The organism is Paraburkholderia tagetis (genome assembly GCF_022213065.1).
Lineage (GTDB): Bacteria > Pseudomonadota > Gammaproteobacteria > Burkholderiales > Burkholderiaceae > Paraburkholderia > Paraburkholderia tagetis.
In genome coordinates, this window is sequence record NZ_JAKLJA010000016.1 from 57,384 (window position 1) to 143,218 (window position 85,835).

General features: G+C 64.9%; 78 protein-coding genes and 1 pseudogene (1 of these 79 only partly in view). 35 read left to right on the forward strand and 44 right to left on the reverse strand.

The window, feature by feature from the left end:
• The 3 genes from L5014_RS19510 to L5014_RS19520 form a co-directional block, all read left to right on the forward strand.
• A protein-coding gene (locus tag L5014_RS19510) for a carbon starvation CstA family protein (RefSeq protein ID WP_238465388.1) crosses the window boundary here: on the forward strand, positions 1–1,318 show its 3' portion. 770 nt of this gene lie to the left of the window's left edge; the window shows 1,318 of its 2,088 coding nt (coding positions 771–2,088); its start codon lies off the left edge, out of view; it ends in the stop codon at positions 1,316–1,318.
• Between the two features lie 30 nt (positions 1,319–1,348).
• A complete protein-coding gene (locus L5014_RS19515) occupies positions 1,349–1,555 on the forward strand; it encodes a YbdD/YjiX family protein (RefSeq protein WP_238465389.1) in 207 nt (68 codons plus the stop codon).
• A 309-nt stretch (positions 1,556–1,864) separates the two neighbouring features.
• Positions 1,865–3,793 carry an SMP-30/gluconolactonase/LRE family protein gene (locus tag L5014_RS19520; protein ID WP_238465390.1) on the forward strand — a complete coding sequence of 643 codons (1,929 nt, stop codon included), beginning with the start codon at positions 1,865–1,867 and terminating at the stop codon, positions 3,791–3,793.
• A gap of 3 nt (positions 3,794–3,796) precedes the next feature.
• Here L5014_RS19520 and L5014_RS19525 read toward each other — a convergent pair whose 3' ends face one another.
• The 3 genes from L5014_RS19525 to ispH all read right to left on the reverse strand — a co-directional run bounded on the left by L5014_RS19525 (position 3,797) and on the right by ispH (position 8,754).
• Positions 3,797–6,340, reverse strand: coding sequence for a tetratricopeptide repeat protein (locus L5014_RS19525; protein WP_238465391.1), 2,544 nt, complete (start codon positions 6,338–6,340; stop codon positions 3,797–3,799).
• A gap of 305 nt (positions 6,341–6,645) precedes the next feature.
• Positions 6,646–7,797 carry an adenosyl-hopene transferase HpnH gene (hpnH, locus tag L5014_RS19530; RefSeq protein ID WP_238465392.1) on the reverse strand — a complete coding sequence of 384 codons (1,152 nt, stop codon included), beginning with the start codon at positions 7,795–7,797 and terminating at the stop codon, positions 6,646–6,648.
• Between the two features lie 12 nt (positions 7,798–7,809).
• Positions 7,810–8,754: a 4-hydroxy-3-methylbut-2-enyl diphosphate reductase gene (ispH, locus tag L5014_RS19535; RefSeq protein ID WP_238465393.1), complete on the reverse strand. Its 945-nt coding sequence runs from the start codon at positions 8,752–8,754 to the stop codon at positions 7,810–7,812.
• 371 nt (positions 8,755–9,125) lie between these two features.
• Between ispH and hpnC the strand changes: the two genes are divergently transcribed.
• Positions 9,126–9,995 (forward strand): squalene synthase HpnC, encoded by an 870-nt coding sequence (gene hpnC, locus L5014_RS19540; protein ID WP_238465394.1) that lies wholly within the window; start codon positions 9,126–9,128, stop codon positions 9,993–9,995.
• Positions 9,992–11,170, forward strand: coding sequence for a glycosyltransferase (locus L5014_RS19545; RefSeq protein ID WP_238465395.1), 1,179 nt, complete (start codon positions 9,992–9,994; stop codon positions 11,168–11,170). Before hpnC ends, L5014_RS19545 begins: the two co-directional genes overlap by 4 nt.
• 183 nt (positions 11,171–11,353) lie before the next feature.
• On the opposite strand, the gene L5014_RS19550 is transcribed toward L5014_RS19545, so the two are convergent.
• Both L5014_RS19550 and hpnA read right to left on the reverse strand, forming a co-directional pair.
• Positions 11,354–12,103: a hypothetical protein gene (locus L5014_RS19550; RefSeq protein ID WP_338019307.1), complete on the reverse strand. Its 750-nt coding sequence runs from the start codon at positions 12,101–12,103 to the stop codon at positions 11,354–11,356.
• A 187-nt stretch (positions 12,104–12,290) separates the two neighbouring features.
• The gene (gene hpnA, locus L5014_RS19555; protein ID WP_238465396.1) at positions 12,291–13,313 is read right to left on the reverse strand and encodes a hopanoid-associated sugar epimerase; all 1,023 of its coding nucleotides are present in this window, start codon (positions 13,311–13,313) and stop codon (positions 12,291–12,293) included.
• 336 nt (positions 13,314–13,649) lie between these two features.
• Here hpnA and L5014_RS19560 point away from each other — a divergent pair, with 336 nt between their 5' ends.
• Positions 13,650–13,946 (forward strand): acylphosphatase, encoded by a 297-nt coding sequence (locus tag L5014_RS19560; RefSeq protein WP_238465397.1) that lies wholly within the window; start codon positions 13,650–13,652, stop codon positions 13,944–13,946.
• 101 nt (positions 13,947–14,047) lie between these two features.
• On the opposite strand, the gene egtD is transcribed toward L5014_RS19560, so the two are convergent.
• Positions 14,048–15,049: an L-histidine N(alpha)-methyltransferase gene (gene egtD, locus L5014_RS19565; protein WP_238465398.1), complete on the reverse strand. Its 1,002-nt coding sequence runs from the start codon at positions 15,047–15,049 to the stop codon at positions 14,048–14,050.
• Between the two features lie 432 nt (positions 15,050–15,481).
• On the opposite strand from egtD, the gene rarD reads away from it, so the two are divergent.
• From rarD to L5014_RS19580, 3 genes are all read left to right on the forward strand, one after another.
• A complete protein-coding gene (gene rarD / locus L5014_RS19570; RefSeq protein WP_238465460.1) occupies positions 15,482–16,375 on the forward strand; it encodes an EamA family transporter RarD in 894 nt (297 codons plus the stop codon).
• 256 nt (positions 16,376–16,631) lie between these two features.
• Positions 16,632–17,276, forward strand: coding sequence for an HAD family hydrolase (locus L5014_RS19575; RefSeq protein WP_238465399.1), 645 nt, complete (start codon positions 16,632–16,634; stop codon positions 17,274–17,276).
• A gap of 64 nt (positions 17,277–17,340) precedes the next feature.
• Positions 17,341–18,579 carry a dienelactone hydrolase family protein gene (locus L5014_RS19580; RefSeq protein ID WP_238465400.1) on the forward strand — a complete coding sequence of 413 codons (1,239 nt, stop codon included), beginning with the start codon at positions 17,341–17,343 and terminating at the stop codon, positions 18,577–18,579.
• A 45-nt stretch (positions 18,580–18,624) separates the two neighbouring features.
• Here the strand turns inward: L5014_RS19580 and L5014_RS19585 are convergent, their stop codons facing one another.
• Positions 18,625–18,885, reverse strand: a complete 261-nt coding sequence (locus L5014_RS19585; RefSeq protein ID WP_238465461.1) for a hypothetical protein — start codon at positions 18,883–18,885, stop codon at positions 18,625–18,627.
• A gap of 273 nt (positions 18,886–19,158) precedes the next feature.
• Between L5014_RS19585 and L5014_RS19590 the strand changes: the two genes are divergently transcribed.
• Together L5014_RS19590 and L5014_RS19595 are read left to right on the forward strand one after the other, a co-directional pair.
• Positions 19,159–20,295 (forward strand): peptidoglycan DD-metalloendopeptidase family protein, encoded by a 1,137-nt coding sequence (locus L5014_RS19590; protein ID WP_238465401.1) that lies wholly within the window; start codon positions 19,159–19,161, stop codon positions 20,293–20,295.
• Positions 20,296–20,317: 22 nt separating this feature from the next.
• Positions 20,318–20,950 carry a BPSL1445 family SYLF domain-containing lipoprotein gene (locus tag L5014_RS19595; protein ID WP_238465402.1) on the forward strand — a complete coding sequence of 211 codons (633 nt, stop codon included), beginning with the start codon at positions 20,318–20,320 and terminating at the stop codon, positions 20,948–20,950.
• Between the two features lie 154 nt (positions 20,951–21,104).
• Here L5014_RS19595 and L5014_RS19600 read toward each other — a convergent pair whose 3' ends face one another.
• Together L5014_RS19600 and L5014_RS19605 are read right to left on the reverse strand one after the other, a co-directional pair.
• Positions 21,105–21,908, reverse strand: a complete 804-nt coding sequence (locus L5014_RS19600; protein WP_238465403.1) for a DNA/RNA non-specific endonuclease — start codon at positions 21,906–21,908, stop codon at positions 21,105–21,107.
• A gap of 345 nt (positions 21,909–22,253) precedes the next feature.
• The gene (locus tag L5014_RS19605) at positions 22,254–22,613 is read right to left on the reverse strand and encodes a DUF3564 domain-containing protein (RefSeq protein WP_238465404.1); all 360 of its coding nucleotides are present in this window, start codon (positions 22,611–22,613) and stop codon (positions 22,254–22,256) included.
• A 398-nt stretch (positions 22,614–23,011) separates the two neighbouring features.
• On the opposite strand from L5014_RS19605, the gene L5014_RS19610 reads away from it, so the two are divergent.
• The 3 genes from L5014_RS19610 to L5014_RS19620 all read left to right on the forward strand — a co-directional run bounded on the left by L5014_RS19610 (position 23,012) and on the right by L5014_RS19620 (position 25,554).
• Complete coding sequence (locus L5014_RS19610; RefSeq protein ID WP_028218209.1) at positions 23,012–23,434, forward strand: rubrerythrin family protein; 423 nt, start codon at positions 23,012–23,014, stop codon at positions 23,432–23,434.
• A gap of 88 nt (positions 23,435–23,522) precedes the next feature.
• Complete coding sequence (locus tag L5014_RS19615; RefSeq protein WP_238465405.1) at positions 23,523–24,872, forward strand: heterodisulfide reductase-related iron-sulfur binding cluster; 1,350 nt, start codon at positions 23,523–23,525, stop codon at positions 24,870–24,872.
• A 100-nt stretch (positions 24,873–24,972) separates the two neighbouring features.
• Positions 24,973–25,554, forward strand: coding sequence for a DUF3501 family protein (locus L5014_RS19620; protein WP_238465406.1), 582 nt, complete (start codon positions 24,973–24,975; stop codon positions 25,552–25,554).
• A 61-nt stretch (positions 25,555–25,615) separates the two neighbouring features.
• On the opposite strand, the gene L5014_RS19625 is transcribed toward L5014_RS19620, so the two are convergent.
• A complete protein-coding gene (locus L5014_RS19625; RefSeq protein WP_238465407.1) occupies positions 25,616–26,077 on the reverse strand; it encodes a GNAT family N-acetyltransferase in 462 nt (153 codons plus the stop codon).
• Positions 26,078–26,840: 763 nt separating this feature from the next.
• Between L5014_RS19625 and pdxR the strand changes: the two genes are divergently transcribed.
• On the forward strand, positions 26,841–28,358 hold the full coding sequence (gene pdxR, locus L5014_RS19630; protein WP_238465408.1) for a MocR-like pyridoxine biosynthesis transcription factor PdxR: 1,518 nt from the start codon (positions 26,841–26,843) through the stop codon (positions 28,356–28,358).
• Between the two features lie 29 nt (positions 28,359–28,387).
• Here pdxR and L5014_RS19635 read toward each other — a convergent pair whose 3' ends face one another.
• The 11 genes from L5014_RS19635 to L5014_RS19685 all read right to left on the reverse strand — a co-directional run bounded on the left by L5014_RS19635 (position 28,388) and on the right by L5014_RS19685 (position 40,305).
• Positions 28,388–29,692, reverse strand: a complete 1,305-nt coding sequence (locus L5014_RS19635; protein WP_238465409.1) for an NAD(P)/FAD-dependent oxidoreductase — start codon at positions 29,690–29,692, stop codon at positions 28,388–28,390.
• A 27-nt stretch (positions 29,693–29,719) separates the two neighbouring features.
• Positions 29,720–29,857, reverse strand: a complete 138-nt coding sequence (locus L5014_RS19640; protein WP_420800101.1) for a hypothetical protein — start codon at positions 29,855–29,857, stop codon at positions 29,720–29,722.
• 61 nt (positions 29,858–29,918) lie between these two features.
• Positions 29,919–31,520 carry a DUF3138 family protein gene (locus L5014_RS19645; protein WP_238465410.1) on the reverse strand — a complete coding sequence of 534 codons (1,602 nt, stop codon included), beginning with the start codon at positions 31,518–31,520 and terminating at the stop codon, positions 29,919–29,921.
• Positions 31,521–31,660: 140 nt separating this feature from the next.
• The gene (locus L5014_RS19650) at positions 31,661–32,584 is read right to left on the reverse strand and encodes an ABC transporter permease subunit (protein WP_238465411.1); all 924 of its coding nucleotides are present in this window, start codon (positions 32,582–32,584) and stop codon (positions 31,661–31,663) included.
• Positions 32,581–33,558 (reverse strand): ABC transporter permease subunit, encoded by a 978-nt coding sequence (locus tag L5014_RS19655; protein ID WP_238465412.1) that lies wholly within the window; start codon positions 33,556–33,558, stop codon positions 32,581–32,583. Before L5014_RS19655 ends, L5014_RS19650 begins: the two co-directional genes overlap by 4 nt.
• A gap of 13 nt (positions 33,559–33,571) precedes the next feature.
• Positions 33,572–34,723 carry an ABC transporter ATP-binding protein gene (locus tag L5014_RS19660; protein ID WP_238465413.1) on the reverse strand — a complete coding sequence of 384 codons (1,152 nt, stop codon included), beginning with the start codon at positions 34,721–34,723 and terminating at the stop codon, positions 33,572–33,574.
• A gap of 227 nt (positions 34,724–34,950) precedes the next feature.
• On the reverse strand, positions 34,951–36,072 hold the full coding sequence (locus L5014_RS19665; protein WP_238465414.1) for a polyamine ABC transporter substrate-binding protein: 1,122 nt from the start codon (positions 36,070–36,072) through the stop codon (positions 34,951–34,953).
• 79 nt (positions 36,073–36,151) lie between these two features.
• On the reverse strand, positions 36,152–37,594 hold the full coding sequence (locus L5014_RS19670; RefSeq protein ID WP_238465415.1) for an aspartate aminotransferase family protein: 1,443 nt from the start codon (positions 37,592–37,594) through the stop codon (positions 36,152–36,154).
• 19 nt (positions 37,595–37,613) lie between these two features.
• Entirely contained in the window at positions 37,614–38,948 is a 1,335-nt protein-coding gene (locus L5014_RS19675) for a glutamine synthetase family protein (protein ID WP_238465416.1), read from the reverse strand.
• A 35-nt stretch (positions 38,949–38,983) separates the two neighbouring features.
• Positions 38,984–39,784, reverse strand: a complete 801-nt coding sequence (locus L5014_RS19680; RefSeq protein WP_238465417.1) for a gamma-glutamyl-gamma-aminobutyrate hydrolase family protein — start codon at positions 39,782–39,784, stop codon at positions 38,984–38,986.
• A gap of 296 nt (positions 39,785–40,080) precedes the next feature.
• Complete coding sequence (locus tag L5014_RS19685) at positions 40,081–40,305, reverse strand: hypothetical protein (RefSeq protein WP_238465462.1); 225 nt, start codon at positions 40,303–40,305, stop codon at positions 40,081–40,083.
• 487 nt (positions 40,306–40,792) lie between these two features.
• On the opposite strand from L5014_RS19685, the gene L5014_RS19690 reads away from it, so the two are divergent.
• Together L5014_RS19690 and L5014_RS19695 are read left to right on the forward strand one after the other, a co-directional pair.
• Complete coding sequence (locus L5014_RS19690) at positions 40,793–41,320, forward strand: cupin domain-containing protein (protein ID WP_274389435.1); 528 nt, start codon at positions 40,793–40,795, stop codon at positions 41,318–41,320.
• Between the two features lie 132 nt (positions 41,321–41,452).
• Positions 41,453–42,943 (forward strand): aldehyde dehydrogenase, encoded by a 1,491-nt coding sequence (locus L5014_RS19695; protein ID WP_238465419.1) that lies wholly within the window; start codon positions 41,453–41,455, stop codon positions 42,941–42,943.
• Between the two features lie 63 nt (positions 42,944–43,006).
• Here the strand turns inward: L5014_RS19695 and L5014_RS19700 are convergent, their stop codons facing one another.
• Positions 43,007–43,450 carry a MarR family winged helix-turn-helix transcriptional regulator gene (locus L5014_RS19700; RefSeq protein ID WP_238465420.1) on the reverse strand — a complete coding sequence of 148 codons (444 nt, stop codon included), beginning with the start codon at positions 43,448–43,450 and terminating at the stop codon, positions 43,007–43,009.
• A 151-nt stretch (positions 43,451–43,601) separates the two neighbouring features.
• Here L5014_RS19700 and L5014_RS19705 point away from each other — a divergent pair, with 151 nt between their 5' ends.
• The 5 genes from L5014_RS19705 (at position 43,602) to L5014_RS19725 (ending at position 48,736) form a co-directional block, all read left to right on the forward strand.
• Complete coding sequence (locus L5014_RS19705) at positions 43,602–45,149, forward strand: DHA2 family efflux MFS transporter permease subunit (protein WP_238465421.1); 1,548 nt, start codon at positions 43,602–43,604, stop codon at positions 45,147–45,149.
• 106 nt (positions 45,150–45,255) lie between these two features.
• On the forward strand, positions 45,256–45,459 hold the full coding sequence (locus L5014_RS19710; RefSeq protein WP_420800102.1) for a glycine zipper 2TM domain-containing protein: 204 nt from the start codon (positions 45,256–45,258) through the stop codon (positions 45,457–45,459).
• Between the two features lie 455 nt (positions 45,460–45,914).
• Positions 45,915–46,649 carry an acetoacetate decarboxylase gene (locus L5014_RS19715; RefSeq protein ID WP_238465422.1) on the forward strand — a complete coding sequence of 245 codons (735 nt, stop codon included), beginning with the start codon at positions 45,915–45,917 and terminating at the stop codon, positions 46,647–46,649.
• Between the two features lie 81 nt (positions 46,650–46,730).
• Complete coding sequence (locus tag L5014_RS19720) at positions 46,731–47,516, forward strand: 3-hydroxybutyrate dehydrogenase (RefSeq protein WP_274389433.1); 786 nt, start codon at positions 46,731–46,733, stop codon at positions 47,514–47,516.
• Positions 47,513–48,736, forward strand: a complete 1,224-nt coding sequence (locus tag L5014_RS19725; protein WP_238465423.1) for a DUF3734 domain-containing protein — start codon at positions 47,513–47,515, stop codon at positions 48,734–48,736. Before L5014_RS19720 ends, L5014_RS19725 begins: the two co-directional genes overlap by 4 nt.
• 199 nt (positions 48,737–48,935) lie before the next feature.
• On the opposite strand, the gene L5014_RS19730 is transcribed toward L5014_RS19725, so the two are convergent.
• Together L5014_RS19730 and L5014_RS19735 are read right to left on the reverse strand one after the other, a co-directional pair.
• Positions 48,936–49,693, reverse strand: a protein-coding gene (locus L5014_RS19730; protein WP_238465424.1) for an IS5 family transposase whose coding sequence is annotated in 2 segments (ribosomal slippage) — positions 48,936–49,378 and positions 49,378–49,693 — 759 coding nt in all. Because the reading frame shifts where the segments join, the coding sequence is not laid out codon by codon here.
• Between the two features lie 72 nt (positions 49,694–49,765).
• On the reverse strand, positions 49,766–50,464 hold the full coding sequence (locus tag L5014_RS19735; protein WP_238465425.1) for a GntR family transcriptional regulator: 699 nt from the start codon (positions 50,462–50,464) through the stop codon (positions 49,766–49,768).
• Between the two features lie 229 nt (positions 50,465–50,693).
• On the opposite strand from L5014_RS19735, the gene L5014_RS19740 reads away from it, so the two are divergent.
• The 4 genes from L5014_RS19740 to L5014_RS19755 are packed head-to-tail and all read left to right on the forward strand — an operon-like array spanning position 50,694 to position 54,987.
• Complete coding sequence (locus L5014_RS19740) at positions 50,694–51,989, forward strand: MFS transporter (RefSeq protein ID WP_238465426.1); 1,296 nt, start codon at positions 50,694–50,696, stop codon at positions 51,987–51,989.
• A gap of 38 nt (positions 51,990–52,027) precedes the next feature.
• Positions 52,028–52,756, forward strand: coding sequence for a maleate cis-trans isomerase family protein (locus tag L5014_RS19745; RefSeq protein ID WP_238465427.1), 729 nt, complete (start codon positions 52,028–52,030; stop codon positions 52,754–52,756).
• Between the two features lie 48 nt (positions 52,757–52,804).
• Positions 52,805–54,220: a dihydropyrimidinase gene (gene hydA / locus L5014_RS19750; protein ID WP_238465428.1), complete on the forward strand. Its 1,416-nt coding sequence runs from the start codon at positions 52,805–52,807 to the stop codon at positions 54,218–54,220.
• Positions 54,221–54,234: 14 nt separating this feature from the next.
• Positions 54,235–54,987, forward strand: coding sequence for an aspartate/glutamate racemase family protein (locus tag L5014_RS19755; RefSeq protein ID WP_238465429.1), 753 nt, complete (start codon positions 54,235–54,237; stop codon positions 54,985–54,987).
• Positions 54,988–55,281: 294 nt separating this feature from the next.
• Here L5014_RS19755 and L5014_RS19760 read toward each other — a convergent pair whose 3' ends face one another.
• Positions 55,282–57,960, reverse strand: coding sequence for a mechanosensitive ion channel family protein (locus L5014_RS19760; RefSeq protein ID WP_238465430.1), 2,679 nt, complete (start codon positions 57,958–57,960; stop codon positions 55,282–55,284).
• Positions 57,961–58,536: 576 nt separating this feature from the next.
• On the opposite strand from L5014_RS19760, the gene L5014_RS19765 reads away from it, so the two are divergent.
• A complete protein-coding gene (locus L5014_RS19765; RefSeq protein WP_238465431.1) occupies positions 58,537–59,838 on the forward strand; it encodes an MFS transporter in 1,302 nt (433 codons plus the stop codon).
• A 155-nt stretch (positions 59,839–59,993) separates the two neighbouring features.
• On the opposite strand, the gene L5014_RS19770 is transcribed toward L5014_RS19765, so the two are convergent.
• Together L5014_RS19770 and L5014_RS19775 are read right to left on the reverse strand one after the other, a co-directional pair.
• A complete protein-coding gene (locus tag L5014_RS19770; protein ID WP_238465432.1) occupies positions 59,994–61,034 on the reverse strand; it encodes a 2-dehydropantoate 2-reductase in 1,041 nt (346 codons plus the stop codon).
• Between the two features lie 3 nt (positions 61,035–61,037).
• Entirely contained in the window at positions 61,038–61,808 is a 771-nt protein-coding gene (locus tag L5014_RS19775; RefSeq protein WP_238465433.1) for a class II aldolase/adducin family protein, read from the reverse strand.
• 193 nt (positions 61,809–62,001) lie between these two features.
• Here L5014_RS19775 and L5014_RS19780 point away from each other — a divergent pair, with 193 nt between their 5' ends.
• Positions 62,002–62,445 (forward strand): MarR family winged helix-turn-helix transcriptional regulator, encoded by a 444-nt coding sequence (locus tag L5014_RS19780; RefSeq protein ID WP_238465434.1) that lies wholly within the window; start codon positions 62,002–62,004, stop codon positions 62,443–62,445.
• A gap of 60 nt (positions 62,446–62,505) precedes the next feature.
• On the opposite strand, the gene hpaI is transcribed toward L5014_RS19780, so the two are convergent.
• The 7 genes from hpaI to L5014_RS19815 form a co-directional block, all read right to left on the reverse strand.
• Positions 62,506–63,282 (reverse strand): 4-hydroxy-2-oxoheptanedioate aldolase, encoded by a 777-nt coding sequence (hpaI, locus tag L5014_RS19785; RefSeq protein WP_238465435.1) that lies wholly within the window; start codon positions 63,280–63,282, stop codon positions 62,506–62,508.
• Positions 63,283–63,350: 68 nt separating this feature from the next.
• Positions 63,351–64,154, reverse strand: coding sequence for a 2-oxo-hept-4-ene-1,7-dioate hydratase (gene hpaH / locus L5014_RS19790; protein ID WP_238465436.1), 804 nt, complete (start codon positions 64,152–64,154; stop codon positions 63,351–63,353).
• A gap of 52 nt (positions 64,155–64,206) precedes the next feature.
• Positions 64,207–64,608 (reverse strand): 5-carboxymethyl-2-hydroxymuconate Delta-isomerase, encoded by a 402-nt coding sequence (locus tag L5014_RS19795; RefSeq protein WP_238465437.1) that lies wholly within the window; start codon positions 64,606–64,608, stop codon positions 64,207–64,209.
• Positions 64,609–64,626: 18 nt separating this feature from the next.
• Entirely contained in the window at positions 64,627–65,490 is an 864-nt protein-coding gene (gene hpaD, locus L5014_RS19800) for a 3,4-dihydroxyphenylacetate 2,3-dioxygenase (protein ID WP_238465438.1), read from the reverse strand.
• Between the two features lie 17 nt (positions 65,491–65,507).
• Positions 65,508–66,965, reverse strand: coding sequence for a 5-carboxymethyl-2-hydroxymuconate semialdehyde dehydrogenase (hpaE, locus tag L5014_RS19805; protein ID WP_238465439.1), 1,458 nt, complete (start codon positions 66,963–66,965; stop codon positions 65,508–65,510).
• On the reverse strand, positions 66,955–67,764 hold the full coding sequence (locus tag L5014_RS19810) for a fumarylacetoacetate hydrolase family protein (protein WP_238465440.1): 810 nt from the start codon (positions 67,762–67,764) through the stop codon (positions 66,955–66,957). Before L5014_RS19810 ends, hpaE begins: the two co-directional genes overlap by 11 nt.
• Positions 67,761–68,546, reverse strand: a complete 786-nt coding sequence (locus L5014_RS19815) for a fumarylacetoacetate hydrolase family protein (RefSeq protein WP_238465441.1) — start codon at positions 68,544–68,546, stop codon at positions 67,761–67,763. Before L5014_RS19815 ends, L5014_RS19810 begins: the two co-directional genes overlap by 4 nt.
• Positions 68,547–68,744: 198 nt before the next feature.
• On the opposite strand from L5014_RS19815, the gene hpaR reads away from it, so the two are divergent.
• Entirely contained in the window at positions 68,745–69,140 is a 396-nt protein-coding gene (gene hpaR, locus L5014_RS19820; RefSeq protein ID WP_238465464.1) for a homoprotocatechuate degradation operon regulator HpaR, read from the forward strand.
• A gap of 49 nt (positions 69,141–69,189) precedes the next feature.
• Here the strand turns inward: hpaR and L5014_RS19825 are convergent, their stop codons facing one another.
• Both L5014_RS19825 and L5014_RS19830 read right to left on the reverse strand, forming a co-directional pair.
• The gene (locus tag L5014_RS19825; RefSeq protein ID WP_338019308.1) at positions 69,190–69,501 is read right to left on the reverse strand and encodes a thioredoxin family protein; all 312 of its coding nucleotides are present in this window, start codon (positions 69,499–69,501) and stop codon (positions 69,190–69,192) included.
• 116 nt (positions 69,502–69,617) lie between these two features.
• Positions 69,618–70,418, reverse strand: a complete 801-nt coding sequence (locus tag L5014_RS19830; protein WP_238465443.1) for a class I SAM-dependent methyltransferase — start codon at positions 70,416–70,418, stop codon at positions 69,618–69,620.
• Positions 70,419–71,048: 630 nt separating this feature from the next.
• Between L5014_RS19830 and L5014_RS19835 the strand changes: the two genes are divergently transcribed.
• Entirely contained in the window at positions 71,049–71,324 is a 276-nt protein-coding gene (locus tag L5014_RS19835) for a hypothetical protein (protein ID WP_238465444.1), read from the forward strand.
• A gap of 32 nt (positions 71,325–71,356) precedes the next feature.
• On the opposite strand, the pseudogene L5014_RS19840 reads toward L5014_RS19835, so the two are convergent.
• The 7 genes and pseudogenes from L5014_RS19840 to L5014_RS19870 all read right to left on the reverse strand — a co-directional run.
• Positions 71,357–71,858 (reverse strand): annotated as a pseudogene (locus tag L5014_RS19840) (DNA glycosylase AlkZ-like family protein); the annotation flags it as partial.
• A 17-nt stretch (positions 71,859–71,875) separates the two neighbouring features.
• Positions 71,876–73,648 carry an FAD-dependent oxidoreductase gene (locus L5014_RS19845; protein ID WP_238465445.1) on the reverse strand — a complete coding sequence of 591 codons (1,773 nt, stop codon included), beginning with the start codon at positions 73,646–73,648 and terminating at the stop codon, positions 71,876–71,878.
• A 47-nt stretch (positions 73,649–73,695) separates the two neighbouring features.
• Positions 73,696–74,685: a DedA family protein/thiosulfate sulfurtransferase GlpE gene (locus L5014_RS19850; RefSeq protein ID WP_238465446.1), complete on the reverse strand. Its 990-nt coding sequence runs from the start codon at positions 74,683–74,685 to the stop codon at positions 73,696–73,698.
• Positions 74,686–75,034: 349 nt separating this feature from the next.
• Positions 75,035–75,280 (reverse strand): hypothetical protein, encoded by a 246-nt coding sequence (locus tag L5014_RS19855; protein ID WP_238465447.1) that lies wholly within the window; start codon positions 75,278–75,280, stop codon positions 75,035–75,037.
• Positions 75,281–75,857: 577 nt separating this feature from the next.
• Complete coding sequence (locus tag L5014_RS19860; protein ID WP_238465448.1) at positions 75,858–77,546, reverse strand: methyl-accepting chemotaxis protein; 1,689 nt, start codon at positions 77,544–77,546, stop codon at positions 75,858–75,860.
• A 383-nt stretch (positions 77,547–77,929) separates the two neighbouring features.
• Positions 77,930–78,700 carry a precorrin-6A synthase (deacetylating) gene (cobF, locus tag L5014_RS19865; protein WP_238465449.1) on the reverse strand — a complete coding sequence of 257 codons (771 nt, stop codon included), beginning with the start codon at positions 78,698–78,700 and terminating at the stop codon, positions 77,930–77,932.
• On the reverse strand, positions 78,697–79,641 hold the full coding sequence (locus L5014_RS19870) for a LysR family transcriptional regulator (protein ID WP_238465450.1): 945 nt from the start codon (positions 79,639–79,641) through the stop codon (positions 78,697–78,699). The genes cobF and L5014_RS19870 overlap by 4 nt, the downstream gene beginning before the upstream one ends.
• Before the next feature lie 397 nt (positions 79,642–80,038).
• Here L5014_RS19870 and L5014_RS19875 point away from each other — a divergent pair, with 397 nt between their 5' ends.
• The 5 genes from L5014_RS19875 (at position 80,039) to L5014_RS19895 (ending at position 84,644) form a co-directional block, all read left to right on the forward strand.
• Positions 80,039–80,524 carry an Hcp family type VI secretion system effector gene (locus tag L5014_RS19875; protein WP_238465451.1) on the forward strand — a complete coding sequence of 162 codons (486 nt, stop codon included), beginning with the start codon at positions 80,039–80,041 and terminating at the stop codon, positions 80,522–80,524.
• Positions 80,525–80,536: 12 nt separating this feature from the next.
• On the forward strand, positions 80,537–81,055 hold the full coding sequence (locus tag L5014_RS19880; protein ID WP_238465452.1) for a DUF2778 domain-containing protein: 519 nt from the start codon (positions 80,537–80,539) through the stop codon (positions 81,053–81,055).
• A complete protein-coding gene (locus L5014_RS19885) occupies positions 81,036–81,293 on the forward strand; it encodes a hypothetical protein (RefSeq protein WP_238465453.1) in 258 nt (85 codons plus the stop codon). Before L5014_RS19880 ends, L5014_RS19885 begins: the two co-directional genes overlap by 20 nt.
• A 310-nt stretch (positions 81,294–81,603) precedes the next feature.
• Positions 81,604–83,907 carry a 5-methyltetrahydropteroyltriglutamate--homocysteine S-methyltransferase gene (gene metE, locus L5014_RS19890; RefSeq protein WP_238465454.1) on the forward strand — a complete coding sequence of 768 codons (2,304 nt, stop codon included), beginning with the start codon at positions 81,604–81,606 and terminating at the stop codon, positions 83,905–83,907.
• A gap of 149 nt (positions 83,908–84,056) precedes the next feature.
• Positions 84,057–84,644: a LysE family translocator gene (locus tag L5014_RS19895; RefSeq protein WP_238465455.1), complete on the forward strand. Its 588-nt coding sequence runs from the start codon at positions 84,057–84,059 to the stop codon at positions 84,642–84,644.
• Between the two features lie 61 nt (positions 84,645–84,705).
• Here the strand turns inward: L5014_RS19895 and L5014_RS19900 are convergent, their stop codons facing one another.
• Complete coding sequence (locus L5014_RS19900) at positions 84,706–85,548, reverse strand: helix-turn-helix transcriptional regulator (protein ID WP_238465456.1); 843 nt, start codon at positions 85,546–85,548, stop codon at positions 84,706–84,708.
• Positions 85,549–85,835 lie beyond the last annotated feature (287 nt).

Below are 85,835 nucleotides of genomic sequence, written 5' to 3' on the forward strand. Positions count from 1 at the left end.
GTGGATCCTGATCGGCTACGGCTTCGTGGCTTCGGTGCTGCCGATCTGGCTGCTGCTCGCGCCGCGCGATTACCTCTCGACGTTCCTGAAGATCGGCACGATTCTCGCGCTCGCGATCGGCATTCTGATTGTCGCGCCGGAACTGAAAATGCCGGCCTTCACGAAGTTCATCGACGGCACGGGCCCGGTCTGGTCGGGCAACCTGTTCCCGTTCCTCTTCATCACGATCGCGTGCGGCTCGGTCTCGGGCTTCCATGCGCTGATCTCGTCGGGCACGACGCCCAAGATGCTCGATAACGAAACCCATGCGCGCTTCATCGGCTATGGCGCGATGCTGATGGAGTCGTTCGTCGCGATCATGGCGCTGGTGGCCGCCTCGGTGATCGAGCCGGGCGTGTACTTCGCGATGAACGCGCCGCTCGCCGTGCTCGGCACGACGCCGGACGCCGTCGCGCATACCGTGGGCCAGTGGGGCTTCATGCTCACGCCGGAGATGCTCACGCATACCGCGCAGGCCGTGGGCGAGACCACCATCGTCGCGCGCGCGGGCGGCGCGCCCACGCTGGCCGTGGGCATGGCGCAGATCCTGCACCAGGTAGTCGGCGGCGAAGCGATGATGGCGTTCTGGTATCACTTCGCAATTCTGTTCGAAGCACTCTTCATCCTGACCGCCGTGGACGCGGGCACGCGCGCGGGCCGCTTCATGCTGCAAGACTTGCTCGGCACGTTCCACCCGTCGCTCAAGCGCACGGATTCGCTGCCCGCGAACCTGGTCGCGACCGCTTTGTGCGTGGCCGCGTGGGGCTACTTCCTCTATCAGGGCGTGGTCGATCCGCTCGGCGGCATCAATACGCTGTGGCCGCTCTTCGGCATCTCGAACCAGATGCTGGCCGGCATCGCGTTGATGCTCGCCACGGTGGTGCTCTTCAAGATGAAGCGCGAGAAGTTCGCATGGGTAACGGCGCTGCCCACGCTCTGGCTGCTGATCTGCACGCTCACGGCCGGCTGGCAGAAGATTTTCGACAGCAACCCGAAGGTGAGTTTCCTGGCGCATGCACAGAAACTTTCGGCAGCGCTCGCCGACGGCAAGGTCCTCGCACCCGCGAAGTCGGCCGAGCAGATGCAGCGCATGATCTTCAACGACTACGTGGATGCGGCGCTCTCGGGCCTCTTCATCTTCGTGGTGGCGAGCATCGTGGTGTACGGGCTGATTGCGATTGCGCGCGCGCGCCGCAGCGACCGGCCGACCACGCAGGAAACGCCTTACGAAGCGATGCCTGCGGGCGGCGCGGGCGTCGTCGCGAATCGCGTGCATTGACCCGACGTTATTTGCCGGACGGAGCACATCATGTTCTCGGAACTTCGCGACAACGTGCAGACGGCGGGCCGCTATCTGGGCCAGGCCATGCGTCTGATGGTGGGGCTGCCGGACTACGAAGGTTACGTCGCGCACATGCGCGCGACGCATCCCGACCGGCCGGTCATGACCTACGAGGAGTTTTTCCGCGAGCGGCAGAACGCGCGCTATGGATCGGGCGCGGGGAAATGCTGCTGAGAACCGGCTGAGCGAACAGGTTCCGAATACGTTCGCCAGGCAGGCGATGTTCGTTAAAAGGTTCTTAAAAGGTTCTAAAGAAGCGCGATGGCGAAGGCCGTCGCGCTTTTTTTATCATTCGTTGCGCTCAATTCCCGCCGCACCTCGCCGTTAACTCCAACGAGATTCCATACCAATTCGACGCGTCATGCCGTGCCCGGCATCGCGCCCTGATTCGAATCGTCGGGAAGCGGATTGCAAGTTTGCCGGGGGCGGCAACACCTCACCTTGAACGTCTGCACAGCGCGACGTCGCACAAAGAAACCTCTCATGATCCTGCACCGACTGGGCACCGCATGGCTTGCGCTCATCCTCACCGCAACGGTTGCGCCCGTTTGCGAAGCTCAATACACCACCGACTGGGTGGCCAACACCTACGGCACCAACGCGACGCGCGTGGGCAACGTGGCCCGCTCGATGTGGGTCGCCCCCGAAGGCGTGGTCTACACCTCGTCGATGTGGGACGAGAACGAGGGCGGCGTCGCCCTCTATCAGAACGGCCAGAGCCTCGGCTCGATCGGCGGCCACGCCGATTTCCAGGGCGGCGCGATCACGGGCAACGCCACCTCGCTGTTCGTCGCGATGCAGTACAACGCCAGCTACGGCAGCGGCTACGTCGGGCGCTACGACCGCGCGAGCGGCGCGCGCGATCTGCTCATCAGCGTGAGCGCCGACACCACCGAGAAACGTGCCGATGTCGTCACCGGGCTCGCGACCTCGGGCTCGCTGCTCTACGCCAGCGACTTCCCCGGCAACCGCGTGCGCGTGTACACGACGGCCGGCGTCTGGCAGAGCGACATCAGCGTGGCGGGGCCGGGCGCGCTCGCCGTGGATGCAGGCGGCAACCTCTGGGTCGCGCAAAAGAGCGCGGGCGCGGTGCTCGAGTTCAGCCCCGGCGGCCAGCTTCTGAATACCCTTCAGCTAGCGTCCAGCGCGCGGCCTGCTTCGTTGTATTTCGATTCGCAGAACGCACAGTTGATGATCGGCGACTCCGGCCCCGACATGAACATCAAGATCTACAACGTGACGGGCGCGCCTGCTCTCGCCGGCACGTTCGGCGTTCAGGGCGGCTATCTCGACACCACCACCGGCATCAAGGGACAAGTCGGCGCGAAGCGCTTCACGCGCGTAGCCGGCATCGGCAAGGACTCGGCGGGCACGCTATATGTGCTGAACAATCCTTGGGGTGGCTCGTGGGATCTCGGCCGTAACGGCGGCACCGACCTTCATGCTTACGACGGCGCGGGCAACCTGCGCTGGATGCTCCAGTCGCTCAACTTCGAAGGCAACGCAGCGCCGGATCCGGCCACCGACGGCGCGCAGTTCTACGGCGGCACGAACATCTATTCAGGCACGGCCGGAGGCACCTTCGTGGCCAACACGATCGATCCGATCAGTTATCCGAACGATCCGCGCATCAACCTCGCTGACCTCGCGCGCGGCGAGCATTTCGCGCAGCTCGCGAGCGTGGGCGGGCAGCGCATTCTCGTGGCCGCCGGCCAGAACCCCGATACGTTCTACTTCTTCCACTTCAACGCGGCGAGCGGCTATACCGCCATTCCCGACGACACCCTGCCGGGCGCGGCATTCAATACGACGGCGCCGGTCCGCAATGGCTTCTGCCTCGACAGCAAGGGCGACCTCTGGGCGGGGCTCGACAAGACCAACGTCATTTCCCACTATCCGCTGACGGGCTTCGATGCGAGCGGCCGGCCGCTCTGGGGCGCCGCGCTCACCACGCCGATCCCGGCGACGCTCGGGCGCCTCACGCGCATCATCTACCTGCCCGAAAGCGACACGATGATACTCGCGGGCATGACCGGCAGCACCGACTGGACCGCAGTGGGGTCGCGCATCGAGGTCTATCACGGCTGGCTCGCCGGCAACACGGGCGCACCGAATCCGGTGATCACCCTCACGAGCGCGAATCCCAAGTCGATTACGGCCGCCGGCAATGAACTGTTCGTGGGCTATGTGCACACCGTGCCGAATATCGATGCCTTCAACCTCACCACGGGCGCGCTCGACACCACGCTCATCAATAGCAGCGCGAGTACGGTCTACGTGGGCAATGACGTGGACTCGATGTATGGCCTGCGCGCGTATCGCCGCTCGACCGGCGAATATGTGGTGACCAAGGACAACTACAACGGCACGAGCATCGTGGTGTACCGGTGGACGCCACCGGCAGCGAAGTAACGACTAGCCGTCACTCAGATCGTCGCAATACGCCCGCCACATCCGCCGATACGCGCTTTCGATATTCGCGGCAAAGCGCGGCGCATCCATGAGCGGCGAAGCCTCCATGCGCGCGCGCAGCCCCGCGCGCAACGCGGCCAGGCGCGGCAGATCGTGCGCGAGTTCGACGGCGATGCGCACGAAGTCTTCGTCGGTGTGCGCGACGAGTTCCGGCATGCCGAGATTCGCCGCGATGCTCCAGCCGCCACGGCTTGCCGCCGAACGGCCCGTGCGCGTGACGACGGGCACGCCCATCCACGACGCGTCGAGGCTCGTGGTGTGGCCGTTGTACGGAAACGAGTCGAGCGCCACGTCGATGCGATGGTAGGTCTCCAGATACAGGCTGCGCGCCTGCTGGCCGACGAACATCACGCGCTCCGGGTCGATGCCTTGCGCTCGCGCGCGCGCCTTGAGCGTCTCGCGCGGCACGCCCGGCGGCGCGAGCAGCAGCAGGCGCGCATGCGGCACGGCGGCCAGCACGCCGCTCCACAGGCGCAGCGCGTGGTCGCTGATCTTGGCCGGATTGTTCAGGCATCCGAAGGTAAATGGTGCGCCGCCCGCCGCCGGCAGTGCGTTGACCGCGAGGCCGGCGACCTGTGCGTCGTAGCACCAGAATGCATCCGGCAGGCGCAGCGAGCGCTCGCTATAGAGCGCGTCGCGGCCGGGTTCGTCGGCGGGATCGAGCCACGGGTCGGTGAGCCGGTAGTCCATCGCCGTGCTGCCGGTCGTGCCCGGATACGCGAGCCACGCGACCTGCACCGGCGCGGGCCGCCGCGCGAACAGCAGGCGTCGCCCGGCGGCCATGTGCATCGTGAGGTCGACGAGGATGTCGATGCGGTCGTCGCGGATCTGCTGCGCGAGCGCGGCGTCATCGAGCGTGTGCACGTCGCGCCAGACATCGACGAGGGTCTTGAGGTGCTGCGTCATGGCATCGGGCTTGGCGACGCTCGCATAGCAGACGATCTCGAACGCCGCGCGGTCGTGGCGCGAGAGCAGCGGCACCGTGAAAAGCGCCTGGCAATGCGAACGAAAATCGGGCGAGACATAGCCGATGCGCAAGCGCCGCCCGTGCGCGAGATCGCTTTCAGGTGACGGCTGCGCCAAGTGCGGCTGTGCCCGCGCCGCTTCGAGCACGGGCGGCTCGTAGCGTGCCGCGAAACGCCGGCATTCGTCGAGCAGCGCCTGCGGGTCGTCGGTCTGGAAGGCGAGCGCGAAGATCAGGTCGCAATGCGCGACGACGTGGTCGTTGTTGCTGCCGCTGCCGCTGCCACTATCGCCGGGGTCTTGCGCGTTCGCGAGTGCAATCGCCTCCTGGTACGAGGCCACCGATTCGTCGAGCCGCCCCATGTCGAGCAGCACATTGCCGAGCGCTGCGTGCCCGGCCGGGTCGGCGGCATCCAGCGCGATCGCGCGGCGCAGCGCCGCTTCGGCCTCGTGCAACCGCTCGCCTTTCAGAACGAGACCGAGGTGGTGCCACGCGAGCCGGTGGTCGGGCTGCAGCGCAACGGCGCGGCGCAGTGCTTCGATGGCCTCGTCGGGATGCGCAACGCCGATCAGCGTGCCGAGGTTGTAGTGCGCGTCCGCGAGACCGGGGGCGAGCGCGACGGCCTTGCGCGCCGCGGCTTCGGCTTCCTCGGGATGGGTTTTCGCGAGCGTGTGCGAGAGATTGACCCAGGCGACGGCGAAGTCCGGCTTGATCGCCACCGCTCGCCGCAAGGCCTGCGCCGCTTCGTCGGGGCGGCGCTCGCAGAGCAGGTTGCCGAGGTTGAAGTGCGCGGCGGCCAGCTCGGGGTTCAGCGCGATCGCGCGGCGCAGCGCGGTTTCGGCTTCGTCGGGGCGCTGCCCGGAAAGCAGTCGCCCGAGACGGTTCCACGCGGGTGCGAAGCTCGGGTCGAGTTCGAGCGCGCGGCGTAGCGCGGTCTCGGCGGTCTCGGTGGCTTCAGTGGCGTCAGTGGTTTCAGGCCGTGTGGACGCGAGCAGCGTGCCGAGGTTGAAATGCGCGTGCATGAAATCGGGGCGCAGCGCGATCGCGCGTTCGAACGCCGCGCGCGCCTCGGCGGGCCGCGTCGTGCGCAGCAGGTTGCCGAGGTTGTTGTGCGCTTCCGCGAGTGCCGGATCGAGGCAGATGGCCGCGCGCAGATGCGCGTCGGCCTGCGCGGCGTCGTCGGGGCCAAAGGTGTTGGCCAGATAGAAGTGCGCGTCGGCCAGCGTGGGATCGAGCGCGAGTGCGCGTCGCAGCGCGGCGCGCGTGTCGTCGATGCGGCCTTGCGTGCGCAACGCGCTGGCGAGATCGACAAGGCGCTGCGCGTCCTGGTGCGGCGCGAGCGCCTCGTGCAACAGTGCTTCGGCCTCGGCCGCACGGCCTTGCTGGTGGGCGATCAGGGTGCGCAGGTGCAGCGCCGGCGCGTGGCCGGGCGAATGCGCGAGCAAGGTATGGCAGTGCTGCTCGGCAACGGCCAGCTGCCCGGCGCGCCAGGCAGCGAGTGCGTCGTCGTAGATCTGGGACATGGTGGCGATCGGCGCGGCCAGGCTGGCGGCGCGCTCGGGCGCATCGCGGGGCCGGGCGCGGCATCCGTGAATGGAAAACCCGCCATTGTGGCGGCGCCACCATCCCGAAAACGCGCGCCGCAGCGCTGTCGCGATCTGTCGCAACAAAATCTGCCGCAACAAAAAACAGAAAGGGCGCAACGGTGTGAACCGTTGCGCCCTTTCGAGCACCGCAAGAAGGTCGCTGAACCTTTCAGCCGCGGCCTTCAGATACCGCCGACGGATCGCCGCCCGACGGAGACGCCGCCCGACGGCTCGCCGTCCGTTCAGCTTGCCGCGACGGTCGCGGGCTTCTTCGTCTTGGCCGCGGTCTTGATCTCTTCGAGCTTGATCTCGACGTGACGCGAGAACACGTACTCGGCCGGACGCTGGCGGTCGAGCGGAATGTCCTTGGCAAACGCGCCTTCGGTCTTCGGGCCGCTCATCGCGACCTTCATGGCCTTGAGCGGATGCGCGACCGTGTCCAGCACGGCGGTGGCCTCGAAGCCGCAGTGAACCATGCAGTTCGCGCACTTCTCGTACTTGCCCGTGCCGTACTTGTCCCAGTCGGTGGTTTCCATCAGTTCCTTGAAGGTCTTCACGTAGCCTTCGCCGACCAGATAGCAGGGCTTTTGCCAGCCGAACACCGTGCGCGCCGGGTTGCCCCACGGCGTGCATTCGTAGGTCTGGTTGCCGGCCAGGAAGTCGAGGAACAGGCTCGACTGGCTGAACGACCACTTCTTGCCGTTGTTGCCGCGCTTGAAGATCTCGCGGAACAGGTTCTTGGTTTTCTCGCGGTTCAGGAAGTGCTGCTGGTCCGGCGCGCGCTCATACGCATAGCCTGGCGAGACCGTGATGCCGTCGACGCCGATGTCGCCAACCGTGTCGAAGAACTTCGCCACGCGCTCGGGCACGGCGTCGTTGAACAGCGTGCAGTTGATGTTCACGCGGAAACCGCGGCGCTTGGCTTCCTTGATGGCCGCGACGGCCTTGTCGTAGGTGCCTTCCTGCGAAACCATGTGGTCGTGCGTTTCGCGGTCGCCGTCGAGGTGCACCGACCAGACGAAGTACGGGCTCGGCTCGTAGTCGTCCATCTTCTTTTCCATGAGCAGCGCGTTCGTGCACAGGTACACGAACTTCTTGCGCGCCATGATGCCCTTGACGATCTGCGGCATTTCCTTGTGCAGGAGCGGCTCGCCGCCGGCGATCGAGACGACCGGTGCGCCGCACTCGTCCACGGCTTCCAGGCACTCTTCCAGCGACAGGCGCTGGTTCAGGATGGGATCCGGATAGTCGATCTTGCCGCAGCCGTTGCAGGCCAGGTTGCAGCGGAACAGCGGCTCGAGCATGAGCGCGAGCGGATAGCGCTTGGTGCCGCTGAAATGCTGGCGAAAGATGTACGAGCCAACGCGGACTTTTTGTAGCAGCGGAATAGACAAAGCGTGTCCTCCTTAAACTTCGCGCGCGACGAGCGGTTGCAATAGCTTCGACGGCAGCTTGAATTCGACTTTTTCTTCACGACCCGCCATCGTCGACACCTCGACAGGCCCCAACGCGCGCAGCGCGTCAATTACGTTTTCCACCATTTCCTCGGGCGCCGACGCACCGGCCGTGATGCCGACCGTTTGCACATTGGCGAACCACTCGGACTTCACTTCCGAGCCGTCCGCGACGAGGTAGCTCGGCACACCCGTTTCGCTGCCGATCTCGCGCAGGCGATTCGAGTTCGAGCTGTTCGTCGCGCCCACGACGAGCAGCACTTCCACCTGCGTGGACAGCTCGCGCACCGCGGCCTGACGGTTTTGCGTGGCATAGCAGATGTCACGCGTGTCCGGGCCGACCATGTCGGAGAAGCGCTTGTGCAGCGCGTCGATGATGCCGCGCGTGTCGTCCACCGACAGCGTGGTTTGCGTCACGTACGCGAGCGGCGCGTCGAGCGGCAAGTCGAGCTTCGCGACATCGGCTTCGCTTTGCACCAGCAGCACGGCGCCCGGAATCTGGCCAATCGTGCCTTCCACCTCCGGGTGGCCCGCGTGGCCGATCAGGATCAGCGTGCGACCCGCCGCGACATACTGGCGGCCCTGCACGTGAACCTTGGTGACGAGCGGGCAAGTAGCGTCCAGCACGTCGAGGCTGCGTTCTTCCGCAGCGCGCTCGACGGTCTTGGCGACGCCGTGTGCGCTGAAAATGGCGACCGCGCCCTCGGGCACTTCGTCGAGCTCTTCCACGAAACGCGCGCCCTTGTTGCGCAGGTTCTCGACCACGTGGCGATTGTGGACGATTTCATGGCGCACGTAGACCGGCGCGCCGTGCTTCTGCAATGCGCGGTCGACAATCTCGATAGCGCGGACAACCCCCGCACAAAAGCCGCGGGGTTGGGCAAGGATGACTCGCATAGGGTGGCGAACTCCGACTGTCGCGGATTCGGAAAGGCCCATGAAAGGCCTGATCGCCGCGACCATCATATTAATAAAGTGCTGATATCTGCATGCATCCGCCAGAGGGGGGCGGAAAAAACCAGACGCGCATTTTAACCCCTTCGCCGCCGCTTTGCTGGCTGGCGAACGGGAAGGTGCGGCGCGCACGCGACGCCAATCGGCATGGCCCCTTTTTTCGAGGCGCTTTTTCGGCGTCGCCATTGCCGCAAGACAGCCTGTGGCGGCCTCGGGAGTATTGCGCAGTGCAACACAATGCGGGAACCCTTAAACTATCGTCCCCGCATCAGGCCGCCTTGCGTCTTGCGGTCCGACCCCAATCTGGACGCCTCATGGAACCCGATCAACACGACGATTTTCCGGTAGCGCGCATATTGCTGCCGAAGGCGCTGAGAGTGCCTGTCGGCGTGATCTACCATGTTGCGCGCACCCTGGACGATATTGCCGACGAAGGCGACTGGAGCGCCGAGGAGCGCCATCTGCGCCTCGCCGACTTTCGCGCCGGGCTCGACGCCGTGGCCGGCGGACGCCTCGCGCCCGTGCACCCCGCGCTCTTCGCGAAGCTCGCGAAAGTGATGTATCAGTGCCGGCTGCCGCTGCAGCCGTTCTACGACCTGGTTTCGGCGTTCGAACAGGATATCGGCACCACGCGCTATACCGACCGCTACGAACTGCTCGATTTTTGCCGCCGCTCGGCAAACCCGATCGGGCACTTGATGCTGCACCTGATCGACGCGGCCACGCCCGAGAATCTCGCCGATTCCGACGCCATCTGCACGGCCTTGCAACTCATCACCTTCTTGCAGGACGTGCCGGCCGACTGGCGGCGGGGCCGTATCTATATTCCGCAGGCCGACCGCGAGCGCGCGCAGGTGAGCGATGCGCAGATCGCCGCGGGCCGCGTGGACGACGCCTGGCGCGCGCTGATGGCGCACGAGGTGGCGCAGGCGCGCGCGCTGATGTTGAGCGGCGCGCCGCTCGCGCTGCGCGTGCCGGGCCGCTTCGGGCTCGAGCTGTGCAGTGTCGTGCACGGCGGGCTGCGCATGCTGGAGATCATCGAGCGCGGCGGCTACGACGTATTTCGCGCGCGGCCCCGGCTCGCCGCAGCCGACTGGGCTGTGGTGCTAATGCGCACGGGCGCCATGTGGCTGTCGCGCCGCGTGGGCGCGGGCGTGCCTTCGATCGAGAGTAACAACGCATGATGACCACGATTCTCTTTGCCGTGTCCTGTCTTTCGCTGCTGATCTGGCTCGTCCTGCTGCTCGGACGCGGCGGCTTCTGGCGCGCGCGTCCCGCCGCGCCGCTGCCCGTGGTCGAGCCCGCGGCGGGCTGGCCGGCGGCCTGCGCCGTAGTGCCGGCGCGCAACGAGGCGGACGCGATCGGCGAGGCCGTCGCGTCGCTGCTCCAGCAGGACTACAGCGGCGAGTTCCACGTCATCGTGATCGACGACCACAGCACCGACGGCACCGCCGAAGCCGCGCGCGCCGCCGCGCTCGCGCTCCAATGCCCGGAAAAGCTCACGGTGGTGAGCGCCAAGCCGCTGCCCGCGGGCTGGTCGGGCAAAGTGTGGGCGCAGTCGCAGGGCATCGAGGCCGTGCGCACGCTGGGCCTGAACGCCGACTATCTGCTCCTGACCGACGCCGACATTGGCCATCCGCCCGACGCCCTTGCGCAACTCGTGGTGCGCGCGCAGGCGGAAAAGCGCGACCTCGTCTCGCTGATGGTGCGCCTGCGCTGCGACTCGTTCTGGGAGAAGGCGCTGATCCCGGCGTTCGTGTTCTTCTTCGCGAAGCTCTACCCGTTCTCGTGGGTCAACAACCCGCGCAACAAGACGGCGGCGGCGGCGGGCGGCTGCATGCTGGTGCGCCGCAAGGCGCTGGAGGAAGCGGGCGGCATCGAGTCGATCCGCGCCGAGCTCATCGACGATTGCAGCCTGGCCGCGCGCATCAAGCATCGCGGCGACGGGCAGCATCCGATCCGCCTCGACGTGGCCGCGAAGAGCGTCTCGCTGCGCCCGTACGACTCGTGGAAAGACATCTGGAACATGATCGCGCGCACGGCGTTCACGCAGCTCCATTACTCGGCGTGGCAGCTCGCGGGCACGATCCTCGGCATGACGGTGATCTATCTCGCACCGCCCGTGGTCGCGCTCGCGCTCGGCCCGCTCGGCTGGCCCGCGTGGCTGGCCTGGGCGCTGATGTGCTGCGCCTATGCGCCGATGCTCGCGTACTACCGCCGCTCGCCGCTGTGGGCGCCGTTCCTGCCGATCGTCGCGCTGTTCTATGTGGGCGCCACCTTCGCTTCGGCGTGGCGCTTCTGGCGCGGCAAGGGCGGGCAGTGGAAGTCGCGCGTGCAGGCGCCCGCGCAAGGGCGCTGAGACACCGGGGGCAACTGAGACACCGGGGGCAACTGAGACACTGAGGCACTGAGGGCGGCCATGCCGCCGGCCGGCGCGCCGAGGTACACCGCACAGATACAACCGCGCAGATACAAAAAAGCCGTCGCGATCGCTCGCGGCGGCTTTTGCTTTTATGGACGACCGATGCCTTTGCCGCGCCGCTTAGCGCTGCGTCAGCATCATGTACATCTGCACGACCATGTCGGGCGAGAAGGTGAACGGCACCCAGCCGTGACCCGTGTGCCGCATGACCAGCAGGCGGTCGCCGTTCGATTGCTTCTGCACGGCGATCATCGGATTTTTCGTCGATGCGAAACGCCAGCCGGACGGAATCGTGGGCGGCGGCTCGGGCTGCATGGAGGCGCGCGCGTTCGCGAGCTCTTCGATCAGCTGGCCCACCTGCAGCGGATGCAGCGTCACCGTCTGGCCGCCGATCGACATCGTGATTTCGTTCGGCGATGGCCGGCCGACTTCCAGCGTGACGTTGCGGGCTTCGGCTTCCTGCTCGGGCTGTCCGGCTTGAGTGGCTTGCGCGGCTTGCGTGGCATCAGCCGGCTCGGTCCCGGCCGCGATGGTGGCCGGAGCATTGGCAGCGACATTGGCCGTGACATCGGGCACGCCGGCCTGGGGCGCATCAGCCTTGGGCGCTGCGGCTTCGGCCACTGCGGCCTGCGGCTCGTGCATGGCCGCCACGGCGGGCGTATCCGGCTCGGCTTCGGCCTGTCGTGCAGGCGCTTGCGTGGCCGCTTCGGCTGGCATTTGCGTGGCCGCTTCCGGCACGGCGGCAGCGGCCGCGCGGGTTTGTTCGGCTGCCGCTACAACGGTTGCACAAGATGCAAGTGCCGCGCTGACGGCCTGAATAAGCTGATCGACGCCCACGTCGAGCGCGCCAATCTGGTCTTGAAGATTCATGCGAGGCTTCTCTGGTAAGACCCGCGATTCTACCTACAGCGCAGGCGGGTGTCCCGCGCGACGTTGTAAGGAGGTCGCAACAAAAGTTGTAACAATTTGCTCTTGCCCCGAGCAGCGCACGCCGCGAGCCGCGGAAAACCGCCTCGCACGACGTTTGCGCGACGTTTGCGCGACGCTTGCGCAACGTCTATTTCGCGCCGAGATACCCCGCCTCGCGGAACCATGCGAGCGCGTCCTTGAGGCCTTCGCGATAGGGCCGCGCGCGGTAGCCGAGTTCGCGCTCCGCCTTCGCGGACGTGAAGTACATCTTGTTCTTCGACATCTTGAGCGCGTCTACGGTCACGAACGGCTCGCGCTTCGTGAAGCGCGCCACGGCTTCCGCGCCCATGGCGAGCGGATAGAGCGGCCAGCGCGGCAGCGCGATCGTGGGCGGCTTGCGGCCCACCATGCCGGCGATGTCGCCGAGCATCTGCTGCAACGGCAAGTTCTCGCCGCCGAGGATATAGCGCTCGCCGATGCGCCCGCGCTCGAGCGCGAGGAAGTGGCCGTTCGCGACATCATCGACGTGCACGAGATTCAGGCCCGTATCGACGAACGCGGGAATCTTGCCCGTGGCCGCCTCCACGATGATGCGGCCCGTGGGCGTGGGTTTCACGTCGCGCGGGCCGATGGGCGTGGACGGATTGACGATCACGGCGGGCAGGCCGTCGCGCTCGATCATGTGCTCCACGGCGCGCTCGGAGAGCACCTTGCTGCGCTTGTACACGCCGATGGCCTGGTCGGCTGTGAGCGGCGAGGTTTCGTCGGCGGAGTTGCCCGAGCTCGTGACCTTGAGCGTGGCCACGCTGCTCGTGTAGACGACGCGCTCAACGCCCGCGTCGAGCGCGGCGCGCATGGTGGCCTCGGCGCCTTCGAGATTGGCGCGCTCGATCTCGTGCGGATCGGGCGCCCAGAGGCGATAGTCGGCGGCCACGTGAAACAGGTAGCGCACGCCGGCAAGCGCGCGGCGCATCGAGGCGGCGTCGCGCATGTCGCCGGTGACGATTTCGGCGTCTAGTGCCTCGAGGTTCTTGCGCGGGCTCGTCGCGCGCACCAGCACGCGCACGGCGTAGCCCTTTTCCTGCGCGATGCGGGCGACGGCCGAGCCGACGAAGCCGGACGCGCCGGTGATCAGCACGAGGTCCTTGTTGGCGCGGGAGGTGTCGGTCATTCGAAATTCGCTTTTTTCAGTTCGGATGTCGGTTTAATGCGTCGCGGTACAGGCGCGACAGGAGCGCGCTATGGACGCGGTGTGGCATGGCGCGCTATCTGCGTGGCACGGATTGTACGTGGCGCGCGGCGATGGAGTCACGGCGGCAGGCCGGGGCGCGGGCGGAGCACAAGCGCGAGGCGCACGGTTTGCGTGCCGTGCGTGCGCAGGCGCGAGGCGACGACGCCCGCGTGCCGTGGCGTCTACAATGCCGGGCGTAACGGAACCACTGCGGGAAACACTGCGGGAACCACTGCGGGAACCACTGCGGAAAACACTGCAAAGGGAGATTGAACGATGAGCGAACCGGATCTGGATGCACGCCTCGAAACGTACTACGTGCACGTGCGCGGAACGGTGCAGGGCGTGGGCTTTCGCCACGCGACGGTGCGCCAGGCGCACGCGCTGCGTATTCGCGGCTATGTCGCGAATCGGGAGGACGGCTCCGTGGAAGCCGTGATCCAGGGCACGGCGAATCAGGTGGATCGCATGCTCTCGTGGCTGCGCCACGGCCCGCCCGCAGCGCGCGTGAGCTCGGTGGAGAGCGAGGAGCGCTACACCGAGAAGCGCTACGAGCGTTTCGAGCAGCACTGAGTCCGCGCACGGAAACGAAAGGCGGGGCGCCCCGAAAAGCGCTCCGCCTTTTTGCTTGCGTGCTTGTTTGATGTTTGTTTGCGGCTTGCTTGCCTGCTCCCTCACGCCGCGGCCAGCAAACTTTCCGCGAATCCCCACTCTTTCTCGACCCACTGCCGCGCGCATTCGAAGCCCGCATCGGCCGCGATCGCGGGGATTTCGTCGGCGTGGTACTTGTGGCTGCTTTCGGTCCAGATGGTCTCGCCCGCCTCGAGTTCGACCGCGAGCCGCGCCGCGCCGACGCGCGCCGAGACATGACGCCTCGCGCGCAGATGCATCTCGACGCTGCGCGCATCGGGATTGAAGCGCGCGACGTGCTCGAAGTCGTGCAGGTCGAAGTCGCCGTCGAGCTCGCGGTTGATGCGCGCGAGCAGGTTCAGGTTGAACGCCGCAGTCGCGCCGACGGCGTCGTCGTAGGCGGCGATCAGCGTGGGCACGGGCTTTACGAGGTCGGTGCCGAGCAGGAGCGTGTCGCCGGGGCGCAGCATCGCGCGGATGTCGCGCAGAAAGCGCGTGGCCGCGAGGCGCGCGAAATTGCCGATCGTGCTGCCGAGAAAGAGCACGCACAGGCGCTCGCCGTCCTTGCGCTGGCGGCTCACCTCGGCAAGCCCGGCCAGATAGTCGCGCTCGTAGCCGACGATGGAGATGCGCTCGATGTCGGCCAGCTCGCGCCGGCACAGTTGCAAGGCGCTGCGCGAGATTTCGATCGGGCAATACGAGGTGGGCGAGGTGGGGCGCTTGCGCGAGAGCGCTTCGAGAATGCGGCGCGTCTTGCGGCCACTGCCGCTGCCGAGTTCGGCGACGATGACGTCGGCAGGCAGCGCCTCGACGATTTCGGTGGCGTAGCGCGTGAGCAGGCGCTCTTCGGAGCGCGTGACACCGTATTCGGGCAGCACCGTGATGACTTCGAACAGCGCCGAGCCGACTTCGTCGTATAGGTACTTCGAAGGCAATTCTTTCTGCGGCGCGTGGGTAAGACCCGCACGGACCGCGGCGGCAAAATCGGCGGGGAAGCCTGACAGGGCGTTCTGCTGCGGGTTGGGACGGGACGCGGATGGGGTCATGCGCACTCACTCCTGTTGTGCGTTGGACGGCTGGCGGCCGGTGCGCCGAATGCCTGGTTCAAAAGCCTGGTTCGCGCGCGCGGCCGCAGGGCGGCTCGGCTCCGTAGCAAGATTTACGTTCTAGTCCATTGCCGCAGGCATTTCACGGACTAAATTGCGGATCTCGCTGCTCGGGCAGACGTCGCATTGCGCGTGCCCGGCCCACCGTCGGGGCGCACGGCGCATTACACTTCGCCTGACAGCGTGGCTTCGCAAGCCGCCTTTTATTCAATAGCCGATTCAAATGACAACGCTTTTTCCAGCGCCCCTCGGGCTTTTCATGGCGGCCGTCACGCGGTTCGCCGTGCCTTTTGCCTGGTTTGCCCCTGCGGCCTTTAGCGCCTCCATTCGCGCCCCGTTTTTTCGCCGCCCGCGTAGCGCCTTGCCATGCCGGTGAATACTTACGAGCCCAGGCGCGGCATTACGCTTTCCGTGAGCGCGTCCGCGCTGTTCGCGCTGATGTCCGCCTATACCCTGCTGCTCGCGCCGCTCGATGGGCTCGACATCTTCGCCTGGCGTGTGATCTGGACCGCGCCCGGCGCGCTCGCACTGGTGGTCCTGCGCTCGCGCGCGCCGCAACTCGGGCAACTGGTGGCGCGCGCGTTCAGGGAACCACGCATCGCGCTCATGCTCGCGGTAAGCGCCGCGCTGCTCGGCATGCAGTTATGGGTGTTCCTCTGGGCGCCGTTGCACGGACGCCTGCTCGAAGTGTCGCTCGGCTATTTCATGCTGCCGCTCGTCATGGTGCTGGTGGGGCGCTACTACTACCACGAGCGGCTCGAAGCGCTGCAATGGATCGCCGTGGCGTGCGCGGCCGTGGGCGTCGCGCACGAACTCTGGGTGACGCACGCGTTCTCGTGGCCGACGCTGCTCGTCGCGCTCGGCTATCCGCCGTACTTCGTGCTGCGCCGCAAGATCCACGCGGATTCGCTCGTGACCTTCTCGATCGAAATGATTTTGCTGCTGCCCGTGGCCGCCATCGAGGTCCGCACGGGCGGCTCGCTCGCGCTGCTCGGCTCGCATAAGCTGCTGGCGTGGATGCTGCTGCCAGGGCTCGGCGTGCTGAGCACCGTGGCGCTCGCGTGCTATCTGAAGGCGAGCCGCCTGCTGCCGATGGCGCTGTTCGGCATCCTCGGCTATGTCGAGCCGGTGCTGCTCGTGATCGTCTCCGTGGTGCTGCTGCGTGAGCCGTTCGGGCTGCGCGAACTGGGCACGTATGTGCCGATCTGGATTGCCGTCGCGTTGACGGCGGTTCACGGCGCGCGGCTGGTGAGGCTCGCGCGCTAGTACCGCCAGGGCTTGGTCCTGTACGGCGCCGCCGCGCTTCGCTTCTATTGTGTGTTGTGTGCCGAAGGCGCGATGCGCGTGGGGGCCGCGCGCGGGGCAAGCGCCGCGCCATTGCGGCAGCGCGCCGTTTGCGTCGACAATGACGCCGGCTTGCAACGAGCTTGCGCTGCTGGCCTGGCCGGAGCTGGACGGCGCGTTTGCCTCGCTACCCATAACCCCTCGCCCCTGACCGTGGCGTTTTTCGATCCCGCTTCAAATGAACGACCGCGTCGTAGCCGCCTTCGATTTCGACGGCACCATCACCACGTCCGATAGTTTTCGCGCCTTCATGCTCGATGCCGCCGGCGGTGCCCGCTTTTCGCTCGCCGTGCTGCGCTGCCTGCCGTGGCTCGCCGGCATCGCGCCCGGCTGGGCCGAGCGGGGCCGCACCAAGGCGCGCTTCCTGTACGCGGCGCTCGGCCCGGTGCGCCGCGCGGCGCTCGAAGCCGCCGCGCAGCGCTTCGTCGACACGCGCCTGCCCGGCTTGCTGCGTCCCGAAATGCTCGCGCGCATTCGCGAGCACCAGGCGCTCGGGCACGAGGTGGTGCTCGTGAGCGCGTCGCCATCGGTGTATCTGCGCATGTGGGCGCCGAGCGTGGGCATCGGCACGGTGCTCTCGAGCGAGCTGGAGTGGCGCGATGGGGTCTACACTGGGCGGCTCGCGGGCCGCAATTGCTGGGGCCCGGAAAAGGTCGCGCGGCTGCGCGCATGGTGGGGCCAGCACGCGCCCGCGACGCTCTACGCCTACGGCGACAGCCGCGGCGACCGCGAAATGGCCGAGCTTGCGAATCACGCATGGATACGCGGCGAATCCGCGTTGCCGCCGCTCGCGGCCACGGGCGGCTTCGGCGTGGCGGCATAAGCCTTCACCGGGTGCGCGCAGCGCGCACCCTCGGCCCATCACAAGGAGAGGAGGAGACAAGCCCATGAACGAACAATGGACCCAGGTGAAGTCGCGCGACGGCGGCGAATTCCGCGCCTACACGGCGCTGCCGCCGGAAGGCAGCGGCCCGGGCCTCGTGCTGCTGCAGGAGATCTTCGGCGTGAACGCGTCCATGCGCGCGACGGCCGACCGTTACGCCGAAGAAGGCTACGTGGTGATGGTGCCCGACCTCTTCTGGCGGCTGGAGCCCGGCGTCGATCTGGGCTACGAGGGCGCCGACATGGCGAAGGCGCTCGACCTGTACGACCGCTTCGACGCCGACCTCGCGATGGACGACGTCGCGCAGACGCTGGCCGCGCTGCGCGCGCATCCCTCGCAGCGCGGCAAGGTGGGAGCGCTCGGCTACTGCCTGGGCGGGCGGCTTGCGTATCTGGCGGCGGCGCGCACCGACGTCGATTGCGCGATCGGCTATTACGCCGTGGCGCTCGAAAACCACCTGGACGAAGCGGGCACGATCCGCTGCCCGCTCATGCTGCACTTCGCGGCGGAAGACGGCTGGTGCGACGCGGCCTCGTGCACGCGCATCGAAACCGCGCTGGCGGACAAACCGGGCGTCGAGCTCTACACGTATGCGGGCTGCGATCACGCGTTCGCCGCGCCCGCGCGGCCCCAATACGACAAGCCCGCCGCGATGATGGCGTACTCGCGCTCGCTCGCGATGCTGCGGCGCGTGCTCGGCCCCATCTACGACTTCAACGCGCTGTGGGAAGAGCACTGCTACCACGAGTTCGTCACGCGCAACCCCAGCGACGTCATGCCGACGATGGTCGCGCAGCCCTACGTCAACCATATCCCGACGATGACGGGCGGCGTGGGCCACGACGAGCTCAAGCGCTTCTACACGCACCACTTCGTGCATTCGAATCCCGCCGATACGCGCCTGATTCCGATCTCGCGCACGATCGGCTCGGACCGCGTGGTGGACGAGTTCATCTTCTGCTGCACGCACGATCGCGAGATCGACTGGCTGCTGCCGGGGCTGGCGCCCACCGGCAAGTACTTCGAGGTGCCGATGCTCGCCGTAATCTGCTTTCGCGGCAGCAAGCTCTATAACGAGCACATTTATTGGGACCAGGCTTCGGTGCTCGCGCAGATCGGCGCCATCGATCCGACCGGGCTGCCCATTGCGGGGGCCGCGAGCGCGAAGAAGCTGCTCGACGAAACGCTGCCGTCCAACACCCTCATGCCCGCGTGGAAGACGAGCGAAGGCAAGCCGTTTTGAAGCATTGCCGGCGCGCGCCGCGCACTGCGGCGGCGCGCGCGGCGATCAGTTGAACGGGTTGTCGACGACGCCGGGCTTCGCGTCCGGCTCGTCCTTGACCTGCGCGGGCAGGTGCGGGTCGGCCTGAAGTTTCGCGACCACGCTGTCGAGCGCGGCCTTCAGCGCGAGCGCGGCGGCCAGGCCGCGCTTGTCGCGTGTGAATTCGAGCGAGCCGGAAAGCGTCACGCGCGTGGCGCCGTTCGTGAGCGTGAGTGCGTCGCCCTGTACGTTCAGGACGTCATCGTCGTTTGCGTATGCGTCGAACACCTTCAGTTCCTCCTTGAGCATGATGCAGCGTGATGTGCCGCGAGCGGCACGAGTGGCGCGAGGCCGCGCGGCGCGGGCTCGCATTATAAAAAGCCGGGACGCGGCTCGCTACGTCATCGAATGTCTTTTACGGGCGCCGCGCCGCGCGTCGTTCATATTGACGTGAGTCAGAACTGGCTCGCGAATCCGCTGCGCTTCGCGGCAAACCCATGATCATGACGCACCTGCGCCGCGCGGCGCAGGCATCCCTGCAGGTCGAACAAGGAGCGCGTCATGGGAATTCTAGACAAGGGTGCCGAAATCGTCGGCGCCGTGGCTGCGGTCGAGGCACGGAACGAGGTCGATCGGCACGGCACGCACGGCACGCACGGCACGCACGATCGGCCAGTGAGTCTGACGATGCGAACTCTGCGCTTACCGCTCGCCGCGCACGCGTGCGCGATGGCGATTGCCGCCGCATCGGTCGCGATGCTGGGCGCCTGCACGGTCACGCCGTGGCATTCGACAGCATCCCAGGGTGACGACGCTTCGGCTGCCGCCAGTGAAGCCGCCGCGCCTTCGTCCACCCCGACCGAAACGCCGATCGAAACGCCTGCGCCGGCCATCGTTGCCGAAGTGCCGCCGTCCAGCGCCGCCGCCGATTTCTATTGCGTCAAGGCTGGCGACACGCTCAGCCGCATCGCCGCCGCCCACAAGCAACGCGCCGCCGATATCGCCGCCTGGAACAAGCTTCCCGCCTCGGGCATGGTGAAAGTGGGGCAACTGTTGCGCGTCGCGCCGCCCACGAAGGCTTCGGCAACGGCACCTGCAACGGCGACACCCGCCGCGACTCCTGCAACGCTCCCCGCGAAAAGCCTGGCGGCGCCCGCCTCACCACCGGCGCCGGCCACCGCGTCTTCTTCGGCGGCACTCGCGTCAACAGCCCCCTCCGCGCCGACGACGCCTTCACGGCCGGTCGCTTCCGCGCCCGGGTCTTCGACATCTTCGGCCTCTTCGGCCTCCAGTGCGCCCGCGCAGCCCGCTGCCGCTGCGCACGCCAACGCGCGCCTCGCCTGGCCGGTGAGCGGGAGCGTCGTCACGCCGTTCGCGCCGGGCAAATTGCGCGGCATCGTCATCGCGTGCGCGGCGGGCGCGCCCGTGAAGGCTGCTGCTGCGGGGCGCGTGATGTATGCCGGCAGCGGCATGAAGGGTTACGGCAAGCTCGTCATCGTCAAGCACAACGCGCACCTGATCACTGCCTATGGCCGCAACGGCAGGCTGCTCGTGAAGCAGGGCGATACCGTGAAGCTGGGCCAGCAGATCGCGACCAGCGGCGCGGATGCGGCGGGCGTCGGCGCGCTGCTCTTCGAAGTGCGCGAGAACGGCAGACCGGTGGATCCCGTCGCGCAATTGCCGCGCAAGCAGCCGTAGTTGAATGGGAATGCGAAGCAAAATGAACAGAAGGCAATTTCTTGCAACCGGCGGTAGCGCCGTATCGCTGGCGGCGCTGGCGGGGCTCACGGTGTTGAGCGCCTGCACGGTGACGGGCCCCGGCAGCAGCGCCAACGCCGCTAACGCCGCCGAAGCTACCGAAGCCGCCGAAAAGAACGCCCGCTTGCGCAGCGAGATCGACGCCAATGTCGATGCCGCGCTGGCGCGTCTCTATGGCACGGTGAAGGGCTCGCGCGAACTGATCGGCAAGTCCGCCGCCGTGCTGGTGTTTCCCGAGGTGGTGGGCGCGGCCGTTGGCATAGGTGGCGAGTACGGGCGCGGCGCGTTGCGCACCGGTGGCCGCACGGTGGGTTACTTCAGCACGACGGCAGGCTCGCTCGGCTTCCAGATTGGCGCGCAGTCGCGGGCCGTTTTCTATGCGTTCATGACCCGGGGCGCATTCGAGCGCTTCAAGCGTAGCAGCGGCTGGAAGGCGGGCGCGGATGCCACCGTCGCGCTCGTGAAGATGGGTGTGAACGGGCAGGTCGATACGACCACGGCCGTCAATCCGGTCGAGGCCTTCGTGCTCACCAACGCGGGCCTGATGGCCGGCGCGTCGCTCGAAGGCTCGAAGGTCTCGCGGCTCGATCTGTAGCGGTGGGCGGCGTTGCGCGAGCCGCCCGCCGTTGCACGGCTACGCGGCTACACGGCTACACGGACCACATGGGCCACATGGGCCACATGGGCCACATGGGCCACATGGGCGTGGCGCGCGAGAGCGCCGCGTCACGCCCTACTCTTGTCGATCCCTACCAGCCCCATTTGCGCACGGCGAATGCGCCGCCGTTGAACAACACCTTCGTTTGCGCGGCCACATTCGCGGGAATGCCCGGGAACGCAATGCCGCTTTGCGCTTCGAGATCGCGCACCGAACGCACTTCGTAGTGGTCGACGCTCGTATTGCTGGCGACGATGGCGAACGCGAGCTGCTGCGAAGGCACGTACACCACCTTGAAGATTTGCGTGGGCACCAGCACGCGCGACGCGCCGATCGTCTGCAATTGCGCCCCCGTGAAGAGCGGTCCGGTCACGACATAGGCGTCGCCGTATTTCGTCGCGAGCTTGCGCACCGCCGTTTCAATATGCGACCACAGCCGCTGATTGTTCTCGCGGTTCTGCGGCACGATGTTCGCGAGCGAGAATGATTCGGCCATCGCCTGCGGGTTCCAGCGGTTGCCCGCGGGACTCATGTGGCCGCGATCGAAGCCGCTGCGCTTGTAGTCGGCGAGCGTCGCGCCTTCGCCTTCGGGCAGACGATCGTCTTCGAAGAAGCGGTTCGTGCGCGTCATGTCCTTCGCGGCTTCGAGGTGGTCACGCGTGATGTGCTCCGCCGACCAGAGCGGCCCGTGCGTGACGCCCGAGTGCAGCACCACGTAATCGGAATAGCAAAGCATGTGCGTCTTCGGCGCCATGCGCTGGTTGGTGAGCGTGGGGAACTGGCCGTCGGGAACGAACTGGGCACAGGTGGAAGCTGTGGAAGTGGCGGACGCGGCGGGTGCGGCGAATGCATGGCCGGCAAGGGCCATGGCGAGGCAGGCAAACAGCTTCTTCATCGAAATCGGCAAATCGGCGGGTCGGGAATGGTTAGGCGCGCGCGAGCAGCACGTGTCGTGTGCATCGTTGCGTTCCTGAAAGGACGTGTAAGGGCGTGAAAGTATAGCGGGCGCGAGCGTGCCTGACTCATGCGCGTAACTTATATGAGCAACTCACGAGCGCTCAGACGCACAACTCATGCACGCAACTCGGACGCGCAACTCGGACGCGCAACTCGGACGCGCAACTCGGACGCGGCCAAAAACAATGCGGCGCCGCCCGAAAGGCGGCGCCGCAAGACGAGAGAGGCGGAGGGGTGAAACTCGCTGGCCTGGCGCGATGCCTTTAACCAGCCTTAACCAGCTTTATCCAGCGAACAGCGCGTTTTCGGCGCGGACCGTCTGGCGGTCCACGGCCTGCAGACGCCATTGGCCTTCCATGTGCGCGTGCGAGGTTTCGCGCTCCCACGTGGCATCGCCGTGCGCCGAGCTGATTTCCTGGCGGCGGTTCACGTGCAGGCCGCGCAGGGTACAGAGGGGAGAATCGTCGAGCGGCGCGCAGAGCGCCGTTACACCATTTGCATCACGCATCTCGCCCCAGGCGGGGAGGTCGATGCCTTCGTGCGACTCGCGCGACCAGCGTTGCTGGTCGGTGTCGAGCCAGAGCACGGCATAGTCATGATTCACGGTCGGGTCCGAACCGTTGATTAGAATGGTCAATCGCATATGAGCTCCGAGATGGCTTCGAAAGGGCGCGCTGGGCGGGCGCGCGAATCTGGCCGAAGTCTTAGTGTAGGTCGGATGGATCGGTGTTCAAGGCGTTTATTCAGATACTGGGACGAACCGGCCGCAAGGGCCCGCCGCATAAGGCTTTCGGCTCATGCGGCACGACGTCGCCGGAGTGATGAATCGGCCGGCTGAACGGTCGGTCAAAGTTCGGTCAAAGTTCGGCCAAAGGTCGATCGGTCGGGCGGCTATCGGCGGGATTGAAAATCACAATTGGGAACGCAAACGACATTTCCTAGATTGATAGAGCGGCGTAGTCCGCGCTCATGTCCTGCTGCACCGCACGAAGATGCGCAGCGCCGCGTCCCCCCAAATCCGGAAGATCGAAGGAGGCATAGATGGCACAGCTCAAAGGCTCGAAGACGGAACAAAACCTCAAGGACGCCTTCGCGGGCGAATCGCAGGCGAATCGCCGCTACCTCTATTTCGCGGCCAAGGCCGATGTGGAAGGCCAGAACGATGTTGCCGCGCTGTTCCGCTCGACCGCCGAAGGCGAAACCGGCCACGCGCACGGCCACCTCGAGTATCTGGAAGCCGTTGGCGACCCGGCCACGGGCCTGCCGTTCGGCAGTTCGCGTCTGAATCTGCAATCGGCGATTGCGGGCGAAACGCACGAATACACCGATATGTACCCAGGCATGGCCAAAGTCGCGCGCGACGAAGGCTTCGACGAAATCGCCAACTGGTTCGAGACGCTCGCCAAGGCCGAGCGCAGCCACGCGAACCGTTATACGAAGGCGCTGGAAGTCCTCGCCGACTAGGTAGCAGGGTCACAGGCGCATCGTTCGCGCGTGCCGACGCGCGAACGCACCCTAATAACCAGAAGAAACAACTAGAACCGGAGACGTCATGCCCCACAAGGAAGGCAGTCTCGAAGCGCCGACTCGCCACCCGCTCGACTGGCGGTCCGAAGCGTTCTACGACCAGGCAAAGCTCGACACCGAGCTTGCGCGTGTGTTCGATATCTGCGCGGGCTGCCGCCGATGCGTCTCGCTTTGCGGCGCGTTTCCCGCGCTCTTCGATCTCGTCGACGAAACCGATACCGGCGAAGCCCACGACGTCGACAAGGCCCAGTTTTCGAAAGTGGTCGACCAGTGCTATCTGTGCGACCTCTGCTACATGACGAAGTGTCCCTATGTGCCGCCGCATCCGTGGAACGTGGATTTTCCGCATCTGATGCTGCGCGCGAAGGCTATTCATTACCGCAACGGCGAAGTGCAACTGCGCGACCGCGTGCTCTCGAACACCGACGCGCTCGGCCATCTCGCGGGCATTCCCGTGGTCACGCAAACCGTCAACGCGGTGAATGGCACGAAGGCGATGCGCGCCGTGATGGAAGACGCGCTCGGCGTGGACCGCCGCGCGTGGCTGCCCTCGTTCGCGGCGCGCAAGTTCCGCAGCGCAGCACGCAAGGCCACGGCGAACGAAGTGCGCGACGGCGAGCGCACGCCGGGCAAGGTCGCGATCTACGCCACCTGCTACGTGAACTTCAACGAGCCGGGCATCGGCCACGATCTGCTGGCGGTGCTCGACCACAACGCCATTCCCTACGTGCTGGTAAAGACCGAGGCGTGCTGCGGCATGCCGCTGCTCGAACAGGGCAACCTCGAAGGCGTGGCGAAGAAGCAGGCCGAGAACATGCCGGTGCTCGCGCAGTACGCGCGCGAAGGCTATGCGCTGTTGGGCGCGGTGCCGAGCTGCGTGCTGATGTACAAGCACGAGCTGCCGCTGATGTTCCCCGACGACGCCGACACGCGCGCCGTGAGCGAGGCGTTCTGGGACCCGTTCGAGTACTTCGTGGCGCGCAATCGCGACGGCCTGCTCAAGACCGATTTCCGCACGCCGCTTGGCAATGTCTCGTATCACGTGCCTTGCCACGCTCGCGTGCAGAACATCGGCCGCAAGACGTCCGACCTGCTTTCGCTCGTGCCGGAAACCAAGGTCAACGTGGTCGAGCGCTGCTCTGGACACGCGGGCACGTTCGGCGTGAAAAAGGAATTTCACGCGATGGCCATGAAGATCGGCACGCCCGTATTCAAGCAGATGGCGCAGGGCGAACCCGATTTCATCTCCTCGGATTGCCAGCTCGCGGGTCATCACATCGAGCAGGGCATCGACGAGAACAAGCTTGGTGGCGCGCAGGGTGGACCGCCGCTTGCGCATCCGCTTACGTTGCTGCGCCGCGCTTACGGAATTTGATGAGGATAACCATGTAAATGGGTCCGGCGCGGCTTCTGCGCGGGTTTTGCGCGGGTTTTGCGTTGTGGACCCTGAAATATTCACGCATGAGGCCAATTTGATGACGATCGCAAGAAATTCGCTGCTCTCGCTGGAAGCCTATGCGAAGCAGCGCACCGAGGTGCGCAACCGCATCATCGAGCACAAGAAGCGCCGCGCCGTGGCGCTGGGCAATCACCTTATCTTTCTCTTCGAGGACGAAGCGACGATCCGCTATCAGATCCAGGAGATGCTGCACATCGAAAAGATCTTCGAGGAAGAGGGCATCCAGGGCGAGCTCGACGCGTATCTGCCGCTCGTGCCGGACGGCAGCAACCTGAAGGCCACGATGCAGATCGAATATGAGAACGAGATCGAGCGTCGCGCGGCGCTTGCGCGGCTCATCGGCATCGAAGACCGCGTATTTCTGCAAGTGGAGGGCGAGCCGCCCGTCTACGCGATCGCCGACGAGGACCTCGAACGCGACAACGCCGAGAAAACCTCGGCGGTGCATTTCGTGCGCTTCGAACTCACGCCGCAGATGAAAAAGCGCCTGCACGAAGGCGCGGCGCTCAGCATCGGCTGCGATCATCCGAACTATCGCGTGCCCGATGCGATCATCGATGGCGAAGTGCGCAAGTCGCTCGTGAGCGATCTCGAATGAGGTTGCTTTCGAAGCCGTACTTGAAGTTGCGCTTGAGGCCGTATTTGAAGCCGCACGCGACTTACACGTTCTTGCGGTACATGACGAAGCCCGGCTTTTCCGCTACGCCGTCGTAAAGGCGCATGGCCGTGAGATTCGTCTCGTGCGTGTGCCAGTAGACGCGCGCGGAGTTCGCTGCCTTCGCGTGCGCATAGACCGCCTCGATCAGCGCGCGCCCCACGCCCTTGCCGCGTGTGTCCTCGCTCGTGAAGAGATCCTGCAAATAGCAGATCGGGCCGTCGAGCGTGGTGCTGCGGTGGTAGAGGAAGTGCACGAGGCCGACCACGCGCTCGTCTTGCAGCGCGATGAAGGCGTGCATGGGCTCGTAGCCGTCGAAGAAGCGCGTCCACGTGGTTTGCGTGAGCGTCTCGGGCAGCGCGGTCGCGCCAAAGCGGCCATAGAAACGGTTATAGCCGTCCCAGAGCGGGCGCCATGCGTCGTAGTCGGCAGGCGTGACGGGGCGCACGTGGATCGTTGGATTCAAGTTCGTTCTCCTTTGGTTTGTGTGTTTGTGGCGGTGCTGGCGCAGCCGCGCTGCTTTTGCTTTTTTGCGGTTTTCGCGTTTCCTTGTATTCGTGTCGGTCTATTAGCGTTGCCCCTGTGCGGGGCGGCACCTACTTTTCTTTGCAGCCGCAAAGAAAAGTAGGCAAAAGAAAGCGGCTCAAACCGCTAGTGTGACGCCGTCCACCTCTTGCCGTTAATCGAAGTGGTTCCGGGGCATCCGTCATCTCGCACCTTCAAACATAGTGACAAAGGGCCCGCACATCCCGCTGCTCGCTACGCGCGCAGCGGTCGGGTATGCAAGGGAAACCACCGGTACTGTACAAGCATTCGAATACGCAGGCATCCTATCTATTCGCATGCATCCCCATGGTGTGGGGTTATGCCCCACGGCGCGCGTAGCGCCGCCGGAGGAATGAGTCCTTAGTCACTCCGTTATACGGCGCGTGATGACAGACGCTCCGGAACCGCTCCGATTAAAGGCGAGTGGTGTACTGCGTCACACTAGCGGTGTGAGCGGCTTTCTTTTGCCTACTTTTCTTTGCCGCGGCAAAGAAAAGTAGGTGCCGCCCCGCACAGGGGCAACGCTAATAGACCACCACGAAAACAAGGAAACGCGAAATACCAGAGCCCACTGCAATTCACTAGCGACGTCGCCTGCAAAAACGCGGTACAGGCATCTAGAGTAAGGGATTTGTGGCACCATTGTTAGCCCCACCCAAGCCACAAACCATGGAGCCACGAAATTGGACTACGCGCTGATGATGGCCGACTACGAGCGCCGCGCGCGCACGAGCGCTTCGCGCCGGCTCACGCAACAGGACTTGCTCTACGAGAGCCTGCGCCGCGCGATTCTCGACGGCGATATCGTGTGCGGCACGCGCCTCGCTTCGAGCCGCACGCTGGCCGAAGAGCTTGGCATCGCGCGCAATTCGGTGCTCTACGCCTATGAGCGGCTGGTGGAAGAGGGCTTCGTCACGGCCACGCGGCATGGCTCCATCGTCAACGGCGTGAAACCCGCGGTGGCGCCGCCGCCCGCGCGCGTGCCGCCACATGAAGACGAGACGGCGCAGAGCCTTTCGCGCCGCGTGTGCGAGCTGCCGCCACGCCGCGCGTCGGGCGACGGCGCGACGGCATTGCGGCCAGGCACGCCTGCACTCGATGCCTTTCCGCTCGCTCAGTGGCGCACGGCCGTCGAGCGCGCCATGCGCGAGGTCGACGCGAGCGAACTGGGCTATGGCGATAGCGCAGGCCTGCCGGCGTTGCGCCAGGCCATCGCGCAATACGTGCGCGTTTCGCGCGGCGTGCGTTGCCAGCGCGATCAGGTGTTCATCACCGATGGCACGCAAACGAGCCTCGACTTGTGCGCGCGCTTTTTCGCGGACGCAGGCGAGCGCGTCTGGATCGAAAACCCCGGCTACCTTGGCGCGCGCGTGGCGATGCTGGCGGCAGGGCTCATGCTCGTGCCGGTGCCGGTGGACGCCGCGGGCATGGCCGCGCGCGAAGCGGACTGGCGCGAGGCGCCGCCGCGTCTCGTGTATCTCACGCCCTCGCATCAATATCCGCTCGGCTGCGTGCTGAGCCTGGAGCGGCGGCTTGCGCTGATCGAGCACGCGCGCGCGTGCGGCGCGTGGATCATCGAAGACGACTACGACAGCGAGCTGCGCCACGACGGCCCGCCGCTGCCGTCGATCCAGGGCCTCGCGGACGATACGCCCGTGATCTATCTGGGCACCTTCAGCAAGACGCTTTTTCCGGCGCTGCGCATTGGCTTCATGATCGTGCCGCGCCAGGTGGTGGCGCAGGTGGCGATGGCGCACCGCACGCTCATGCGCCAGGGCCGCGTGGCCGAACAGGCGGCGCTCGCGGACTTCATCGAAAGCGGCCGCTACGCGCGTCATCTGCGCCGCATGCGCAAGCTCTATGAGACGCGCCGCGATGGTCTCGTGGCCGCGATCGAAAAGCATCTGGCTGGGCTCATCACCGTGTCCGCCGATGCGGGTGGCATGCACCTGAGCGTGCGTCTGGATGTGCCGGTCAGCGATGTGGCCGTGAGCGAGGCGGCGCGCAAGCACGGTCTTGCGCTTTCGCCGCTGAGTGCGTTTTGTCTCGATGGCCCGGATGGTCGCGATGGCGGCGATGGGGAGAATGGGCACGAACGCGTGCGCTATAACGGCTTCCTGCTCGGCTACGCGGAAGCGACGCCCGAGGCTTCGGATACGCTCATGGCGACGCTGGCGGGCGTGTTGAGGGCGATGCTTTAGCACGCCAGGCATGATGCGCCTGGCGCCCCTCAAAACATCTCCATCACCCGGTGATACATCATCCCGATCTCAAGCGTGGGCCTGCGCCACGCGGGTCCGCCCGGAAAACGCGCATGACGCACGCGTGAAAACAGATCGAACGATGCGCGCTCGCCCGTAATGGCCTGAGCAACGACACGCCCCGCGATGCCCGTGAGCGCCACGCCGTGCCCGGAAAAGCCCTGCACGTAGTAATAGTTCGGATCGACCGCGCCGAAGTCCGGTGCGCGATTGCGCGTGACATCCACGAAACCGCCCCACGCATATTCCACGCTCACACCTTCGAGTTGCGCAAACACGCCGGTCATGCGCCGCTTCATCGACTCGGTGAGTTGCGCGGGCGGGGCGCCCGTCGAATCGGCGCGGCCGCCGAACAGCAAGCGGTCGTCGGCGGAAAGACGGAAGTAGTCGAGAAAGAAGTTGTTGTCGCAAATGGCGGCGCGGCCGGGAATGAGCGCGTTGGCGCGTGCGCGCCCGAGCGGTGCGGTCGCGATGATGTAAGAGGCGATGGGTGCAATGCGCGCCGCAATGGGCGCGGGCAGCACGCCGCCCGGCGCGGCGTTGCAGCACGACACCACGAAGCGGCAGCGCACCTCGCCGCGCGTGGTCTTCACGACGGGCCGCGCGCCGCGCACTACGTCGAGCACGCGCGAGTGCGCGAAGAGCCGGGCGCCTTCGTTGCGCGCGGCTTCTGCCAGGCCGAGACAATACTTGAGCGGATGCAGATGCCCCGAGACGGGGTCGTGGACGCCCGCCAGATAGCGCTGCGAATTCACGCGGGCGCGCGTGGCGTCGGTGTCGAGCCATTCGAGCTTGTCGTGGCCCCAGCGCGTGCGCGCGGCGTCCATCCACGCGCGCAGGTCGGGCACGCGCTTCGGCCTGGTTGCGACCGTCACGTAGCCCGATGTGAAATCGCAATCGATGCCGTAGCGTGCGATGCGTTCGCGCACGAGCCCCACGCCCGCGATGGAGAGCGCCCATGCCGCGCGAATGCCCGCTTCGCCAAGCTGCTTTTCGAGCACCTCGTCCTTTGCGAAGCCCACCAGCGTCTGGCCGCCGTTGCGCCCCGATGCGCCCCAGCCGGGCCGGTGCGCATCGAGCACCGCGACCGAGAGCCCGCGCGCGCGGCACTCCAGCGCCACCGAAAGGCCCGCGAAGCCGGCGCCGATCACGCACACGTCCGCGTCGATCACGCCCTCCAGCACGTGGTCGTCGACGGCGGGGCGCGTGGCGGTGGCTTCGTAATACGAGTGGCGGGCGAGCAGGTCCGCCTGGGTGTCGAGATCGAGTGTCATATGTGAACAGACCTTGGAGCAGATCCTTCATTCGATAGTGAGGCCCGCGCCGATCACGCAGGCGTCGGCGTCCAGCGTGCCTTGCAGCACGGGGTGGCGGGTCGTGTCGTTGACGGTGGCCGCGTACCACGACGGCGCATGAGGTTGATCGGCGAATTTGAGCATGGCGAAAGCGTACAAAAGCATGCGGGCGGCAGGCCGCAATTTGCCGCCCGCTGCGCACTCGTCAGAACGAGTAGATGAACTGCGCGCCCAGCAGGTCGTTGCTCTTGCTATACGAGCCGTCCTCGCGCAGGAACACCTTCTGCGTGGCCCAGTCGTGGCGGTATTCGACCTTCACGGTGATCTGCTGCGTCGCATAGAACAGCACGTCGAGCGCGATGTCCTGGCGCGTCGCGCCGTGGCATTCGAAGCCGAAGCCGCCGCTGGCACGCGAATTCGCGAGGCAGTCCGAGCCGATGCCGAAGCCGTTGTACGGGTCCATGCCGTTGCCGTTGAGCGCGATGCCGCCACCGCCGCCGCCGTTCTTGCCATTGGCGAGCACGTCGTAGCGCGCGCTCACGCCCATGCGGCCCACCACCGGCACGAAGAACTTGCGGTGCGCGAGCAGCGAGAGGCCATACCACTGCGCATTGCCGCCGTTGAATGCGGCGCGCTGCTGCTGGCCGTAGTCGAGTTCGGCGTTGTACTGGACGTCCGCGAGCGTGTAGCTCGCGTCGACTTCGCCGAAGAAGAAGTAGCCGCCCGAACTCGATGCCTGGCCGCCCGGGCCATAGACCGCCTGGCCGGTCGTCGGGTCGATCGCGCTCGACAGCGTCTGGCGGCCGACATTGAACGAGCCGCCGATATCGAGTGCGCTTGACCACGTATAGTCGGCGCGCGCCGTGAAGGTCGGGATCTTGTTGCTCGTCGTGATGGGGTCGCCCAGCGCGTTCGTGCCCGTCTGCGTGACGGAGCCGTAGGTGCGGTACTGCTCGTTGCCGACCATGAACTTGAACGCCCACTGGCTGCCGCTGGGCGTGTAGTTCCAGCCCACGCCCACGTAGCTGCCCGGGTCCGAGAAGTCGTAGAGCAGGTTGTGGGTGAGCGTGAGCATCTGGTTGGACTGCTGCACCTCGTAGCCGCCGAAGCTCTGCATGAGGCCGGCCACGAACGTGCCCGTGGAGGTCACCGGCACCGTGACGACCGCCGTGTTCAGGATGTTGCCGCCGATGCTGCCGCGCTCGTTCTGCAGCAGCGTGATGCCATTGCCGCGGTTGGGCATGAGCGTGATTTCGGCGGAAGGCGCCATCGGGCCGACGCCGAAGGTCTTCTTGATGTCGAGGTAGAGGTCGCCGAACGTACTGTTAAAGTAGTTGTACGAACTTTCGTGGTTCGCGAAAAGGAACGACGAGCTGCCGGGGGCGCGATTATAGATGTACGTCGGGTCGATATAACCGGTGACCGAAAGGCCCGCGAGCGGGCCGGTCGTGGCCGCGTCGGTGAGCGAATCCACCTTCATCTGCTGGCTCGCGATCTGCTGCTTCATCTGGTCGACTTCGTCGTTGGTCAGATGTGCCGGCGCCTTGCCGTAGTCGGGCGAGGAGATGTCCACGGCGGGTGCTGCCGCAAGCGGGGTGGCCGCCGCTCCAGTGGATGCCGTGGCGGTCTTCGCCGATGCCTTCGCGCCGGTGTTCGACGCCGCAATCTCGCTCTTGAGCGATTTCACCTCTTTTTGCAGCGCGTTCAACTGTGCCTGCAGGGCCTTGATCTGCTCGCTGGTCGAGTCCGCGAAGGCGAGCCCCGGCAATGCCCCGGCCACCAGCAAACAGATTAGCTTCTTCTTCATCGTCATTCTCCTTATGGGTCGTTATTGCGAACGCATCGGTGTGACAGCCCTCTGATTGATCTTTTTGATCCGCGGGGCGTTGCGTGCGGCGCGCGCTGCGGTTTGAGCGCCGCGCGCGCCGCTTCTGCGAACTTCTTCGCTCAGGCCGCGCGCCGGCCGAGCGGCGTGCCGACCGCGCCGCCCGGCGCGCCCTGCACGCTGCTGCCTTGCAGGGCTTCCGAGGGATCGGGTTGCACGAAGGCCATCTTCATGTCGCGCATGCGCTTTCTCTCGCGTGCGGCCATCGCCTGGTTCACGACAATCACGCCGATCGTCACCGCGCTGATGAAAAGCGTGGCGAGCGCGTTCATCTCCGGATTCAGGCCGAGGCGCACGCGCGAGAACACCACGAGCGGCAGCGTGGTCGAGCCGGGGCCGGAGAGGAATGCGGAGAGCACGAGGTCGTCGATCGAAAGCGTGAACGAGAGCAGCCAGCCCGAGAGCAGCGCCTGCGAGATCAGCGGCAGCGTGATGACGAAGAACACTTTCAAAGGCGTGGCGCCGAGATCGAGCGCGGCTTCTTCAAGCGACTTGTTCATCTCCTTCACGCGCGACTGCACGATGATCGCCACATACGAAACGCACAGCATCACGTGGCCGATCCACATCGTGATCACGCCGCGCCCCTTCGGCCAGCCGAGAAGCTGCTCCATCGCGACGAACAACAGCAGCAGCGAGATGCCCTGGATCACTTCGGGAATCACGAGCGGCGCGTTGATCATCCCGGCAAACAGCGTGAAGCCGCGAAAGCGGCCCATGCGGGCGAGCACGAAGCCCGCCCAGGTGCCGATCACGACCGAGGCGAACGCGGTCATCAGGCCGATCTTGAGCGAGAGCCAGGCGGCGGTGAGCAATTCGTCGTCCTGTAGCAGTGCGGCATACCACTTGAGCGAGAAACCCGACCAGACGGTCACGAGCTTCGACTCGTTGAACGAGTACACCACGAGGCTGATGATCGGGATATAGAGGAACAGGAACCCGAGCGAGAGGACGCTTATGGAAAGCGTGCGGTTGGGCTTGATCATTTGCTTTCCTCCAGTTCCTTGACCTGGTAGTACTGAAAGACCGCCATGGGCACGAGCAGCAGCACCACCATCGCGACGGTCACGGCGGAGGCCATCGGCCAGTCCATGTTGTTGAAGAACTCGTCCCACATCACGCGGCCGATCATGAGCGTGTCCGCGCCGCCGAGCAGTTCGGGAATCACGTACTCGCCCACGGCCGGAATGAACACCAGCAGGCTGCCCGCGATGATCCCGTTTTTCGACAGCGGCAGCGTGATCCGGGTGAACGCGACCCAGGGCTTCGCGCCCAGGTCGTAGGCGGCTTCGAGCAGCGTGAGGTCCATCTTCACGAGGTGCGCGTAGAGCGGCATCACCATGAAAGGCAGATACGAATAGACCATGCCGATATAGACGCCCGCATCGCTGTGATAGAGGCGCAGCGGCGAGTGAATCAGGCCGATGGCCATGAGCGCGTGATTGAGCAGGCCGTCGTCCTTGAGAATGCCGATCCACGCGTAGACGCGAATCAGGAACGAGGTCCAGAACGGCAGCATCACGCCCATCATCAGCAGGTTGCGCGTGGCGGGATTCGAGCGCGCGATGTAGTAGGCGATGGGATAGCCAATCAGCAAACAGAAGAAGGTCGAGACCGCCGCCATCTTCAGCGAGCTGATATAGGTGGCGACATAGAGGCTGTCTTGCAGCAGGAAGGCATAGTGGCCCAGTTGCAGCGCAAAATGGACCATGCCGTCTTTCATCTCGGCCAGGCTCGTGTACGGCGGAATGCTCATCGCCTGATCGGCGAAGCTGATCTTGAACACCAGCACGAACGGCAACGCGAAGAACAGCGTGAGCCACAGGAACGGGATGCCGATCACCGTGGCGCGGCCCGAGGGCACGAAGCGCGAAAACATACGCGAGAGCAGGCGCGCGAGCGTGCCGCGCGGTGCCTGGCCGCCCGGGGCGGCGGAAGTGGAAGGCAAAGACGTACTCATGTCGGCATCTCCGTTATTGCGTGAGCACGACGCCGCTGGCGGGCGACCACGAGACATAGACATCGTCGTTCCAGGCCGGCGCACTGTCGTTCATGAGGTGCGAGCTGGAGAGGTTCGAGACGACCACCTTGCCGCCGGGCAGGCGCACGTGATAGAGCGAGTAGCTGCCCATATAGGCGATATCCGTGACCACGCCGCGCGCCCAGTTGTGCGGCGTGCCCGGCTTCTCGTGCGTGACGCGCACGCGCTCCGGCCGCACCGAGATGCCCACCGGCATGCCGAGCGGCCCGGTCACGCCGTGGCTCACGTACATGCGCGTTTCGAGGTCTTCGCTCTCGACGTAGATGTGATCGGGTTCGTCCTCGACCACCTTGCCTTCGAACAGATTGGTCGAGCCGATAAACTCGGCCGAGAAGCGGCTATTGGGGAATTCGTAGACTTCCCCGGGCGCGCCGATCTGCACGATGCAGCCTTCGCTCATCACGGCGAGGCGGTTGGCCATCGTCATCGCCTCTTCCTGATCGTGCGTAACCATCACACAGGTGACATCGACTTTCTCGATGATGTTCACGAGTTCGAGCTGGGTCTTCTGGCGAATCTTTTTATCGAGCGCCGACATGGGCTCATCGAGCAGCAACAGCTTCGGGCGCTTGACGAGCGAGCGCGCGAGCGCGACGCGCTGCTGCTGACCGCCCGAAAGCTGATGCGGCTTGCGCTTCGCGTAGCGGCCCATTTGCACGAGGTTCAGCGCGTCGGCCACGCGCTCCCTGATCTCGTTCTTCGGCACGCCTTCCTGCTTGAGGCCGAACGCGACGTTGGACTCCACGCTCATATGCGGAAACAGCGCATACGACTGAAACATCATGTTGACGGGGCGGCGATACGGGGGAAGCGACGCGAGGTCCTCGCCGTCGACGAGAATCTTGCCCGAGGTGGCCGTCTCCAGCCCGGCGAGCATGCGTAAAAGCGTGGACTTGCCGCAGCCCGAGCTGCCGAGCAGCGCGAAAAGCTCGTTCTTGGCGATGTCGAGGCTCACGTTGTTGACGGCGACGCTGTCGCCGAACTTCTTGACGACGTTCTCGATGCGCACGAATGCGTCGCGAGAGCTGGCCGCAGCGGCGGCGCGAGCGGCTTCTGAGGCGTTGACTGGGGACGTCGGATTCATGATGTAACCTGGGTTCCTTTCCGATCGCGGCACTGGCATGTCCTTGCCCGGCTTCGCAAAATGAGGTATTCGCAAAACGCGGGCGCGAGTTGTCCCACACGGGGCGCGCAAGGCGACTCGCAGATATCAGTACTACGAACCTGGCTCGTTAAAGGCTGGCGCGTCGTTTTAAAAATTGGGTGCGGCGCGCACATCTTCCGGGGCGGACGCCCGCCCCGTTCAGTCGATCAGTGGCCGGTCTTCAGTTGCGACCACAGACGGTTTTCGAGTCGCAAGATCTCGGCCGGCATCGGCTTCATCAGCGTCATCTTCTTGAGCACGTCTTCGGCCGGATAGACCGTCGGGTCCTGCACGACCGCTGTCGTCACGTTCTGGCGCGCGGCCTTGTTCGCGGTCGGGTAGAACACCGTGTTGGTAATGGCCGCGTTGACCTTCGGGTCTTCGATGTAGTTGATCCACTTCATCGCGTTTTCGGCGTTCGGGGCGTCCTTCGGCACGACCATCACGTCGAACCACAGCAGGCCGCCTTCCTTCGCGTTCGAGAACTTGATGTGATAGCTGCGCTTTGCCTCTTCGGCGCGGCGATGCGCGATGCCCACGTCGCCCGACCAACCGAGCGCCACGCAAATGTCGTTATTCACGAGGTCGTTGATATAGCCCGACGAGTTGAACTGCGTAATGTACGGGCGGACTTTCTTCAGCACTTCATAGGCGGCCTGGTAGTCGGCCGGGTTTGTGCTGTTCGGGTCCTTGTGCATGTATTGCAGCGTGGCCGCGAACACGTCGGAGGCCTGGTCGAGGAACGACACGCCGCAGCCCTTGAGCTTCGAAAGATTGGCAGGGTCGAGGATGAGCGACCAGCTATCCACGGGCGCATTCGCTCCCAGCGCCTTTTCGACGGCCTCCTGGTTGTAGCCGATGCCGTCGGTGCCATAGGCCCAGGGCACGCCGTACTGATTGCCCGGGTCGGCGTCGGCGATCATGTGCATCAGCACGGGATCGAGGTTCGAGAGGTTGGGAATCTTCGACTTGTCGAGCTTCTGGTAGACGCCGGCCTGAATCTGCTTGGCCATGTAGTTCGAGGTCGGCACCACGATGTCGTAGCCCGAGCTGCCTGCCAGCAGCTTGGCTTGCAGCGTGTCGTCGCTATCGTAGTTGTCGTACTTCACGTGAATGCCCGATTCCTTTTCGAAATTCGGGATCGTGTCTTTCGCAATGTAGTCGGACCAGTTGTAGACATTGAGCTGATTGTCGGCGGCGCGAGCCGGCGCGCTCGACGTGGCCGTGAGACCCGCGCATACGGCAAGGGCGGCCAGCGCGACAGCGTGACGAAGATGACTGACACTCATGTGGATATCCCAGGAAGGTGAGGTTTGGCGGGCGGCGCCCGCACCCCGTCGTGCGCCGCCGGCCCTGACGTTTGCAGCGTTACGAAAGTCCCAGTTGTTGCGCGGTTGCGTCGATGGCCTTCTTCGCCTTCGACACGATTTCGTCGATCTCGCCGCGCGTGATCACGAGCGGCGGCGAGAGCAGCATGCGGTCGCCGGTGGCGCGCATGATGAGATTGCCGTTGAAGCAGAAGTCGCGGCAGATCGTGCCCACCTCGCCGCCATTCGCGAAGCGCTTGCGCGTCTTCGGATCTTCGGCAAGTTGCAGGCCCGCCACGAGCCCCGCGCCCGAGATGTCGCCGATGATCGGGTGATGGCCGAAGGTTTCGCGCAGGCGCTGCTGGAAGTACGGGCCCGTGTCCGTCTTCACGCGCTCGACAATGCGCTCGTCGCGCAGCAGCTTGAGGTTCGCGACCGCGACGGCGGCGGCCACCGGATGGCCCGAGTACGTGAGGCCGTGGTTGAACTCGCCGTTCTCGATGAGCGCCTTCGCGATGCGGTCGTGCAGGCCCACCGCGCCCATCGGCACGTAGCCGCTCGTGAGACCCTTGGCCATGGTGATGAGGTCGGGCTCGAAGCCCAGGTGCTGATGTGCGAACCATTCGCCGGTGCGCCCGAAGCCGCCGATCACTTCGTCGGCGCACAGCAGAATGTCGTACTTGCGGCAGATGCGCTGGATTTCCGGCCAGTAGGTCGAGGGCGGGAAGATCACGCCGCCCGCGCCCTGGAACGGCTCGCCAATGAATGCGGCCACGTTCTCCGCGCCCACTTCGAGAATCTTCGCTTCGAGTTGCTGCGCGCGCGCGAGGCCGAACTCCTCGGGCGTCATGTCGCCCTGTGCTTCGCCGAAGAAATACGGTTGATCGATATGCACGATGTTCTCGACCTTCGAGGGCATCTGCTCGTGCATGTAGCCCATGCCGCCGAGCGTGCCGCCCGCGATGGTCGAGCCGTGATAGGCATTCTTGCGCGAGATGACGACCTTCTTCGAAGGCTTGTTCTGCGTGAGCCAATATTGATGCACGATGCGCAGCACCGTGTCGTTGCCTTCCGAGCCGCTGTTGCAATAGAAGAAGTGATTGAAGGGCTCGGGCGACACTTCGGCGAGCAGCGCCGAAAGCTCGATCACCGGCGGGTGCGTGGTCTTGAAGAACGTGTTATAGAACGGCAATTCCTGGAGCTGCTTGTACGCGGCATCGGCCAGTTCCTTGCGGCCATAACCCACGTTCACGCACCAGAGGCCGGCCATGCCGTCGATGATCTGGTTGCCTTCCGAGTCCCACAGGTACACGCCTTTCGCTTTCACGATCACGCGGCTGCCTGCCTTGTTGAGCGCGCCCATGTCGGAGAACGGATGGAAATGGTGCGCGGCGTCGAGTGCGCGATAGTCGGCAGTGGAGCGTGCGGGCTGGACCGATTGCGCGCGCAGCGTCGTCGGCACTTCTTGCAGCGCGCTGGCGGGGGCGTCGATTCGATAGCTCATCTCTTGTTTCTCCTTTGTTTTACACGTGCAGCAGCAGGTGCTTGCGTTCCCACGAACTGATCACGCGGAAATACGCTTCGTATTCGGTTTCCTTGAGCGCGAGATACGCGCGCACGAACTTCTCGCCCAGGATGTCCTTGAGCGGCTCGCACGCGGCCATCAGCGTGATGCCTTCCTCCAGATTGCGCGGCAACTGATAGGGCAGCGAGTAGCCGTCGCTCACGAGCGGCTCCGTGGGCTTGAGATGCTGCGTCATGCCCAGATAGCCAGCGGCCAGCGTCGCGGCAATCGCGAGATATGGATTGGTGTCCACGCCCGGAATGCGGTTCTCCACACGGCGCGCAACCGGCGAGGAATACGGCACGCGGAAACCCACGGTGCGGTTGTCGTAGCCCCACGCCACATTGATGGGCGCGGCCATGAAGCGCGAGAGCCGGCGATACGAATTGATGTACGGCGCGAAGATCGGCATCAGCGCGGGCGTGTACTTCTGCAGGCCCGCGATATACGCATGGAACATGTCGGTGGGCTTGCCGTCGGCACCCGTGAAGAGGTTCTGGCCGCTTTCGGCGGACACGAGGCTCTGGTGCACGTGCATGGCCGAGCCGGGTTCGTTCTCCATTGGCTTCGCCATGAAGGTGGCGTACATGTGGTGGCGCAGCGCCGCTTCACGCACGGTGCGCTTGAAGAGGAACACGCGGTCCGCGAGATTGAGCGGATCGCCATGCAGGAAGTTGATTTCCATCTGCGCCGCGCCCACTTCGTGAATGAGCGTATCGACTTCCAGTTCCTGAATATCGCAGTACTCGTAGATATCTTCGAAGAGCGGGTCGAACTCATTCACGGCTTCGATCGAATACGCCTGGCGGCCGGTTTCCGGACGGCCCGTGCGGCCGATCGGCGGCGTGAGCGGAATGTCCGGGTCCTTGTTCATATCGACGAGATAGAACTCCAGCTCCGGCGCGATCACGGGCTTCCAGCCCTTCGCCTGGTAGAGCTCGAGCACGCGGCGCAGCACGCGGCGCGGCGAGATTTCGACCGGCGTGCCATCGAAGTGCACGCAATCGTGGATCACCTGCGCGGTGGGATCGACGGCCCACGGAATGATGCGGATGGTGGAGGGGTCCGGTACGCACACCATGTCGGGGTCGGTGACGCCCGTGAGGCTGCCGTCTTCGGGATAATCGCCGGTCACGGTCTGGATCATCACGGCTTGCGGCAGCCGCATGGCCTCGCCAAATTCGAACTTGCTGCGCGGGATGATCTTGCCGCGCGCGATGCCCGCCATATCGGGGATGATCGCTTCGATTTCGGTGATGTGGTGTTTCTTCAGGAATTCGTCGATGTCGTGCATGATCGTTCTCTCTGTTCTGTATGAGCCGGCGTCATTCAGGCGTGCGCGGGTTGGCGCCCGGCTCCGCACGGTATTCGGGCCAGCATGCGCGCGCGGCAGGCGTCGCCAAACGCGCGGAAGATCGCAGTGGATAGGGCGTTTTGCGCGTACTGCCACTCGGGGTGCCATTGCACGCCGAGCGCGAAGCTCGTCGCATTCGCCACGCTGACCGCTTCGATGAGGCCATCGGGGGCCGTTGCTTGCGCAACCAGACCGGCGCCGAGCGTTTCGATGCCTTGCCCGTGCAGCGAATTCACGCGGGCTTCGCGCGTCTTGCCTGCACCGCCGGCGATCCTTTGCAGCAGCCCGCCCTCGGTCAGCGCAACGGAATGCGCCGGGCCGTATTGCGTTTCAAGCGGATCGGCCTTGTTCTCGCGATGATCGTCGAGCCCGGCAACGGCATGCACCTGCTGATGCAGCGTGCCGCCGAATACGACGTTCATCTCCTGAAAACCACGGCAAATGGCGAGTACGGGCACGCCCGAATCGATGGCCGCGCGCATCAGCGGCAGCGTGGTGGCGTCGCGCTCGGGGTCGTGCAGCGTGCCCGCAGCGCTCGCCGCTCCGCCGTAGCGATGCGGCTCCACGTTCGAGTAGCTGCCGGTGAAGAGCAGGCCGTCCACGGCTTCGAGTATGTCGGCCGCTGCCTGCCGCGCGCCGAGCGCCGGCAGCACCAATGCGAGCCCGCCCGAGCCGTCCACGACAGCGGCGATGTACTTCTCGCCGGCCACGTGCGACGCGTGCGGTCCCATCATCGTGCGATCGGCGGTCACTCCAATCAACGGTTTGGTTCGCATGACTAATGTTTCGCTTCTTGTGCCCGCGCAACGCCAATGCAAAGGGTTTTGCGGCAACGCTGCGGGCGTGACATGACCTTGCAGCCTTGCACGAGGCAAGGCCGCAAATCTTGGGTGCAGCGCGAAAGCGTCGCTAACGCATCGCGCTGCGCGTGGAGATCATGTAGGCGGTTCGTTTTCGGCCGTTATGCGGCGCGACCGTGGAAAGACGTGCGCAGCCACGCCGCTCGCGCGCAGCAATACGGCTCGCGTGTGGTTGACGGCGATGAAAACGAACGGCGCAGGAAGGAGAGGCGCTAGGGCAGCAGCGACGCGACTTCGTCGGTATGGATGGCGATGAAAGCGCGTGCGGAGACGGCGTTACGACGCCGAACGGACCGCCGGGAAAGGACTGTGAAGACGGACAGAAACAGGCGAGAGGCAAGCCTGCCGCTAATGCCGTCGGCGATGGCGGCGTAGTCGCTGCGAAGACACCTCGCATGACTTCGATCCCATCTCACCAGAGGGCCACGGACTCTCACAATTACACTCGACTGGGTGGTTGAAAAATTGCCCGATTCATTCAGTGCGACATGAATGGTTCGCACTGCATCAATCTGAACATTGGTGTCTTTCGATGTATTGCGCATGAACGGCGTGTTGCATTGCAGTGTCACGCTGATGCTCATCGTTCGATCAACCTGTCATTCAGGATATACGAGCCAAAAAGGGCGTCAATTATTTTTTACGTTTTTTATGTCAGCACTTTCCCGAGGACATGTGGCAAACAGCGAATAATGCGAAATATGGCCTGCTATTTTTATATTTCGATTTACTTACAGGGGTTTCCACTGACGCAAAAAAGCGCAAACTGATTAGAATATTCAACACGTACACCGCGCCGTTTTTGCTGTTGTTCTATTCGTCGTTCGCTGCTACCCGCAGTTGTCTTCCGGCGCGCTCCTGACCAACCGGCTTTCGAACGTGACCGAGTCCGCCGCATCCGCTACCACTGAAGTCGCCACGCGTCTGCGCTACGTGCGCAAGCGCTATGGGTTGTCGCAACGCGAACTGGCCAAGCGCGCAGGCGTCACGAACGGCGCGATCTCGCTGATCGAGCAAAGTCGTGTCAGTCCCTCCGTGGGGTCGCTCAAGAAGTTGCTCGAATGCATTCCCATGAGTCTCGCGGAATTCTTCACGTTCGATCTGAACGAGGGCGCGAGCGTGGTGTCGCGCCGCGGCGAGATGCCGAACCTCGGCAACGCGTCCATCGAGTTCTATCTTGCGGGTGCGAACGTGAAGGACCGCAATATGGGCATCATGCGCGAGGTGTACCAGCCGCTTGCCGATACGGGCGCGGAGATGCTCGTGCATGCGGGGCACGAGGGCGGCGTCGTGGTGGCCGGTCAACTCGAACTGACCGTGGACGGCACGACCTGGCTGCTCGACCCCGGCGACAGCTACTACTTCGAAAGCCGTCTTCCGCACCGGTTTCGCAATCCCAGCGCGAGCGATGTTTGCGAGGTGGTGTCGGCCAATTCGCCGCCCACTTTCTGACTCGCGCATATCCGGTTCGATTCTTGCTGCCACCGTTGGCATGAAGCCCGGCTGAAACTCGCCGCGCTTATCCGCCACACTTCGAGCGAACGGCCGCAGGTCGAACGAATCGCAAATCATTGAGGCATCCTCATGGAAAAGAGAACTCTCGCTTACTGGCAGGACAAGGCCGCATCGCTCTCGATCGAAGGGCGCGCATTCATCGACGGCGCTTCGCGCGACGCCTATTCGGGCCGCACCTTCGACTGCGTGAGCCCCATCGACGGCCGCGTGCTCGCAAACGTAGCCGATTGCGGCGCGGCGGATGTCGATGCCGCCGTCGCCGCTGCGCGCCGCGCGTTCGAACAGGGTGTATGGGCCGGCCTCAACCCGCGCGAGCGCAAGGCGGTCCTGCTGCGCTGGGCCGCGCTCATGCGCGAGCACCTGGACGAACTCGCGCTGCTGGAAACGCTCGACGCGGGCAAGCCCATCGGCGACACCACCACGGTGGATGTGCCGGGCGCGGCTTATTGCGTCGAATGGTTCGCCGAGGCCATCGACAAGGTGGGCGGCGAAGTCGTGCCCGCCGACCATCATCTCGTGGGCCTCGTCACGCGTGAGCCCATCGGCGTGGTGGCGGCCGTGGTGCCTTGGAATTTCCCGATCCTGATGGCTTCGTGGAAGTTCGGCCCGGCGCTTGCCGCAGGCAACAGCGTCGTGCTCAAGCCTTCCGAGAAGTCGCCGCTCACGGCCATTCGCGTGGCGCAGCTCGCGCATGCGGCCGGTATTCCGGCGGGCGTGTTCAACGTGCTGCCTGGCGGCGGCGAGCCGGGCAAGCTGCTGGCGTTGCATCGCGACGTGGACTGCCTCGCCTTCACGGGCTCGACCAACGTGGGCAAGCAGATCATGCAGTACGCGGGCCAGTCCAACCTCAAGCGCGTGTGGCTCGAACTCGGCGGCAAGTCGCCCAACATCGTGCTGGCCGACTGCCCGGACCTCGACCGCGCAGCAAAAGCCGCGGCGGGCGCGATCTTCTACAACATGGGCGAGATGTGCACGGCGGGCTCGCGCCTGCTCGTGCAGCGCGAGATCAAGGATGTGTTTCTCGCGAAGCTGCTGGAAGCGGCGAAGGCCTATAAGCCTGGGAATCCTCTCGATCCCGATGTCTCGATGGGCGCGATCGTCGACAAGGTTCAGCTCGAGCGCGTGCTCGGCTATATCGAGGCGGGACGCAAGGATTCCGCGCTGCTGCTGGGCGGCGAGCGCGTGAACGCGTCGAGCGGCGGCTTCTACGTGGAGCCGACGGTATTCGATACGCGCCATGACGCACGCATCGCGCGCGAGGAAATTTTTGGACCGGTGCTTTCGGTCATTACGTTCGACACCATCGACGAAGCCGTGCGCATCGCCAACGACAGCGACTACGGTCTCGCGGCGGCGGTGTGGACGGCGAACCTCACGCATGCGCACGAGATCTCGCGCCGCTTGCGCGCGGGCACCGTGTGGGTCAACTGCTACGACGAAGGCGGCGACATGAACTTCCCGTTCGGCGGCTTCAAGGAGTCGGGCAATGGCCGCGACAAATCACTTCACGCGCTGGAGAAGTACACCGAGCTGAAGTCCACGCTCGTGCGGTTGCGCTAGGGGATGGGCGAGCCGTGCGCGGCGGCGCGCACGGCAGCGCACGAGCGCTCGATCAGCGCTCGATCAGCGCTCGATCAGCGCGCCCAGGTTGGCGCGCACGCGCTGGAGCATGAGGCCGAACTGCTCGGCTTCCTCGGGCGTGAAGCCGGACAGCGCTTCCGCCTGCACCTCGTCGCCCACGCGGCGCGCGCCGTTGAGCGCACCCTCCGCCTTCGGCGTGAGACTCACCAGCAATTCGCGGCGGTCCTCGGGGTTGGGGGTCCGCACGACCCAGCCGCCTTCCTCCATTCTCTCCAGCAGCCTGCCGGCGGAAATCGGCGCGACTTCGAGCCGCTCGGCGAGGCTCGCCTGGTTCATGTCGCCGTAATGCGCGAGGTACGCGATGATGCGGCACTGCGCGCGCGTGAGTTCGAGCGACGACTTCGCAAGTTCGTCGTAACGCTTGCCGTACAGACGGCCGACGTCGACGACCATGAAGCCGAAGCGCTGTTCGAGGTCGGTAGTCATCGCGCGATTATACGGGGGCCATGAGCCGGGCGCCCCGTGAAAGACCCGCACCGGCACCCCTGTTCCTCCCGATTGCGCGGGTCGGGCGAGTCGTATAATAAGCAGGCTTATTATTTTCCCAGGCTTTTTTCACGCTTCGCCCAAACCCACGATGACCGCAGTCCCGCACGGCACCGCCTCGCAGCGAGAGGGCGCGCCGCTCAATCGCGGCATGATCACGTTGTCGATCATGCTTGCCACGCTGATGCAGACGCTCGACAGCACGATTGCCAACGTGGCGCTCCCGCATATGCAGGGCACGCTTTCGGCGTCGCAGGACGAGATCACGTGGGTACTCACCTCGTACATCGTGGCGGCGGCCATCGCCACGCCGCTCACGGGCTGGCTGGCCGACCGCTTCGGCGTGAAGGCGCTGCTCGGCGTGGCGATTGCAGGCTTCACGGTGGCCTCGGCGTTATGCGGGCTTTCGGAAACACTGGGCGAAATCGTCGCCTCGCGCCTGTTGCAGGGCATATTCGGCGCGTCGCTCGTGCCGCTCTCGCAATCCATCCTGCTCGACATCAATCCGCGCGAGCGCCAGGGGCAAGCCATGGCGGTCTGGGGCATGGGCGTGATGGTGGGGCCCGTGCTCGGCCCCACGCTGGGCGGCTGGCTTACCGATAGCTACAACTGGCGCTGGGTGTTTTTCATCAACGTGCCGATCGGCGCGTTCGCGTTCTTCGGCGTCTCCACCTTTATGCCATCGCGCACGCCGCGCCGCGAGACGCGCTTCGACGTGTTCGGCTTCGCCACGCTGGCGCTCGCCATCGGCGCGCTTCAGGCCCTGCTCGATCGCGGCGAGCAGCTCGACTGGTTCGGCTCGCTCGAAATCCGCATCGAAGCGCTCGTGGCCTGCATTGCGTTCGCGTTTTTCATCGTGCACACGGCCACCTCGGGCCCCAACACGTTCTTTCGCTATCAACTGCTCAAGGACCGCAATTTCGCCACGGGCACGCTGTTCATCTTCGTGATCGGCGCGGTGCTCTACGCGACGCGCGCGCTCCTGCCGCCGATGCTGCAGAACCTGATGGGCTATCCGGTCGCCACCACCGGCCTCGTGACGGCGCCGAGCGGCGCGGGCACCATGCTGGCCATGCTGATCGCGGGGCGCCTGCTCAAGCACGTGGACGCGCGCGCCATGCTGCTGTTCGGCTTCGCGGTGTCCGCCTATGCGCTGTGGCAGATGATGCAATACACGCTCGTGCTCTCGGCCTCCGATATCGTCTGGCCCGGCGTGGTGCAGGGTTTCGGCCTGGGCTTCGTGTTCGTGCCGCTGTCCACGCTGACGTTCTCGACGCTCACGCCCCAACTGCGCGCGGACGGCACCGCCACGTACAGCCTGATGCGCAACATCGGCAGCAGTATCGGCATTTCCATCGTGCAGACCTTCGTGACACGCGGCACGCAGATCGCACATGCGGATCTCGCCGCGCACATCACGCCGTTCAACCCCGCGCTCCAGCCGATGCTCGCGGCCGGATCGCGGTACGATCTCGCGGTGCTCAACCAGTCGATCACGCAGCAGGCGCAGATGATTGCGTATCTGAACGACTTCAAGATGATGTTCGTCGCCACGCTGCTCGTGATTCCGCTGCTCGTGCTGATCCGGCCTTCCGCGGGCAGCGGGGCGGTCGATGCGAGCCACGCGGCGATGGACTGATCTCCAGCGCCTTTTTCGCGCACCGCCGTTGCGTTGCGATGCGACATGAAGCGATGGCACGCTGCTTGCAGCAATCAGGTCATGGTTTTAATCGGGAGAATGAACGATGACCTGGCTTCGACGCAGCCGCGCAGTGCGCGCATGCGTTCTCGTTGCCGCCACTGTCTCGATGCTGGGTGCCGGCGCATGCACGCTGGGCGGCGCCGCGGCGGGTGGCTATATCGGCAACAGAGCGACCAACGGCAGTGCCGTGGGCACCGTGGGGGGTGCCGTCGCGGGCGGTGTGATCGGGCACGAGCTCGGCAAATAAGCGCCCTGCGCGACTTCACCTTGCAAAACTTTCTTGTCTTGCACGTTATGCGTGATATTGCCCGCCGCATTCGCAAATAAGTATAGCGGCGGGACTGATTTCAATATCACCGTGTACTCGCCCGATGCGAGCCCGAGGCGGGCTCGCGCTGAGCGGAATGTGCTCCGTTCTGCCATCGACCATCGCCAACGCGCTTTCGAAAATATCCTTTAACCATTCTCAAACATCGCTTGACTAGCGGCGCATTGCTCGACGCTCGGCGCATATACTTTTCGCCGAGATGCCATTCCCTGGATAACGCAATTCCTTTCATCCCGGCTGTCTCTCATCACATGGTGTCCCGCTCATCGGGATGCCGTTGCCCATGTGCTCGACCGTCCGCTTGAGCGTTTGTCTCAAGCAATTCGTAATCCGAAGTGTTGCCCAGCATTATCGCAACATCACCGAGGCCGTAAATGAAAGACATACGTTCGAAGGCTTTCGCAATGCCGCTCACCAGCCCGGCCTTTCCGCCGGGGCCTTACAAGTTCGTCAATCGCGAGTTTCTGATCATCACGTATCGCACCGACATCGAGCGGTTGCGCAAGGTCGTGCCCGAGCCGCTCGAGGTCACGGATCCCCTCGTCAGCTATGAGTTCATCCGCATGCCGGACTCCACCGGCTTCGGCGACTACACCGAAAGCGGCCAGGTCATTTCCGTGATGTACGAGGGGCAGCCCGCTAGCTACACGCACTCGATGTATCTCGACGACCATCCGCCGATAGCGGGCGGCCGTGAGTTGTGGGGATTCCCCAAGAAGCTCGCCACGCCCAGGCTCGCGCCGCACTCGGACACGCTGGTCGGCACACTCGATTACGGCCCGGTGCGCATCGCCACGGGCACCATGGGCTACAAGCATCGCGAACTCGACCTGGCCGAGCAGGCGCGTCGGCTCGCGGGCCCCAACTACCTGCTCAAGATCGTGCCGCATGTGGACGGCTCGCCGCGCGTTTGCGAGCTGGTGCGTTACTACATGAAGGACATCGTGCTGAAGGGTGCCTGGACCGGGCCCGCCGCGTTGCATCTGATGCCACACGCACTCGCCCCCGTTGCCGACCTCCCGGTGCTCGAAATTGTCGAGGCGCGGCATCTGCTCGCGGACCTCACACTCGGCCTCGGTGAAGTCGTTCACGACTATCTCGCGCAGTAAGCGGCCACGCGGTCCAGTTCAGTTCAGCGCAGCCTGGACCAGTCCCATTCATTCCAACTCAAGCAAAGTGGAAACAACATCATGAACAAGCTCGAAGGCAAGGTTGCAGTGGTTACTGGCGCGGCCAGCGGGATCGGCAAGCAAATCGCTCTTACGCTTGCCGCCCAGGGCGCGGCGGTCGCCATCGCCGACCTCAACGCCGCCGGTGCGCAAGCCGTCGCGGACGAGATCAAGCGTGCGGGTGGCAAGGCCATGGGTGTGGCCATGGACGTGACCAGCGAGCAGGCCGTCAACGAGGGCATCGACCAGGTGGCCGCCACGTTTGGCTCCATCGACATCCTCGTCTCGAACGCCGGCATCCAGATCGTGAATCCCATCGAGAGCTACGCGTTCTCCGACTGGAAAAAGATGCAGGCCATCCACGTGGACGGCGCGTTTCTCACCACCAAGGCGGCGCTCAAGCATATGTACAAGGACGATCGCGGCGGCACTGTGATCTACATGGGCTCGGTGCACTCGCACGAGGCTTCGCCGCTCAAGTCGGCCTACGTCGCGGCCAAGCATGCGCTACTCGGTCTCGCGCGCGTGCTTGCCAAGGAAGGCGGCAAGCACAACGTGCGCTCGCACGTGGTCTGCCCGGGCTTCGTGCGCACGCCGCTGGTGGAAAAGCAGATTCCCGAGCAAGCGAAGGAACTGGGCATCAGCGAAGAAGAGGTCATCAAGCACGTCATGCTCGGCGGCACCGTGGACGGCATCTTCACGACAGTCGAAGACGTGGCGCAGACGGTGCTGTTCCTCTCGGCGTTCCCGAGCGCGGCGCTCACCGGCCAGTCGCTCGTGGTGAGCCACGGCTGGTTCATGCAATGAGCGAAGCTGCCAACGCAAAGCCGTCCACGCGTTCCAGCCGTGGTGCGGCAGCCGCCGAGGCCGTGCGCACGCAGCGCGCGCGCAGCCTCGGCTACGAAACGGTCGCGCTCGTGCTGCAGGGCGGCGGCGCGCTGGGCGCCTATCAGGCCGGCGTGCTGGAGGGGCTGGACGAGGCGCGCATTGCGCTCGACTGGGTGGCGGGTATTTCGATCGGCGCGCTCAACACGGCCATCATTGCGGGGAACGAACCGTCCATGCGGGTGCCGATGTTACGGGCGTTCTGGGAGACGATCTGCAAGCCGCGCTTCACCCCGGCCATGCCTGCCTCGATCGAGCACATGCTGTTCACGGCTTCCGACGCCACGCGCTCGATGCTGACGGCGTTGCAGGCGGCCAGCGCTGCTGCGCAAGGCCAGAGCGGCTTCTTTGCGCCGCGCATCCCGACGCCGCTGCCCTGGGCAGCGAGCGCGCCGGATCAGGTCAGTTGGTACGACACCACGCCGCTCAAGGCCACGCTCGAGCGGTTCTGCGATTTCGACCGGATCAATTCCGGCGAGACGCGGGTGTCGGTGGGCGCCGTGAATGTGGCTACCGGGAACTTCGTCTATTTCGACAATACGCGCACGACGCTGCGCGCCGAGCATTTCATTGCTTCGGGTGCGTTGCCGCCGGGCTTCGCGCCCGTCGAAATCGACGGCGAGTTTTACTGGGACGGTGGCGTGGTGTCGAATACGCCGTTGTCTGAAGTGCTCAGCGCATCGCCGCGCCGCGACACACTGGTGTTTCAGGTGGATCTTTGGTGTGCGCGCGGCCCCGTGCCGCAAACGCTGGAGAACGTGGGCATGCGTGTGAAGGATATTCAGTATTCGAGCCGCACGCGCTTCGTCACGGACATGCTGCAACGCGAGCAGCGCTACCGGCATCTGTTGCGCGAGTTGCTGGAGCGGGTGCCGAAGGCTACGCGCGAAAGTGACCGCCTCTGCAAGATTGCCGACGATCTCGCTTGCAGCAAGCGCTATAACGTGCTGCAACTGATCTACCAACAGCAGACGTTCGAGCGCGGCGACAAGGACTATCAGTTCGGCCGGACTACCATGCAGAGTCATTGGGAGGCCGGGCTGACTGATATTCGCGGTACGCTCAGCAACGACACCTGGCTCGACTTGCCTGGTAATCAGACTGGCTTCGTCACGCACGACGTTCATCGAGTGAGTGGCTAGGGTCTTTTTATAATCTGACCATTTTCGTCTCTGGTGCGGTTGGTGGTTTGCTGTGCTTTTTTTCGCGTTTCCTTGGTTTCGCGGTGGTCTATTAGTGTTGCCCCGCACAGGGGCAACGCTGGCATACCGACACGAAAACAAGGAAACGCGAAAGACAAAGCGAACGACACCAGCCCCTGCGAACTAGGGCCTGTTCACACTATCTGAGCCCATCTACGATGAGCGCGAAATTGATGAAGGCGAGGAACATCGCGTCCAGTTTTTCGAACCGGGAAAAGATGCGACGGAAGCCTTTGAGGCGGCGAAACAGGCGCTCAACTTCGTTCCTGCGTTTATACATTTCCCGATCATATTCCCATGGCTCAAGGCGATTGCTTTTGGGCGGTACGACGGGAATGAAACCCAGGCCGAGCGCGAGTTGCCGTGTTTCGTCACCCTCATACGCCTTATCCATTATGAGGTGCAGTGGCCGATTGGTCGGTCCCAAGCTTTGCAGCAGGGCGCGCCCTTGCGGCGCGTCGCCTGCCTGGCCGGGCGACAGCGCGAACGTTATGGCTGTTCGAGCATCCGCGGCAACCATATGAATCTTGGTAGTCCATCCGCCACGGGATTTTCCAATCGACTGTGGTCCGTTTTTTTTAATGCGCCGGTACCATCAGGATGAACCTTTACCACCGTACTATCCAGCGAGACCGCTTCAATCCTGACGCGAACGATCTGCTCACGCTGCAATTCCGTAAAGACCCGATCCAGCACGCCACTTCTGGACCAGCGGTTCATTCGGGTGTAGATCGTGTGCCAGCGACCGAATCGCTTGGGCAGTCCGCGCCATTTGCAGCCGTGCTCGGCGACGTAAAGGATTGCATTCAGCACCTGCAGATTCGTCAGGCTGACATTGCCACGCTGTCGTGGCAGGCAATGCTCGATACGCTGATATTGGGCTTCGGTGATTTCCATCACCGAAGTATACGGTCAAACAAAATTAGTGTGAACAGGCCCTAAAAAACCACATCGCCCCCCAAAACTCTTCTAATCTCCGCCTGCGGCCCGCAGCACCTTCATGACTTCGGCCGCCGTATGCTCAGAATGCTCGCGCAGCAACCGCCCGAGACCTGCACCATCGCGCCTCGCCAGCGCCTCCAGTATGTCCCCATGTTCGCCCAGCGATTCGGCCCAGCGCAGCACATCTGCATTGGCCGCCCCTCTTGCACGATGGATCTTGCTCATCAACGAAGCGTACAAATCGGACAGCACAGGATTACTGGCGACATCGACGATCTGCTGATGCACCTTCTGATTAGCGCGATAGTAGGCGGTGCGCTTGCCGTCGCGATGATAGGCCTCCATCGCACGATGCTGCTCCATAAGCACCTTCATCTGCTTCTCATCGATACGCTGCGCAGCGAGCCGCCCGGCGGTTTCCTCCAGGCCATGCAGCACTTCGAAGATGGCCGCGATCTCATCCTTGTTGATCGGCGCAACCTGAAAGCCCATGTGCTGGCGGTGGGTCACGTGCCCCTCGGTCACCAGCGTCTTGAGCGCTTCGCGCAGCGGCGTCCTGGAGATATCGAACTGCTCGCACAGCGCTTTCTCATCGATATGCTCGCCGGGCGCCAGTTCACCTTCGAGAATCATCTCGCGCAATCGCTCCGCGATCGCCGCGTACATCCCCGTGCCGCGCAGGCTGATCCGCTTGCGGGCGTCCGCCGGTAGTGACTTCATGTCCATGTCGCTTGCTTCCGTTTGAATCTTCCGTCTTTGCTTAATTGTGCTACAGCCCTGGCAGCCTATCTACAAAAAAGTAAAAACCAAGCAAATTCAAAGGATTGCATTGCTTGTAATTTATAATTAGAAATCATATACTGCCTCGGCGCATGCAGCGCGGCTGGGCCGGGAGCGGTCCCGGTCACAGACATGAAACCCGAAGGCCATGAACAGGCGAACGGAGGAGACTTAGATGCGAACCGTAAATGCGGCCGTGCAGGCCGAGGCCAGAACCGGCGTGCGCTGGCGAATCTTTCTGATCATGTTGATGCTGATTTCCATCAACTATGTGGACCGGGCCTCGCTGTCCGTGGCCATGCCGCTCATCGCCAAGGAATTCAATATCGCTCCCGCCGTGCAGGGGCTGATTCTCAGCTCGTTCTTCTGGACCTATGCGTTCATGCAGATTCCGGGCGGCATGCTGGCTGACCGTTTCAAGCCGCGCATCGTGATCGCGTGCGCCACGTTGTTCTGGGGTTTCTTCCAGGGCATTGCCGCCATGTGCACGACGGCCACCGCGCTGATCCTCACGCGCCTCGGCCTGGGCGCTGCGGAAGCGCCGATCTACCCGGCGGGCGGCAAGCTCAACACCATGTGGATGACGCGGCACGAACGCGGCCGCGGCGCGACGCTGCTCGACGGCGGCGCCCCGCTGGGCGCGGCACTCGGTGCGGTGATCATTTCCGGCTTGATCAGCGAGTTCGGCTCCTGGCGCACGTCTTTCGTGGTGGCGGGTGTGGGCACCATGCTCGCCGGCCTGTTTGCCTGGTACTACATCCGCAACAACCCGCGCGAGCATCCGTCGGTGAATCAGGCCGAAGCGGACTATCTCGAAGCGGCCCTGCAGGAAGAGCACCACAGCGAGCCGACCGATGCCAGCGGCCGCAGCGTGGACTTTTTCCGCTATCGCTCGGTGTGGTGCATGTTCTTCGGCTGGATGTGCTTCAACTCGCTGTTCTACGGTCTGCTCACCTGGATGCCGAATTATCTGAACAAGGTTTACGGCTTCAATATCCAGCAGATGGGCGGCGCCAGCTTCGCGATCTTCTTTAGCGGTTTCGTGGGTGAACTGATCGGCGGATGGATCGCCGACAAGTGGAAGGCTGCGGGCGGAATGCCCAATCGCGTGATGCGCACGCTGTTCGGTATCGCCGCCGTGGCGGCCACGGCATCGATCTTCTCGGTCGCCTATATCAAGAACCCGGTGACGGTGGTGATCCTGCTCGCGTCCACGCTGTTTTTCCTGCGTTGGTGCGGTCTGTACTGGTGCCTGCCCTCCATCCTCGGTACCCGCAACAAGGTCGGCTTTCTCGGCGGCTTCATGAATCTCGGCGGCAATATCGGCGGCGTGCTCGTCCCGATCATCGTCGGCCTGATCGTGCAGACTACCGGCTCGTATTTTCTGGCCTTGATGTTTTTCGCTGCCGCGGGCGTAGGCCTGTTCGTCTGTTCGACGCTGATCGACTACGAACGCAAGCTGCCCGTCTGAGCTTTCTTCACCCTTAGTTACTGATCGCTGACTTCATCATGAGCAAACGCGTCCTGCTCGGCATGCTTACCCCGTCATCCAACACCGCGCTCGAGCCCATCACGAGCGCGATGGTGGCTAAATTGCCCGGTGTAAGCGCCCATTTCTCACGCTTCACGGTCACCGAGATCTCGCTGTCCGAGCAGGCGCTCGGACAGTTCGACACCACCAACATCATTCAGGCCGCGCGGTTGCTGGCCGACGCCAAGGTCGATGTGATCGCATGGAACGGCACGTCGTCGGGCTGGCTCGGGTTCGAGACCGACCGTCGCCTGTGCCGCGAAATCGAAGCGGCGACGGGCATCCCCGCGACCACTTCGGTGCTGGCATTGAACGAAATTCTGGTGAAAACCGGAGTGAACAAGTTCGGCCTGGTCAGCCCGTACCTCGAAGAGGTCCAGCAGAAGATCGTGGCCAATTACCGCGAGAACGGCATCGACTGCGCTGCTGAAAGCCATCTCGGCCTGAAGGTGAATTTCCAGTTCTCCGAAGTAACCGAAGACACGCTGCGCGAACAGATTCGCGAAGTCGCCAAGCAAAGCCCGGAGGCGATCGTCACCTACTGTACCAATCTGCGTGCCGCGCATCTGGCCGAGGAAGTGGAGCGGCAGCACGGCATCCCGCTCTACGACACGATCTCCACCGTGGTGTGGAAGTCGCTGAAGCTCGCGGGCTACGATACGACCCGGCTCGCGGGTTGGGGTCGCCTGTTTTCCGAAGTTGCATGAAGTTGCATGAAGTTGCCTGAGTTGCCTGAGTTGCCTGAGAGATCTGCCATGACAACCGTATACGACCTCGTGATCCGTAATGCCGACGTGGTGACGGCGTCCGAGCGCTTTAACTGCGATATTGGCGTGAAGGACGGCGTCGTCGTGGCGCTGGCCCGCGATCTTGGCGCCGGCAAGCGCGAGATCGACGCCACCGGCCTGTTGGCGTTGCCCGGCGGTATCGACGCGCATTGCCATCTCGATCAGCCCATGCCCGAAGGGCTGAAGATGGCCGATGATTTCCTGAGCGGCACGCGCGCCGCCGTCTGCGGCGGCACCACCACCGTGATCCCGTTCGCCGCGCAGGAAAAGGGGCAATCGCTCAAAGCCGCGGTGGCCGATTACCATCGTCGCGCCGACGGTCGCGCGGTCGCCGACTACGCGTTCCACCTGATCGTCTCCGACCCGACGCCCGAGGTGCTGGAGCGCGAACTGCCGGAACTGATCGCGGCCGGCTATACGTCGTTCAAGATCTACATGACCTACGACGATCTCAAGCTCAGCGACCGCGAGATCCTCGAAGTGATGGACGTGGCACGCCGCAACCAGGCGCTGGTCATGGTGCATGCCGAGAATTCGGACTGCATCGCATGGCTGACCGACAAGCTCACCGAAGCCGGAAATCACGCGCCGAAGTATCACGCGCTGTCGCGCCCGGCCGTGGTCGAGCGGGAAGCGACGCATCGCGCGATTGCGTTCTCCGAACTCGTCGACGTGCCGATCCTGATCGTTCACGTGTCGGGCCAGGAAGCGATCGAACAGATCGAATGGGCGCAGAAACGCGGCCTCAATATCTATGCCGAGACCTGCCCGCAGTACCTTTATCTGACTGCGGAAGACCTCGGCCATGAGGACGGCTATCACGGCGCCAAGTGTGTTTGCAGTCCGCCGCCGCGCGACACGTCCAACCAGAAGGCCGTGTGGAGCGCACTGAAGCGCGGCACATTCAGCGTGTTCTCGTCCGACCACGCGCCGTTCTCGTTCGACGATCCTCAGGGCAAGAAGCCCGCTGGCGAGGAAGTCTCGTTCGAGCATATTCCGAACGGCATTCCCGGCATCGAGACCCGGTTGCCGCTGCTGTTCGACGGCGTGAGCCAGGGCAAGCTGTCGCTGCACAAATTCGTCGAACTGACGTCGCTGAATCCCGCGAAGCTGTACGGCCTTTATCCGCGCAAGGGCACCATCGCGGTCGGCGCCGATGCCGACATCGTGCTGTGGGACCCGCTCAAGCAGGTCGCCATCGCGAACGAGGCGCTGCACCACAACGTCGACTACACGCCCTACGAGGGCCGCAGTGTTCAGGGCTGGCCGCAGCACTGTCTGTCGCGCGGCGAACTGCTGGTCGAGAGCGGGCGCTATCTCGAGCCGGAAGCGGGCCGGGGCCGGTTTGTCGCTGCGGGCAAGCCGCAGTACCTCGACCTCTAAAACAGGAACACAGCATGAAGATCCTGGTGATCAACCCCAATATCTCCGAGAGCGTCTCGACATTGATCCGGACGGAAGCGCAGCGCAGTGCATCGCCGGGCACGGAGATCGAGGTCGCGACCGCGCCGTTCGGCGTGGCGTACATCGAGACGCGCTTCGAGGCGCTGGTCGGCGGGTATGCAACCGCGTGCGTGGCGGCCGAACGTCAGGGGACTTACGACGGTGTCGTGGTGGCCGCGTTCGGCGACCCGGGCCTTCAGGGCATCAAGGAATTGCTCGACGTGCCGGTCGTCGGGCTGACCGAGTCCTCGCTGATGACCGCCGCGACGCTTGGGCAGCGCTTCTCGATCATCGCGATCTCGCCGCGAATCAAGGCGTGGTATCGCGAGACGGTCGAACGCAGCCATCTGGCGAGCCGGCTCGCCAGCATCCGCTCGCTCGAGGAACCGTTGCGCGATATCGGCAGCGTGCAGCAGGACTACTCGGCACGACTGAAGACGCTGTGTAACGAGGTGGTCGAGAACGACGGCGCCGACGTCATCATCATCGCCGGCGCGCCGCTCGCAGGGCTCGCACGCGAGATACGCCACGAATTGCCGGTGCCGGTGGTCGATGGCGTGTCGAGCGCGGTGACCCAGCTCGAAGGCCTTATCCGGCTCGCGCCGAAGAAGGCGACGAAGGGCAGTTTCGCCCAGCCGCCGGTCAAGCCGAATCGTGGTCTGCCTGAGTCGCTTGAACGACTGCTGAGCGGCAGGAAGGCGGACTAATCCGATCGACTTCGTGCTGCCCTCGCTCGAAATCATCGATTCGCGCATCAAGGACTGGCGACACACAAAGGGCACGCAATAAACGCACGCAAAGGTGAGCTTGTTCGGGAGCAGTCGCGAAGCGCCTGCTCCACCTCGCCATGCCGCACGTAGGTCATTGATTGGACTGAAAAGTCCGCCGCACACGCAATGCACGACGAAGGCATGGCGCCGCTTGAGGTGAGCCTTTTCGGGAGTGCTTGCGCAAGATGAATGGTGAGGCCGGCGCACGCGAGTCGCGCACCGGCCTGCGTATCAATTCGGCTTGCCGCGCGCTTCATTGCGTGGGCGCGCCGTGCCGCGATCTCCATCGTCGGCGCTCGAATCTTGATGGTCATCGCCGTACATGCGCCCTTCAACGTCGCCGTTGCGCGCGGTGCCGATCACAAAGCTGCGCTGCGGATTCGCGAGCTCGATGCCGCGCTCCGTGAAGCGCTCCAGCACGCGGCGGTTGAATTCGCGTTGCACGCCCCAGCGCGCCGAATCATTGCACTGGATCTGGCCCACGAGCGTCACGCTCGCGCCGTCCACCTGATCCACGCCCCAGTACGCGAAGTCGCCGAGAATGCCCTCCTTGTACTTCTCGTCGCTGCGGATCTCCGCGCCGATTTCCTTGAGCGTGTCGATGGCGCGCTGCAGATCCGCGCCGTGCGCGATCTGCACCTTCACCGCCGCATTGCCGATACCGCGATTCGTGTTGTTCACCGTCGTCACCGAGCTGAACGGCACGGTGTAGAGCGAGCCGTCGCCGCCGCGCAGGCGCACCGTGCGGATCGAGAGGAACTCGACCGTGCCCGAGACGCCCGCAACCGTGATCCAGTCGCCCACCTGCATGGCGTTCTCGGTGAGCAGGAAGATGCCGGTGATGAAGTCCTGCACGAGCTTTTGCGAGCCAAAGCCGAGCGCCACGCCGAAAATGCTTGCGCCCGCAATCAACGGCGCGGTGTTCACGCCGAGCTGCGAGAGCGCCGTGAGCCCGACCACCACGAAGATCGCGACGAAGAGCGTGGTGCGGAACATCGGCAGCAGCGTGCGCAGGCGCGCGGCGCGCACGAAGTCGCCCGCGTCGGTCCAGGCGCTCAGGCGCCGCTCGGCGGCGCCGTTCGCCGCCTCCCAGATCACGATGGCCACGGCGATGGCAATGGCGATCGTGAGCAGCGCGGAGCCGATCAGATGCCCGATGGGGGCGTTCGCGATGAGGCGTCCGGGATGCATGCCCCACACGCGCAGCAGGACGTCGAGCGTGACGAGCCATAGCGCGGCGATCACGATGCGCCGCAGCGCCGGGTAGTAGCGATACGCGCGGCGCTGCGCGATCGTCATGTTCTCGCCGTTGCCGCCCGGATCGAACGCGCGGCCGAGTGCGCCGAGCGTGACGATGGCCACCATGCGCGCGGCGAGCAGCACGGCGAGCGAGACGCCGCCGTCGCGCATGAGTTCGCGGTAGCCGCCGCGCAGGTCGAGCGCCCAGACGAACCACAGCGCCATGACGACGAAGACGGCGGCGGCGGCCCAGATATCGGCGAACCAGTGGACGAGATACGCGAACGAACTGCGTTCGGCGGCCGATTTGCGGATGGCCGCGGCCACGGGCTGGCGGCATTGCAGGATCGCCAGCGCGAGCGCGACGTGGGCGAACAGGATGACGAGCTTCAGCAGCGCGAGATGCGCGTCCTCGGTCATGCCGAGCGGCACCGCGCCGCCGAGCACGCCGCCCACGCCGCCGATCACGACGATGCGCCGGAGCCAGCGCTGCGCGAACTCGGGCCCGGTGCCGGAGAGCGGCACGAGCCGCAGGGCGTCGGAGTCGGGCGCGAAGAGCATGGTGCCGATGGCGAGGATGACGCGGCAGATCACCCACGTATCGACGACCTGGCCGACGGCGGCGGCGGGCGCGGCGTCCTCGGGGCCGAACAGCGAGAGCACGCCGGCGGCGCACAGCCCGAATCCGATCACGGGCACGAGTTCGAGCAGCGCGACGAGAAACGCCCAGGGCAGGCGCTTGAGCAGGCTCCAGTGGTGCGCGCCACGCACACGGTGGCGCGCCTCGCGCGCGAGCGCGGCGACACTCTGCTTGTAGGAGTCGTTGGCCGCGGCGGCGAGGGCGCTTGCCTTGGCGTCAGCGTGCTCATCGAGGCAGGCCTTCGCGGTGGTGTTCGCGGTGCTGCCCGCGATTGTGTCGGAATCGGCGGGCTCCATGCCGGCCGCCTCGCGCAGGGTCGCCTGATCGGTTTGCACTGGTTCCGCATCGGTTGCCTCGGGCGATAACGGTGAGGATGCCGGTGTATTCGGCATGCCCGCGTTTGGCGCTGCGGCTCGGCCCTTGTCCCGGGCATCTTCCGTGTCCTGCACGGCTGCTGCGTGCTCGGCGAGCGCGCGATGCGGTTTGCTGATGGCGCGGCGCAGGAGCGCCTCGATCGCGAGCGCGGGCACCAGCGTGAGCAGCAGTACGCGCAGCAGCGAGACCAGCATCTCATGGCCTGCCGGCGTGCCGAGGCGCACGCTCCACCAGTCGCGTGCGGATGTGACGTTGAAGAGCGCGCCACGCGCGCGCAGGAGTTGCTGGCCGACGACCTGTGCGCCACGTGCGGCGCCGTCGGCGATTTGCAGCACGAGGCCATTCGAGCGCAGTGCTTTCGCGAGCGGTGCGGATGCCGCCGCGCTGCTGGCCGCCGATGCCGCAGTGGCCGTGCTGGCCGTGCTGGCCGAGGTTGCTGTAGCCGGCGTGGCGAGTGCGCCCGCAGCGGCAATCGCGCGCAACGTGTCCGCCACGTGTGCGCGCTGGACCGGATCGTCGAGCACCTGAAGTGCCGCATGGGCTTGTGCGGGTGTTAGCGCAACAGGGGAGGCGGGGTTCGCCCCCGATGCGGCAGCCGGGGCCGCCGCGCTGCACGGCGTGGCGCCGAGCAAGGCAAGTAACAGCGTGCACGCCAAGGCGGCAATCAGCGCGTTGAAGCGCTGCGTGATGTGTGATCGTAAGCGACGTGATCGTAAGCAGAAAGAAAGAAGCGTCCTTGGCATGGGCAGAATGCGATATCGAATCCGGTGAAGTGTTGTGTGGCCGCAAGTTTCGTGCCCGGGCTCGCGGGCGCTAGCGCGCAACGGCTTGCGTTTTTCTTGCAATGCTCGTTCTCGCTTCAGGCAGTGCCTGAAAGTATGCGCGCGTGTGCATGTGTGTGCACGTGTGTGCGAGGACGGCGAATACCCATCTTCTCGATGGCGGCAACGATGGCCTGCATGATACGGACTGCTGATAATGCGCCGTTGATGTGAGACATGCGCAGGCGCGCGCCGGCAAAATTTTTTTCAAATCCGGTCTATTGCAACTAACAGCCAATTCCATAAGCCCACCACAAAGTGGCCTCGGCGCGGCGTATGACACCGCGCCAGCAGGCGGGCGAATCGGTGCGGAACCGGGGCGGGTTTTGATCAGTGGCGCGCGATATGTCCCTGGTGCTACCGTTGCACGAAACTTGAATCAGGCCGCGCAGCGGCCACCGGAGAGTGCACATGAATAGCGTCGGCATGACTGCAGTGCGCAAGGGCGGGTTGAGCCGCAAGCAGTTGATTTTCGCGGCCACCATCGGCAATGCGCTCGAGTTCTTCGATTTCACGGTCTACAGCTTCTTCGCGCTCACGATCGGCAAGCTGTTCTTTCCCACCATGTCGAGCTACGGGCAACTGCTCGCCTCCGTGGCGACCTTCGGCGTGGGCTTCGTGATGCGCCCGCTCGGCGGCGTCGTGATCGGCGCCTACGCGGACCGCGCAGGCCGCAAGCCCGCCATGACGCTCACCATCTTCATGATGGCGCTAGGCTGCGCGTTGATCGGCCTTGCACCCACTTACGCGCAGATCGGCGTGGCGGCGCCCATGATCATCGTGTTCGCGCGGCTGTTGCAGGGCTTCTCGGCGGGCGGTGAGGTGGGCGCTTCCACCACGCTGCTGATCGAAGCGGGCACGCCGGCCAATCGCGGGCTGCTCGGCAGTTACCAGTTCGCGAGCCAGGGTCTGGGCGTTTCGTTCGGCGCGTTGATGGCAGGAATCCTGACGATGTCGTTGCATCCCGCGAGCCTGCTCTCGTGGGGCTGGCGCGTGCCGTTTCTGATGGGCGTGGCGATTGCGCCGATCGGCATGTGGATTCGGCGCCGCCTGGAAGAGCAGGCGAGCACCCATGCGGGCACGGATGGGCGCCCTGTGCGCATGCCGGTGCTCACGGTGCTGCGCGACCACTGGCGCCGCGCATTGCTGGGCACGTTGCTCACGATGGGGTCGACGGTGATCGCTTATGTGGTCACGTTTTATATGCCGACCTACGCGATCCACGAGCTCAAGGTGCCCGCGCCCACGGCGCTGCTGGCGGGCCTCGTGTCCGGCGTGGTGACGTTCGTGGTGGGGCCGCTGGCGGGGCTGCTCTCCGACCGCATCAGCCGGCGCGCGCTGGTGTTCTGGCCGCGCGTGGCCGTGGTGCTGTTGATCTGGCCGGCGTTCCAGTGGCTATCGAGCGGCCCGGACGCCGCGCGTCTGCTGATTACCGTGGGCGGCCTGAGCGTGCTGCTCGCCTTGCAGGCCGCGCCCGCCATCACGATGCTGCCCGAGATGTTCCCGCGCGCCGTGCGCGCGACGGGCATGGCCATCGTCTACAGCGTGGGCGTGGCGATCTTCGGCGGCTTCGCGCAGGCCATCGCCACCTGGCTCATCAAGGTCACGGGCGACTTGCACGCGCCCGCCTGGTACGTGATGGTGTGCGCGGCGCTCTCGTGCCTCGCGTTGCCGTTCATCCGCGACCTGACCGGCAAGCCGCTGGAGGACTGAGGATTGTGCGTGCCTCGCGGCCAGGCTATCCAGCCGCGAGGCACGCAAGAGCACGCAAGAGCACGCAAGAGCACGCAAGAGCACGCAAGAGCACGCAAGAGCACGCAAGAGCACGCAAGAGCGCGCAAGAGCACGCAAGAGCACGCAAGGGCGGGCTACGCGGCGCGTCGCGCCGCTTCGAGATTCGCATCGAGCTGGCGCGCAAGGCCGTAGAGCATGCCAAGCGATGGCGCGGCCACGCCCGCGCGTTGCGCGAGCTCGTAGGGCGCGCCCAGCAGCGCTTCCACCTCGAGCGTGCGGCCCGCTTCCACGTCTTGCAGCATCGAGGTCTTGAACGCGCCCAGCTTGCGCGTGATGGCGTTGCGCTCCTCGATGGTCATGGCAAGGCCGATGCCGAGTGCTTCGCCTATCGCGCGGGCCTCCGCCATGATCGTCTTGACGAGGCTCGCGGTGAGCGGGTCGTCGAGGATCACGTCGGCGGTCGAGCGCGTGAGTGCGCTGATGGGGTTCATTGTCATGTTGCCCCAGAGCTTGGCCCATATTTCATGCTGGATTTGCCCGGTGGCCTGCACGTCGAAACCGGCCTGCGCAAGCAGCGCGCACGCGTCCTTGGCGCGCGCCGCCGTGTGCGGCGCGGCGCCCCCCACGATCAGCAGATTGCCTTTGCCCTTGCGGATCACGCCGGGCGCCGCAATCGACGACGAGAGATGCACGACGCAGCCCGATGCCCGCGCGGGCGGCAGCGCCGCCGACACCACGCCGCCCGGATCGACGGATTCGAGGTGTCGATTGTCACCGCCCGCATGCGCGCCGCTGGCGTTAGCGAGGAACCACCACGGCACGCCGTTCATCGCGGAGACGATATGCGTGTGCGGCCCGACGAGCGGCGCAAGCGAGGCGGCAGCCTGCACGAGTGCCTGGCCCTTGAGGCAGACGAACACGATGTCTTGCGCGCCGAGCTCGGCGGCATTGTCGGTGGCGTTTACGCGCGCGGTGTAGCGCATGCCGTTCTCGGGGTCTTCGAGTATCGTGAGGCCGTCGCGACGGATGGCTTCGAGATGCGCGCCGCGCGCGAGCACGTTGATGTTCGCGCCGCTGGGGTTCGCACTGCTTTGCGCTCGCGCGAGCCGTGCCGCAATGAGGCCGCCGATCGCGCCGGCGCCGACCACCGTGATGTTGCGCTGCGAGGAATTCACGGCTTACTCCTTGTATGAAGGGTCGATGCGCTCGACGCGCCGGATCAGCGCGGCAAGCACATTTTCGCCGGCGCCATGCGCGGGCGAGAACTGCAGGGCGTCGCGCGTGGAGCGCGCGGTAATGGCCGGGTCGATGGGAATGGTCTCGCCGTGCATCGAGTCGGTGACGCACTGGATCTCGCAGGCACGATTGAGCGTCCAGAGCAGCACGAACGCGTGCGCAAGGCTCGCGCCGTGCGCAAGCAGGCCGTGATTGCGCAGGATGAGCAGGCGCCGGTCGCCCATCGACTTCAAAAGCCGCGGCTTTTCTTCGTCGTGCACGGTGATGCCTTCGAAGTCGTGATAAGCCACCATGCCGTGCAACTGCGCCGAATAGAAGTTCGTGTACGCGAGGCCGCTTTCCATGCACGCAACGGCAAGGCCCGCCGTGGTGTGCGTATGCATCACGCAATGCGCATCTTCCACATGGGCGTGAATTGCGCTGTGGATCACGAAGCCGGCCGGATTGATCGGATAGTCGCCGGGGCTCAGAATATTGCCGTCGAGATCGACCTTCACGAGATTCGACGCCTTGATTTCGTCATACGCAAGGCCGAATGGGTTGATCAGGAAGTGCTTCTCCGGACCGGGCACGCGCAGCGTGATGTGGTTGAAGATCAATTCGGTCCAGCCCATCAGGTGAAATACGCGGTAGGTGGCCGCGAGCTTCACGCGTGCGGCCCATTCGTGCGGCTCGCACCAGGCGGGGCGAGCGGCTTCGGGTGTTGCGCTCATGGGGGCGTCTCCGTTTTGGGTGCCGCGCGGGCGCGGCAGGCAAGCTGCGCTGAATGACCCGGCGACAAACCGATGCTACGCGCAAATAAATGCGTGTGCAAGCATCAAATATTCCATTAAATCCCTTTATTAAAGGGGTTTCGTAGATGCTATGCTAGCGCATGCCATTTGGCGAGGCTGCACGAGACGAGAGATGACGGGCAAGAACCAGATCGAAGAGCTATTCACTTACCGGCTGCACGTGCTGAAGAAGCAGACGGACCGCACCATGAACGAGGCGTTTTCGGCGGCGCTGTCGCTCACGCTCACGGAGGCGCGCCTTCTGCTGAGCGTGGGGGCGTTCGGGCCGATTTCGGTGTCGGATCTCGGGCGCCTGTCGAATCTCGATCGCAGCCAGGCGAGCCGCGCGACCGATGTGCTGGAGCGCAAGGGGCTGCTCGAAAAGGCCTCGAACGCGGCGGATGCACGCGGCGTGCTCGTCAAGCTCACCGCGCAGGGGCGCAGTACGTATCGGCGCGCGTCGGCCATTTCGAAGTCGGGTAACGAGGCGATTCTCTCGGTGCTGAGCGAGCAGGAACGCGAAGCGTTGCAGAGCGCGCTGGCGAAGCTCGTGGCGCAGGGCGGCGAGCCGGAGTAAGCGAAAGCAAAAGGCGGAAGAACAATGAGGGCGCCGGGCGCGGCGCCCCCTATGGCCGAATCAGGCGGCAGGCTGGCGGAACGCCGCAGCCAGGTCGCTCGCGCCGCGTGCAAGCAGCGCAACGTCGCTGCCGACTGCAACGAAGGTCGCTCCGGCCTGTAGATATTCGTGAGCGATCGTGCGGTCGGCGGCCAGCACGCCTGCTGCCTTGCCACGCGCACGCACGGCGCGAATGCCGGCGACAATCGCCTCGCGCACCGCCGGGGCGCCCGGCTGACCGAGCAGGCCCATCGAAGCGCTCAAATCCGCCGGGCCGAAGAATACGCCATCCACACCCTCCACGGCGGCAATGTCGTCTAGCTGCGCAAGTGCGTTGGCCGTCTCCACCTGCACCAGCATGCAGAGTTCATCCGCGGCACGATGCAGATAATCGGCGGAGCCGTTCCAGCGCGACGCGCGCGCGAGCGCGCTGCCCACGCCGCGAATGCCGAGCGGCGGATAGCGTGTGGCGGCCACGGCGGCGCGCGCATCGTCGGCGTTTTCGATCATGGGCACGAGCAGCGTCTGCGTGCCGATGTCGAGCAACTGCTTGATGATGGCGGCGTCGTTGCGCACGGGCCGCACGATCGGGTGCGTGGGATACGGCGCCACGGCCTGCAGTTGCGCGAGCGTGCTGCGCAGGTCGTTGGGCGCGTGCTCGCCGTCTATCAGCAGCCAGTCGAAGCCCGTGCCCGCGAGCAGCTCGGTCACGTATGAGTCGGCGAGTGCAGCCCACAGACCGATTTGCGGACGGCCTTGCGCGAGTGCGCGCTTGAACGGGTTGTCGAGTATTTGCATGGGAATCCTGATGGTTTGGCGGCGATGGCGGGCGCCATCACGGGGGCATCAGACGGCCTCAGACGGCCTCAGACGAAATTGAAGCCGATGCCGCCAAGCGGGCCGTAATCCGCATGGAACGTGTCGCCCGCGCGCGCGGGAATGGGCGCGGTGAACGAGCCGCTCAGAATCACGTCGCCGGCTTCGAGGCGCTCGTCGTGGCGCGCGATTTTGTTGGCGAGCCAGGCCACGCCCGTGGCCGGATGATTGAGCACGGCGGCGGCAAGCCCGCTTTCCTCGATCGCGCCGTTTTTGTAAAGCAACGCGCCCACCCAGCGCAGGTCGACGTCGAGCGGTTTCACCGGGCGGCCGCCCAGTATCACGCCGGCATTCGCGGCGAAGTCGGAAATCGTGTCGAACACCTTGCGCGGCGCCTTGGTTTCGCGGTCGAACTGCTCGATGCGAGCATCGATGATCTCGATCGCGGGCGTGACGTAAGCGGTCGCGTCCAGCACGTCGAACAGCGTGACGTTCGGACCTTGTAGCGGCTTTTGCAGCACGAAGGCGAGCTCCACTTCCACGCGCGGGGCGATGAAGCGCTCGGCGCGAATGCCGCTGCCGGCCTCGATGAACATGCTGTCGAGCAGCGGCGCGTAATCGGGCTCGTCGATCTGCGAGGAGCGCTGCATCGCGCGCGACGTGAGGCCGATCTTGCGGCCCTTGATCGTGTGACCTGCCGCGAGCTTGAGCTTGACCCATTCGCGTTGGATCGCGTAGCCGTCGTCGACGGTCATCGACGGGTGGCTGCGTGAGAAGTGGCGCAACTGGGTGCGCGTGCGTTCGGCTTCGTCGAGCTGGGCAGCCAGTTCGCGAATGAGTTGCGGATCTAGCATGGCGATTTCCGTGGTTTGCGAGGTTCTCAAAGCGCGTGAAACGCGTGAGCGCTCAGGCTTTGAGCCGGGCATGCAGGTTGTTGTGCTTCCACGCGCCTGCTTCGCTGAATTCGACGATCTCCAGCGAAAGCGCAAGCCCGTGCGCGGCGAACGCCTGCGCAAAGTGCTGCTTGATGGCTTCGAAAAGCGCGTCGCCGGTGGCGCTGCGTACTTCGGGCGTGCGGCCCGCGCCGATCTTCAGGCAGCCGTGCAGGAAGGCGTTACTTGGGTCGCCGTCGGCGATGAAATACTGCTCGCAGCGCAGCGCGCGCGTGCGGATGCCGCCGCGCGGGTACACGCGTGCGCCGCTTGCGTCGCGCTGCGCGTCGAGCACCTGCGCGAGCGTCGCGCAAAGCTGGCCGATGCTCGCGTCGTCGGCGAGATTGGCGCTGTATTCGAGGGTGAGATGCGGCACGAGGCGCTCCTTCGGGTTTTAGACGGCAAGTGGCGTGACCGGAAAGACGGCGTTGATCTGCCCAGTACCCGAACTGCCGAAATATGGCGTGACGACTTCAGCGCGCCCTTCGTAGCGGTCCCAGCCGAGCGCGCCCAGCAGCATGGCCGTATCGTGCATGCCGCCTTCGCCCCAGCATTTTTCGGCGTAGAGCGGCAGCATGCTGCAAAAGGTCTTCCAGTCGCCGCGCTCCCAGAGCGAGACCACATGGCGGTCCGTCTCTTCGAGGAATGGGTCCCAGACCTTGTGCATGAACTGCTCGGCCGTGCCGTTATTGGCGAAGTGGTGGCTGAGCGAGCCGCTCGCGAGCATCGCCACGGTGCCGTCGTAGCGCTCTTCGATGGCACGGCGCACCGCGAGCCCGAAGCGCGCGCTCGCGGCGAGGTCGTGCCACATGCACCAGCCCGCCACCGATACCGTTTTGAAGTGCTGATCGGCGTTCATGTAGCGCATCGGCACGAGCGTGCCGTATTCGAGTTCGAGCGTGGTCTCGCTATGCGCGCGGCTCTTGACGCCCATTTCGTTCGCGACGTCGGCAATCAGGTGGCCGAGCGCGGGATTGCCCGGGTACGCGTACTGCATGTTCTTGATGAAATGCGGCAGCTCGTTGCTCGTGTAATTGCCTTCGAAATGCGGCGCGCAGTTGATGTGATACTCGCTGTTCACGAGCCAGTGCACGTCGAACACGACGATCGTGTCCACGCCCAGTTCGCGGCAGCGCTGGCCGATTTCGCGGTGACCGTCGATGGCGGCCTGGCGGCAGCCCTTGTGCGGGCCGTCGAATTCGGAGAGGTACATCGACGGCACGTGTGTGATCTTGGCCGCCAGCGCGAGTTTGCCCATTACGGTTGACTCCTTGTTCAAGCGCCCCAGCGCGGAATGTGATGCGAGCCCATCGAGACGCACACGTTCTTCGGCTCAAGAAATACTTCGTAGCTCCAGGTACCGCCTTCGCGGCCCACGCCCGAAGCCTTCGACCCGCCGAACGGCTGGCGCAGATCGCGCACGTTCTGGCTGTTCACGAAGCACATGCCGGCTTCCACGGCGGCGGCCACGCGCAGCGCGCGGCCGGTGTTCTCGGTCCACACGTAGCTCGACAGGCCGTAGGCGATGTCGTTGGACATGCGGATGGCGTCGGCTTCGTCGTCGAAGGGAATCAGGCACGCAACCGGCCCGAAGATCTCTTCCTGCGCGATGCGCATGCGATTGTCGACATCGACGAACACCGTGGGCTGCACGAAATTGCCGTATTTCAGGGCCTCCGGCAGCGCGGGCGCATCGAGCCCGCCGCACGCGAGCGTCGCGCCTTCCTTCGGCCCGAGCTCGATATAGCTGCGCACCTTGGCGAGATGGCCCTGGCTGATCATCGGGCCGACAACGGTTTTCTCGTCGAGTGGGTCGCCCACCACGATGCGCTTCGCGCGCTCGACGAAGCGCTCGGCGAACTTCGCGTAGATCGAGCGTTGCACGAGAATGCGCGAGCCCGCCGTGCAGCGCTCGCCGTTGTTCGAGAAGATCATGAACACAGCGGCATCGAGCGCGCGTTCGAAATCGGCGTCTTCGAAGATCACGAACGGCGACTTGCCGCCCAGCTCCATCGAGAACTTCTTGAGGCCCGCGGTTTGCACGATGCGGTTCCCCGTGGCCGTCGACCCGGTGAAGGAGACTGCGCGCACATCGGGGTGCGCGACGAGCGGCTCGCCCGTGTCCTTGCCGAAGCCGTGCACGACGTTCAGCACGCCTGATGGAATGCCCGCTTCGAGCGCGAGCTGGCCGAGCATGGACGCGGTGAGCGGCGAAAGCTCGCTCATCTTGAGCACCGCCGTGTTGCCGAACGCGAGGCACGGCGCCACCTTCCAGGTGGCCGTCATGAACGGCACGTTCCAGGGCGAGATGAGCGCGCATACCCCAACGGGATGAAACAGCGTGTAGTTCAGATGCGTGCTCGTGGGGTAGGTATGGCCGTCCACGGCCGTGCACATTTCGGCAAAGTAAGTGAAATTGTCGGCGGCGCGCGGCACGAGCTGCTTGCCCGTTTGCGAAATGGTCTGGCCGGTATCCTTCGTTTCGGTCAGCGCGATTTCGGGCACGTTCTTCGCAATCAGCTCGCCCAGCTTGCGCACGAGCTTCGCACGCTGCGCCGCGGGTTTCGCGGCCCAGGCGGGGAACGCGTGCTTCGCGGCGCGCACGGCCAGGTCGATTTCCTCTGCGCCGCCGCGCGCGACTTCCGCGAGCACATCCTGGTTCGCGGGGTCGACGGTCTCGAAGTAGTCGCGCCCCGCATGGGCGCGGCCGTCGATCAGGTGTTCAATGCGCATGGCGTTCTCGCTCGGTTCTCACTGACTTCTGTTGCGTCGGGGCGGCGCGGCCGAACTCGGCGTCGGACGCGATCGTATTGACAAGGCGACCGAGGCCGTCGATTTCGCAAATCACCTCGTCGCCGGCATTCACGTTGACGACGCCTTCGGGTGTGCCCGTGAGAATCACGTCGCCGGGCGCGAGCGTCATGAAGCGGCTCAAATACTCGATCAGTTCGGCAATGCCGGTGACGAGGTCGCGCGTATTGCCGCGCTGCTTCAATTTGCCATTCACATACGTGCGCAATTCCAGTGCGTTGACGTCGGCGATATCGGCGGCATCGACGAACCACGGCCCGAGCACGGTGCCGCCGTCGCGGTTCTTCACGCGCAGGTTCGGGCGATAGTAGTTCTCCAGATAATCGCGGATCGCGTAGTCGTTGGCGATGGTATAGCCCGCGACGTACTGCATGGCGTCGTCGCGCGCGACCTCGCGCGCCGTGCGGCCGATCACGACTGCGAGCTCGCACTCGTAGTGCATGAACGTGACATCGGCAGGGCGGCGCGTGACGCCGCGATGCCCGATCACGCTGCCCGGCCCCTTGAGAAACACGAGCGGCTCGTCCTGCTGCGTGAATTGCAGTTCTTTCGCGTGCTCGGCGTAGTTCAGGCCGAGCGCGAAGATCGTGCCGGGCTCGAACGGTGCGAGCCAGACGACTTCATGCTCCTCGCGCACGCGCCCGTCGGCGAGACGCACGCGGTTGCCATCGGGTCTTGCTTCGTGGATGGCGCCGGCATAGGCAACGCGACCTCGCATCATGCTGCGGCTCCTTGCTTGGCGGTATGTGCGGCCGTTAGCGGTGCGATGAATTCGATGGCGAGCGCGGGCCAGTCGGCAATCGAAATAGTTGCGCGCGCACCCGTATGCGCGATGGGGGCGCCATGCGGCACGCCGAGCGTGAGCACGTCGCCGGCCGAGAGCGTCATGAAATCGGTCACGTCCGCGAGCAGTTGCGCGACACCGCGCACGCAGGTGGACGTATTCGCGCTGAAACGCGGCTCGCCCTCGATATCGACATGGATCGCGAGCCGGTCCGGATCGGCGACATGCTTGCGCGCCTGCACCGTTGGGCCGATCACGCAGAAGCCGTCGCGAGCGCGAAAGCGCACGGACGGACGATAGACGCTCTCGTGCGGCACGCTGAGGTCGGCCACCAGCGTATAGCCCGCGATGTAATCGAACGCTTCATGCGGCTCGACGCGCGAGGCGGTGCGGCCGATCACGATGCCGAGCGACGCGCCTACCTGAACGCCTTGCGCATCCGGCACGCTCACGCGCGCGCCGTGACCCGCGAGCGTATTGCGCGGCTTGAGATAGAGGATGGGGGCGCGGGGCGGCGCTTTGTAGGGCGGGGCGTTCACGGCATCGCCCAGCGCGTCGAGCGCGGCGCGGTCGTTGAGCAGCGTCCCGTATACGGCGCCGGATACGGGAGCCCGGCAGCGCGCGCCGCCCGCAAGCAGCGCGCGCGCTGCCGTTGCGCTCACGTCGCGCGGCAGGGCTTCGCCTTCGAGATGCAGCAGATGGTCGGCCAGTGAAAACATGTCGTGACTCGTTTTCCCGAAAACACTAATATGTGAGTGAGTCTGCGCTTGCTATCATCCAGCGTCAACCATCGATGAAGATTTCGCGGGTTTTCCCTGGCCCTATACCTGTACGGCCGAAATGAACAAAGATTGAACGAAGCCACCATGTCCGATTCGTCTCGCGCGTCCACCCGCGTTGCGCACCGTAACCTGCCCATGCTGCTTTTGCGTGCGCGCGAAAAGATGATGGAGCGCTTTCGTCCGCTGATCACGGCGCATGGGCTCACGGAGCAGCAGTGGCGCGTGATTCGCGCGCTCAACGAGAGCGGGCCGCTGGAGCCGCGCCAGATCTCCGACTTGTGCACGATTTCGAGCCCGAGCATGGCGGGCGTGCTCGCGCGCATGGAGGCGCTGGGTCTCGTGACGAAGGAGCGCTTTGCTGATGACCAGCGGCGCGTGCTGGTGACGCTTACGAAGAAGAGTCATCAGCTCGTGAAGGCGATTTCCAGAGATCTGGAAGTGCGCTACAAGGCGCTTGAAGCGGAGGTGGGGCCGGAAGTCGTGGAGCGCGTATATCGCGCTATTGATGATTTGTTGGCTGGGCTTGAGTGAGTGTGTGGCGCTTCAAGCCGGGCCCGCTTTTATGCACTGATCGAACCGCTCAACCCAGCGTGTCGAACGCCACATCGAGTTCGCTGGCCTTACCCGGCCGCACCACGCGCGCCACTTCCGCACCGTCGCGCAGAAAGATGAGCGTGGGCCAGAGCTTCACGCGGAACGAGCGGCCGAGCGCGCGGCCCGGGCCGTCTTCCACCTTGATGCGGCGCACGCCAGGATGCTTCGCGAACGCATCGCCAATCAAAGGCTGCGCGCCCTGGCAATAGCCGCACCAATCGGTGCCGAATTCCAGCACGGCGAGACCGCTCAGCGCATCGATCTCCTGGCGCGCGGGGGCTTTCGTGGCGTAGCTCATTGCATCTCCCTGAGAAATCATCTTCACACGATACCGCAAGCGGCCCCGACACGCTGACGTCACCGCCGAGTCACTGCGTGTTGATTACGCGGCGTTATGCGAGGTTAGGCGCGAGGTCAGGCGAGCGCCCGCGTGGCAATCGTAGCGGTCGATTCGATGCGCTCGATGAGCCAGCCCTCGTCGCCATGCGTGGAAGCGATGGCGTCGATTTCGGCGAGCAGCGCATCGAGCTGCCCGCCCAGGCGTTCGCGCGAGAGGCTCGACATCGAGAGCGGGCGCGCCTTCAACTGCTCCGCGCTCACGCGCCGGTACTCGATCACCGAAATGCGCTCGATGGCGGCGAACGCCGAGCGCGCGAGCACGTCGGTGTGGCTCTCCCATTGTGGCGAGCGGCGCATCTCGCGCGTGGGATCGGTATTGGCGTAACGGTCGAGCAGGTCGCGATATTGTGCGGCCCAGGGGCGCTGCGGGTCGTCGAGATGCGTTGTGTTGAAGAGCGCAATGGCGCCGCGTTCGCCGAGGATCGCATCGAGGCGCGCGAGCGTATCCACACGATCCATCCAGTGAAACGCCCGCCCGATCACCGCGAGGTCGAACTTGCCGAGCGCGGGCGAGAGGTCGTACGAACTGCCGCGGCGATACTCGATGTTCGGCGCGATGCCCGCGCCCAGTTGCGCGGCGACTTCGAGCATGGCGGGCTCCGGGTCGATCGCCACGGCGCTAGCCACCCAGCTCGCCAATGCGAGCGAGAGCTGGCCGGGGCCGCAGCCGAGGTCGAGCAGGCGCTGCGTGCCGTCGAGACCGGCGTGCTGCGCGACGCGGCGAATGAGTGCGGGCGAGTACGCGGGGCGGCCGCTCAGGTAATGCGGGGCGGCGTTGTGAAAGCGCTCGGGGATGAAAGGCGTGATCTGGTTCATGGGGTATCGGACGATCGGGCTATCGGGAGACTCGCCCAGTCTGGGGACGCGCGCTGGTTGCGTCAAGGCGGATGGCCGCGCGTTCGACGCATGCTTGCCATTAAGGTGAGTCTTTTCGGGAGTGAGCGGAGCGCAGCGTGCAAGCGCACCGTCGAGGTGCCGCGTGCGCTAAGCGACGAATGGGTGCTTGACGAGAAAGTGTCTTGAAACAAGGGGGAAACGCGTAGCGATGCGCTGGTACGCAAGCGTATCGCGCCGCGCCGCTCAGCGGCGCAACGGGTGCGCGAGGCATCTTCATCGCGCAAAGGTGAGCGTTTTCGGGAGTGAGCCCGTGCGCCCGCCGTAGCGCACCGTCACGTGACCGGCTTGCCTCGCGATCAGCGAATCGACGCTTGTTTTCAGGGCTTTTCTTTGCGCCGGCCATGAGCCGTAGCAAGCGCGTGTGGCGCACGCATCGGCAAGAGATGTGCAAAGGTGAGAAGATTCGGGAGCCGTTCGACGCGCTGCGGGGCGGCCGGACGCCGCCACGAGCGACCCGGTGCGCTCGATGGACGGCTGTCTGCGATGGGTATATAAATAGCAGTGCGGGATTTTTTTCCACGACATACCAGCAAGGGGAAACGGTTCATCATGACGAGCGACGACACGCAAAAGGATGACGCTCAAGCGCCTGGCGGCGACGCGCGCAAGCAGGATCTGGAGAATCTCAACGCGGCGTTGTCACACGTCGACGAAGGCGTGAAGAGCGGCAGCATCGCCAAGGGCGCGGCCAAGGGGCTGGTCTTCAGCCTGATCGAAACGCTGGGCGCGCTGGTGGGCGACCCGGACCTGCCCGAGCATGCGCGCTCGGGCTATGAAGGCTTGCTGGAAGCGGCGCGCGAATTGCGCGTGAAGCTGGAGCGCTGAGCAACCACAGAAGACCGCGCGGGCGGCGTGCATCACGGGTGTGGAACCCGGGGCGCGCCGCCCGCGCTTCTTTTTGGGCTTCGCGAATCGGCGAGTAGCGCGGCGGCCGGGCCGCGCGGCGCCTCGCCAATCCGCAGTTCCCGTGTGCCATGCCAGTCGGCGCAACGTTGCAGCGCGCGCCGCAGATCGCTCACGAGACGGCCACTCGCGCGCACGCCCGGCTCAAGACGCCACGACTCAATATCGGCAGTACGAAGTAATCCTGTTTGCGCTTGTGATGTGCGCGGGCAGATGGCATGCGATCGCATAGTCGAAGCCGAACAGTGCCGTTGCGCGCTTGCGGTCCCATGCGATCGGAGCGAATGGCGAGAGCAGCGTGGAGGCCGTCGAGGCCAGCGCGCCACTCGCGGCATCGTCGATGAGCGGTGCGAAGTCGCGATGCACGAACGCATCGTGCTTCCAGTCTTCCACGCGCACGGGCACGAGATCGCCTGCGTCGGCGCTGCGAAGATAGCGCGCCCGCGCCGGCTGGCGTGTCGAGCACCGTCTCGTCACGCATTCAAGCCTGCCATGGCGGCCATGGCGGCCGGCGTCACGGTGGCGCGCGGCACAGGCGCCGCGCTAAGCCACTGGTGGATTTGCGCGACCACGGCCGCGCCTTCGCCCACCGCTGCCGCAACGCGCTTGGTCGAGCCCGCGCGCGCATCGCCGATCGCGTAGATGCCATCGACCGACGTGGCGAGGCTGCACGATGCGTCGTTCGCGCCGGTGAGCACGAAGCCGTGCATGTCGAGCGCCACGCCGCATTCGTGCAGCCAACTGGTGTTGGGATCGGCGCCTGTGAAGAGGAACAGATGGCGCGCGTCGAAGCGCTCCGCGCCCGACGAAGGGCACTGCGCTTTCAGGCGGATGGCCGCGAGCCCGGCGTCGTCTTCCTCGAGCGCGCCGATCTCGCACTGCGGATGCACCGTGACGTTGGGCAGCGATGCGATCCGGTCGATCAGATAGCGCGACATCGTCGATTCGAAACCGGACTTGCGGATCAGCACGTCGATATGGTGTGCGTGCGAGGCGAGATAGACGATTGCCTGGCCCGCCGAGTTGCCGCCGCCCACCAGCACGACGTTCTCGTGCTTGCAGAGCTTTGCCTCGACCGGCGAGGCCCAGTAGTAGACGCCGCGCCCCGTATAGCGGTCGAGTCCGGCAATCGCGGGCCGCCGGTAGATCGCGCCGCTCGCGATCACGACGGTGCGCGCACGCACGTTGCCGCTACAGGTTTCGAGGCGGCGCGGCTCCTCGTTGCAATGGAGCTTGCGCACCATGACGGGAATGGCCACGTGCGCGCCGAACTTCTGCGCCTGCACGAACGCGCGGCCCGCGAGCGCCTGGCCGGAGATGCCGGTGGGAAAGCCCAGATAGTTCTCGATGCGCGCGCTGGCGCCGGCCTGGCCGCCCGGGGCGCGCGCGTCGAGCACGATCACCGAAAGACCCTCGGAGGCCGCGTACACAGCGGTCGCGAGGCCGGCCGGCCCGGCGCCCACCACGGCCACGTCGTAGACGCGCTCGCCATCGAGTTCGGGCAACAAGCCGAGGCAGGTGGCGAGCTCGGGCGAGGTGGGGTGGCGCAGCACCGAGCCATCGGGGCAGATCACGAGCGGCAGGTCTTCGTTGCGCGCCGCGAAGCGCTCGATCACGCAGAGCATCGCGCTCTCGTCGCGCTCGTCGAACACCGAGTACGGATGGCCGTTGCGCGAGAGAAAGCCCTGTAGCGAGAGCATGGAAGGGTCGTCGTGCTTGCCGACCAGAATCGGGCCGCCCGCGCCTTTCTCGATCAGCGCGACGCGCCGCAGGATCAGCGCGCGCACGATGCGCTCGCCCAGTTCGGCTTCGGCGACGATGGCCGCGCGCAAGCGCTCGGGCGGGATGAGCAGCGCCTCGACCGGCTCGAGCGCGAGGCCGTCAACGAGCGACGGCCCGCCCGAGAGCTGGCCCACTTCGGCGAGGAAGCTGCCGGGTCCATGCTCGTTGATCAGCCGCTCGTGACCGAGTCCATCGCGTTGCAACACCTTCACCTGGCCGCAGAGCAGCACGAACATGCCGGGGCCGGTCGTGCCCGTCTGAAACAGCAACTCGCCCGGCTCCCAGCGACGCCGCTCGCCAAAGCGCGAGAGCCGCGCGATCTCATCGTCGGTGAGAATCGGGAACATCTGGTGGCGCCGCGTGGAGAGCGTCGAGAAGGGCGCTTCGGCGGGTTGCGGCTGCGTATCGGAAAGCGTGGAATGCGAGGCCTCGTAGCGAGGCGGCTCAGTTGCAATAGAGCCCATCAGGCGTTTCTCCTCATGCGCGCGGCGGTGCAGAGGCGCCGCGCGGATCAGACGGGTTTCGGTGTGATGTTGACCGGCACCTCGGGGTGTTCCATGACTTGCAGCGGCTCGAGCGTGCGGCCCGCGTCGCGCCAGGCGTCGATGCCGCCGAGCAGCGGCAGCACGTCGACGAAACCAGCTTCGGCGAGCTTCTTCGCCATCCAGGCCGCGGAAATTTCATTGGGGCACGAGCAGTAGATCACGAGCTTCTGGTCGCGCGGATACTTCTCGAGAATCTCGTCGAGCTGGCGCTCGTCGGCGAACAGCGACCCTGGGATGATGTACGGATCGAGCTTGCGCTTTTCTGCCGAGCGGATATCGAAGATCACGGGCGGCGGCAGGTTGGTCATCGCGCCATAGAGATCGTCGACGGTGATGCGCGCGTTCGCGAGCTTCTTGATGAGTTGGCGGCGGCGCTGCCAGCGATACGCGGCGTAGAGCAGCAACAGCACGACGATCACGACCGCGGTGAGGCGCCCGAGGCGGCTCGCGCCCGCGAACAGCATGTCGATCTGCGGTGCGAACAGCACGCCGATCAAAAGACCCGTGCCCGACCAGAGCGCGGCGCCAATGCCGTCGAAGCCGACGAACTGGCGGTAGGGCGTGCCCATCGCGCCTGCCATCGGCACGGAGACGATCGAGAGGCCCGGCACGAACTTGGCGATGGCGAGCACGCGCACGCCCCAGCGGCCGAAGAAGCGCTCGGTCTTCTTCACGCAGGTGTCGCGCGAGAGCGAGAGCTTGCAGAGCGTCTTGAGCGTGTTGCCGCCGTAGAGCCGGCCGGCGAGGAACCAGACGCTGTCGCCGATGAGCGTGGCGATAATCGAGAGCCCGAGCACCGGCGCGACTTGCTCGCCGATCGAACCGGGATGCATGGCGGCCATGGCGCCGAACAGCACGAGCGCCGGCATCGCGGGCACGGGCAGGCCGAGCGATCCGGCGAGCACGTTCAGGAACACGAGCGCAGGCCCGTACTGCGCGATGAGGTCATGTAGCATCGGCTTACTTCCTTGCCCCGGGGGCGCCGTGGGGACGGCGCAAACTGGAAAAATAACGTATCGATTATGGACGCATTTCGACGGCGTGCAAGCGCGGCCCAAAGCATACGCCCAATGCGGATTTGTTGCGCTCGGGCGCTGGTGTGGCGGGCTGGCCGAAGGATGGGCGGCGCAAGGCGCCGCCCGGGCGGGGGGGAATGAAGGCGCACCGAGGACGGTGTACCGAGGACGGTGCGCAGCGGAAGGCGCACGGCGCGAACGCGCGTGCGTTTGCGAAGACGCCGCGAGAGGGTGTCTTCGGGTGTCTTCGCAAGCGGTCCGTTATGGAACTCGGGAACTCGGCCGCGTATTACCGGCTGTGCGATTCCCCTGGAAGCTCGGCGCCCTGCGCGCGGATAGCCGCGATCAGTTCCGCAGGCGTGATTTCATAACGCACTTCGCGGTGGATGCCCGGCTTGCGCTCGTCGACTTCGACCAGCAAGAGGCTCTTGCCGTCGGCCGCCGATTCGAGGCGCAGCGAACGCGTTTCGCGTCCGGTCGAGTCGTCATGCTCGGTGAGCAGGGTCATGGTTCCGGAAGACCCGGTCGTGCGCATTATGTTGCCCTCGTGTGTGGTCGAGCCAATTGTACGGGGTCGGCTGCGCGGCGTCTCATGGCTGTGAGCGCGGGCGCACACACCGGCCTGCCGCCAGCCCCGGCCAGCCAGTTTAACGCGAGTCCATGCCCGCACGTGTGCCGGCATGAGGATTTTTGCGCGCCTTGCAACGTAGCGTGTGCCGTGTGCGGATGCATGACGCGTTGTCATGGTCATGACGCAAAGCGGCTTTAACGGCTTCCTGGCGGGCAGCGGATTATCAGTGGCGGGTTATCCGTGGCTATAGGGGCTCCCGTATTTCCTCACCGCTCGCGCAAGAAAAAACGGCTCACCCGGTAGAGGCCAGGTGAGCCGTTGAAACGCCGTTGTTACTCGGATCAGCACCCAGGTCATGGGCGCTGACGGGGTCCATAGTGAGGCCTGGCCTGTGGGCCGTCGAGATGGGATTTATGCCGATCTATCAGCTTAATCGAAGCAAGCAACGGGATTACGGAAGGCTTGCGAGCACGATGAGAAGCGGCATGCGTCACGTGTTTTCATGCTCTTGCTTCATGCTCCTGCGCCGTTGCGAAAGCGCTCACGCCTCGACCGCTTCCTCCTGCTCGCGCGCCTGCGTGTGCACGTGCACAGGGGCTTGCGTGACTCCCGCGTGTGAGCCGCCGCGCCGCGCCTTGCGCGGTGCCGGTGCGCTGTGTGAGCCCGAATGCGTGCCCGCGACGGTGAACAGGCGCACGGCCTCGTCCAGCACGTCGGCCTGCTCGGCGAGCCGCTGCGCCGTGGCCGCCGCCTGCTCGACGAGCGCGGCGTTCTGCTGCGTGGCGCTGTCCAGATGCGCGACCGCCTGGTTGACCTGGTGGATGCCCTCGGCCTGCTCGCCGCTCGCGTTGGCGACCTCGACGATGATGGCCGAGACGCGGCTCACGGCTTCGTCGATGGCGCGCATCTGGGCAGTGGTATGGCCGACAAGCTCCGTGCCCTGGGCAATCTCGCTCACGCTCGCGTCCACGACCTGCTTGATCTCCTTCGCGGAGGCCGCGCAGCGCTGCGCGAGCATGCGCACCTCGCCGGCGACCACGGCGAACGAGCGGCCCGCCTCGCCCGCGCGCGCGGCCTCGACGGCCGCATTGAGCGCGAGGATATTGGTCTGGAACGCGATGCCGTCGATCACGCCGGTGATGTCGGCGATGCGCCGCGAGGCGTCGGTGATGCCGGACATCGTGTGCTCCATGCGGCCCGCGATCGAGCCGCCGTGGGCGGCGGCGGCCTGCGCCTCGCGCGCGAGGTCGAGCGCGCGCACGCTTGCGTCGGCGTTGGCCTGCACGGTGGTGGTGAGCTGATCCATGGTGGCAGCCGTCTCTTCGAGCGAGGCGGCCTGCAATTCGGTGCGGCGCGAGAGATCGAGATTGCCGGTGGAGATTTCGCGCGCGGCCTCGAGCATGCCGTCGATCTGCGAGCGCACATCGAGCACGATGGCAGTGAGATTGGCCTGCAGTTGATTGAGCGCCTGGAGCACGTCGCCGAGATCATCCTTCGACGCAATGGCGAGCGTGGCGGTGAGGTCGCCCGCGGCCATGCGCGTGGACGCCATCGACATCTGCGCGAGCGGCTCGCCCAGGTGACGCGTGGCGAGCCGCCAGGCCGCGAGGCTGCACACCGCTGCCGCGCCGAACGCGCACCAGAACGGCGTGGGCGGCAGCCCGCGCCAGGCACCGAAGCCGGCCGCGGCGAGCGCGGTGGGCACGAGCGCATAGCCAAACGCGATGCGCGTAGCCACGGGCAGACGCATGAACGAGCGTACCGCGCCAAAGAGGCCGGTGCGCACGAGCTCGCCGTGACGCAGGCGCACGCCGCGCAGGCGGCCTTCGCGCATCTGCGCGTAGAGCGCCTCGGCCTCGCGGATTTCCTCGCGGCTCGGCTTCACGCGCACGCTCAGATAGCCCACCACGGTGCCCTGCTCCGAGACGGGCGTCACATTAGCGCGCACCCAGTAGTGGTCGCCGTTCTTGCGGCGGTTCTTCACGAGCGCGGTCCACGGGCGGCCGGCGCGAATGGTCTCCCACAGGTCGGCGAACGCTTCGGCCGGCATGTCGGGATGGCGGATGACGTTGTGTGCCTTGCCGATCAACTCTTCTTTCGCGAAGCCGGAAACCGAGACGAACGTGGGATTGCAATATTGAATGCGGCCCTTGAGATCGGTGGCCGAGACGAGCATCTGCGAAGCGGGAAAGTCGTATTCCTGCTGCGTGACGGGTTGGTTGTTGCGCATGGGGTTCCTTGCAATGGGGTCGCTCACGACCCGACAACTTGCAAGGGTTATCGGCATTTCCCCTACGATCTTTAGGGGATTGGCCGCTCGGTGCGCGCCGACGCGCGAGCAATTCGTGATGCGTGGAGGAAATTCCTTGTGCGCTCAAGGACTTGGTTGGCCTATCAGAAGGATATGCACAGGCTTGCTCACGGAATCTGTGGACAAGCGGCCCCCTGGCGTACCCGTCTGGCTTATCCCCAGTTTTTGTTGAAGTCCTTGTTGATAACGATGGGAGCGTGACGCTAACTCCCTGATCTAAAAGTCATTGCATGGAAAAGTTCGGTCTCGGGCAGGGAGGGCGGAAACGATATTGCAAAAATCGCCTGGCGTTGCCCCTGCGTTCAGTCCCGCACGCCGCGCTTGCGCAGCAGATAGGTATCCATGATCCAGCCGTTCGCCTCGCGCGCCTGCATGCGCACGCGCATGATCTCGTCCTTCACCTCTTCGAGACGCCCCGCCACGAGAATCTCATCGGGCGTGCCCACATAGGCGCCCCAATAGATGTCCAGATCCTCGCCCGCAAGCTGTGCATAGGCGTTCTGCGCGTCCAGCATCACGACAGCGCTATCGGCATCGTCGGGAAAACCGTTCTCCGCGAGCCGCCGGCCGGTCGTGATGCTCACGGGCTTGCCGATGAAGTTCAGCGGCACGCGGTGCTTCGCCGCGAGCGCCTGCACGCTGCTGATGCCCGGAATCACCTCGAATTCGAACGCGAGCCGCCGCTCGGCGAGTATCGCGTCGAGAATGCGGATCGTGCTGTCGTAGAGCGACGGGTCGCCCCAGACGAGGAAGGCGCCGCATTGCCCCTCGGCCAGCTCGTTCTCGATCAGGCCTTCAAACACCTGCTGCTTGTCGCGATTGAGCTCGTCGACGGCGGCTTTGTATTCGACGCCATCGCGCCGCCGTTCGGGGCTTGTTGCTTCGACAATTCGATAATTCGGATCGCTAATGAAACGCGCGCAAATCTCCTTGCGCAGCGCCACGAGTTTGTCTTTCGCGGGGCCTTTGTCCATTACGAAAAACACATCGGCGGCGTTGAGCGCCTCGATGGCCTGCACGGTCAGGTAATTCGGGTCGCCGGCACCAATGCCGATAACGAGGATCTTTTTCACCTGGAAATTCCTGAAGAGGAGGTGTCGTCGGAAAGCAGCTCGATGCCGTCGAGCTGCGCGGCACACGTGTCGCGCACAATCGTCACGAAGTCCGCGAAGTAGGGGCGCGTGGCGAGCGCCTTGGGTGCGACGGCGTAGAGTTCGCTCCAGAGGCCCTTCGCGCCCACGCGCCGCGCGAGCACGTAGTCGTGGTCGACGTAGCTTTTTACGCCCCAGTTCGGCAGCGCGGCAATGCCGCGCCGGCTCGCCACGAGTTGCATGATCGCGATGGTCAACTCGGCCGTGCGGCGTTCGAGCTTGATATGCGCGGGGTCGAGCACTTCGCGGATCAGGTCGATGCGCGATTCGGGCACGGGGTAGGTGATGAGCGTTTCGTCGCGCAGGTCCTCGGCCTGGAGGCGGCGGCGGTTGCGCAGGCGATGCTCGTTGGCCATGACCACGAGAATCTCGAAGCGAAACAGCGGCGCGATCACGAGCCCGCGCCGCGCGCGCGGCTTCGAACCGATCACCACGTCGGCCTTGCCCTCTGCGATCAAGCGCATGGGATCGGCATGAAAGCCCGCCACCAGGTCGACTTCGACCTCGGGCCAGCGGCGGCGGAACTCGTCCATCACCGGCATGAGCCAGTCGAAGCAGGTATGGCATTCGAGCACGATGCGCAACTCGCCGCGCGCGTCGCCCTTCAGGCGCACGAGATCGCGCTCGGCGGTGGCCACGGCGGCGAGCGTTTCGCGGGCGAGCGCGAGCAGGCGCTCGCCCGCGGGCGTGAAGCGCAGCCCCTGGCGCGTGCGCTCGAAGAGCGAGACGCCGTAATGCGCTTCGATGTCGCGAATCTGGTGCGAGAGCGCCGACTGGCTTAGATGCACGCGCGTGGCGGCGGCCACGAGCTTGCCCGAGTCGGCGATGGCCGCGAGCGAGCGCAGATGACGTAGCTCGATCATGCGGTTGCGCGCGCTATGCGCGCGTGAAGAGAAAGTTGGAGATGAACTGGACTCATACTTCGATGAAAAACATGTCGCGTGATGAATGATAGCGCGACTTCGACAATGCACCCGTTCATACGAAACGAAGACGGACAGGCGACCAGGGGCACGCACGCACGTTTCGGTTTTCCCCGCATGGGCGCGCGGCGAGGCCGCTGCCGAATAGTGCCAGCGCCGACAGCGCAAAGATGAATGCCCCGCATTGCCGGGGCTTTTTTGTTTTGAACCAACGATTTTGTCAAGTGTTGTCAAATGAAAGGTTTCTTATGCAAATTACGACATCGCGGATTGTGAATTCAATTAGGCTCGGTAAAGCGGTAATTCACATTAACCCTTCTCAAGGAGCGTTTTCGATATGCCGATTCCTGCACATATGTGGCTTAAAGATGATGGCGGCGCAGACATCAAAGGTTCGTCAACCGTTCAGGGTCGCGAAGGAAGCATTGAAATTATCAGCTTTGGACATGGTGTAAATCTTCCGGTTGACGCTGCCAACGGCAAGATCACCGGCACGCGTGCGCACTCGCCGGTTGCGTTCGAGAAGGAATTCGATGCGGCGACGCCTTATCTTTACAAGGCCGTGGCGAAGGGGCAAACGTTGAAATCCGCTGAGATCAAGTGGTATCGCATCAACGATGCAGGAAGAGAGGAAGTGTATTTCGTGATGCTACTCGAAGGTGTGAAGGTCTGCGGCATCAATCCCGGTATGACTAATACCCGGCTGTCGCAGGCGTCCGTTCTCAATCACGTTGAAGCCGTGTCCATGATGTATGACCGCATTACGTGGCACTACCTGGATGGAAATATCAAGTACACCGATTCATGGAATGAGCGCGGATAAGCGGGGGTAACAATGGCTTATAAGGGTAAATTTCTGGTCGATAACAAATTACTGTCACCCCTTACCTTTGATGGTTTGGGTACGTTCGACGCGTACTCGGGTAACGGCATCTATCGGAACCGGGGGGGATGTACAGCGATTGTCGAAAATGGACCACTTCCGGCTGGCAAATATTGGATCGTTGAGCGTCCTGCCGGCGGTGTAGGCTCCCGGCTTCAAGCGTGGTTTAAGGATGAGTGGAATTTCTACAGGGGGAATCCATCCGATCACTTTGAATGGTTCGCGCTGTATCGCGATGATGGGTTCATCGACGATTACACCTGGGTCAATGGTGTCAAGCGCGGTCAGTTTCGGTTGCATCCCGCAGGTGGTCAGGGGCTGTCACTTGGCTGCATTACCCTGCCAAGCCGTGTCGATTTCCTGAGAATCCGTTCGGTGTTGCTGCGCACCGATACTATACCTGCTGGCAATTCGGGGCTTAATTCATACGGAACAATTGAGGTCATCACGTATGGCAATACTTGTCCGTAGGCTACTCAAGGTCGCGCTGTTTATCGGGTTGTTTCTTATTTCCGTTCGCTATATCCCGCTATCCGATAAGTGGACAGCAAGCGAAGCGCGTGCATGGTTGCGTGCTTCGGATTTGCTTGGTGTCGACGATCCGGACAACTTGTATTTCGTAGTCTGGCTGACGATCGAACTAATCGTGGCAGTGCTCGCCTATATGGCGATCATGAGGCTGTGGCGGTACTACCGAACGAAGACATAACTTGACGGCAGCACACGATCCCTACTCAGCAGACCACCCTGAGTAGGGATCGTTCTTTTTGGTGACGATCATCGACACAGTTTCGTTGATCGGCATTGCCACGGGGTAAGCATTGCTTCCACGTGCACGCTCGCGTCGGCATTGACCTGCACGGCCGTGGTGAGCGGGTCCATGGTGGCCGCCGTCTCTTCGAGCGAGGCGGCAGGATATGAATGCGATTCATACTTCGATGAAAACATGTCGCTTGATGAATGATAGCGCGACTTCGACAATGCGCCCATTCATACGAAACAAAGACGGACAGGCGATCATGGTACGCACGCATATTCCCGGTTTTCCCCGCATCGGCGCACAGCGCGAACTCAAGTTCGCGCAAGAGGCGTTCTGGCGCGGCGAGCTAGACGAAGCCAATCTGCGTGAAGTGGGCGCGCAATTACGCACGCGCCACTGGCGCACGCAGCGCGCGGCGGGGCTCGATTTCGTGTGCGCGGGCGACTTCGCGTGGTACGACCCGATGTTGAGCACGAGCGCTTTGCTCGGCGCCTTGCCGGAGCGCTTCGGCTTCGACGCGCGCACGCTCTCGCTCGTGCAGTACTACGCGCTCGCACGCGGCAACGCCGCGCAGCCGGCCATGGAGATGACGAAGTGGTTCGACACGAACTACCACTATCTCGTGCCCGAGATCGGACCGCAGACGCGCTTTGAGGGCGGCGTCGAATGGCTCCTCGAAGAAGTCGACGAAGCGCACGCGCTGGGCCACGAAGTCAAGCCGGTGCTGATCGGCCCGCTCACGTGGCTGTGGCTCGCGAAGAGCCGCGTGGCGGGCTTCGACCGGCTCGCCTTGCTGCCCGGTCTCGTCGCGCGCTATGCGCGCGTGCTCGAAGCCTTGAAGGCGCGCGGCGTGGAATGGGTGCAGCTAGACGAGCCCGCGCTCTGCTGCGATCTCGACGCTGCATGGCACGAGGCATTGACCACGGCCTACGATCAGCTTGGCCACAGCGGCGTGAAGCTGCTGCTCGGCACGTACTTCGGCTCGGCGGCGCAGCATGCGCCGCGCGTGGCGAAGCTGCCGGTGCAAGGTGTGCATATCGATCTCGTGCGCGCGCCGGAGCAACTCGACGTTTGGCGCGCGGCCTTGCGCGACGATCAGGTGCTCTCCGCAGGCGTGATCGACGGCCGCAACGTGTGGCGCGCCGATCTTGCGGCCATTGCCGACACGCTGCGCGAGACGCATGCCCAGTTCGGCGAACGCCTCTGGATCGCGCCTTCATGTTCGCTCGCGCACGTGCCGGTGTCGCTCGAAGGCGAGCGCAGGCTCGACGCGCAGGTCAAGTCGTGGCTCGCGTTCGCCACGGAAAAGCTTACGGAAGTGCGCACGCTCGCGCTCGCGCTGGCGGATCGTGTCGCCGCGCAGCCGCAGCTCGAAGCGGCTAGCGCGGCGCTTGCGGCCCGCGCGCGCTCGTCGGCGGTGATTAATGCGCTGGTGCAAAAGCGCACGGCGGCCGTGGACGCAGCGATGGCGCGGCGCGCGAATGCGTTCGACGTGCGCGAGCACGCCCAGCGCGACGCGCTGCGCCTGCCGCTCATGCCCACCACGACGATCGGCTCGTTCCCGCAAACCCAGGCGATCCGCGAAGCGCGCGCCGCTCACCGGCGCGGCGAATTGAGCGCGCTCGACTACCTCGAGCGCATGCGCGAGGAAACGGCGCGCGCGGTGCGCTGCCAGGAAGCGCTGGGTCTCGACGTGCTCGTGCACGGCGAAGCCGAGCGCAACGACATGGTCGAATACTTCGCGGAGCTGCTCTGGGGCTTCGCGGTCACGGAGAACGGCTGGGTGCAGAGCTACGGCTCGCGCTGCGTGAAGCCGCCGCTCATTTACGGCGATGTGTACCGCGCCGAGCCGATGACCGTCGATGCGATCCGCCATGCGCAGTCGCTCACGACGCGCCCGATGAAGGGCATGCTGACCGGTCCGGTCACGCTGCTGCAATGGTCGTTCGTGCGCGACGACCAGCCGCGCGCGGTGACGGCGTTGCAACTCGCGCTCGCCGTGCGCGACGAAGTCTGCGATCTGGAGAAGGCCGGCATCGGCATCGTGCAGATCGACGAGCCGGCGTTCCGCGAGGGCCTGCCGCTGCGCCGCGCCGAACATGAAGCGTATTTCGACTGGGCCGTGCGCGCGTTTCGCGTGGCTTCGTCGGGCGTCGCGGACGCCACGCAGATCCATACGCACATGTGCTATTCGGAGTTCAACGATATCCTGCCCGCCATCGCAGCGCTCGATGCGGACGTCATCACTATCGAGACCTCGCGCTCGGCGATGGAGTTGCTCGACGCGTTCGGCGAGTTCGCGTACCCGAACGCAATCGGGCCAGGCGTCTACGACATTCATTCGCCGCGTGTGCCGGGCGTCGACGAGATGGTGCGTCTCATCGAGCGTGCCTGCGAGACGATTCCCGCCGCGCGCCTCTGGGTGAATCCCGATTGCGGCCTGAAGACGCGCGCGTGGCCGGAGACCGAAGCCGCGCTGCGCAACATGGTGAGCGCGGCGCGCGTGCTGCGCGAACGCATGGCCGCGAGCGCGCGCGAAGCGGGCGCGACTGTTGCGGCCTGAGGTTGCGCACCGGTTGTGCCTCGATTGTGCCTCGGTGCCTCGGTGCCTCGGTGCCTCGGGAAAACGAGGCAATTTTCTTCAATACATGTTCGCGCGTGCCTCTTACGCTAGGCGGTGGATCATCGCCGTCTGGCGTATCGAGGAGAACCGTGAGCACCGCACTTTCCATGGCCGCTTTTGCGCTGGCCACGTCGATCACCCCGGGGCCCGTCAATATCGTTGCGCTGGGCGCGGGCGCGCGCTACGGACTGCGCGCGAGCCTGCGCCACGTGACCGGCGCGACGGTCGGCTTCGCGCTGTTGTTGCTGCTGATTGGCCTCGGCCTGCGCGAGTTGCTCGCGCAGTGGCCGTTCCTCACGCGCGCGATCGAATGGGCGGGCGTGGCGTTTCTGCTCTACGTCGCGTGCAAGCTCGCGACGGACGATGGGCATATCGATACGCCTCGCGCTGCGCGTGGCCCGTCGCTCATGACCGGCGCGGCGATGCAGTGGCTCAACCCCAAGGCGTGGCTGGCCTCCGTCGCGGGCATGGGCGCGTATGCGGCCTCGGGCGAGAATGGGATCGTGTGGCAGTTCGCGGCGATCTACTTCGTGGTTTGCTATGCGTCGATTGCGTGCTGGGCGTGGGCGGGCGCGTCGCTGCGTCAGGCGCTGCGCGAACCGGCCCGCGTGCGCTTCGTGAACCGGACGATGGCGTTGTTGCTCGCCGCGAGCGCGCTGTGGCTATTGCTTGAATGAACTGTGCGCGAGCAGCGTATGCGCTCGATGTATTCGGCGTATTCAGCGCATTCGACGTGATTCACCCGCACGCGCTCTGGCCGCGGTATTGCCCGGGCGTGGCTGCCACGAACTGGCGGAAGGCACGTTGAAGGTGGGCCTGATCCGCGAAACCGGCTTCGGCGGCGACATCGGCGATCGCATGGCCGCGGCGTAATTGCGCGCGGCAGAACTCGATGCGCCGGTTCACCACATACGCGTGCGGTGTCATGCCGTATTGCTCGCGAAACGCGCGTATCAAATACGAAGGCGACAAGTCCGCCGCCGCGCAGATTTCTTCGAGCTTGAGCGTGCGTGTGTAATTGCCGTCGATGAATTCGGCGGCGCGCGCGAGGCGCTGGTTTGGCTCGCGCGGCGTGTTTTCCTGCGGTGCGGGGTTGAGCGCCCGCTGGAGCGCGGTGAAGTATTGCGTGACGGCGCTCTCCTTGCGCGGCACGTCCATGCGCGGATTCACGAGCACGTCGTAAAGCGCATTCAGGCCCGCGAATAGCTCTGCATGCCACGTGAGCGTCTGCGTGAATGGAACGAATTCCGCCTGCGTGCCGAAACCCTGCGCGTGCTGAAGTTTCGCGAGCCAGCCGACGTCGAGATAGAACATGCGATAGGCCCATGCCTCGTCGGCGACGGGATTGCATGCGTGCACAACGTCCGGGTCGACGATGACGACCGCGCCCGCATGCACGTGCTCGAGCGTGTTGCCGTTCAGATAGGTGCTGCGCCCGCCCGTTACCGCGCCGATCGAGAATGTGCTGTGCGCGTGGCGGCCGTAGCGCAGCTTGCGGCCGTCGGCAATGGCGCGGACTTCGATGAATGGGAGCGCTGGGTCGCGCCAGAAAACAGGCGTGGAATCGGTCGGTTGCGGCACAGTGGACCTCGGTGGCGATACGGCGCGAAGCGCATTCGTATATTAACGCAGTCGCGTTTGGGGCTTGGATTTTTGCGTTTTTTGCGTTTTCGCGTTTTCGCGGTTCGATTCGCGTTTCCTTGTTTTCGTGTCGGTCTATTAGCGTTGCCCCTGTGCGGGGCGGCACCTACTTTTCTTTGCCGCGGTGTACAGACTGGAGACATGGTTGACACATGTACGGGGACATCGTTGACACATGATGTTCAGGTTTTTGCTGTCTTCAGGTCAAGTGTCGTGAGGCGGTGATG

Excerpts from the sequence above, each read along its gene's own strand:
- L5014_RS19675 (WP_238465416.1), bottom strand. The coding sequence starts at position 38,948 with ATGCACGACATCGACGAATTCCTGAAGAAACACCACATCACCGAAATC.
- L5014_RS19580 (WP_238465400.1), top strand. The coding sequence starts at position 17,341 with ATGAACGAACAATGGACCCAGGTGAAGTCGCGCGACGGCGGCGAATTC.
- metE (WP_238465454.1), top strand. The coding sequence starts at position 81,604 with ATGGTACGCACGCATATTCCCGGTTTTCCCCGCATCGGCGCACAGCGC.
- L5014_RS19845 (WP_238465445.1), bottom strand. The coding sequence starts at position 73,648 with ATGGGCTCTATTGCAACTGAGCCGCCTCGCTACGAGGCCTCGCATTCC.
- L5014_RS19605 (WP_238465404.1), bottom strand. The coding sequence starts at position 22,613 with ATGCGATTGACCATTCTAATCAACGGTTCGGACCCGACCGTGAATCAT.
- L5014_RS19815 (WP_238465441.1), bottom strand. The coding sequence starts at position 68,546 with ATGTTTTCACTGGCCGACCATCTGCTGCATCTCGAAGGCGAAGCCCTG.
- L5014_RS19720 (WP_274389433.1), top strand. The coding sequence starts at position 46,731 with ATGAACAAGCTCGAAGGCAAGGTTGCAGTGGTTACTGGCGCGGCCAGC.
- L5014_RS19875 (WP_238465451.1), top strand. The coding sequence starts at position 80,039 with ATGCCGATTCCTGCACATATGTGGCTTAAAGATGATGGCGGCGCAGAC.
- L5014_RS19575 (WP_238465399.1), top strand. The coding sequence starts at position 16,632 with ATGAACGACCGCGTCGTAGCCGCCTTCGATTTCGACGGCACCATCACC.
- L5014_RS19700 (WP_238465420.1), bottom strand. The coding sequence starts at position 43,450 with ATGACTACCGACCTCGAACAGCGCTTCGGCTTCATGGTCGTCGACGTC.
- L5014_RS19835 (WP_238465444.1), top strand. The coding sequence starts at position 71,049 with ATGACGAGCGACGACACGCAAAAGGATGACGCTCAAGCGCCTGGCGGC.
- egtD (WP_238465398.1), bottom strand. The coding sequence starts at position 15,049 with ATGACCCCATCCGCGTCCCGTCCCAACCCGCAGCAGAACGCCCTGTCA.
- L5014_RS19645 (WP_238465410.1), bottom strand. The coding sequence starts at position 31,520 with ATGAAGAAGAAGCTAATCTGTTTGCTGGTGGCCGGGGCATTGCCGGGG.
- L5014_RS19545 (WP_238465395.1), top strand. The coding sequence starts at position 9,992 with ATGATGACCACGATTCTCTTTGCCGTGTCCTGTCTTTCGCTGCTGATC.
- L5014_RS19680 (WP_238465417.1), bottom strand. The coding sequence starts at position 39,784 with ATGCGAACCAAACCGTTGATTGGAGTGACCGCCGATCGCACGATGATG.
- L5014_RS19635 (WP_238465409.1), bottom strand. The coding sequence starts at position 29,692 with ATGACACTCGATCTCGACACCCAGGCGGACCTGCTCGCCCGCCACTCG.
- L5014_RS19610 (WP_028218209.1), top strand. The coding sequence starts at position 23,012 with ATGGCACAGCTCAAAGGCTCGAAGACGGAACAAAACCTCAAGGACGCC.
- L5014_RS19755 (WP_238465429.1), top strand. The coding sequence starts at position 54,235 with ATGAAGATCCTGGTGATCAACCCCAATATCTCCGAGAGCGTCTCGACA.
- L5014_RS19710 (WP_420800102.1), top strand. The coding sequence starts at position 45,256 with ATGACCTGGCTTCGACGCAGCCGCGCAGTGCGCGCATGCGTTCTCGTT.
- L5014_RS19850 (WP_238465446.1), bottom strand. The coding sequence starts at position 74,685 with ATGCTACATGACCTCATCGCGCAGTACGGGCCTGCGCTCGTGTTCCTG.
- L5014_RS19705 (WP_238465421.1), top strand. The coding sequence starts at position 43,602 with ATGACCGCAGTCCCGCACGGCACCGCCTCGCAGCGAGAGGGCGCGCCG.
- hpaE (WP_238465439.1), bottom strand. The coding sequence starts at position 66,965 with ATGCGCATTGAACACCTGATCGACGGCCGCGCCCATGCGGGGCGCGAC.
- L5014_RS19655 (WP_238465412.1), bottom strand. The coding sequence starts at position 33,558 with ATGAGTACGTCTTTGCCTTCCACTTCCGCCGCCCCGGGCGGCCAGGCA.
- L5014_RS19695 (WP_238465419.1), top strand. The coding sequence starts at position 41,453 with ATGGAAAAGAGAACTCTCGCTTACTGGCAGGACAAGGCCGCATCGCTC.
- hpnC (WP_238465394.1), top strand. The coding sequence starts at position 9,126 with ATGGAACCCGATCAACACGACGATTTTCCGGTAGCGCGCATATTGCTG.
- L5014_RS19660 (WP_238465413.1), bottom strand. The coding sequence starts at position 34,723 with ATGAATCCGACGTCCCCAGTCAACGCCTCAGAAGCCGCTCGCGCCGCC.
- L5014_RS19855 (WP_238465447.1), bottom strand. The coding sequence starts at position 75,280 with ATGCGCACGACCGGGTCTTCCGGAACCATGACCCTGCTCACCGAGCAT.
- L5014_RS19880 (WP_238465452.1), top strand. The coding sequence starts at position 80,537 with ATGGCTTATAAGGGTAAATTTCTGGTCGATAACAAATTACTGTCACCC.
- L5014_RS19765 (WP_238465431.1), top strand. The coding sequence starts at position 58,537 with ATGAATAGCGTCGGCATGACTGCAGTGCGCAAGGGCGGGTTGAGCCGC.
- L5014_RS19810 (WP_238465440.1), bottom strand. The coding sequence starts at position 67,764 with ATGATGCGAGGTCGCGTTGCCTATGCCGGCGCCATCCACGAAGCAAGA.
- L5014_RS19520 (WP_238465390.1), top strand. The coding sequence starts at position 1,865 with ATGATCCTGCACCGACTGGGCACCGCATGGCTTGCGCTCATCCTCACC.
- L5014_RS19670 (WP_238465415.1), bottom strand. The coding sequence starts at position 37,594 with ATGAGCTATCGAATCGACGCCCCCGCCAGCGCGCTGCAAGAAGTGCCG.
- hpaH (WP_238465436.1), bottom strand. The coding sequence starts at position 64,154 with ATGCTAGATCCGCAACTCATTCGCGAACTGGCTGCCCAGCTCGACGAA.
- L5014_RS19735 (WP_238465425.1), bottom strand. The coding sequence starts at position 50,464 with ATGGACATGAAGTCACTACCGGCGGACGCCCGCAAGCGGATCAGCCTG.
- L5014_RS19560 (WP_238465397.1), top strand. The coding sequence starts at position 13,650 with ATGAGCGAACCGGATCTGGATGCACGCCTCGAAACGTACTACGTGCAC.
- L5014_RS19515 (WP_238465389.1), top strand. The coding sequence starts at position 1,349 with ATGTTCTCGGAACTTCGCGACAACGTGCAGACGGCGGGCCGCTATCTG.
- L5014_RS19715 (WP_238465422.1), top strand. The coding sequence starts at position 45,915 with ATGAAAGACATACGTTCGAAGGCTTTCGCAATGCCGCTCACCAGCCCG.
- L5014_RS19640 (WP_420800101.1), bottom strand. The coding sequence starts at position 29,857 with ATGCTCAAATTCGCCGATCAACCTCATGCGCCGTCGTGGTACGCGGCC.
- hpaR (WP_238465464.1), top strand. The coding sequence starts at position 68,745 with ATGCTGCTTTTGCGTGCGCGCGAAAAGATGATGGAGCGCTTTCGTCCG.
- L5014_RS19725 (WP_238465423.1), top strand. The coding sequence starts at position 47,513 with ATGAGCGAAGCTGCCAACGCAAAGCCGTCCACGCGTTCCAGCCGTGGT.
- L5014_RS19825 (WP_338019308.1), bottom strand. The coding sequence starts at position 69,501 with ATGAGCTACGCCACGAAAGCCCCCGCGCGCCAGGAGATCGATGCGCTG.
- L5014_RS19860 (WP_238465448.1), bottom strand. The coding sequence starts at position 77,546 with ATGCGCAACAACCAACCCGTCACGCAGCAGGAATACGACTTTCCCGCT.
- L5014_RS19595 (WP_238465402.1), top strand. The coding sequence starts at position 20,318 with ATGAACAGAAGGCAATTTCTTGCAACCGGCGGTAGCGCCGTATCGCTG.
- L5014_RS19590 (WP_238465401.1), top strand. The coding sequence starts at position 19,159 with ATGGGAATTCTAGACAAGGGTGCCGAAATCGTCGGCGCCGTGGCTGCG.
- hydA (WP_238465428.1), top strand. The coding sequence starts at position 52,805 with ATGACAACCGTATACGACCTCGTGATCCGTAATGCCGACGTGGTGACG.
- L5014_RS19775 (WP_238465433.1), bottom strand. The coding sequence starts at position 61,808 with ATGAGCGCAACACCCGAAGCCGCTCGCCCCGCCTGGTGCGAGCCGCAC.
- L5014_RS19830 (WP_238465443.1), bottom strand. The coding sequence starts at position 70,418 with ATGAACCAGATCACGCCTTTCATCCCCGAGCGCTTTCACAACGCCGCC.
- L5014_RS19665 (WP_238465414.1), bottom strand. The coding sequence starts at position 36,072 with ATGAGTGTCAGTCATCTTCGTCACGCTGTCGCGCTGGCCGCCCTTGCC.
- hpnA (WP_238465396.1), bottom strand. The coding sequence starts at position 13,313 with ATGACCGACACCTCCCGCGCCAACAAGGACCTCGTGCTGATCACCGGC.
- L5014_RS19650 (WP_238465411.1), bottom strand. The coding sequence starts at position 32,584 with ATGATCAAGCCCAACCGCACGCTTTCCATAAGCGTCCTCTCGCTCGGG.
- L5014_RS19740 (WP_238465426.1), top strand. The coding sequence starts at position 50,694 with ATGCGAACCGTAAATGCGGCCGTGCAGGCCGAGGCCAGAACCGGCGTG.
- hpaI (WP_238465435.1), bottom strand. The coding sequence starts at position 63,282 with ATGCAAATACTCGACAACCCGTTCAAGCGCGCACTCGCGCAAGGCCGT.
- L5014_RS19885 (WP_238465453.1), top strand. The coding sequence starts at position 81,036 with ATGGCAATACTTGTCCGTAGGCTACTCAAGGTCGCGCTGTTTATCGGG.
- ispH (WP_238465393.1), bottom strand. The coding sequence starts at position 8,754 with ATGCGAGTCATCCTTGCCCAACCCCGCGGCTTTTGTGCGGGGGTTGTC.
- L5014_RS19525 (WP_238465391.1), bottom strand. The coding sequence starts at position 6,340 with ATGTCCCAGATCTACGACGACGCACTCGCTGCCTGGCGCGCCGGGCAG.
- L5014_RS19620 (WP_238465406.1), top strand. The coding sequence starts at position 24,973 with ATGACGATCGCAAGAAATTCGCTGCTCTCGCTGGAAGCCTATGCGAAG.
- L5014_RS19745 (WP_238465427.1), top strand. The coding sequence starts at position 52,028 with ATGAGCAAACGCGTCCTGCTCGGCATGCTTACCCCGTCATCCAACACC.
- L5014_RS19600 (WP_238465403.1), bottom strand. The coding sequence starts at position 21,908 with ATGAAGAAGCTGTTTGCCTGCCTCGCCATGGCCCTTGCCGGCCATGCA.
- L5014_RS19780 (WP_238465434.1), top strand. The coding sequence starts at position 62,002 with ATGACGGGCAAGAACCAGATCGAAGAGCTATTCACTTACCGGCTGCAC.
- L5014_RS19870 (WP_238465450.1), bottom strand. The coding sequence starts at position 79,641 with ATGATCGAGCTACGTCATCTGCGCTCGCTCGCGGCCATCGCCGACTCG.
- L5014_RS19550 (WP_338019307.1), bottom strand. The coding sequence starts at position 12,103 with ATGAATCTTCAAGACCAGATTGGCGCGCTCGACGTGGGCGTCGATCAG.
- hpaD (WP_238465438.1), bottom strand. The coding sequence starts at position 65,490 with ATGGGCAAACTCGCGCTGGCGGCCAAGATCACACACGTGCCGTCGATG.
- L5014_RS19615 (WP_238465405.1), top strand. The coding sequence starts at position 23,523 with ATGCCCCACAAGGAAGGCAGTCTCGAAGCGCCGACTCGCCACCCGCTC.